General features: G+C 71.8%; 103 protein-coding genes, 5 tRNA genes and 1 other RNA gene (2 of these 109 running past the window's edge). 27 read left to right on the top strand and 82 right to left on the bottom strand.

What is annotated here, in order from left to right; all coding sequences use genetic code 11:
- The 12 genes from ASG83_RS06540 to ASG83_RS06490 all read right to left on the bottom strand — a co-directional run.
- On the bottom strand, positions 1-490 hold the 5' portion of the coding sequence (locus ASG83_RS06540) for an ABC transporter permease (protein WP_082514769.1). Its footprint begins 353 nt before the window's first position; the window shows 490 of its 843 coding nt (coding positions 1-490); it begins with the start codon at positions 488-490; its stop codon lies beyond the left edge, outside the window.
- Positions 487-1029, bottom strand: coding sequence for an ABC transporter permease (locus tag ASG83_RS13405; RefSeq protein ID WP_369813387.1), 543 nt, complete (start codon positions 1027-1029; stop codon positions 487-489). Before ASG83_RS13405 ends, ASG83_RS06540 begins: the two co-directional genes overlap by 4 nt.
- Positions 1030-1038: 9 nt before the next feature.
- Positions 1039-1272 (bottom strand): hypothetical protein (locus tag ASG83_RS13175; RefSeq protein WP_235460050.1); only part of this gene is annotated, 234 nt, incomplete at its 3' end.
- Positions 1269-2036 (bottom strand): ABC transporter ATP-binding protein, encoded by a 768-nt coding sequence (locus ASG83_RS06530; protein WP_055859424.1) that lies wholly within the window; start codon positions 2034-2036, stop codon positions 1269-1271. The genes ASG83_RS06530 and ASG83_RS13175, both read right to left, overlap by 4 nt.
- A 55-nt stretch (positions 2037-2091) precedes the next feature.
- Positions 2092-3186: an ABC transporter substrate-binding protein gene (locus tag ASG83_RS06525; protein ID WP_055858333.1), complete on the bottom strand. Its 1095-nt coding sequence runs from the start codon at positions 3184-3186 to the stop codon at positions 2092-2094.
- Positions 3187-3320: 134 nt separating this feature from the next.
- A complete protein-coding gene (locus ASG83_RS06520; protein ID WP_055858331.1) occupies positions 3321-4310 on the bottom strand; it encodes an MBL fold metallo-hydrolase in 990 nt (329 codons plus the stop codon).
- Positions 4311-4339: 29 nt separating this feature from the next.
- Positions 4340-5485 (bottom strand): acetyl-CoA acetyltransferase, encoded by a 1146-nt coding sequence (locus tag ASG83_RS06515; RefSeq protein WP_055858328.1) that lies wholly within the window; start codon positions 5483-5485, stop codon positions 4340-4342.
- Positions 5482-5901, bottom strand: coding sequence for a Zn-ribbon domain-containing OB-fold protein (locus ASG83_RS06510; RefSeq protein WP_055858325.1), 420 nt, complete (start codon positions 5899-5901; stop codon positions 5482-5484). Before ASG83_RS06510 ends, ASG83_RS06515 begins: the two co-directional genes overlap by 4 nt.
- Entirely contained in the window at positions 5898-6992 is a 1095-nt protein-coding gene (locus ASG83_RS06505) for a tartrate dehydrogenase (RefSeq protein ID WP_082599108.1), read from the bottom strand. The genes ASG83_RS06510 and ASG83_RS06505 overlap by 4 nt, the downstream gene beginning before the upstream one ends.
- Positions 6989-7960 (bottom strand): cyclase family protein, encoded by a 972-nt coding sequence (locus tag ASG83_RS06500; RefSeq protein WP_055858322.1) that lies wholly within the window; start codon positions 7958-7960, stop codon positions 6989-6991. The genes ASG83_RS06505 and ASG83_RS06500 overlap by 4 nt, the downstream gene beginning before the upstream one ends.
- A gap of 63 nt (positions 7961-8023) precedes the next feature.
- Positions 8024-9616: an ATP-dependent acyl-CoA ligase gene (locus ASG83_RS06495; protein ID WP_055858319.1), complete on the bottom strand. Its 1593-nt coding sequence runs from the start codon at positions 9614-9616 to the stop codon at positions 8024-8026.
- 57 nt (positions 9617-9673) lie between these two features.
- The gene (locus tag ASG83_RS06490) at positions 9674-11365 is read right to left on the bottom strand and encodes a thiamine pyrophosphate-binding protein (protein WP_055858316.1); all 1692 of its coding nucleotides are present in this window, start codon (positions 11363-11365) and stop codon (positions 9674-9676) included.
- 164 nt (positions 11366-11529) lie between these two features.
- Between ASG83_RS06490 and ASG83_RS06485 the strand changes: the two genes are divergently transcribed.
- The gene (locus ASG83_RS06485; protein WP_055858313.1) at positions 11530-12306 is read left to right on the top strand and encodes an IclR family transcriptional regulator; all 777 of its coding nucleotides are present in this window, start codon (positions 11530-11532) and stop codon (positions 12304-12306) included.
- A gap of 19 nt (positions 12307-12325) precedes the next feature.
- On the opposite strand, the gene ASG83_RS06480 is transcribed toward ASG83_RS06485, so the two are convergent.
- Genes ASG83_RS06480 through ASG83_RS06465 form a run of 4 tightly spaced genes read right to left on the bottom strand, consistent with a single transcriptional unit; the run spans position 12326 to position 16066 of the window.
- The gene (locus tag ASG83_RS06480; protein WP_055858310.1) at positions 12326-13135 is read right to left on the bottom strand and encodes a polysaccharide deacetylase family protein; all 810 of its coding nucleotides are present in this window, start codon (positions 13133-13135) and stop codon (positions 12326-12328) included.
- Complete coding sequence (locus tag ASG83_RS06475; RefSeq protein ID WP_055858307.1) at positions 13132-14202, bottom strand: amidohydrolase family protein; 1071 nt, start codon at positions 14200-14202, stop codon at positions 13132-13134. Before ASG83_RS06475 ends, ASG83_RS06480 begins: the two co-directional genes overlap by 4 nt.
- Positions 14184-15353: a CaiB/BaiF CoA-transferase family protein gene (locus tag ASG83_RS06470; protein ID WP_055858304.1), complete on the bottom strand. Its 1170-nt coding sequence runs from the start codon at positions 15351-15353 to the stop codon at positions 14184-14186. The genes ASG83_RS06475 and ASG83_RS06470 overlap by 19 nt, the downstream gene beginning before the upstream one ends.
- Entirely contained in the window at positions 15350-16066 is a 717-nt protein-coding gene (locus tag ASG83_RS06465; protein ID WP_055858301.1) for a FadR/GntR family transcriptional regulator, read from the bottom strand. Before ASG83_RS06465 ends, ASG83_RS06470 begins: the two co-directional genes overlap by 4 nt.
- Positions 16067-16158: 92 nt before the next feature.
- Between ASG83_RS06465 and ASG83_RS06460 the strand changes: the two genes are divergently transcribed.
- Together ASG83_RS06460 and ASG83_RS06455 are read left to right on the top strand one after the other, a co-directional pair.
- Positions 16159-16992 carry a fumarylacetoacetate hydrolase family protein gene (locus ASG83_RS06460; RefSeq protein WP_055858298.1) on the top strand — a complete coding sequence of 278 codons (834 nt, stop codon included), beginning with the start codon at positions 16159-16161 and terminating at the stop codon, positions 16990-16992.
- Between the two features lie 7 nt (positions 16993-16999).
- Positions 17000-17926, top strand: a complete 927-nt coding sequence (locus ASG83_RS06455; RefSeq protein ID WP_055858295.1) for an AEC family transporter — start codon at positions 17000-17002, stop codon at positions 17924-17926.
- Between the two features lie 48 nt (positions 17927-17974).
- Here ASG83_RS06455 and ASG83_RS06450 read toward each other — a convergent pair whose 3' ends face one another.
- From ASG83_RS06450 to ASG83_RS06425, 6 genes are all read right to left on the bottom strand, one after another.
- Entirely contained in the window at positions 17975-18784 is an 810-nt protein-coding gene (locus ASG83_RS06450; protein WP_255358244.1) for an SGNH/GDSL hydrolase family protein, read from the bottom strand.
- Positions 18781-19473, bottom strand: coding sequence for an SGNH/GDSL hydrolase family protein (locus ASG83_RS06445; protein WP_055858292.1), 693 nt, complete (start codon positions 19471-19473; stop codon positions 18781-18783). Before ASG83_RS06445 ends, ASG83_RS06450 begins: the two co-directional genes overlap by 4 nt.
- A 17-nt stretch (positions 19474-19490) precedes the next feature.
- Positions 19491-20546, bottom strand: a complete 1056-nt coding sequence (locus ASG83_RS06440; RefSeq protein ID WP_055858289.1) for an aspartate-semialdehyde dehydrogenase — start codon at positions 20544-20546, stop codon at positions 19491-19493.
- Between the two features lie 2 nt (positions 20547-20548).
- Entirely contained in the window at positions 20549-21814 is a 1266-nt protein-coding gene (locus ASG83_RS06435) for an aspartate kinase (RefSeq protein WP_055858286.1), read from the bottom strand.
- 174 nt (positions 21815-21988) lie between these two features.
- Positions 21989-22588: a recombination mediator RecR gene (gene recR, locus ASG83_RS06430; protein WP_055858284.1), complete on the bottom strand. Its 600-nt coding sequence runs from the start codon at positions 22586-22588 to the stop codon at positions 21989-21991.
- 3 nt (positions 22589-22591) lie between these two features.
- Entirely contained in the window at positions 22592-24586 is a 1995-nt protein-coding gene (locus ASG83_RS06425) for a DNA polymerase III subunit gamma and tau (protein WP_055858281.1), read from the bottom strand.
- A gap of 102 nt (positions 24587-24688) precedes the next feature.
- Between ASG83_RS06425 and ASG83_RS06420 the strand changes: the two genes are divergently transcribed.
- On the top strand, positions 24689-25336 hold the full coding sequence (locus ASG83_RS06420; RefSeq protein ID WP_055858278.1) for an SDR family oxidoreductase: 648 nt from the start codon (positions 24689-24691) through the stop codon (positions 25334-25336).
- Positions 25337-25365: 29 nt separating this feature from the next.
- Here the strand turns inward: ASG83_RS06420 and ASG83_RS06415 are convergent, their stop codons facing one another.
- From ASG83_RS06415 to ffs, 3 genes are all read right to left on the bottom strand, one after another.
- Positions 25366-26529 (bottom strand): acetate/propionate family kinase, encoded by a 1164-nt coding sequence (locus ASG83_RS06415; RefSeq protein ID WP_055858275.1) that lies wholly within the window; start codon positions 26527-26529, stop codon positions 25366-25368.
- The gene (gene pta / locus ASG83_RS06410; RefSeq protein WP_055858272.1) at positions 26526-28685 is read right to left on the bottom strand and encodes a phosphate acetyltransferase; all 2160 of its coding nucleotides are present in this window, start codon (positions 28683-28685) and stop codon (positions 26526-26528) included. The genes ASG83_RS06415 and pta overlap by 4 nt, the downstream gene beginning before the upstream one ends.
- Positions 28686-28725: 40 nt before the next feature.
- Positions 28726-28822, bottom strand: an RNA gene (gene ffs / locus ASG83_RS12445) — signal recognition particle sRNA small type.
- Between the two features lie 57 nt (positions 28823-28879).
- On the opposite strand from ffs, the gene ASG83_RS06405 reads away from it, so the two are divergent.
- Together ASG83_RS06405 and ASG83_RS12440 are read left to right on the top strand one after the other, a co-directional pair.
- Positions 28880-28964: transfer RNA gene (locus ASG83_RS06405), tRNA-Ser, on the top strand.
- A gap of 69 nt (positions 28965-29033) precedes the next feature.
- The gene (locus ASG83_RS12440) at positions 29034-29663 is read left to right on the top strand and encodes a hypothetical protein (RefSeq protein WP_082514773.1); all 630 of its coding nucleotides are present in this window, start codon (positions 29034-29036) and stop codon (positions 29661-29663) included.
- Here ASG83_RS12440 and ASG83_RS06400 read toward each other — a convergent pair.
- The 15 genes from ASG83_RS06400 to ASG83_RS06330 form a co-directional block, all read right to left on the bottom strand.
- Positions 29650-31554 (bottom strand): helicase HerA-like domain-containing protein, encoded by a 1905-nt coding sequence (locus ASG83_RS06400; RefSeq protein WP_055858271.1) that lies wholly within the window; start codon positions 31552-31554, stop codon positions 29650-29652. The two genes, ASG83_RS12440 and ASG83_RS06400, sit on opposite strands and share 14 nt — an antisense overlap.
- A 57-nt stretch (positions 31555-31611) precedes the next feature.
- Positions 31612-32895, bottom strand: a complete 1284-nt coding sequence (locus ASG83_RS06395; RefSeq protein WP_055858268.1) for a saccharopine dehydrogenase family protein — start codon at positions 32893-32895, stop codon at positions 31612-31614.
- Positions 32896-32928: 33 nt separating this feature from the next.
- Positions 32929-33645, bottom strand: a complete 717-nt coding sequence (locus ASG83_RS06390; RefSeq protein ID WP_082514774.1) for a phosphatase PAP2 family protein — start codon at positions 33643-33645, stop codon at positions 32929-32931.
- 65 nt (positions 33646-33710) lie between these two features.
- Positions 33711-34940 (bottom strand): multidrug effflux MFS transporter, encoded by a 1230-nt coding sequence (locus tag ASG83_RS06385; protein WP_055858265.1) that lies wholly within the window; start codon positions 34938-34940, stop codon positions 33711-33713.
- A gap of 248 nt (positions 34941-35188) precedes the next feature.
- On the bottom strand, positions 35189-35779 hold the full coding sequence (locus tag ASG83_RS06380) for an HhH-GPD-type base excision DNA repair protein (protein ID WP_055858262.1): 591 nt from the start codon (positions 35777-35779) through the stop codon (positions 35189-35191).
- 66 nt (positions 35780-35845) lie between these two features.
- Complete coding sequence (locus tag ASG83_RS06375; RefSeq protein ID WP_055858259.1) at positions 35846-37291, bottom strand: GH1 family beta-glucosidase; 1446 nt, start codon at positions 37289-37291, stop codon at positions 35846-35848.
- Positions 37292-37412: 121 nt separating this feature from the next.
- Positions 37413-38633 carry a multiple monosaccharide ABC transporter permease gene (mmsB, locus tag ASG83_RS06370; protein ID WP_055858256.1) on the bottom strand — a complete coding sequence of 407 codons (1221 nt, stop codon included), beginning with the start codon at positions 38631-38633 and terminating at the stop codon, positions 37413-37415.
- Positions 38620-40155, bottom strand: coding sequence for a multiple monosaccharide ABC transporter ATP-binding protein (gene mmsA, locus ASG83_RS06365; RefSeq protein ID WP_369813386.1), 1536 nt, complete (start codon positions 40153-40155; stop codon positions 38620-38622). The genes mmsB and mmsA overlap by 14 nt, the downstream gene beginning before the upstream one ends.
- A gap of 120 nt (positions 40156-40275) precedes the next feature.
- Positions 40276-41352 (bottom strand): multiple monosaccharide ABC transporter substrate-binding protein, encoded by a 1077-nt coding sequence (gene chvE, locus ASG83_RS06360; protein WP_055859415.1) that lies wholly within the window; start codon positions 41350-41352, stop codon positions 40276-40278.
- Positions 41353-41507: 155 nt separating this feature from the next.
- Positions 41508-43016 (bottom strand): L-arabinose isomerase, encoded by a 1509-nt coding sequence (araA, locus tag ASG83_RS06355; protein WP_156711037.1) that lies wholly within the window; start codon positions 43014-43016, stop codon positions 41508-41510.
- An 8-nt stretch (positions 43017-43024) separates the two neighbouring features.
- The gene (locus tag ASG83_RS06350) at positions 43025-44686 is read right to left on the bottom strand and encodes an FGGY-family carbohydrate kinase (RefSeq protein ID WP_055858248.1); all 1662 of its coding nucleotides are present in this window, start codon (positions 44684-44686) and stop codon (positions 43025-43027) included.
- On the bottom strand, positions 44683-45390 hold the full coding sequence (locus ASG83_RS06345) for an L-ribulose-5-phosphate 4-epimerase (RefSeq protein ID WP_055858247.1): 708 nt from the start codon (positions 45388-45390) through the stop codon (positions 44683-44685). Before ASG83_RS06345 ends, ASG83_RS06350 begins: the two co-directional genes overlap by 4 nt.
- 486 nt (positions 45391-45876) lie before the next feature.
- Entirely contained in the window at positions 45877-46908 is a 1032-nt protein-coding gene (locus ASG83_RS06340) for a LacI family DNA-binding transcriptional regulator (RefSeq protein ID WP_055858244.1), read from the bottom strand.
- A 101-nt stretch (positions 46909-47009) separates the two neighbouring features.
- Entirely contained in the window at positions 47010-48170 is a 1161-nt protein-coding gene (locus ASG83_RS06335; protein WP_055858241.1) for a cystathionine gamma-synthase, read from the bottom strand.
- Positions 48167-49561, bottom strand: a complete 1395-nt coding sequence (locus ASG83_RS06330) for a cystathionine beta-synthase (protein ID WP_055858238.1) — start codon at positions 49559-49561, stop codon at positions 48167-48169. Before ASG83_RS06330 ends, ASG83_RS06335 begins: the two co-directional genes overlap by 4 nt.
- A 173-nt stretch (positions 49562-49734) precedes the next feature.
- On the opposite strand from ASG83_RS06330, the gene ASG83_RS06325 reads away from it, so the two are divergent.
- A complete protein-coding gene (locus ASG83_RS06325) occupies positions 49735-50400 on the top strand; it encodes a DUF3105 domain-containing protein (RefSeq protein ID WP_235451352.1) in 666 nt (221 codons plus the stop codon).
- Positions 50401-50409: 9 nt separating this feature from the next.
- Entirely contained in the window at positions 50410-51105 is a 696-nt protein-coding gene (locus ASG83_RS06320; protein WP_235460048.1) for a DUF305 domain-containing protein, read from the top strand.
- 10 nt (positions 51106-51115) lie between these two features.
- Here ASG83_RS06320 and ASG83_RS06315 read toward each other — a convergent pair whose 3' ends face one another.
- From ASG83_RS06315 to ASG83_RS06300, 4 genes are all read right to left on the bottom strand, one after another.
- Positions 51116-53029, bottom strand: a complete 1914-nt coding sequence (locus ASG83_RS06315) for an ABC transporter ATP-binding protein (protein ID WP_055858235.1) — start codon at positions 53027-53029, stop codon at positions 51116-51118.
- Positions 53030-53214: 185 nt separating this feature from the next.
- Positions 53215-54165 carry a carbohydrate ABC transporter permease gene (locus ASG83_RS06310; protein ID WP_055858233.1) on the bottom strand — a complete coding sequence of 317 codons (951 nt, stop codon included), beginning with the start codon at positions 54163-54165 and terminating at the stop codon, positions 53215-53217.
- A complete protein-coding gene (locus tag ASG83_RS06305; protein WP_055859409.1) occupies positions 54162-55154 on the bottom strand; it encodes a carbohydrate ABC transporter permease in 993 nt (330 codons plus the stop codon). The genes ASG83_RS06310 and ASG83_RS06305 overlap by 4 nt, the downstream gene beginning before the upstream one ends.
- A gap of 103 nt (positions 55155-55257) precedes the next feature.
- Positions 55258-56613, bottom strand: coding sequence for an ABC transporter substrate-binding protein (locus ASG83_RS06300; RefSeq protein WP_055858230.1), 1356 nt, complete (start codon positions 56611-56613; stop codon positions 55258-55260).
- Between the two features lie 413 nt (positions 56614-57026).
- On the opposite strand from ASG83_RS06300, the gene ASG83_RS06295 reads away from it, so the two are divergent.
- Positions 57027-58058 (top strand): LacI family DNA-binding transcriptional regulator, encoded by a 1032-nt coding sequence (locus ASG83_RS06295; protein ID WP_055858227.1) that lies wholly within the window; start codon positions 57027-57029, stop codon positions 58056-58058.
- A gap of 470 nt (positions 58059-58528) precedes the next feature.
- On the opposite strand, the gene rplL is transcribed toward ASG83_RS06295, so the two are convergent.
- From rplL to ASG83_RS06235, 12 genes are all read right to left on the bottom strand, one after another.
- Positions 58529-58912 carry a 50S ribosomal protein L7/L12 gene (rplL, locus tag ASG83_RS06290; RefSeq protein ID WP_055858224.1) on the bottom strand — a complete coding sequence of 128 codons (384 nt, stop codon included), beginning with the start codon at positions 58910-58912 and terminating at the stop codon, positions 58529-58531.
- Between the two features lie 48 nt (positions 58913-58960).
- Entirely contained in the window at positions 58961-59476 is a 516-nt protein-coding gene (rplJ, locus tag ASG83_RS06285; RefSeq protein WP_055858222.1) for a 50S ribosomal protein L10, read from the bottom strand.
- A gap of 317 nt (positions 59477-59793) precedes the next feature.
- On the bottom strand, positions 59794-60639 hold the full coding sequence (locus ASG83_RS06280; protein WP_055858220.1) for an NAD(P)-dependent oxidoreductase: 846 nt from the start codon (positions 60637-60639) through the stop codon (positions 59794-59796).
- Positions 60640-60648: 9 nt separating this feature from the next.
- Complete coding sequence (locus ASG83_RS06275) at positions 60649-62124, bottom strand: cell wall metabolism sensor histidine kinase WalK (protein WP_055858217.1); 1476 nt, start codon at positions 62122-62124, stop codon at positions 60649-60651.
- On the bottom strand, positions 62124-62864 hold the full coding sequence (locus ASG83_RS06270) for a response regulator transcription factor (RefSeq protein ID WP_055858214.1): 741 nt from the start codon (positions 62862-62864) through the stop codon (positions 62124-62126). Before ASG83_RS06270 ends, ASG83_RS06275 begins: the two co-directional genes overlap by 1 nt.
- 4 nt (positions 62865-62868) lie before the next feature.
- Positions 62869-63528: a DUF998 domain-containing protein gene (locus ASG83_RS06265; protein ID WP_055858211.1), complete on the bottom strand. Its 660-nt coding sequence runs from the start codon at positions 63526-63528 to the stop codon at positions 62869-62871.
- 10 nt (positions 63529-63538) lie between these two features.
- Entirely contained in the window at positions 63539-64267 is a 729-nt protein-coding gene (locus ASG83_RS06260) for a Pr6Pr family membrane protein (RefSeq protein WP_055858208.1), read from the bottom strand.
- A 144-nt stretch (positions 64268-64411) separates the two neighbouring features.
- Complete coding sequence (gene rplA / locus ASG83_RS06255; RefSeq protein WP_055858206.1) at positions 64412-65101, bottom strand: 50S ribosomal protein L1; 690 nt, start codon at positions 65099-65101, stop codon at positions 64412-64414.
- Positions 65102-65183: 82 nt separating this feature from the next.
- Positions 65184-65615 carry a 50S ribosomal protein L11 gene (gene rplK, locus ASG83_RS06250; protein ID WP_055858203.1) on the bottom strand — a complete coding sequence of 144 codons (432 nt, stop codon included), beginning with the start codon at positions 65613-65615 and terminating at the stop codon, positions 65184-65186.
- A gap of 105 nt (positions 65616-65720) precedes the next feature.
- On the bottom strand, positions 65721-66671 hold the full coding sequence (gene nusG, locus ASG83_RS06245; protein WP_055858201.1) for a transcription termination/antitermination protein NusG: 951 nt from the start codon (positions 66669-66671) through the stop codon (positions 65721-65723).
- A 64-nt stretch (positions 66672-66735) separates the two neighbouring features.
- Complete coding sequence (gene secE, locus ASG83_RS06240; RefSeq protein ID WP_055859405.1) at positions 66736-67023, bottom strand: preprotein translocase subunit SecE; 288 nt, start codon at positions 67021-67023, stop codon at positions 66736-66738.
- 98 nt (positions 67024-67121) lie between these two features.
- Positions 67122-67194 (bottom strand) — tRNA-Trp (locus ASG83_RS06235).
- 207 nt (positions 67195-67401) lie between these two features.
- Between ASG83_RS06235 and ASG83_RS06230 the strand changes: the two genes are divergently transcribed.
- Positions 67402-68637, top strand: a complete 1236-nt coding sequence (locus tag ASG83_RS06230) for a pyridoxal phosphate-dependent aminotransferase (RefSeq protein ID WP_055858198.1) — start codon at positions 67402-67404, stop codon at positions 68635-68637.
- A 134-nt stretch (positions 68638-68771) separates the two neighbouring features.
- On the opposite strand, the gene ASG83_RS06225 is transcribed toward ASG83_RS06230, so the two are convergent.
- From ASG83_RS06225 to ASG83_RS06215, 3 genes are all read right to left on the bottom strand, one after another.
- Positions 68772-69128 (bottom strand): Lsr2 family protein, encoded by a 357-nt coding sequence (locus tag ASG83_RS06225; RefSeq protein ID WP_055858197.1) that lies wholly within the window; start codon positions 69126-69128, stop codon positions 68772-68774.
- Between the two features lie 659 nt (positions 69129-69787).
- On the bottom strand, positions 69788-70432 hold the full coding sequence (locus ASG83_RS06220; protein ID WP_055858194.1) for a response regulator transcription factor: 645 nt from the start codon (positions 70430-70432) through the stop codon (positions 69788-69790).
- Positions 70429-71724 (bottom strand): ATP-binding protein, encoded by a 1296-nt coding sequence (locus ASG83_RS06215; protein WP_055858190.1) that lies wholly within the window; start codon positions 71722-71724, stop codon positions 70429-70431. Before ASG83_RS06215 ends, ASG83_RS06220 begins: the two co-directional genes overlap by 4 nt.
- A gap of 114 nt (positions 71725-71838) precedes the next feature.
- Here ASG83_RS06215 and ASG83_RS06210 point away from each other — a divergent pair, with 114 nt between their 5' ends.
- The 6 genes from ASG83_RS06210 (at position 71839) to ASG83_RS06185 (ending at position 77327) form a co-directional block, all read left to right on the top strand.
- A complete protein-coding gene (locus tag ASG83_RS06210; protein ID WP_055858187.1) occupies positions 71839-73329 on the top strand; it encodes a PspC domain-containing protein in 1491 nt (496 codons plus the stop codon).
- Positions 73326-73604, top strand: a complete 279-nt coding sequence (locus tag ASG83_RS06205; protein WP_055858184.1) for a hypothetical protein — start codon at positions 73326-73328, stop codon at positions 73602-73604. Before ASG83_RS06210 ends, ASG83_RS06205 begins: the two co-directional genes overlap by 4 nt.
- Positions 73605-73721: 117 nt before the next feature.
- Positions 73722-74615, top strand: coding sequence for an ABC transporter ATP-binding protein (locus tag ASG83_RS06200; RefSeq protein ID WP_055858181.1), 894 nt, complete (start codon positions 73722-73724; stop codon positions 74613-74615).
- Entirely contained in the window at positions 74615-75493 is an 879-nt protein-coding gene (locus ASG83_RS06195) for an ABC transporter permease (protein WP_055858178.1), read from the top strand. Before ASG83_RS06200 ends, ASG83_RS06195 begins: the two co-directional genes overlap by 1 nt.
- Positions 75494-75504: 11 nt before the next feature.
- Positions 75505-76713, top strand: coding sequence for a sensor histidine kinase (locus ASG83_RS06190; RefSeq protein ID WP_055858176.1), 1209 nt, complete (start codon positions 75505-75507; stop codon positions 76711-76713).
- Positions 76710-77327, top strand: coding sequence for a response regulator transcription factor (locus ASG83_RS06185; RefSeq protein ID WP_055858173.1), 618 nt, complete (start codon positions 76710-76712; stop codon positions 77325-77327). The genes ASG83_RS06190 and ASG83_RS06185 overlap by 4 nt, the downstream gene beginning before the upstream one ends.
- Before the next feature lie 18 nt (positions 77328-77345).
- On the opposite strand, the gene ASG83_RS06180 is transcribed toward ASG83_RS06185, so the two are convergent.
- From ASG83_RS06180 to ASG83_RS06165, 4 genes are all read right to left on the bottom strand, one after another.
- Positions 77346-78467: a UDP-N-acetylmuramate dehydrogenase gene (locus ASG83_RS06180; protein ID WP_055858169.1), complete on the bottom strand. Its 1122-nt coding sequence runs from the start codon at positions 78465-78467 to the stop codon at positions 77346-77348.
- Positions 78468-78479: 12 nt separating this feature from the next.
- Entirely contained in the window at positions 78480-78893 is a 414-nt protein-coding gene (locus tag ASG83_RS06175; RefSeq protein ID WP_055858166.1) for a MaoC/PaaZ C-terminal domain-containing protein, read from the bottom strand.
- The gene (locus ASG83_RS06170; protein ID WP_055858163.1) at positions 78890-79339 is read right to left on the bottom strand and encodes a MaoC family dehydratase N-terminal domain-containing protein; all 450 of its coding nucleotides are present in this window, start codon (positions 79337-79339) and stop codon (positions 78890-78892) included. Before ASG83_RS06170 ends, ASG83_RS06175 begins: the two co-directional genes overlap by 4 nt.
- A 90-nt stretch (positions 79340-79429) precedes the next feature.
- Positions 79430-80314, bottom strand: coding sequence for a phosphotransferase family protein (locus ASG83_RS06165; protein ID WP_055858161.1), 885 nt, complete (start codon positions 80312-80314; stop codon positions 79430-79432).
- A gap of 450 nt (positions 80315-80764) precedes the next feature.
- On the opposite strand from ASG83_RS06165, the gene ASG83_RS06155 reads away from it, so the two are divergent.
- Both ASG83_RS06155 and ASG83_RS06150 read left to right on the top strand, forming a co-directional pair.
- Positions 80765-81412 (top strand): hypothetical protein, encoded by a 648-nt coding sequence (locus ASG83_RS06155; protein ID WP_156710967.1) that lies wholly within the window; start codon positions 80765-80767, stop codon positions 81410-81412.
- A 63-nt stretch (positions 81413-81475) separates the two neighbouring features.
- Complete coding sequence (locus ASG83_RS06150; protein WP_055858154.1) at positions 81476-82108, top strand: LysE family translocator; 633 nt, start codon at positions 81476-81478, stop codon at positions 82106-82108.
- A 42-nt stretch (positions 82109-82150) separates the two neighbouring features.
- Here ASG83_RS06150 and ASG83_RS06145 read toward each other — a convergent pair.
- The 6 genes from ASG83_RS06145 to ASG83_RS06120 form a co-directional block, all read right to left on the bottom strand.
- Positions 82151-82224 (bottom strand) — tRNA-Met (locus ASG83_RS06145).
- A 46-nt stretch (positions 82225-82270) separates the two neighbouring features.
- Positions 82271-82342: transfer RNA gene (locus tag ASG83_RS06140), tRNA-Thr, on the bottom strand.
- A gap of 93 nt (positions 82343-82435) precedes the next feature.
- Positions 82436-84298, bottom strand: a complete 1863-nt coding sequence (locus ASG83_RS06135; RefSeq protein ID WP_055858151.1) for a glycoside hydrolase family 13 protein — start codon at positions 84296-84298, stop codon at positions 82436-82438.
- Positions 84299-84308: 10 nt separating this feature from the next.
- Positions 84309-85313: a sugar ABC transporter permease gene (locus ASG83_RS06130; protein ID WP_082514777.1), complete on the bottom strand. Its 1005-nt coding sequence runs from the start codon at positions 85311-85313 to the stop codon at positions 84309-84311.
- Between the two features lies 1 nt (position 85314).
- Complete coding sequence (locus tag ASG83_RS06125) at positions 85315-86937, bottom strand: ABC transporter permease subunit (RefSeq protein ID WP_055858149.1); 1623 nt, start codon at positions 86935-86937, stop codon at positions 85315-85317.
- Positions 86938-87046: 109 nt separating this feature from the next.
- A complete protein-coding gene (locus ASG83_RS06120; RefSeq protein ID WP_055858146.1) occupies positions 87047-88300 on the bottom strand; it encodes a maltose ABC transporter substrate-binding protein in 1254 nt (417 codons plus the stop codon).
- 250 nt (positions 88301-88550) lie between these two features.
- Here ASG83_RS06120 and ASG83_RS06115 point away from each other — a divergent pair, with 250 nt between their 5' ends.
- Positions 88551-90248, top strand: coding sequence for a glycoside hydrolase family 13 protein (locus ASG83_RS06115; RefSeq protein WP_055858144.1), 1698 nt, complete (start codon positions 88551-88553; stop codon positions 90246-90248).
- A 67-nt stretch (positions 90249-90315) separates the two neighbouring features.
- Here ASG83_RS06115 and ASG83_RS06110 read toward each other — a convergent pair whose 3' ends face one another.
- The 3 genes from ASG83_RS06110 to ASG83_RS06100 all read right to left on the bottom strand — a co-directional run bounded on the left by ASG83_RS06110 (position 90316) and on the right by ASG83_RS06100 (position 92606).
- Positions 90316-91437: a M23 family metallopeptidase gene (locus ASG83_RS06110; RefSeq protein ID WP_055858141.1), complete on the bottom strand. Its 1122-nt coding sequence runs from the start codon at positions 91435-91437 to the stop codon at positions 90316-90318.
- A gap of 222 nt (positions 91438-91659) precedes the next feature.
- Positions 91660-92493 carry an inositol monophosphatase family protein gene (locus ASG83_RS06105; protein WP_055858138.1) on the bottom strand — a complete coding sequence of 278 codons (834 nt, stop codon included), beginning with the start codon at positions 92491-92493 and terminating at the stop codon, positions 91660-91662.
- Positions 92494-92521: 28 nt separating this feature from the next.
- Positions 92522-92606: transfer RNA gene (locus ASG83_RS06100), tRNA-Tyr, on the bottom strand.
- Between the two features lie 143 nt (positions 92607-92749).
- Between ASG83_RS06100 and ASG83_RS06095 the strand changes: the two genes are divergently transcribed.
- From ASG83_RS06095 to ASG83_RS06075, 5 genes are read left to right on the top strand one after another with little or no spacing between them, the layout of a single operon-like run.
- Complete coding sequence (locus tag ASG83_RS06095) at positions 92750-93781, top strand: LacI family DNA-binding transcriptional regulator (protein WP_055858134.1); 1032 nt, start codon at positions 92750-92752, stop codon at positions 93779-93781.
- A gap of 52 nt (positions 93782-93833) precedes the next feature.
- A complete protein-coding gene (locus ASG83_RS06090) occupies positions 93834-94322 on the top strand; it encodes a YajQ family cyclic di-GMP-binding protein (protein ID WP_055858131.1) in 489 nt (162 codons plus the stop codon).
- Between the two features lie 9 nt (positions 94323-94331).
- On the top strand, positions 94332-95549 hold the full coding sequence (locus ASG83_RS06085) for an MFS transporter (RefSeq protein ID WP_055858129.1): 1218 nt from the start codon (positions 94332-94334) through the stop codon (positions 95547-95549).
- 9 nt (positions 95550-95558) lie between these two features.
- A complete protein-coding gene (cls, locus tag ASG83_RS06080) occupies positions 95559-97046 on the top strand; it encodes a cardiolipin synthase (protein WP_055858127.1) in 1488 nt (495 codons plus the stop codon).
- A gap of 11 nt (positions 97047-97057) precedes the next feature.
- The gene (locus ASG83_RS06075) at positions 97058-97468 is read left to right on the top strand and encodes a DUF1801 domain-containing protein (protein ID WP_055858123.1); all 411 of its coding nucleotides are present in this window, start codon (positions 97058-97060) and stop codon (positions 97466-97468) included.
- Between the two features lie 864 nt (positions 97469-98332).
- Here ASG83_RS06075 and ASG83_RS06070 read toward each other — a convergent pair.
- From ASG83_RS06070 to ASG83_RS06060, 3 genes are all read right to left on the bottom strand, one after another.
- Positions 98333-99682, bottom strand: coding sequence for an FAD-dependent oxidoreductase (locus ASG83_RS06070; protein ID WP_055858120.1), 1350 nt, complete (start codon positions 99680-99682; stop codon positions 98333-98335).
- 70 nt (positions 99683-99752) lie between these two features.
- Positions 99753-100850 (bottom strand): polyprenyl synthetase family protein, encoded by a 1098-nt coding sequence (locus ASG83_RS06065; RefSeq protein WP_055858117.1) that lies wholly within the window; start codon positions 100848-100850, stop codon positions 99753-99755.
- A 22-nt stretch (positions 100851-100872) separates the two neighbouring features.
- The gene (locus ASG83_RS06060; RefSeq protein WP_082514780.1) at positions 100873-101643 is read right to left on the bottom strand and encodes a class I SAM-dependent methyltransferase; all 771 of its coding nucleotides are present in this window, start codon (positions 101641-101643) and stop codon (positions 100873-100875) included.
- 82 nt (positions 101644-101725) lie between these two features.
- On the opposite strand from ASG83_RS06060, the gene ASG83_RS06055 reads away from it, so the two are divergent.
- Positions 101726-102979, top strand: coding sequence for an isochorismate synthase MenF (locus ASG83_RS06055; RefSeq protein WP_055858114.1), 1254 nt, complete (start codon positions 101726-101728; stop codon positions 102977-102979).
- Positions 102980-103006: 27 nt separating this feature from the next.
- Here ASG83_RS06055 and ASG83_RS06050 read toward each other — a convergent pair whose 3' ends face one another.
- From ASG83_RS06050 to ASG83_RS06040, 3 genes are read right to left on the bottom strand one after another with little or no spacing between them, the layout of a single operon-like run.
- Entirely contained in the window at positions 103007-103831 is an 825-nt protein-coding gene (locus ASG83_RS06050; protein WP_055858112.1) for a PPK2 family polyphosphate kinase, read from the bottom strand.
- 50 nt (positions 103832-103881) lie between these two features.
- Positions 103882-105600: a 2-succinyl-5-enolpyruvyl-6-hydroxy-3-cyclohexene-1-carboxylic-acid synthase gene (menD, locus tag ASG83_RS06045; RefSeq protein ID WP_055858109.1), complete on the bottom strand. Its 1719-nt coding sequence runs from the start codon at positions 105598-105600 to the stop codon at positions 103882-103884.
- Positions 105572-105925 carry a PLD nuclease N-terminal domain-containing protein gene (locus tag ASG83_RS06040; RefSeq protein WP_055858106.1) on the bottom strand — a complete coding sequence of 118 codons (354 nt, stop codon included), beginning with the start codon at positions 105923-105925 and terminating at the stop codon, positions 105572-105574. Before ASG83_RS06040 ends, menD begins: the two co-directional genes overlap by 29 nt.
- A 90-nt stretch (positions 105926-106015) precedes the next feature.
- Here ASG83_RS06040 and ASG83_RS06035 point away from each other — a divergent pair, with 90 nt between their 5' ends.
- Positions 106016-106291, top strand: a complete 276-nt coding sequence (locus tag ASG83_RS06035; protein WP_055858103.1) for a DUF4229 domain-containing protein — start codon at positions 106016-106018, stop codon at positions 106289-106291.
- 10 nt (positions 106292-106301) lie between these two features.
- Here ASG83_RS06035 and ASG83_RS06030 read toward each other — a convergent pair whose 3' ends face one another.
- Genes ASG83_RS06030 through ASG83_RS06020 form a run of 3 tightly spaced genes read right to left on the bottom strand, consistent with a single transcriptional unit; the run spans position 106302 to position 109424 of the window.
- The gene (locus tag ASG83_RS06030; RefSeq protein WP_055858100.1) at positions 106302-107270 is read right to left on the bottom strand and encodes a 1,4-dihydroxy-2-naphthoate polyprenyltransferase; all 969 of its coding nucleotides are present in this window, start codon (positions 107268-107270) and stop codon (positions 106302-106304) included.
- A gap of 4 nt (positions 107271-107274) precedes the next feature.
- Positions 107275-108405: an AMP-binding protein gene (locus ASG83_RS06025; RefSeq protein ID WP_055858097.1), complete on the bottom strand. Its 1131-nt coding sequence runs from the start codon at positions 108403-108405 to the stop codon at positions 107275-107277.
- 59 nt (positions 108406-108464) lie between these two features.
- A complete protein-coding gene (locus ASG83_RS06020; protein ID WP_055858095.1) occupies positions 108465-109424 on the bottom strand; it encodes a 1,4-dihydroxy-2-naphthoyl-CoA synthase in 960 nt (319 codons plus the stop codon).
- 84 nt (positions 109425-109508) lie between these two features.
- Between ASG83_RS06020 and ASG83_RS06015 the strand changes: the two genes are divergently transcribed.
- On the top strand, positions 109509-110522 hold the full coding sequence (locus ASG83_RS06015) for an o-succinylbenzoate synthase (RefSeq protein ID WP_055858092.1): 1014 nt from the start codon (positions 109509-109511) through the stop codon (positions 110520-110522).
- 7 nt (positions 110523-110529) lie between these two features.
- On the opposite strand, the gene pulA is transcribed toward ASG83_RS06015, so the two are convergent.
- On the bottom strand, positions 110530-113508 hold the final stretch of the coding sequence (pulA, locus tag ASG83_RS06010) for a pullulanase-type alpha-1,6-glucosidase (RefSeq protein ID WP_082599106.1). The gene runs 3267 nt beyond the window's last position; the window shows 2979 of its 6246 coding nt (coding positions 3268-6246); its start codon lies beyond the right edge, outside the window; its stop codon occupies positions 110530-110532.

Below are 113508 nucleotides of genomic sequence, written 5' to 3'. Positions count from 1 at the left end.
GGCCGAGGCCGGACAGCGTCGTGATGAACACCGCGTAGAAGCACGCGATCGCGGCCTGGAGGATCTTGCCCTCGACGCCGAAGCCGATCCAGGCGATGATGAGCGGCGCGAGGATGACGGTCGGGATGGCCTCGAGCGCGGACAGGAACGGCAGGTACGCCGTCCGCAGCCGGTTCGAGGAGCTCAGCAGCACGCCGAGGAAGAAGCCGACGGTCGCGCCGAGGACGAAGCCGCCGGCGATCTCGAGGAGGGTGCGGATCACCTGGTCGCCGAATCCCATCGCGCTGAGCACGCGGGGGAAGGCGGCGACGACCGACTCGGGGGTGGGCAGGAGGATCGGCGAGACCGACTTCGTCACGGTCGTCGCGAGCCACCAGGCCAGGAGGATGAGGGGCAGCAGCCCCACCGTGACGATGTACGGGGAGAACTTCTTGCGCTTCTTCTCGGACTGGTCGATCGCGATCTGCGCGATCACCTCTGTTCTCGTCATCGCTTCCTCGCTCGGGATTCTTCGGACCAGAACACCACGCGGCGCTCGACGACGTCGGCGAGCGAGACGAGGGCGACCGCGATGATGACCACCACGAGCACGACCGCGTAGGTCAGGGACATGTTGAGCTGGCTGGCGAACTCCTTGGCGAGCTTGCCGAGGCCGCCGTCGGAGGCGGAGAGGATCTCGGCCACGAGGACGCCGGTGAAGGCCAGCAGGAGGGCGTGCTTGACGCCGACCATGATCATGGGCACCGCCGAGGGCAGCTGGAGCTTCGTGAAGACCTGCCAGCGGCTGGCCTTGAGCGACTGCATCAGCTTGAACTCGTTGGCGTTCGGGAGGGCGAGGCCGACCATCGTGTCGATCCACACCGGGAAGAAGCAGATGATGACGGCGAGCGCGATCTTGCTCTCGGAGCCGAAGCCGAGCCACCCGATCAGCAGCGGGGCGAGCACGACCTTCGGGAGCGCCTGCACGGCGATCGCGTAGGGCGTGATGGCGGTGCGGATGAAGGGCGAGATTCCGAGCGCGACGCCCATGACGAACCNCCCGCCGCTGACGAGCTGGCCGAAGCCGAGGATCGTGTCGCTGAAGGTGGGGAAGAGGATCCGGTTGACGATGCCGATCTGCGGGATGACCTCCCACAGCAGGATCATGATCGCGACGGTCGTGATCGAGATCCAGAGCGAGCCGCGCCGGATGCGCGACCACAGGCTCTCCCGTGCGACGAGCGGGGCGGATGCGCGCGGGGTCGGCGGCATGGTCGTCGACGTGGCGGTCACTGGAGCTCCAGCATCCGGCGGGCCTCCGCCACGAGCTTCACGAAGTCGTTCGTGGTCTGGAGGTCGGGCGTGCGCGGACGGTCGAAGGGCACCTCGAGGATGCCGACGAGGCGTCCGGGCCGCGCGCTCATGACGGCGATGCGGTCGGACATGAAGACCGCCTCGGTGATGTTGTGCGTCACGAGCACGGCCGTGCTGCCGGAGTACGCCTGCAGGCGCAGGAGCTCCTGGTTCATGGCCTCGCGCGTGAACTCGTCGAGAGCGCCGAAGGGCTCGTCGAGCAGGAGGAGCTTGGGGTCGTGCAGGAGCACTCGGCAGAGGGCCGCGCGCTGCTGCATGCCGCCGGAGAGCTGCCAGGGGTAGGAGTCGCGGAAGTCCTTGATCCCCACCATGCCGAGCAGCTCGTCGGCCTTGGCGATGTAGTCCTTCTTCTTCTCGCCGAAGATCTCGACGGGCAGGAGGACGTTGTCGAGCGTGGTGCGCCAGGGGAACATGACGGCCTGCTGGAACATCATGCCGATCTCGCGGCGGGGCTCGATCATGGGCTCGCCGCTGAAGGTGATCGTCCCCTCGGTCGCGGAGAGCAGGCCGCCCATGATGTTCAGGGCGGTCGACTTGCCGCAGCCGCTCGGGCCCAGGAGGGAGAGGAACTCCCCCTCCTGGACCTCGAGGTTCAACCCACTCAGGGCGACCATCTCCTTCTCCCCCGAGCCGAAGCGCTTGGTGACGCCTTCGGCTCGTACGAGGGGTGCAGTCTGGGTCATGGTCGTCATGGTGTCGTGAATCCGTTCTCGTCGTTGAGGGTCGGAGAGCTCGGTACTACTGGTTCTGGAGCTCGTAGTTCGCGGCGTCCTCCTCGACGCGCTCACGATCGAAGTCGTTCGCGGCGTCGATGAAGTCGTCGTTGAGGACGTCCTCGGCGTTCACGGCCTGGTAGTCGGCGGAGGTCGACTGGATCAGGTCGAGGAAGGCCTGGGTGCCCTCGACGTCGTGCGCACCGATGCGCTCGATGTCGGCCGGCGGCACCTGCTCGAGCGACAGCTCGAAGCGGAGGTCGCCCTGCGAGATGCCGTCGGCGTTCTGCTCGAACGCGGCGGGGATGGCTCCTCGCATCATGTCACGGCAGGCCTCCTCGTTCTGCAGGCAGAAGTAGATGCCCATCGCGGTTCCCGTGGCGAAGCGCTGGAAGGCCTCGGGCTTCTCGGCGACCCGGGCGGGGGTCGAGATGATGCCGCGGGCGGGGAAGGTGTTGTAGATCGACGGCGTGAGGTCGTTGAGGTACACGCCCGCCGTCTGCACGGCGAAGATGTCGTTGTACGCGGTGGAGTACGCGTCGACCGAGCCGTTCTCGAGGGCCGCGAGGGTCTCGGGGCCGCCGTCGCCGATCGGGACGAACGTCACCTCGGTCAGCGGGTCGATGCCGGCCTCGCGCAGCGCCGCCTCGAGGAAGGCGACCTCGCCGCCGCCCGGCTCCGAGATACCGATGTTGGTGCCCTTGAGGTCGGCGATCTCCGTGATCGGCCCGTCCTTCGGCGCGAAGATGCCGAAGATCGCGCCGCTGGAGTACGTGAACACGTTCACGACCTCGAGGCCGACGAGGGCCGCCTCGCCGAAGGCGGGGGCGGAAGGGTTGCCGGCGTCGAGGTTGCCGGCGATGACCTGCTCCATGGCGTCGCCCGAGCCGCCCGTTCCGACGAACTCGACGTCGAGCCCGAGCTCGTCGTAGTAGCCCAGGGTGTCGGCGGCGAGCCAGCCCCACCACTCGGCGGTGTAGGTGTCCTCGGAGGCCATGCCCATCGTGAACTCGTAGCGCTCCTCGCCGTCCTCACCGGGCTCGGCCGCCGGGGCGGCGCACGCCGTGAGGGTGAGGGCCGCGATCGCGCTCAGCGCGGCGAACTTCAGCTGCGTCTTCATGCTCGAATCTCCTTTGAATCGGTGCATCGGGGTGGTGCGGGTGTTCCTGCAGTTCGGGGGCGCGGGGATCATCAGCGGTCTCCGCGTCTACTGCTCAATGTGTCAGGGCAGTAGGGCAATGTCAAGACAGTGTCTTACTTTTTCTGCGTCGTGTCGGATTCCTCCTTCGACGGCGGGGAGACGGGTGCGGAGATCTCCACCTCGGCACCCGCGGTCATGAGGGCGAACGCCTCCGGCATGCGCTCCGCGACCGCGCGCTGGGCGCGGAACCCGCTGCAGTGCATGGGCGAGACGAGTCGCAGGCCCCGCTCGATGAGGCCGTCGACCGTGCGATCGATCTTCTGCTGCGTGATGCCGGCGTGGCCGAGATGGAACCCGCCCATCACGCCGTGCAGCGGCGCGTCCGGCGCGAGCGAGGAGGCGTGGTCGAGCGAGCTCAGCACGCCCGAGTGCCCGCACGGGTCGAGGACGATGAGCCCCACCCCCGTGACGTTGATCACGAGCGTCAGGTAGTCCTCCAGCGGGTCGGCGTGCACGTGACCGTCGCGCACGCTGAACCGACCGGCCGGGACCTCGTGCTCGAAGTCGACCGAGATCGGGATCTCGCCGCTCGTCATGACGCCCGGCGCGAGGTCGAGCGGCTCGCGCACCTTCACGAGCGCCGCCCCCGCCTCCTCGAGCTCGCGCTCGGTGAGGCCGCGGTTGAAGTACTGGATCATGAGGTCGGGCCGCCGGATCGACCGGGGATGGAAGGCGCTCGGGTGCACGACGAGCGGCACGCGGCGACCGATCGCCCCGAGCGCCGCGTAGATGCCCCCGAAATGATCGGGATGCCCGTGGCTGAGCACCACCTGGTCGATCTCGTCCCAGTCGAGGCCGAGCACCGTCGCGTTGTGGATGATCGGGATCCCGCTCATGCCCGCGTCGAACAGGATCGTCGTCGTCCGGCCCGCAGTCGTCGCGCGGATCAGGAACGCGATGCCGTTCTCGGCGAGCGGGGTGCCCCGCCGCGGCAGGAAGTGCTCGGCCATCCCCTGCCGGCGGATGCCCGGCGAGTTCTGCATGAGCATGTCGATGTAGTTGTCGACGAGCACCGTGATGCTCACGTGGTCGGCTGACTGCATGTCTGACTCCGGTCTCTGACGCGAGGGGGCTAGGCGGGGGGCTGGTTCGAGAGGACGGCGGTGGCGTGCGCGGCGAGCGTGAGGCCCATGCCGTGGACGAGCGAGAGCCGGGCATCCGGCACCTGTCGTCGGCCGGCCGCGCCGCGCAGCTGCTGCACCGCCTCGATGATCAGGAACATGCCGAGCATGCCGGGGTGCACGTGCGAGAGGCCCGCGCCGTTGGTGTTGAGCGCGAGCTCACCCCCGGGGGCGACGCGGCCGCCCTCGACGAAGGCGCCGCCCTCGCCCTTGGCGCAGAAGCCGAGATCCTCCAGCAGCACGAGCAGGCTGATCGTGAAGGCGTCGTAGACGTGCACGGTGTCGATCTCGCCGAGCGTCACGCCCGCCATCTCGAGCGCGCGCGCCGAGCTGCGCGAGGCCTCGGTCGATGTGAGGTCGGGCATCTGCGAGAAGTTGCGGTGGTTCTGCGCCTCCCCCGTGCCGAGCAGGTAGACAGGGTCGGATCTCAGGTCGCGCGCGCGCTCGGCCGAGACGAGCACGACGGCGCCGCCGCCGTCGGTGACGAGGCAGCAGTCGAGCTTGTGCAGGGGGCTCGCGATGACGGGCGAGCTCACGACCTCGTCGATCGTGAGCGGCGCCGGGTACGGGGCGTCGTCGGTCAGCAGCGACCATGCGCGCGCGGCGACGGCGAGCTCGGCGAGCTGCTCGCTCGTCGTGCCGTACTGCGCCATGTGGCGGTTCGCGACCATGCCGAACGCGCCGATGGGGTGGATGAGCCCGTACGGCGCCTCGTACGGCGACGACTCGGCCATGCTCACGAGCTTCCCGGCGTCGCTGCGCTGGGTGCTGCCGTACGCGACCACGGCGACCTCGCACAGCCCCGCCTGGATGGCCGCGGCCGCGTGCCCGAGGTGCGCGACGAACGAGGCGCCGCCGATCGCGGTGGTGTCGACGAAGCGCGGATGGATGCCGAGGTACTCGCTGAGGGTGAGCGAGGGGAAGGCGTAGTACGACGACGAGGTGAAGACGCCGTCGACGTCGGCGAGCGTGAGCCCGGCGTCGGCGAGCGCACGCGTCACCGAGACGGCCATGAGGCCGACGGGCGAGCGCCCCTCCGTGCGGAAGGTGTCGACCTGCGCGGCGCCGACGATGGCAGCGGTGCCCCGGATGCTCACGAGTCCTCCCCCGCGCGCCGGAAGCGCAGCACCGTGAGGCGCTCGTCGATGTCGTCGAACCACGCCTCGACGCTCTGCCCGACCGCGACCGACTCCGGGTCGACGCCCGGCAGGTCGGCCATGACGCGGAACCCCTCGTCGAGGTCGACGAGGACGAGCGTGTACGGCACGCGATCGGCGAGCAGCGGATGCCCGGCGCGATGCTGCGTCGTGAACGAGTGGATGCTCCCGCGCCCCGACGAGACGCGATCCTCGAGCGACTCCGAGCCGCAGCCCGGGCAGACCGTCCGCAGCGGGAAGATCACGGAGTCGCAGTCGGCGCAGCCCTGGTAGGTGACCTCGTGCGCGCGCAGGCGCTCGTAGTAGCGGGCCTCCTCACCCCGCGGAGTGATCGGCGGGACGGCGGTTCCGGTCATGAGCGGGCTCCGTTCTGCGGGGCGCTGTCGCGGATGCGGTCGAGCACGGCCGCGGTCACGTCGGCGGTCGTCGCGCTGCCGCCGAGGTCGGCGGTGCGCGGGCCGCCCTCGCCGAGCACGCCGCGCACGGCCTCCATGATCGTCGCCGCGGCGGCGGTCTCGCCGAGGTGGTCGAGCATCATCGATGCCGACCAGATCTGGCCGATGGGGTTCGCGATGCCGCGCCCGGCGATGTCGGGCGCCGAGCCGTGCACGGGCTCGAACATGCCGGGCACGTCCGCGTCGGGGTTGATGTTGGCCGACGGCGCCATGCCCATGCTGCCGACGATGACCGCGCCGATGTCGGTGAGGATGTCGCCGAAGAGGTTCGAGCCGACGACGACGTCGAGGTCGTGCGGGTGGCTGACGAAACGCGCGGCGAGCGCGTCGACGTGCATGAGCCGCCCCTCGACGCTCGGATGCTCGGCCATGACCTCGTGGAAGACCTCGTCCCAGAAGGTCATCGAGTGGATGATGCCGTTCGACTTCGTCGCCGACGTCAGGCGCCCCGAGCGCTGCTCGGCGGCGCGCGCGGCGTACTCGATGATGCGCTTCGTCCCACGGCGGGAGAACACGGCCTCCTGCACCGCGACCTCCTCGGGCGTGCCGGGTCGGAAGCGCCCCCCGATCTCCGAGTACTCGCCCTCGCTGTTCTCGCGCACCACGAGGATGTCAATGCCGCGGCTCGTGTCGCGCAGCGGGCTCTCGACACCCGGCAGCAGCAGCGCGGGGCGGATGTTCGCGTACAGGTCGAACGCCCGGCGGATGGGGATGAGCAGCCCCCACAGTGAGACGTGGTCGGGCAGCGAGGGGTCGCCGACGGCGCCGAGCAGGATGGCGTCGTGCTCGCGCAGCTGGTCGGTGCCGTCCTCCGGCATCATCCGGCCGTGCTCGTGGTGGTAGGCGCAGCTCCACGGCAGCTCGCGCCACCCGACCGCGAAGCCGTGCTGGGCGGCGACGGCCTCGACGACCTCGAGGGCGGGCGGCATGACCTCGTGGCCGATGCCGTCGCCCGGGAGGACGGCGATCGAGTAGCGCGAGCCCGTGCTCACTTGATCGCCATCGGGTTCACGGGCGAGCCGACCGCGCGCGTGAAGGTCATGGGCGGCGCGCAGAAGAAGAAGTCGTACTGGCCGTCCTCGGCGCAGTCGTCGGCGAGCGCCTCGAAGTCGAAGATCTCGCCGATCCACAGACCCATACCGACGATGAACACGCAGTGCAGCGGCTGGAAGACGTCGGGCGTCTGATTCGGCAGCACCTCCATGCCCCACGTGTCGACGGCGAGGCCGGCGATGTCGCGGCCGTGGATGAACGGGATCGACTCCAGGCCCATCCCCGGGGCCGGGCCGCCCGCGTAGTCGCCCCACTTGCCTTTGCGCTCACCGGTCATGCCCGTGCGCACCATGAGGAAGTCGCCCGCGCCGACCGTGACGCCGTGCATCTTCTCGGCCGCCTCGAGGTCCTCGGCCGTGATCGCGTACCCGGGCTCGAGCGCGTCGACGCCCTTGAGCCGCGCGATGTCGAGCAGCACTCCGCGACCGGCCATGCTGGCGGCGGCGACGCCGACGGCGCCGACCTTGGCGCCCTTGCTCGTCACCTGCTCGGGGCCGAAGCCGTTGTACATGTGGCCGTCGAAGAAGATGTGCGCGAGGGCATCCCACTGCGTCGACGACTGCAGCGCCATGATGATGATGTCGTCGGTGCCGCGCAGGTGGCGGTCGTTGCCCTGGTAGAACTCGTCGACGACGGTGCCCATCGAGATGTCGCCGCCGTCGCGGAACATGAGGTGGATGGGGTTGAAGCGCCCGCCGAAGCCGCCGCTCACCTGCGGCCCGCTCGCGTCCATCGGCAGCGCCATCGAGATGGTCTTGCCCGAGCGGATGGACGCCGCGGCGGCCGCGACGCGCTCGGGGGTGAGGTGGTTGAGCGTGCCCCGATCGTCGTCGTCGCCCCAGCGCCCCCAGTTGGAGTACTGCTTCACGAGCTCGCGCACGGTCTCGACATTCGGCGTCGTTGCCATCGTGTCCTTCTCTCTATCCGGTGATCGGTGCTGCTGTTTGAGTACGGGGGCGGATGCTCGGCGCTAGCCGCGCGCGCCCGCCTTGGTCGATCGCGCGCCGGCGTCGTAGCGCTCGCCCGCGCCGTAGTCGCCAGAGCGCAGGCGGTGCTTCTCGATCTTCGCCGTGGGGGTCTTCGGCAGCGCGTCGACGATCTCGACGTAGCGCGGCACCTTGAAGGCGGCGAGCTGCTCGTCGCACCACGCGACGATCGCGGCCGGGTCGACGGTGCGGCCGTCGCGGGCGACGACGAAGACGCAGAGCTCCTCGTCGGTGAGCTCGCTCGGCACACCGATGACGGCGGACTCCTGCACGTCGGGGTGGGTGTTGACGATCATCTCGACCTCGAGGGAGGAGACGTTCTCGCCGCGGCGGCGCACGATGTCCTTCTTGCGGTCGACGAAGTAGAAGTAGCCGTCCTCCGCCTGCCACGCGCTGTCGCCCGTGTAGAGCCAGCCGTCGCGGAGCGCCTCGGCGGTCTTCTCGGGCTCGCGGAAGTAGCCGAGCATCATGGCCGGGTTGCGCAGCACGAGCTCGCCGATCTCGCCGCGGGGCAGCTCCTGCCCGTCGAGCCCGACGATTCGGGCCTCGGTCGCGGGGACGGACGGGTCGGGGTGCGAGCGCGGCACGCCCATCGAGTCCGGGTGGCGGGGCTCGTCGATCGGCTCGAGCAGGCCGTAGGTCGTCTCGCTCATGCCGAAGCCCGAGACGCACGCGAGCCCGAAGCGGCGCTCGACCTCGGTGCGCACGTCGTGCGGGAGCGCGGGCACTCCGTAGGCGACGCGCACGCGGTGATCGCGGTCATCCGGGCCCGGCTCCTTCTTCGACAGGATGACCGTCATCGCGCCGATGAAGTTGAACACCGTGACGTCGTGCTTGCGGACGTCCGGCCAGAAGCGGCTCGCGCTGAAGCGCGGCGCGAGCACCATGGCTCCCTCGGCGCCGATCGCGCCCATCGTCGAGTAGGCCTGCGAGTTGATGTGGAAGAGGGGCAGGCACGCGTAGATGCGGTCGCCGCGCTCCATCCTCATCCAGTGCGGGTAGGCCTGGCCGGTGAGCACGTAGTTGCGGTGCGGCTGCATGACGCCCTTGGGCCGGCCGGTCGTGCCGGAGGTGTAGATGAGCGAGATGAGGTCGTCGCCGACGAGGTCGACCGACGGCGCCACCGCGCGCATCTCGGCCGCGCTCGTGAGGAAGTCGTCGTAGCCCTCGGCGGCGCCGATCGTGAATGTCGAGTGCAGGCTCGGCGAGGCGTCCTCGATGCGGCGGAAGAGCTCGGCGTGCTGCGGGTCGATGAGGGCGAACCGCGCCTCGGAGTGCTCGACCAGGTACTGCGCCTCGGCGAACTTGAAGCCCGTGTTGATGGCCACGAGCACGGCGCCGATCTTCGCCAGCCCGAGCCAGGCGTGGAGGAAGGCGGGCGAGTTGTCGGCCATGAAGGCGACCCGGTCGCCCTTGCGCACCCCGACGTTGTGCCAGAACGCGGCGGCGCGGTCGACGTGCGCGTTGAACTGCTCGTAGGTCTCGACCTCGTCCTCCCAGAACAGGTAGGGCGCGTCGGCGTTGCGCTCGACGGCGCTCTCGAGGAACGAGCGGACGGTGAGGCGGCTGAGATCCATGCGAGTCTTCCTGGTCTGCGTCGGTGCTGGGGCGTCGGGGGCGGGCCGGCGGCGGGGTCAGGCCCCGGCGCGCTGCGCCGAGCCCTTCGGCGCGACGGCCTCGATGTCGGAGACCACGTCGATGAGGACGGGGCCGTCGATCTCGGTGGCGCGCGCGAGCGCGGGCTCGAGATCCTGCGGGCGGGTGACGCGGATCCCCGTGACGCCGAGCGACTCGGCGACGCGAGCCAGGTCGATGTCCTGGAAGTGCCAGAGCTCGTGGTGGCGGCCGTTCAGGCTGCCGCCGTAGGCGACGGTGTACGGGTTGATCTCCTGATTGAGCGAGCGGTTGTCGTTGACGACGACCGTGAGCGGCACGTTCCAGCGCGCCGCGGTCTCGAGCTCGGAGAGGTGGTAGAACAGCCCGCCATCGCCGGTGAAGACGACGACCTGCAGGTCGGGGCGCGCGATCTGGGCGCCGATGCCGGCGGGCAGGCCCCAGCCGAGCGATCCGGCCGCGCGCAGGAAGCCCTGGTTCGGCTTCGCGAGGTCGAGGTGCGCGGCCGTCCACATGCCGGCGTGGCCGGTGTCGCTCACGACGAGCGCGTTGTCGGGCAGCAGGTGGCCGAGGTCGCGCGCGAGGCGCTCGGGGCGCATGGGCGCGGCGTCCGAATCCTCGAGCTCGGCGACGCTCGCGCGCCAGCGCGCGCCGAGCTCGGCGGCGCGGTCGCGCCACGAGGCGAGGCGGGCGGCGTCGACGTCGCCGAGCGCCTCGAGCAGGGCGAGCACGCCGAGCCTGGCGTCGGCGACGACGGGCGTCGTGCGCGGGTAGTGGCGCCCGAGCTCCTTCGGCTCGATGTCGATGTGCACGACGGCCGTGCTCGGCGCTGGCACCTGCCAGGTGAGCGTCACCTGGCTGCCGGTCTGACTGCCGATGTAGACGACGAGGTCGGCCTCGAGGATGATCTGGTTCGCGCTCGCGCGGGCGTACAGGCCCGGGATCCCGATCGCGAGCGGGTGGTCGGCCGGGACGGTGTCCTTGCCGTTGAGCGAGGTCGCGAGAGGGGCGCCGAGGCGCTCGGCGAGCGCGACGACCTCGGGGCCGGCCCCGGACATCCGCACGCCGCCCCCGGAGAGGATCACCGGGCGCTCGGCGGCGCGGATGGCGGCCGCGGCCGCCTGGATCGCGCCGGGCTCGGGGGCGATGCGGAAGGCGGGGGTGCGGCGAGCGCCGGGCGTCGGCAGCTCGACGTCGAAGGACTGGTTCTCGATCGTGTCGCCCGTGTGGCCGGCGAGCTCGAGGTGAACGGGGCCGGGCTTGCCGGTCGTCGCGTCGCGGAGGGCCTGGTCGAGCTGGTCGGGCAGGCGGCTCACGTCGAAGACCTGGCGGCTCGAGCGCGTGACGGGCTTGAAGAGCGGGAAGTCCTCGATCTCCTGGTAGTAGTTGCGGCCGCGGCTCCACTCGTAGGGCCCGCCGGTGAGCGCGAGCACGGGCGAGCTGCCGAGGTAGGCGTCGCGGAGCCCGGCGGCGAGGTTCGCGGCGCCGATGTTCTGCGCCATGCAGACGCCGGGCTTGCCGGTCGCGCGCGCGTAGCCGTCGGCCATGTAGGCGGCGGCCTTCTCGCCGTGGGTGACGATGCGCTTGATGGAGGTCTCTCGCTCCATCGTCACGAGGGTGGCGCTGAGGGACGTGGGCACGAGGAACACGGCCTCGACCTCCCACGCGTCGAGAGAGCGCGAGAGGTACTCGGCGCCGGTCATGCGCGTCATGATGACTCCTTCGTCGTCACGACCTCGGAGCCCGGCGCGCTCGCGCGGCCCGATCCCCAGCTGGCCTACTTGTCTTGTATGTCAAGACGATGTCTTGTTATGTTCGCGCGACTCGGGGGTCATGTCAAGTCGCGCCGGGGCGGCGCGCCGTTACGATGGCCCCCATGGAGTCCGGCGCCACCGCATCGCAGAAATCCGGGATGCTCGACCGGGCCGTCACGCTCCTCGAGCTCATCGCCACCCACGCCGACGGGATCGGGGTGCGCGAGGCCGCCCGCCAGACCGGCATCGACCGCAGCGCGGTCAGCCGGATCCTCACCCGATTCGAGGAGCTCGGCTACGCGCAGCAGGAGCGCGAGCGCGGCATGTACGCCGCCGGCCCCCGGCTGTTCTCGATCGTCGCCGCCCTCGCCGAGCGCGACTCCCTCGCCAAGGCCGCCGAGCCGCTGCTGAAGAAGCTCGTCGCCCGCTTCAACGAGACCTGCTACGCCGTCGCGCGCGTCGACGACACTCTCGTCTACCGCGCGAAGGTCGACTGCGACAACACCATCCGCTACGTCATCGAGCTCGGCAAGGCGTTCCCGCTCGTGAGCGGTGCTTCGGGCATGGCGATCCTCACCGGGATGACGCCGGAGGAGCGCGAGGCGATCATGCGCCGCCCGCTCGTCGCGCACACCGAGAACAGCCTCACCGACCCGGAGGAGCTGCGAGCGCAGGTCGAGCACGATCTCGAGGTCGGCTACTCGTACAGCCCGGGCCGCTGGGTGCCGAACGGCGGCGGTGTCGCCGCCCCCTTCTTCGACGCCTCCGGCCGCTGCGCCGGCGCGATCACGCTCTCGAGCCCCATGGACCGCATGCGCCGCCTCGACATCGCCGAGGTCGGCGCCGCAGTGCGCGAGGCCGCGCGACTCATGAGCGAGCGGCTCGGCCTCCTGGGCTGAGCCGCCGCACCGAGACGGATCACCCCGCGCGCTCGACCTCGTCCGCGCGGGCGAACCGATCGGCGAGGTCAGCGCGCGTCACGATCTCGTGGCCGAGGCCGCGGGCGTGCCCGATGATGCGCGCGAGCGCGAGCAGCCCCGCGGGGCGGCAGCCGACATGGGCGTGGAGCGTGACGTCGACGTGGCCCCGGCCGCCGGAAACGTCGAGCGCCTCGGCCGCGAAGGCGTAGGCGTCGACGAGCGCACGGGTCGGCTGGCCGTAGCGGACGGTCATGGGCAGATCGTTGATCTCCATGCCGAAGGGCAGCGCGACGATCGGGCCCGACTCGGTGAGGCGCCAGTACGGCGTCTCGGCGTCGAACACGTCGCCGTGCCACGTGTAGCCGGCTGCGGCGAGCAGGCGCGAGGTCGCGGCGCTCGGTGTGCAGCGCGGGCTGATCCAGCCGACCGGGCGCGCGCCCGCGATCTGCTCGATCGCCGTCGTGCAGCGCGCGATCTCCTCGGCCTCCGCCGCGGGGTCGATGAGCGCGGGGATGCGGTTCTGCGCCCAGTTGTGCCCGGCGAGCTCGTGGCCCGCGCCCGTGATCGCGCGCAGTGCATCCGGCGCCGTCTCGGTCAGGATGCCGCTCGCATAGAAGGTCGCCAGGACGCCCTCGCGCGCGAGCAGCTCGAGCGCCGACCAGACGCCCGTCCGCCAGCCGTAGTCGGCCCACGAGATCGCCTGGTGGTCGACCGCGCCGCCGGGCAGCGGGTTGCCCATGGGGCCCAGGCCCGGGGCGACGCCCGGATCCCACTGCTCGAACATGATGTTGACGACGAGAGCGCTCATGCGGGCTCCTTCTGGGTCGCGGGCGGGGACGCGGCAGACGTCGGGGCGGACGGCGGGGCCGGGGCGAGCCGCGAGGCGAGCCGGTCGTGCAGGATGCCCCGGGCATCCGCCGCATGATCGGCGACGAGCGCCACGGGCCGCGCGAGATCGGTCGGGTCGACGAACGGGAAGTCGCTGCCGAACACGATCGAACCCTCGGGCAGTACCTCGCGCGCGAGGCGCAGGGTCTCGGGCGAGCAGTTCGCCGAGTCGAACAGCAGCCGCTCGAGCGCGCCGCCGGAGTGGTCGGGGGTGCCGAGGTGCTCGGCCTCGAGGCGCCAGCGCCAGCGCAGCCGGTGCAGCAGGAAGGGCAGCGTGCCGCCGAGATGCGGGATCACCCACTGCAGCCCGGGGTGCCGCTCGGCGAGGCCCGAGGCGATGAGGCGCACGGCCGCGATCGTGTCCTCGAAGGGGGCGCCGATCGCCCACTCCATGCCGTGGTCGGCGAGCGCGCCGGGCGCGCAGAAGCCGTCGGGGTGCGCGAGCACGAGCGTCGACGCGCCGTCGGCGCCACCCTCGGCCATCGCGGCGTAGACGCTCTCGAATCGCGCGTCGTCGATGGGCGCGGTGTCGATGTGGGTCGGGATGCTGTAGCCCGAGAACCCCGGAAGACCCCGGGCTCGCCTCGCCTCCGTCGCCGACTCGGCGATGTGCGGAAGAGGCAGCGAGGCGAGCAGACCGAAGCGGTCGGGAGCCCGCTCGACCACGGCCGAGCATCCGTCGTTGAAGGCCGTGACGAGACGCGCCCGCATGCCGGGGTCGGGGTGCCACACGGTGAGCGAGGCGAAGCTCAGCAGCTGCTTGTCGATGCCGGCGTCGTCCAGGAGGCGGAGGCGCTCGTCGAGCGCGCCGAGGAAGGTCGGCACCGCCGTGATGATGCGGTGCGCGAGGAAGGCGCGCGCGATGTCGCCGGCGCGGCCCTCCTGCGCGGCGACCTCGCGCACGACGGAGACGTACTCGGGCGGGTAGAAGTGGGCGTGGACGTCGATCGCCCGCGGGGAGGCGCCGCTCACGTCGTCGCCAGCCATTCCCGCACGGCGTCGTCGTGCTGCCCGAGCGTGGGCGGCGCGACGTGGGCGCGCCGCGTGCGCTCCTCCCCCTCGAGGTCGAAGAACCGTAGCGGCGGGCCGGGCAGCTCGATCGGCCCGAGCGTCGGGTGGTCGACCTCGACGACGAGGCCCTGCGCGCGCGTCTGCGGCCAGGCGTAGACCTCGTCGAGCGTGCGCACGACTCCGGCGGGGATGCCGGCGGCCTCGAGCTGCGCGAGCACCTCGGCGCTCGACCGCTCGGCGAAGGCGGCCTCGATCGTCGCGATGAGCGCGGCCCGGTTGGCGACGCGCTCGGGGTTCGTGGCGAGCCCCGGCGTCGCGGGGTCGAGGTCGATCGCCCGGCACAGCGCCTGCCACAGCGGCTCGCTGCCGACGGCGATCTGGACGGGCCCGTCGGCCGTGCGGAAGAGCCCGTAGGGCGCGATCGACGGATGGTGGTTGCCCTGCGCGCGGCCGACCTCGCCCGCGACGGTGTAGCGCGTGCCCTGGAAGGCGTGGACTCCGACGATCGCGGCGAGCAGGCTCGTGCGCACGACCTGGCCGCGGCCGGTCTCGTCGCGCTCGCGCAGTGCGGCGAGGACGCCGTACGCCCCGTACATGCCGGCGAGCAGGTCGCCGATCGGCACGCCCACGCGCTGCGGGTCGTCGGGGCTCGGGCCGGTGAGCGACATGAGGCCCGCCTCGCCCTGGGCGATCTGGTCGTAGCCGGCGCGTCCGCCCTCGGGGCCGTCGTGGCCGAAGCCCGTGATCGAGAGCACGACGAGCCGCGCGTTGAGCGCGCTGAGCTCGTCGTCGCCGAGACCCAGGCGGGCCATGACGCCGGGGCGGAAGTTCTCGACGAGCACGTCGGCGCCGGCGATGAGCGCGCGCAGGGCATCCGCACCCTCCGCGCTCTTGAGGTCGAGAGCGATCGACTCCTTGTTGCGGTTGCACGAGAGGAAGTAGGTCGACTCGCGCGCGTCCTCCGGCCCGACGAAGGGCGGACCCCAGGCGCGGGTATCGTCGCCCGTGCCCGGCGACTCGACCTTGATGACGCGCGCGCCGAGGTCGCCGAGCATCATGGCGGCGTGCGGGCCGGCGAGCGCGCGGCTCAGATCGACGACGAGGAGGCCGCCGAGCGGGCCCGTCATGAGCGTGCGCCGTCGTCCGCGCCGGCCGCGGCCTCCGCGCGGTGGGCCTCGATGGCGCGGGATGCCCGCTCGAGGTCGCGCGATTCGATCGCGTCGACGAGCTCTCGATGCACCGCGAGCCGGTGCTCGCGGTAGGCGCTCGAGTCGTCGCCGCTGTCGGTCGCCGTCGCACGCTCGGCGTGCTCGTCGATGAGCTGGAGCATCGCGAGGTACATCGCGCGCAGCATCGCGTTGGGCGTGATCGCCGCGATGAGCTCGTGCAGGTGCCAGATCGCGCGGATGAACGCGTCGTGGTCGTCGATCGCCGCCTCGATCGCGGCGACGCCCGTGCGCAGGGCGCGCACGTGGGCGGCGGTGCGGGCGCGCGTCGCGTCGAGGATCAGCAGCGGCTCCAGGCTCTCGCGGATGGCGATCGCGTCGGCGAGCGTCGTCGCCTCGCCGTGCACGCTCAGCAGGGTGTGGCGCAGGCGCACCACGGGGCCGGTGCGGGCGACGAAGACCCCGCCGCCGCGGCCGGGGCGGATCTCGATCTGCCCGCGGTCGACGAGCAGGCGCAGCGCCTCGCTCACGGTCGCGCGGGCGAACCCGGAGCGAGCGCGCCACTCGTCGATCGTGCCGACGGGATCGCCGGGGGCGAGCCGCGCGTCGACGATGTGGCGCTCGATCGTCGTCGCGAGCGACTGCGCTCGCGTCGCCGGGGCTTCGGTGACCATGGCGGTCACGGTATCAGCGGCGCCCCGCCCGCGCTAGATAAACCTGTTAACCCTTGCTATGTTTTCCGCACCAGCATCGGTGAGGAGCGAGCATGCGGATCGTCGGAGTCATCACCTCGGAGGGCGAGCGCATCGTCGCCGTCCGGGAGGGCGCGCAGCTCGTGCCCGTCGCGGGCGTCGCCGAGTTCTGGAAGGATCCGCGGGCGGCGCTCGCGCGGTCGCTGGATCGCCAGCGGAGCATCCCCGCCGACGGGGCGCGCCTCGCCCACCCCGTCCCCGACGGGGCGCGCGTGCTGTGCCTGGGCCTCAACTACGTGGCGCACGCCGCCGAGGGCAGCTTCGAGCCGCCGACGAAGCCCGTCATCTTCGGCCGGTGGACGGCCTCGCTCGTGCCCGAGGGCACGCCCGTGCCGGTGCCCGTGGACGAGGCGGGGCTGGACTGGGAGGGCGAGATCGCCGCCGTCATCGCCGTGCCGATGCACCTCGTCGACGCGGACACCGCGCGCGCGGGCATCCTCGGCTACGCCCCGTTCAACGACCTCTCGGCGCGCCGCGCTCAGAGGCTCACCGCCCAGTGGACGCTCGGGAAGAACGCCGACGCCTCCGGCCCCATGGGCGACCTCGTCACCTCCGACGAGGTCGGCGACCTGCGCGACGGCCTGCGCGTCCGCACGATCGTGAACGGCGAGACGATGCAGGACGGCAATACTCGAGACATGATCTTCGAGGTCGGCGAGGTGCTCGCGCTCGTGAGCCGCACCATGACGCTCAACCCGGGCGACCTCATCGTCACGGGCACGCCCGACGGCGTCGGCTACGTGCGGACTCCCCCGGTGCTGCTCGGCCCCGGCGACACCGTGACGATCGACATCGAGCGCATCGGCTCCGTGACGACGCCCGTCGTCGCGCATCCCTCCGCGAACTGACCCGCGCATGATCGGCGTGCTCACCGGCTTCGCCGTCCTCGCCGCGATCATCGGCCTCGGCTGGGTCATCGCCCGCGTCGACCTGCTGGGCCCCGGCGCCGACCGCGTGCTCTCGCGCCTGGCGTTCTTCGTCCTCACGCCCCTGCTGCTGCTCACCGTGCTGTCGGAGGCCGACGTGAGCCGGCTCTTCTCCTCGCTCATCCCGATCTCGGCGATCGCCGCGGTCTCGTGCTTCCTCATCGCGACGGTGATCGCGCGGTTCGTCTGGCGGCGCGGCGTGCCCGAGACGACGATCGTCGCCCTCGCCTCCGGCTACGTGAACGCCAACAACATCGGTCTGCCGATCGCGATCTTCGTGCTCGGCGACGCGGCGCTCGCGGCGCCCGTGATCCTGCTGAACCTGACCGTGTTCGCCCCCATCGCGCTCGCGGTGCTCGACGTGAGCACGAGCGGGCGCGCCTCGATCGGGCGCGTCCTGCTGCAGCCGGTGCGCAACCCGATCATCGTCGCCTCGCTCCTCGGTGTCCTGATCGCGGTCATGGGCTGGCGCCTGCCCGAGGTCGTGCTCGAGCCCGTGCACCTCGTGGGCGGCGCCGCGGTGCCGATCATCCTGCTGCTGTTCGGCATGTCGCTGCACGGCGTGCGCGTGCTCGCCCCTGGCACGGGCCGCCGCGACGCGCTGCTCGCGACCGCGCTCAAGGTCGTCGTGATGCCGACGATCGCCTGGCTCGTCGGCTGGCTCGTGTTCGGCCTGTCGGGGATGCCGCTCTTCACGGTCGTCGTCTTCGCGGCCCTGCCGAGCGCCCAGCACGTCTTCAGCTGGGCGCACCGCTTCGACCGGCACGTCGCCGTCGCGCGCGACGCCGTCCTGCTGTCGACGGTCGGCGCGGTGCCGGCGCTGCTCGTCATCGCGGCGACCCTCGCGCCGCGATGACGCTCGTCGCGCTGACGTTCGCCGCGCTCGCGCTCGCCGCGCCTGCCGCTAGATCGAGGCCGGCAGCTCGACCGGCAGCAGCGTGGGCCGCTTCGGCGTGCGCCCGTCGCCCGACGAGCGGCCGGTGAGGCGCCGGCCGATCCACGGCAGCACGTACTGCCGCCAGTACTCAGCCGTGCGGGGGCGCGCGATGTCGGGCGCACCGGCCTCGGACGGGGCGTGCGCGGCCGCCGGAATCTCGACCCCGAGCCCCGCGAGCACGGTGCCGGCGACGCGGGCGTGGCCGAGGGCGTTGAGGTGGAGGCGATCGACCGACCAGAACCTCAGGTCGGTGAGCACGGAATCCCCCCAGTTGTCGATGTAGGCGATGCCGGTTCCGGCGAGCCGGTCGCGCACCGCTTCGGCGAGCTCGTCGCCGCGCGCCCTGATGAGCGGGCCGAGCGGGAGGTGCCGGGTCGGGTCGGCCCCGCTGACGATCGCGACGCGGATGTCCGCGGCCGTCGCCTCGCCGGCCGCGGCCACGAGGCGGTCGGCCGTCGATGCCACCGACACCCGCGGTCGCATGATGTCGTTGCCGCCGCCGTTGATCGTGAGCAGCGCGGGGCGGAGGGCGATCGCGGGCGGCAGCTGCTCGGAGAGGATGGGCCCGAGCAGCCGGCCGCGGATGGCGAGGTTGGCGTAGCCGAACGGCGTCGCCGCAGCCCCGCCGGTCGCTCCGTCCGCCTGCGCGGCCGCGTGCGCCGCGGCGAGCCCGAGCGCGACGAGATCGGCCCAACCGCGCGGGGTGCCGTCGGGCAGCTCGTCGCCCATGCCCTCGCTGAAGCTGTCGCCGATCGCGGCGTAGCTGCCGACGATCACAGGCCCAGCTTCGTCAGCTCGGCGTCCATCCGCTCGGCCATCGCCGCGTAGCCCTCGTCGTTCGGGTGCAGACCGTCGGCGGCCATCCAGTCGGGTCGGCCCTCGATCCAGCGCGAGGCGCCGGCGATGTAGTCGGCGCCGATGCGCTCGGCCTGCTCGCGCTGCCAGCCGCTGATGATCTCGACCGACTCAGGCCGGACGTCGGTGTACCAGAACGGCTCGACGACGATGAACCGCGCCTCGGGCAGCCCGGCGACGAGGCGGTCGAGGTCGGCGATCATCGCCTCGCGGATCCCCTCGCCCACCCGGTCGTAGTCGAAGTTGTCGTTGAGCCCCATCGTGACGACGACGATGTCGGGCCTCTGCTCGATGATCATCGAGGGCAGGTCGCCGTCGCCGACGAACGGGCGGTTGCGCACGTAGCCGAGACCGTTGACGCTCGGGTTGAACTCGCGCCAGCCGCGGTCGACGGCGATGATCGACGACCAGCGCTTCGACGGGTCGGAGGCCCCGGTGCCGAGCGTGTACGAGTCGCCGTAGAAGGCGACGAGCGGGCCGTCGCCGTCGCTGTCGGGGGATGCGGGCGCGCCGGACGGTCCGGCGGCGCACCCGACGAGGGCGGAGGTCGCGATCGCGGCGAGGGCCGCGAGCAGTGCGCGTCGCGCGCCGGCTGCAGGGGTCGTGGGCATCCCTCGACGGTACCGGTCTAGGCTGCGGTCTTCCTCGCGGCGACGAGCTCGGCGAGCTGCACGGCGTTGAGCGCCGCGCCCTTGCGCAGGTTGTCGTTGCTGATGAACAGCGCGAGCCCGCGGCCGCCGGGCACGCCCTCATCGGTGCGGATGCGCCCCACCAGGCTCGGGTCGGCTCCGGCCGCATCGAGCGGGGTCGGGACGTCCATGAGCTGGACGCCCGGCGCGTCGGCGAGCAGCTCGCGCGCGCGCTCGGGGGTGATCGGGCGCTCGAACTCGGCGTTGATCGCGAGGGAGTGGCCGGTGAAGACGGGCACGCGCACGCAGAGGCCGCTCACGAGCAGGTCGGGCAGCTCGAGGATCTTGCGGCTCTCGTTGCGCAGCTTCTTCTCCTCGTCCGTCTCGCCGAGGCCGTCGTCGACGAAGCTGCCGGCCTGCGGGATGACGTTGAAGGCGATGCTCTTGGGGAACTTCTCCGCGGCCGGGTACTGGACGGCGCCGCCGTCGTGCACGAGCTGCATCGCGTCCTGGCCGACGACCGCGGTCGCCTGCTCGAGGAGCTCCTCGCCGCCGGCCAGCCCCGCGCCCGAGACGGCCTGGTAGGTGCTGACGATGAGTCGCCGCAGGCCCGCCTCGGCATCGAGCACCTTGAGAACGGGCATCGCGGCCATCGTCGTGCAGTTGGGGTTCGCGATGATGCCGAGCTCGGCCTCGTCGATCGCGTGCGGGTTGACCTCGCTCACCACGAGCGGCACCTGCGGGTCCATGCGCCAGCCGGAGGAGTTGTCGATGACCGTGACTCCGGCGGCCGCGAAGCGGGGCGCCTGCGCCTTGCTCGTCGTGGCGCCGGCGGAGAAGATCGCGATGTCCAGGCCCGTGGGGTCGGCCGTCGCGGCGTCCTCGACCACGACATCCCGATCGCCGAAGGGGATGACGGTGCCGGCGCTGCGGGCGCTCGCGAAGAAGCGGATCTCCTCGACGGGGAACTCGCGCTCGAGGAGGAGCCGGCGCACGACGGCGCCGACCTGGCCGGTGGCGCCGACGACGCCGATGCGGATGCCCGTGGTGCTCATCGCTATCGCCCCGTTCCCGCGTAGACGGTCGCGTCGGTGTCGCCGTCGAGCCCGAAGGCGGTGTGCACGACCCGCACGGCGTGGTTGAGGATGTCGGCCCGCGTCACGACCGAGATGCGGATCTCGGAGGTGGAGATCATCTCGATGTTGATGCCCGCGTCCTTCAGCGCCGTGAAGAGCTGGGCGCTGACGCCGGCGTTGGTGCGCATGCCGCCGCCGACGACCGAGAGCTTGCCGATCTGGTCGTCGTACTGCAGCGACTCGAAGCCGACCGGGATCTGCTCGCCGCGCAGGGCGGTGAGAACCTTCTCGCCGTCGGACTTCGGGAGGGTGAAGGAGATGTCGGTGCGGCCGGTGGAGGCGGCCGAGACGTTCTGCACGATCATGTCGATGTTCGCGCCGGTCTTGGCGACGATCGTGAAGATGTCGGCGGCCTTGCCGGGGGTGTCGGGAACGCCGACGACCGTGATCTTCGCCTCGCTGAGATCGCCCGCGACGCCGGTGATGATCGGTTCTTCCACTTCTTCTCCCTCGATCGGGCTGATGACCCACGTTCCCTCGTCGTGCGTGAACGAGGAGCGGACGTGCATGGTGACGCCGTGGCGGCGCGCGAACTCGACGGCGCGGATGTGCAGGACCTTCGCGCCGCTCGCGGCGAGCTCCAGCATCTCCTCCGCGGTCACGCGGTCGATCTTGCGCGCCTTCGTGACGATGCGCGGGTCGGCGGTGAAGACCCCGTCGACGTCGGTGTAGATCTCGCAGACGTCGGCGTCCAGGGCCGCGGCCAGTGCGACGGCGGTCGTGTCGGAGCCGCCGCGGCCGAGCGTCGTGATGTCGCGGCTGTCGCGGTTGAAGCCCTGGAAGCCGGCGACGATCGCGATCGCGCCCTGGTCGAGCGCCTCGCGGACGCGGACGGGGGTGACGTCGACGATGCGGGCGGCGCCGTGCTGGGCATCCGTGATCATGCCCGCCTGGCTGCCCGTGAACGACAGCGCCTCGATGCCCATGCTCTTGATGGCCATCGCGAGGAGCGCCATCGAGATGCGCTCGCCTGTCGTGAGCAGCATGTCGAGCTCGCGCGGGTCGGGCAGAGGGCTGACCTCGTGGGCGAGGTCGAGCAGCTCGTCGGTCGTGTCGCCCATGGCGCTCACGGCGACGACGACGTCGTTGCCGGCCTTGCGCGTGGCGACGATCCGCTTGGCGACGCGCTTGATGCTCTCGGCGTCGGAGACGGAGGATCCGCCGAACTTCTGCACGATGAGGCTCACGGCGGAACTCCTGTGGCTGTGGGGGCTGGGTGCGCGTCCGCTCGCCGCGCCCGGTGGGGCGCGGGTGACTGGTGCTGCAGTGACTTCGCGGGGGTGACCGCCCTCGTCGGCCGGACGCACGGCACGACGGCGGCGGCGGGCCTTGGGTCGATTGTAGCCGGGTCGCGCGCCGCCTCAGCGCTCGACGGTGCGGCGGCCCTCGAAGGCCCGGCCGAGGGTGACCTCGTCGGCGTACTCGAGGTCGCCGCCGACGGGCAGACCGCTCGCCAGCCGCGAGACGGTGAGGTTCGGCTGAACGAGCAGGCGCGTGAGGTAGGTCGCCGTGGCCTCGCCCTCGAGGTTGGGGTCGGTCGCGATGATGACCTCGGTGACGGTGCCGTCGCTCAGCCGCCCGAGCAGCTGGGCGATGCGGAGGTCGTCGGGCCCGATGCCGTCGATGGGGCTGATCGCACCGCCGAGCACGTGGTAGAGCCCGCGGAACTCGCGCGTGCGCTCGATCGCGACGACGTCCTTCGCCTCCTCGACGACGCAGATCGTGGTGGGGCTGCGTCGAGGGTCGCGGCAGATCGAGCAGGTCTCCTGCTCGGCGACGTTGCCGCAGATCTGGCAGAACCGCACCTTCTCGCGGAGGTCGGTGAGCAGCTGCGCGAGACGGCTGACGTCGAAGCTCTCGGTCTGCAGGATGTGGAAGGCGATGCGCTGGGCCGACTTCGGCCCGATTCCGGGAAGCCGCCCGAACTCGTCGATCAGGTCTTGGATGATGCCGTCGTACACGGGCTAGTCGTCCTCTCGCGGGGGCGGGGTGAGGCTGACGGCGGGCGCGATCATTTCTTCGCCGATGAAGCGGGCGCCGAGCACCTCGCGCACGACCGCCTCGCCGTAGCGCTGTCGGCCCGCAGCCTCGGCCGGGTGGATGGGCGGAGGCGGAGGCGAGGGCAGATCGTCGGCCGGCTCGTCGTCGGCCGGCGGCGCGTCGGCGTCGTCGAGCGCGGGGGGCTCGTCGTCGGCCACGGACCCGTCCGGCACGGGAGTCGCCGCTCCCGGGATGGGGACGACGTTCCAGCCGGTCACGGGGGCCGCGGTCGGAGCGGGCGCCGGGGTCCGAGCGGGGGCCGCGGCCGGAGCGGGCGCCGGGTCGGGGTCGGCGGGCGGCGCGCTCTCGCTCGGCGCGGGCGCCGATGCGGCGGACGGGGCCGGGCGCGGGGCGCCGCCGAGGCGCACCTTGAACTTCACGCGCACGCCGAGGTGGTGCTGGATCGCGCTGCGGACGTGCTCGCTGATGCTGTCGGCCGGGCTCGTGCGCTCCTTGAAGCGGTTCGCGTCGCTCTCGGAGGTGAAGGCGAGGGTGAGCACGTCGCCGTCCTCCAGCTCGACGGGCTCGGCGAGGTAGACGACCGTCCAGGCGCTCATCCTCTCGGCCTGGATGCGCTCGAGCACGGCGGGCCAGGCGGCGCGGACGGCGTCGAGCGTGAGGGGGCCGGCGGGCGCAGCAGGCGCCTTCTCGGCAGGGGCCGGGTTCTCGACCGCCGCCGGCGCGGGTGCCGGGGGCTCCGCCGGGGCGAGTTCGGCGGGGCCGGGGGCCGCTGCTGTCGGCGTCGGCGCGGCCGCTGCCGCGGCGGGTCCCGCTGCCGGAACCGCGACCCGAGCACGCGGCGCGGCGGCTCCGCCGGGCGAGGCCGTGACGAGCACGCGCGCCATCATGAGCTCGAGATGGAGGCGCGGCGACGTGGCCCCCGTCATCTCCGTGAGGGCGCGATTGACGACATCCGCCGCCTTCGACAGGTCGGCGGGCGCGAAGAGCGCGGCGTGCTCGTGCATCCGGGCGAGATCGTCGGCGGGGATGCCCCGCAGCACGTCGCCCGCATCGCCGGCGGTGGCCTGCACGACGATGAGGTCGCGCAGCCGCTCGAGGAGGTCGTCGACGAAGCGGCGCGGGTCCTGTCCGGTCTGGATGACGCGGTCGATCGCGTGGAAGGCGGCGTTGGCGTCGCGGGCCGCGATCGCGGAGACGACCTCGTCGAGGAGCGAGCCGTGCGTGTAGCCGAGCAGGGCGACGGCGCGCTCGTAGGTCACGGTGTCGTCGTCGCTGCCGGCGATGAGCTGATCGAGGAGGGAGAGCGTGTCGCGGACGGAACCGCCGCCCGCCCGGACCACGAGCGGGAGTACGCCCGGCGCGATCGTCACGCCCTCGCTCGCGGAGAGCTCGGCGACGTAGTCCAGCAGCTGCGCGGGCGGCACCAGCCGGAAGGGGTAGTGGTGCGTGCGCGACCGGATGGTGCCGATGACCTTCTCGGGCTCGGTCGTCGCGAAGATGAACTTGATGTGCTCCGGCGGCTCCTCGACGATCTTGAGCAGCGCGTTGAAGCCGCCCGAGGTGACCATGTGCGCCTCGTCGATGATGAAGATCTTGTAGCGGTCGCGGGCGGGGGCGAACACGGCGCGCTCGCGCAGGTCGCGGGCGTCGTCGACGCCTCCGTGGCTCGCGGCGTCGATCTCGACGACGTCGAGCGAGCCGCCACCGGCGCGCGACAGCTCGACGCAGCTCGGGCAGACGCCGCACGGAGTGTCGGTCGGGCCCTCGGCGCAGTTGAGGCAGCGAGCGAGGATGCGGGCCGAAGTGGTCTTGCCGCAGCCGCGCGGGCCGCTGAAGAGATAGGCGTGGTTCACCCGGTCGCTGCGCAGAGCGGCGCGCAGCGGATCGGTCACGTGAGACTGGCCGATCAGCTCGGCGAAGGTCTCGGGCCGATAGCGGCGGTAGAGGGCGGTGGCCACCCGATCAGCGTAGTCGCCACCACCGACCCTCCGGCCCCGGGGGATGCCCCGGGGGATGCCCCGTGGAGGCGGCGCCCAGGGCGGCGTGGTCGGGTGGAGGGCATGCGCATCGCCATCGCCGGAGGACACGGCCAGATCGCCCGCCAGCTCTCGACCCTGCTCGCCCAGGGCGGGCACGACCCCGTCGCGCTCATCCGCAACGCCGACCAGGAGGCCGACGTCGTCGCCGCCGGAGCCACCCCGCTCGTCATCGACCTCGAGCACTGCGACGACTCCGAGCTCGCCGAGGGCCTCACCGGCTGCGACGCGGTCGTGTTCGCCGCCGGCTCGGGCCCGGGCAGCACCCCCGAGCGCAAGCTCAGCGTCGACCGCGACGGGGCGATACTGCTCGCCGACGCTGCGGTTCAGGCGGGCATCCGGCGCTACGTCCTTCTCTCGTCGCGCGGGGCCGACACGTACGACGCCGACTCCGACGACGTCTTCCAGATCTACCTGCGCGCCAAGAGCGAGGCCGACGCGGCCGTGCGCGGCAACGACCAGCTCGACTGGACGATCGTGCGGCCCGGGTCGCTCACCGACGACTCCCCCACCGGGAAGGTGCGAACGGGCGCCGAGGTCGAGGGGAGCATCCCCCGCGGCGACGTCGCCGCCCTCATCGCGACGCTCCTCGCGACGGGCGCGGGCGTCGGGAAGCAGTTCGAGGTCGTCAGAGGCGAGACGCCGATCGCCGAGGCGGTCGCGGCGCTGTAGCGACGAGGCCACCCGGGGCCGGGCGGGCCTCAGCCGGCGAGCGCCGCCGCCGCGCGCGCGATCGCGAGCTCCTCGTTCGTCGGCACCACGAGCACCCTCACCGCCGCGCCGTCGGGCGAGATCTCGCGCGGCTCGCGCCACGACATCGCGTTGCGGTCGGCGTCGACCTCGAGCCCCAGATGCGACAGCCCCGCGAGCGCGCGAGCGCGCATCACGGGCGAGTTCTCGCCGATCCCTGCCGTGAACACGAGCGCGTCGAGCCCGCCCAGCTGCGCGAGGTAGGCGCCCACGTAGTGCCGGATCCGGTGCGCCCACACGTCGAGCGCGAGCCGGGCATCCTCGTCGCCGTCATCGGCTGCCTGCACGACGTCGCGCATGTCCGACCGACCGGTGAGCCCGAGCAGCCCGCTGCGCTTGTTGAGCAGGCGGTCGAGCTCGTCGACCTCCAGGCCCGTGCGCAGCAGGTGCAGCAGTGCTCCCGGGTCGAGGTCACCCGAGCGCGACCCCATCACGAGCCCCTCGAGCGGCGTCAGCCCCATCGACGTGTCGATCGAGCGCCCGCCGCGGATCGCCGTCGCCGACGAGCCGTTGCCGAGGTGCAGCACGATGAGCCTGAGCTCCTCGAGCGGGCGGCCCAGCAGCTCGGCGGAGCGGTGCGCGACGAACTCGTGGCTCGTGCCATGGAATCCGTAGCGCCGCACCCCGTGCGCCTGCGCCACGTCGCGGTCGAGCGCGTACGTGTACGCCGCGGCGGGCATCGACTGGTGGAACGCGGTGTCGAAGACGGCGACGTGCGGCACGTCTCCCATGACCTCGCGAGCGGCGCGGATGCCCGCCAGATTCGCGGGGTTGTGCAGCGGTGCGAGGGCGGAGACCTTCTCGATCTGCTCGACCACCTCGTCGGTGAGGAGCGTCGGCGCCGTGAAGAGCGCGCCGCCGTGCACCACGCGGTGGCCGACGGCCACGAAGGCGGGGGCGCCGTCGGCGCCGGGCCCGCCCTCGGCACCGGACCCGCCCTCGGAACCGAGCCGGTCGAGGACGAGGCGCATCCCCTCGGTGTGGTCGGCCGCGTCGCCGCCGGGCTCGCCGATGCGCTCGACGAGACCGCCGATGACCGCCTCGCCGCTCTGCACGTCGACGAGCTGGTACTTGATCGAGCTCGAGCCGGAGTTGACGACGAAGACCCGCGTCACTCCGTGCCCCCGATGGTCGAGATCGGCTGCGTGGGCGGCGGGGGCGTGCGCTGCGCCTGGATGGCCGTGATCGCGACGGTGTTGACGATGTCGCTCACCTCGGCTCCGCGGCTGAGGTCGTTGACGGGCTTGCGCAGGCCCTGCAGCACGGGCCCGATCGCGACGGCGCCGGCCGAGCGCTGCACGGCCTTGTAGGTGTTGTTGCCGGTGTTGAGGTCGGGGAAGATGAAGACCGTCGCGCGACCGGCGACCTCGGAGCCGGGCATCTTCGTCCGCGCGACGCTCGGCTCGGCCGCCGCGTCGTACTGGATCGGCCCCTCGACGAGCAGGTCGGGGCGGCGCTCGCGCACCAGGTGCGTCGCGGTGCGCACCTTCTCGACGTCGTCGCCGGATCCCGACTCCCCCGTCGAGTACGACAGCATCGCCACGCGCGGCTCGATCGCGAACTGCGTCGCCGTCGCCGCCGAGCTGATCGCGATGTCGGCGAGCTGCTCGCTCGTCGGGTCGGGGATGACCGCGCAGTCGCCGTAGACGAGCACCCGGTCGGCGAGGCACATGAGGAACACGCTCGACACGACCCCGACCCCCGGGTCGGTCTTGATGATCTCGAAGCTCGGGCGGATCGTGTGCGCCGTCGTGTGCGCCGCCCCCGACACCATGCCGTCGGCGAGGTTCAGGTGCACCATCATCGTGCCGAAGTAGCTGACGTCGGTCACGACGTCGCGCGCGGTCTCGTAGGTCACGCCCTTGTGGGCGCGCAGCCGCGCGTACTCGGTCGCGAACCGATCGCGCAGCGCCTCGTCGAGCGGGCTGATGATCTGCGCGGCCGACAGGTCGAGGCCGAGCTCCGCCGCCCGGGCGCGGATGCTCGTCTCATCGCCGAGGATGCTCAGGTCGCACACGCCCCGGCGCAGCAGCGTGCCCGCCGCCCGCAGGATGCGGTCGTCGTCGCCCTCGGGCAGCACGATGCGCTTGCGGTCGCCGCGAGCGCGCTCCAGCAGGTCGTGCTCGAACATGAGCGGCGTGACGACCTCGCTGCGGCTCACCTCGAGGCGGCCGAGCAGGTCGGGCGCGTCGACGTGCGCCTCGAAGAGCGCGATCGCGGTGTCGTGCTTGCGCTGGCTGTCCGCAGCCAGCCGGCCGCGCGTCTCGGTCACCCGCAGCACCGTGTCGTAGGTTCCGGAGTCGGTCCGGAGGATCGGCAGCGCCGGGTCGAGGCCGTCGACGAGGCTCTGCACGGCATCCGGCGTCTCGAACCCGCCGTAGAGGATGATCGCCGCCATCGACGGGAAGGTGTCGCTCGCGTGCGCCATCAGCACCGCCAGCAGCACCTCGCTGCGGTCGCCCGGGATCAGCACGACGGCGCCCTCCACCAGGCGCGGCAGGACGTTCTCCATGCTCATGCCGGCGACGACGACGCCCATGACCTCGCGGCGCAGCAGCTGCGCGTCGCCGCGCACGAACCGCGCGCCGCAGGCCTCCATGACGGCGGCGACGGTCGGGGCGACGAGGTAGCGGTCCTCCGGCACGGCGGCGACGAGCGCCTGCGGGGCGACCTCCCGCACGGCGCCCACGATGTCGTCGAGCGCGTCCGGGTCGGCGCGGTTGACGATCACGGCGAGCAGCTGCGCGTGGGCGTGCTCGAGCTCGGCGACGCTCACCTCGGCGGCGCGGCGCATGTCGTCGGCGCTGCGCGCGTCGGAGTCGCTGAGCCCGCGGGCACCGGACTGGCCGGTCGCGCGGCCGCCCAGGACGAGCAGCACGGGGGCGCCGAGGTTCGCGGCGACGCGCGCGTTGAAGCTCAGCTCGGTGGGGCTGGAGACATCGGTGTAGTCGCTGCCGATGATGACGACGGCGTCGCACTTCTTCTCGACCGCGTGGAACCGATCGACGATCCGCGCGAGAGCCGCCTCGGGGTCGGCGTGCACGTCGTCGTAGCCGACACCGATGCACTCGTCGTAGTCGAGGTCGACGCGGGCGTGGGCGAGCAGCAGCTCGAGCACGTAGTCGGGCTCGCCCTCGTCGCGGCCGCGCGCCACGGGCCGGAACACCCCCACGCGCTCGAGCTTGTGCGCGAGCGTGTCGAGCACGCCGAGCGCGATCGACGACTTGCCCGAGTTGCCCTCGGCGGACGTGAGGTAGATGCTCCTGGCCATCGGGCCCAGCCTAGGTGCGCGGGCGGAGAACCCGGGCAAAGAAAAGGACCCCTCGCGCACCCGCCAGAGCCCGGTTACCCTTGCTGCGTTTCCGCCCTGGGGGAGTTGGCCTGGATGGCGCCACGCGAGGAGCCGTGACCAGTTTACGGGTAGGATCGCTCCTGGTCGTCACGCGTTCGCGCAGAGCGACCTCTGGAGGATTCGCCTAGTGGCCTATGGCGCACGCTTGGAAAGCGTGTTGGGTGCAAGCCCTCGGGGGTTCGAATCCCCCATCCTCCGCACTCCGACCGCCGTATCCTGCGCAACCCTGACGGCGGTCGCCACCACGACGGAGACAAGGGGAGCATCGTGAGCCGAGCCCACGACGCCCCCCTCGTCGTGCGTCCGCGGCGCCGCCTGCTGCGCGACGGGCTGCTCGCGATCGGGCTCGTGCTCGTCGCCCTGGGAGCCCCGCTGCTGCTGCTCGCGGGGCCGAACGGCACCGCCCCCGCCGTCTTCGCGGCGGTCGGCGTCGTCGTCCTGCTGAGCGTGATCGGCGTGCTCGACTTCGCGCGCGCCGCCATCACGGTGGGCGACGGGGAGTTCGTGAAGCGCGCCTTCCTGTCGCTGCCCTTCCGGGTGGCGCTCGATCGCATCGACGCCGTCCACGTGCTCGAGGTGTACCCGTCGGGGACGATCCGCGCGGTGCCGCAGCTGCTCGCCCTCGACGCGGACGGTCAGCGCCTGTTCCGCATGCGCGGCCAGTTCTGGACGCGCGTCGCGATCGACCAGGTGGCGGAGGCCACGCGCGCGGTGGTGATCCGCGGCGACGAGCCTCTCACGCACTCGGAGTTCCACGCTCAGTGGCCGCAGGCGGCCTACTGGTACGAGAACCGTCCGCTGCTCACCGCCGCCGGCTTCACCGGCGTCCTCGTGATCGCCGCCGCGATCGTATACGGGATGCTCCTGCTGGCCGGCGTGCCGGTCAGCGGCGCTTGAGGGTCCCGAAGATTCCGCGGAGGACCTCGCGCACGATCGTCTGACCCGTGCGTGACCCGAGGGCGTCGCCGACGACGTCGCCGAGACCGCCGCCCAGGCCGCCGCCGGACCCTCCCGAGCGCGAGCCCCCGGAGCGGGTCGGCGTGCGCGTCGTGGTGCGCTCGCGCCTCTGGAGCTCGCGCATCCGTCTCTCGTACTCGCGCTGCGCCGCATCCTGCTGCTTCTGCGCGTCGCGAGCGGCGCGCTCCGCGGCCTCGGCGCGGTCCTCCTCGGCCGACCGCGCGGCCTCCGCCTGCTCGGCGGCGGCCATCCTCGACGTCAGCAGCTCGTAGGCCGACTCGCGATCCACGACCTGCCCGTACTGCGCCATGAGCGGCGACGCCGCGATCGTCGCCTCGATCGACGCCGCCGGCGCCGGATCCATCGAGCCCTGCGGCGCCCGCAGGCGCGTCCACGCCACGGGCGACGGCGCCCCCTTCTCGTTCATGACCGTCACGATCGCCTCGCCGATGCCGAGCGTCGTCAGCACCTCGCCGAGGTCGTACCCGCTCGTCGGATACGTCGAGACCGTCGAGCGCAGCGCCTTCGCGTCGTCCGGCGTGTGCGCCCGCAGCTGGTGCTGCACGCGCGAGCCCAGCTGTGCGAGGACGTCGGCCGGGACGTCCTTCGGCGTCTGCGTCACGAAGAAGATGCCGACGCCCTTCGAGCGGATCAGGCGCACCGTCTGCGTGATCGCCGCCAGGAAGTCCTTCGACGCGTCCCGGAACAGCAGGTGCGCCTCGTCGAAGAAGAACACGAGCTTCGGCTTGTCGAGATCGCCGACCTCGGGCAGATCGTTGAACAGGTCGGCGAGCATCCACATCAGGAACGTCGAGAAGAGGGCGGGCTTGTCGGCCACTCCGGGAACCTCGAGCAGGCTCACGACCCCGCGCCCGTCGGCCGTCGTGCGCAGGAAGTGCGCCGTGTCGAACTCGGGCTCGCCGAAGAACGCGTCGGCCCCGTCCGACGCGAACGCGATGAGCTCGCGCAGGATCACCCCCGCCGTCGCCGAGCTCAGCCCGCCCAGCTCGGCGAGCTCCGGCTTGCCCTCCTCGCTCGTCAGGAACTGGATCACCGACCGCAGATCGTCTAGGTCGACGAGCGCGAGCCCGTTGCTGTCGGCGTAGTGGAACACGAGCCCGAGGCTCGACTCCTGCGTCTTGTTGAGCCCGAGCACCTTGCTCAGCATGAGCGGCCCGAAGCTCGACACCGTCGCCCGCACCGGCACTCCGTGCCCGATGCCGCCGAGGCAGTAGAACTCGGTCGGGTGGGCCGTCGCCTGCCAGTCCTGGCCGATCCCGCGGGTGCGCGCGAGCAGCTTCTCGCTCGCCTCCCCCGCGACCGAGATGCCGCTCAGGTCGCCCTTGATGTCGGCCGCGAACACCGGGACCCCGGCGGCGCTCAGCTGCTCGGCGAGCACCTGCAGGGTCTTCGTCTTGCCGGTGCCCGTCGCGCCCGCGACGAGCCCGTGCCGATTCGTCATCGCGAGGGGGATGCGCACGGGCACGTCCGCGCGCGCGTCGCCGTTCACGAGCGCCCCCATCTCGAGCGCAGCACCCTCTATCGCGTAGCCGTCGCGGATCGCGGCCACCTGCGCCTCGTCGAGCGGACCGCCCGCGGTCGCGTCGACCTGCGCCGCCGCGTCGGCGGCCGAGACCGGCTCGGCCGGCGCCGCCTCGGCGGGCGCTTCGGCCGTCTCGGCCGCGGCGCGCGCCTCCGCCTCCGCCTGCGCGGTCGCCGCGGCGAGCGCCGCCTGGGCCTCCTCGAGGGCCTTCCGGGCGGCCTCGACCGCTGCCGCGGCCTCCGTCGCCGTCTCCGGACCGGTCGCCGTCGCGTCGTCGCTGTCGCTCATGCGCGCCAGCCTAGGCGAGCGGGATGCACGGGCGGGAGTGGCGTCACGCGAGCGCTCTCAGACGCGTGCGGCCGGCTCCCGCTCCTCCAGGCCCCACGACTGCCCGTAGCCGCCGGCGGCCTCGGGGCGCGCCATGAGCTCGAGGAACGCCTCGGCGTCGAACGCCTCCGGGCCGAGCACGCCCGTGCCGCTCCAGGCGCCGGTCGCGAGCAGTTCGAGCGCGATGACGGGGTTGAGCGCGGTCTGCCACACGACGCACTGGCTCTCGTACTCGGCCATCGTCCACTCGTTGTCGGAGACGTGGTACAGGTACACCTCGCGGGGCGAGCCGTCCACTCCGGTGCCCGTGACCCAGAGCCCCGCGCAGGTCTTGCCGGTCATCCGAGGCCCGATCGTGGCCGGGTCGGGCAGGCCCGCCGCGACGACATCGCGCGGGCTGACCTCGACCGGGCCGTTCGCCGAACGCACCCGCAGCGGCTCCGTCTTGTCGAGTCCGAGTTGGTGCAGGGTCTTGAGGATGCCGATGAACTCGTCGCCAAGCCCGTACTTGAAGGTCACGCGCCTCGCGTCGACCCAGCGCGGCATGAGCAGCACCTCCTCGTGCTCGACGTTGACGCACTCGACCGGGCCGATGCCCTCGGGGAAGTCGAAGACCTCGGGCTCGCTGAACGGCGGCGTCGTGAACCAGCCGCGGCCCTTCTCCCAGATCACGGGAGGGTTCAGGCACTCCTCGATGGTCGTCCAGATCGAGAAGCTCGGCGCGAAGATCTCCGCGCCGTTCTCGTCGCGCACGACGAGGTTCGCGCCGTCGCGCGTGCCGAGCTCATCGATCTCGGAGAACAGTCGGTCGGCGGCGTAGCGCGCGAAGACGTCGCTGAGGCCCGGCTCGACGCCCATGCCGACGAGCGCGAGGCGGCCCGCGGCCTCCCAGTCGGCGGTGGCCGCGAACTGCTCGTCGCCGAGCTTCACGCCGGTCTCGGCGTACGGGTTCGAGGGGTGCGGGTGCGACAGGCTCATCGCCATGTCGAGGTAGTCGGCGCCGGCCGCGAGGGCTCCGGCGAAGATCGTCGGCACGAACTTCGGCTCGACGGCGTTCATGACGTGCGTCGCGCCGTGCTCACGGGCGACCCGCTCGACGGCGGATGCGTCGCTCGCATCGATCTGCGCCGCCACGAAGCGGGCGCCCTGCTCGCCGTGGCGGTCGGCGATCCAGGCGATCGTGCGCTCGGCGCGACTCACGTCGTAGTCGCTCACGATGATCGTCTCGAAGAACGAGCGGCGAGCGGCGATCTTGGCGATGGCGTCTCCGACGCCTCCGGCACCCACGAGGAGGATTCTCATGAGCCCATATTATCCAGATGGATAACGAAGGCGCTAGAGGGTGCGCGCTCCATCCGCCGGTGTGAGCGGCGTGAGCGCCGCCCCGGTCGGCTGCCGCGCGTGCTTCGACGGCCGGGGCTCCCGCTCCAGTCGCGACGCGAACGGGGCCCACACGATGACCGTGACCGCGATGCCCACGAGCGCGCCGCCGATCGTGTCGGTCACCCAGTGCGCGCCGAGGTAGGTGCGGCTCAGCGCCATCGCCACGATCCAGGCGACGCCGAGCATCCACAGCCACGCCCTCGACCGCGTCAGCCCGAACAGGAGGACGAGCGTCGTCGCGACCGTCGCCGCGTTGGCGACGTGACCCGACGGGAACGAGCCGAAGTCGGCCACGACGAGGATGTCCTCCGGGCGTGCGCGAGCGAAGAGGTTCTTCAGCAGCTGCACCGTCGCCCCGCTCAGTGCCGCGGCGATGATCGAGAACAGCGCCCCCCAGGGGCGGCGCGCGAGGAGCAGCAGCGCGACCATCCCGAGCGGCACGACGAAGATCGCGACGATGCCGCCGCCGATGCGGTCCATGAGGAGGGCGAGGACCTCCAGCTCCGGATTGCGTCGGGAGAGGATGTCGTCCATCCACTCGACGTCGAGCCCGAGCGGAGATTCCCGCAGCACCACCAGGAGACCGAGGGCCGCGGCGAGCGCGAGGGCGAGGACCCCGCTGATCCAGCGCCAGCGGGAGGCGACGCGGCGAGTCGTGGTCGGCTGCATGTCGGAACCCTATCGAGGGCGGCGGGCGGATGCCCGGCCCCGTTCAGGGGATTCGCACGCGCCGATCAGCGCGACAGCGCCGGCACCGTCCGCGGTCGCACGACGACCCACAGCGAGAGCACCGCGACCGAGGCCGCGATCGCCATCGCCGCGCCCATCGGCGTGGCGCTGCCGATGCCGAACACTCCCACGATCGGCGAGAGCAAGCCGGCGAGGCCGAAGTTGAGCGCGCCCAGCAGGGAGGCCGCGGTTCCCGCCTCCTTGCCGTGGTTCGCGAGGGCGAGCACCTGGACCATCGGGAAGCCGAAGCCGCACGCCATGATGAAGAAGAACAGCGGCACGATCGTGCCCCACATGCCGGCGTCGGCCTGGTCGAGGACGACGATCGCGATCGCGCTGACGAGGAGGACGGCGGTGGAGACGGCGAGGATCCACTGCGGCGGGATGCGCCTCGCGATCCGCGCGCTCGACTGGACGCCGATGAAGACGCCGACGGAGTTGGCGGCGAAGACCACGCCGTAGGCCTGCGGGTCGAGACCGTAGACATCCTGAAAGAGGAACGACGACGCCGACAGGTAGGCGAACAGGCCCGTGAAGGTGAACCCGCCGATGACGGCGACACCGATGAAGATGCGGTCGCGGAACAGCGCCCGGTACCGCTCGGCGATCGTCGAGTGGCCCCGGTCGGATCTCCGTGCCGGCGGAAGCGTCTCCACGATGAAGAACCAGGAGGCGGCGACGACGAGCACGCCGTATCCGGCCAGCACGACGAACAGGCCGCGCCACTCGGTCAGCAGGAGCAGCTGCGAGCCGATCAGCGGAGCCAGGATCGGTGCGAGGCCGGTGACGAGAGCGAGGCGGGAGAGCATCCGCACCAGGGGGTAGCCGCCGAAGAGGTCGCGCACCATCGCCATCGCGACGACGCCGCCCGCTGCCGCGCCCGCGCCCTGCAGGACGCGCGCCGCGAGGAGCCACGTGACGTCGGGCGCGGCGGCCACCATGAGGCTCGCGACGACGTGCACGGTCGAGGCCGTGATGAGCGGGAGGCGGCGGCCCACGCGGTCGCTCCACGGGCCGACGATGAGCTGGCCGAAGCCGAAGCCGACCATCGTCGCGGTGAGGGTGAGCTGGACGAGCGCGACGCTCACGCCGAGGTCGGCCTCGACCTGCGGGAACGCCGGCAGGTACAGGTCGACCGTGAAGGGGCCGAGAGCGGTGAGGGCGCCGAGGACGAGGACGTAGACGATGCGCTGGCGCCGGGTGAGCGAGTCGCCGGGGTGCACGACAGTGGTCATTGCGACCACTGTAGGGGCGCGCGGGGCGCGTGTCGAATCGATTCGACCGGGTGCGCGTGTCGCGGGTGCCGGCGCCCGCTCGCGGCCGCGCCGGACGCGCGTGCCGCGGGCTGCGCCGGGCGCGCGAGCCCGCACCCCGCTGTGTCAGTTCTCCGGAGTTTCGGCCGTGCTCGTCGCGGGGCCGCACGCCGGACGCGAGCGAGTCGCCAGAACTCCGGAGTACGTGCACGCTCGACCGCGCCGGACGCTCAGCCCTTCGCGGCCTTCGACTTCGCCTTCGCGGCCTTCTTCGCCTCGCGCACCTTCGCGAGCGAGTCGGCGTCGACGATGTCGGCGACCGAGCGGTACGAGCCCTGCACGCCGTAGTCGCCGGCCGCCACGCGCCACCCCGGCGCGTCGACGCCGTACTGCTTGCCGAGGAGGGCGAGGAAGATCTTCGCCTTCTGCTCGCCGAAGCCGGGCAGCTCCTGCAGCCGGCGGAGGACCTCGGCGCCGTCGGGCGCGAGCCCGTCGAGCCCGGGTCGCGTCCAGATCGCGTCGGCGCGGCCGCCCCACTCGTCGCGCACCTCGGCGGCGAGCGCCTGCACGCGCGCGGCCATCGAGCCGGGGAACCGGTGCACCGCGGGCGACTCCTTGAACACCGCCGCGAAGGCCTCGGGGTCGGCGGCGGCGATGCTCTCGGCGTCGAACGAGCCCATCCGCTCGCGGATCTTCGCGGGCCCCGCGAACGCGGTCTCCATCGGTACCTGCTGGTCGAGGAGCATCCCGACCAGGAGCGCGAACGGGTCGTCGGTGAGCAGCGCGTCGGCGGGGGCATCCCCCGTGATGTTCAGAGCCATGCGCGTATCGAACCACGCGCGCCTGCGGCGGCGCTCAGCGAGCGGCGGGGCGGATGCCCGCCGCGCCTACTCCGGGATGCGGCGGCTCGCGATGAGCTCGCTGTAACAGTGCCCGCTCTGCTTGATCGTGCGCTCGAGCGAGTCGTAGTCGACGTGCACGATGCCGAAGCGCTTCGTGTAGCCGTAGGCCCACTCGAAGTTGTCCATGAGGCTCCACACCTGGTAGCCGCGCAGGTCGACGCCGCGCTCCATCGCGCGATGGGCGGCCGTGAAGTGGCGGCGCAGGTAGTCGATGCGCGCGTCGTCCTGCACGACGCCGTCGCGCACCTCGTCGTCGAAGGCCGCGCCGTTCTCGGTGATCATGAGCGGCAGGGTCGGGAACTGCTCGTGCAGGTCGACGAGCAGCTGCTCGAGGCCGTCGGGGGCGATGTTCCAGCCCATGGCCGTGTAGGGGCCGGGCTGCTGGATGAACTCGACGTCCTCGCTGCCGGGCCAGGGCGAGCCGGCCGCGTCGCCGTGGCCGTCCGCGTTGGAGCGCGCCGAGACGCCATCCCACATCGTGACGGTCACGGTCGAGTAGTAGTTGACGCCGAGCACGTCGATCGGCTGGTGGATGAGCTCGAGATCCCCGGGGCGCACGAACTGCCAGTCGGTGACGTGCGCGGTGTCCTCGAGCAGGTCGACGGGGTACTCGCCCTGCAGCATCGGGCCGGTGAAAGCGCGGTTGGCGAGCGCGTCGATGCGGCGCACGGCCTCGGCGCTCTCGGGCAGCGGCTCGCCGTCGGCGTCGCGCCCCGGGCGGATCATGTGCAGGTTGAGCGTCGCCGAGTACTGCGCGTCGGGCTTGCGCACCGCGTCGCGCAGGGCGCTCAGTCCGAGCCCGTGCGCGAGGTTGAGGTGGTGCACGGCGGTGAGCGCCGCGCGCCCGCTCGTGATGCCCGGGGCGTGCACTCCCGAGCCGTACCCGAGGTAGGCGCTGCACCACGGCTCGTTGAGGGTGGTCCACATCGCCATGCGGTCGCCGAGCGCCTCGCCCATGAGGTGGGCGTAGTCGGCGAAGCGGTAGCTCGTGTCGCGGTTGGTCCAGCCGCCGGCGTCCTCGAGCGCCTGCGGAAGGTCCCAGTGGTAGAGCGTCGCGATGGGCGTGATGCCGCGCGCGAGCAGCCCGTCGACGAGGCGGCTGTAGAACGCGACGCCCTTCGCGTTGGCGGGGCCCGTGCCCTCGGCCTGGATGCGCGGCCACGCGATCGAGAAGCGGTACGACTCGAGGCCGAGCCGCTGCATGAGGTCGAGGTCGGCGTCGAGCCGGTGGTAGTGGTCACAGGCAGAGTCGCCCGTGTGACCGTGGAGCACCTTGCCGGGGGTGCGGCTGAAGGTGTCCCAGATGGAGGGTCCGCGGCCGTCCTCGTGCGCGGCCCCCTCGATCTGGTAGCTCGCGGTCGCGGATCCGAAGACGAAGTCCGCGGGGAACTCCAGGCCGGAGTCGCGGTAGTCGGGGGTGCCCTGGTTCATGCTGATGAGCCTACGTGCCGCCGCGTGGAACCGCTTCCACAGGCGGCGCGCCCGAGCCGAGCATCCGCGCACGACGACGCCCCGGCCGCGCGAGGCGACCGGGGCGTCGAGGCGGTGCGGGTCAGCCGCGGGCGCGGCGCTTGTTCCAGACGTCGAACGCGACGGCGAGAAGCAGCACGAGGCCCTTGATGAACTGCTGGTAGTCGGTTGAGACGCCCAGCAGCGACATGCCGTTGTTGAGCACGCCCATGATGAGACCGCCGGTGATGGCGCCGACGACCGTGCCGACGCCGCCCTGCACGGCCGCGCCGCCGATGAACGACGCCGCGATCGCGTCGAGCTCGAACAGGTTGCCCGCGCCGGGTCCGGCCGAGTTGAGGCGGCCGGTGAAGATGATGCCGGCGAGCGCAGCGAGCACGCCCATGTTGACGAACAGGTAGAAGTCGATCTTGCGGGACTGGATGCCCGACAGGTCGGCCGCGTGGCGGTTGCCGCCGACGGCGTAGATGTGGCGGCCGAAGACGCTGCGGTTCATGACCGCCGTGTAGACGACCACGAGCACGCCGAGCACGATGAGCACGATCGGGGTGCCGCGCGAGCCGGGGGCGACGCCGAGGAGGTAGGTGAGGAACAGGATGAGCCCCGCGCCGAACGCCACCTTCACGATGAACCACCAGGCCGGCTCGGTCTCGAGGCCGAGCTTCGCGCGCTTCATGCGGCCGCGCAGCTGCGAGGCGATGAACATGACGAGCGCGAGGAGGCCGAGGCCGACGGTGATCCACTCGGCGGGCGAGGTCGCCGCCGGGAAGAGCTGCGGGAAGAGGTACCCGCCGCCGAGCTGGCGGTACTCGTTCGGGAACGGGGTGATCTGGGTGTTGCCGAGCACGATCTGCGTGAGGCCGCGGAAGAGGAGCATGCCCGCGAGGGTCACGATGAACGCGGGTATGCCGACGTAGGCGACCCAGAAGCCCTGCCAGACGCCGACGATGCCGCCGACGAGGAGGCCGAGGAGGATCGCGAGCCACCAGGGCAGCCCCCAGTCCTGCACCATGACGCCCGTCATGGCTCCGACGAACGCCGCGACCGAGCCGACCGAGAGGTCGATGTGGCCGGCGATGATGATCATCACCATGCCGATCGCGAGGATCAGGATGTAGCTGTTCTGGACGATGATGTTCGACACGTTGCCCGCCGTGAGCAGGCGACCCTCGGTCAGCACCTGGAAAAGCAGGACGATCACGATGAGCGCGACGAAGATGCCGATCTGGCGCAGGCGCGAGGTCAGGAAGCCGAGCACCTCCGAACGGCTGGACGCGGGGCGGGTTGCGCTAGCCGATGACATGGTCGGCCTCCTTCTCCTTGGTCATGAGCACCATGAGTGCTTCGGGGGTGGCCTGCTCGATGGGGAGCTCACCGGTGATGTGCCCCTCCGACAGGGCGTAGATGCGGTCGCAGATCCCGAGGAGCTCCGGGAGCTCGCTCGAGATCACGATGACCGCCTTGCCCTGCGCGGCGAGGCTGTTGATGATCGTGTAGATCTCGTACTTCGCGCCGACGTCGATGCCGCGCGTGGGCTCATCGAGGATCAGCAGCTCGGGGTCGGAGTACAGCCACTTCGACAGCACGACCTTCTGCTGGTTGCCGCCGGAGAGCTTGCCCGTGATCGCGTCGACCGAGGGCGCCTTGATGTTCATGCTCGTGCGGTAGCCGTCGGCGACGATGTGCTCGGCGCCGCCGTCGACCCAGCCGCGCGGGGCGAGCTTGCGGATTCCGGCGGCCGAGATGTTCCGCTTGATGTCCTCGATGAGGTTGAGGCCGTAGACCTTGCGGTCCTCCGTCGCGTACGCGAGCCCGTTGCGGATGGCCTCCGGCACCGTCCGCGCCTGGATCTCCTCGCCGCGCATGTAGAGCCGCCCGGTGATCCTCGAGCCGTACGACCGCCCGAAGATGCTCATCGCGAGCTCGGTGCGCCCCGCGCCCATGAGGCCCGCGATGCCGACGACCTCGCCCGCGCGCACCGAGAGGGACGCGCCGTGGATGATCGTGCGGTCGTGGTCGGTCGGGTGGTGGACGGTCCAGTCCTCGACGCGGAAGATCTCGTCGCCGATCACGACCGAGCGGTCGGGGTACCGGTGCTCGAGGTCGCGGCCGACCATGCCCTTGATGATGCGGTCCTCCGAGATGTCGCCCGTCGCGAGCGCGAGCGTCTCGATCGTGCGGCCGTCGCGGATGATCGTGACCTCGTCGGCGATCGCTTTGATCTCGTTGAGCTTGTGGCTGATGATGATCGACGTGATCCCCTGCTGCTTGAGGTGGCGGATCAGGTCGAGCAGGTGGGCCGAGTCCTCGTCGTTGAGGGCGGCGGTGGGCTCGTCGAGGATCAGCAGCTTGACGTCCTTCGACAGGGCCTTGGCGATCTCGACGAGCTGCTGCTTGCCGACGCCGATGTCGCGCACGATGGTCGTCGGGCTGTCGCCGAGGCCGACGCGGGCGAGCAGCTTGGCCGCCTCCGCGTTCGTCTCGTCCCAGTCGATGAAGCCGCGCCTGGCGCGCTCGTTGCCGAGGAAGATGTTCTCGGCGATCGAGAGGTAGGGGCTCAGCGCGAGCTCCTGGTGGATGATGACGATTCCGGATCTCTCGCTGTCGCGGATGTCCTTGAACTCCATCGTCTCGCCTTCGAAGACGATGTCGCCCGTGTAGGTGCCGTGCGGGTAGACGCCCGACAGCACCTTCATGAGCGTGGACTTGCCCGCCCCGTTCTCGCCGCAGATGGCGTGGACGTGGCCTCGCTCGACGGTGATGGAGACGTCCTGCAGCGCCTTGACGCCGGGGAACTCCTTCGTGATCGAGCGCATTTCGAGGATGGTGCTNCACGGCGGTCCTCTTCCTCTTCTCGGTTCAGCGGGGGCTCGTGCGGTGATGAGGGATGGTGCGGGTCCGGCCGATCGCTCGGCCGGACCCGCACTCGGGNTGGTGCGAACCTACTAGGCGAGGTCCTCAGGGGTGTAGTACCCGCTGTCGAACAGCACCTCTTCGTAGTTGTCGACCGTGACGATCGTCGACTCGAGCAGGTACGACGGGACGATCTTCTCGCCGTTGTCGTAGGTCTCGGTGTCGTTGACCTCGGGCTCCTCGCCCTTCAGCAGCGAGTCCACCATCGCGACGGCCTGCTCGGCGAGCAGACGGGTGTCCTTGAAGATGGTCGAGTACTGCTCGCCCGCGATGATCGACTTCATCGAGCCGACCTCGGCGTCCTGACCCGTGATGATGGGCAGCGCGTCGGTCGAGTAGCCGCCCGACGTGAGGGCCGAGATGATGCCGATCGAGAGGCCGTCGTACGGCGAGAGGACGCCGTCGATCTGCGTGTCGCCGATGATGGTGAGGATGTTCTCCATGCGCTCCTGAGCCGTCTCGGGCAGCCAGCGGAGGATCGCCACCTGCTCGAACGCGGTCTGGCCCGACGGGACGACGAGGGTGCCGTCGTCGATGAGGGGCTGGATGACGCTCATCGCGCCGTTGAAGAAGAACCCGGCGTTGTTGTCGTCGGGGCTGCCGGCGAAGAGCTCGACGTTGAACGGGCCGGCAGCATCCGTGCGCTCGCCGTTCTCGTCGAGGACGCCCATGCCGATGAGCAGCGACGTCGCCTGCTGCACGCCCACCTGGAAGTTGTCGAACGTCGTGTAGTAGTCGACGTTCGGGCTGCCGTTGATGAGGCGGTCGTAGGCGATGACGGGGATGCCCGCGTCGGCCGCCTGCTGCAGCACGTCGGTGAGCGTCGTGCCGTCGATCGAGGCGATGATGAGCGCCTCGGCGCCGCTCGAGATCATGTTCTCGATCTGCGAGACCTGCGTGGGGATGTCGTCGTTCGCGAACTGGAGGTCGACGTCGTAGCCGAGCTCCTCGAGCTGCGACTTGACGTTGTCGCCGTCCGCGATCCAGCGCTCCGACTGCTGCGTCGGCATCGCGACGCCGACGATGCCGCCGGCCTCGTCGCCGCCGCCGTCGCCGCCGGTCGAGCCGCCCGTGCGGTCACCGGCGCAGCCGGCGAGAGCGAGCGACATCACGCTGACGGCAGCGATGCCGAGGAGGAACTTCTTGGAGTTCTTCACTGTGTGTCCTTTCGATGGGGAGTGTGGTGGTGCGTTCGGGTCCGTCGCTCGGCCTCGAGCTCTGGCTCCGGTTCCCGGCCACGGCCGGGAGGTCTGGTGTGCCCCGCTCAGATTCCCTGAGCGAGCCGGTAGTAGGCGGCGTTCGCGCGCACGTCGCGCGCGAACCCCTCGAGCGTGGTGGCCTCGTCGATGACGAGGAGCTCGACGCCGGCCATGGTCGCGAAGTCCCGGAAGACGTCGACGCCCACCTGCGTGGTCATGACCGTGTGGTGCGCCGCCCCCGCGGTCAGCCAGGCGGCTGCCGAGGTGGCGAAGTCGGGCGCCGGCTTCCAGACGGCGTGCCCGACGGGCAGGTGGGGCATCGGGGCGGGCAGCGCCACGTTCTCGACGACGTTCGCGACGAGCCGGAACCGGTCGCGCATGTCGCTGAGGGCCGCGACGACCGCGGGGCCCGCGTCGGCCGTGAAGACCAGGCGCACCGGGTCCTCCTTGCCGCCGATGCCGAGAGGGTGCACCTCGAGGCGCGCGCGCTGCGTGGTCAGCGAGGGGCTGACCTCGAGCATGTGCGCGCCGAGGATGAGCTCGTTGCCGGGCTCGAGGTGGTACGTGTAGTCCTCCATGAGGCTCGCGCCGCCGGGGAGGCCCGCGCCCATGACGGCGGCCGCACGCACGAGCACCGCGGTCTTCCAGTCGCCCTCGGCGCCGAAGCCGTAGCCGTCGGCCATGAGGCGCTGCACCGCGACGCCGGGCAGCTGCCGCAGCGCGCCGAGGTCCTCGAAGCTCGTCGTGAAGGCGCCGAAGCCGCCGCCCTCGAGGAACCCGCGCAGGCCGAGCTCGATCGCCGCGCCGTAGCGCAGGCTGTCGGCGCGCTCCGCGCCCGGGTGCAGCTCGGGGGCGACGTCGTAGAGGTCGAGGTACTCCTCGACGAGCCGGTCGACCTCGGTGTCGCCGACCGCGTGCACAGCATCCGCCAATTCGGTGACGCCCCAGGTGTTGACCTGGACTCCGAAGCGCAGCTCGGCCTCGGTCTTATCGCCCTCGGTGACGGCGACGAAGCGCATGTTGTCGCCGAAGCGCGCGAGCTTGAGCTCGTGCGTCGCGTGCCAGCCGGCGGCCGCGCGCGCCCACACGCCGACGCGCGCGGTGACGGCCGGGTTCGAGACGTGCCCGACGACGGTCGCACGGGCCACGCTCATGCGCGAGGCGATGTAGCCGAACTCGCGGTCGCCGTGCGCGGCCTGGTTGAGGTTCATGAAGTCGAAGTCGATCTCGCCCCACGGGAGCTCGACGTTCGCCTGCGTGTGCAGGTGCAGCAGCGGCTTGGAGAGCGCGTCGAGACCGGCGATCCACATCTTCGCGGGGCTGAAGGTGTGCATCCACGCGATGACGCCGATGACGTTCTCGGCGGCGTTCGCCTCGAGCATGACGCGCTTGATGCTCGCCGAATCGACGAGGGTCGGCTTCCACACGATCGTGACGGGGATGCCCGCGGCCGCCTGCAGGCCGGCCACGACCGCCTGCGACTGCTCGGCGACCTGGCGCAGGGTCTCGTCGCCGTAGAGGTTCTGGCTCCCGGTCAGGAACCACACCTCGAGCGTGCGGAGGTCGGGGACGATGCTGCGGGTCACTGGGGTCCTCCTGCAAGGGCGTCGATCGCGCGACGCTCGATGTCGAGTCCGGCCTCGTACTGGGCCAGGTAGGCGGCGAAGCCGGCGGTGTCGGTCGGGTCGGGTGCGGTGGTGGCCGTGTCGGCGTCGGCGAAGACGCGGGTGGCGAGGTAGTCGGCGAGGGGCTGGCCGCTCTGCTGCGACACGGCCGTCTCGGCCGTGAGCGCCGACTCGGCCGTCTCGGCCGTGAACGCCGCGAGCACCGCGATGCCCCACGCACCGCCCTCGGAGGCGCTGTCGGCGACGCCGACGGGAGCATCGAGAGCGGCGGCGAGCAGGCGCTGCGCGACGCCGGCCGTGCGGAACAGTCCGCCGTGGGCCTGCATGCGCTCGATCGCGACGCCCTCCTCGTGGAGGGCGCGCATCCCGAGGGCGAGGGCGGCGAAGACGCCGTAGACCTGCGCGCGCATGACGTTCGCGAGCGTCAGGCGGCTCTCGGGCGTGCGCACGACGAGCGGGCGACCCGCGGTCAGGTGCGCGACGGGCTCGCCGGCGACCTGGTTGTAGGCGAGCACGCCCCCCGCGTCGGGAGCCCCGTCCAGCGCCTCGGCGAGCAGGAGCGCGTACGCCTCGTCGGCGGTGGTGGTCGCGCCGGCGAGCTGAGCGAAGCGGCGGTAGGTGCCGACCCACGCGGCGAGCTCGCTCGTGCCGTTGTTGCAGTGCACCATCGCGACCGGGTCGCCCGCAGGCGTCGCCACGACGTCGATCTCGGGGTGCGCGCTCGCGAGCGGACGGTCGAGCACGACCATCGCGAAGATGCTCGTCCCGGCGCTCACGTTGCCGGAGCGCGGCGCGACGGCGTTCGTGGCGACCATGCCGGTACCGGCATCCCCCTCGGGCGGGCAGGCGACGGCGCCGGGCTGGAGGGCCCCGGTGGGGTCGAGCAGCGCGGCCCCGGCGGCGGTCAGGGTGCCCGCGGTCGCGCCGGCGGGCAGCACGCGGGGGAGCGTCCGCCCCAGGGGCCCCGCGAGGGCCGACCCGGCGACGTGCGCGTGGTAGCGGGCGAGGAGGTCGGCGTCGTAGTCGGCGCCGGCCGCATTCACCGGGAACATGCCGCTCGCGTCGCCGACGCCGAGCACGCGCTCGCCGGTCAGGCGGTGGTGGACGTAGCCGGCGAGCGTCGTGAGGTGGGCGATGCGGCCGACGTGCTCCTCGCCGTCGAGGACGGCCTGGTGCAGGTGCGCGATCGACCAGCGCAGCGGGATGTTCGCGCCGAGCAGCTCGGAGAGCTCGGCCGCGGCGGCGCCGGTGCTCGTGTTGCGCCAGGTGCGGAACGGGACGAGCAGCTCATCGTGCTCGTCGAAGGCGAGGTAGCCGTGCATCATCGCCGAGACGCCGAGCGCGGCGAGCGTCGTCGGCGCGGCGTCGTGGCGCGTGCGGGCGTCGGCGGCGAGGGCGGCGTACGCGGCGCGGATGCCCTGCTCGACGTCGGCCAGGTCGTAGGTCCACACGCCGTCCACGAGCTGGTTCTCCCACTCGTGGTCGCCCGTCGCGAGCACCGTGGCCGGCGCATCCGCGTCGACGAGGCACGCCTTGATGCGCGTCGAGCCGAGCTCGATGCCGAGGGCGACGCGGCCGGCGGCGATGGCCTCGGCGGGGGTGCGGGTCGCGGCGCTCATCGGGCCGGACCTCCCGGCTGGCCGTAGACGTTCTGGTACCGGTCGAAGAGCGCGTCGACCGCGGCGGGCTCGATCGGGAGCGGGTCGCCCAGCTGTCGGGCGATGTGGATCGTGCGCGCGACATCCTCGAGCATGACGGCGGCCTTGACGGCGTCGCGCGCGTCGCGACCGATCGTGAAGGGTCCATGGTTCTGCATGAGCACGGCGCGCGAGCGGTGGCCGGAGAGCGTCTCGACGATGCCGCGGCCGATCGAGTCGTCGCCGATGATCGCGAACGGACCGACCGGGATGTCGCCGCCGAACTCGTCGGCCATCGCCGTGATGACGCACGGGATGCTCTCGCCGCGCGCCGCCCACGCCGTCGCGTAGGTCGAGTGCGTGTGGACGACGCCGCCGACCTCGGGCATGTGCCGGTAGACGTATGCGTGCGCGGCGGTGTCGCTCGAGGGGCTGCGGTCGCTGCCGGGAGTGTCGGGGACGACCTCGCCGTCGAGCGTGCAGAGGATCATGTTCGACGGGTCGAGATCGTCGTAGGAGACGCCCGACGGCTTGATGACGAAGAGGTCGGCGCCCGGGACCCGGCCGCTGACGTTGCCGCCCGTCCAGACCACGAGCCCGTTGCGGACCAGCTCGGCGTGGAGGGCGGCGACCTCGTCGCGAACGCGCGCGACGGCGACCTGCACCTCGGGGCTCAGAGCGATCACGGGACTCCATCGTCGCGGCGGCGACGGTGGACCCGGCGCCGGGGTGGTTCAGGGGTGGTGGTGCGGCGAACTCGACCCATCCGAACTGCGACTCGGGATGTGACCGTTCACATTGCGTTGATGCACTCTAACGGCGAAACGGTCACATCTGTCAACCCGCTCCCCGAGCGAAACGGTCACAAGTCGATAACAGCCGCGACATGCGCCGCCCGCCCGCGGGGCCCGCCCGCGGGCGGGCGCGCCCCCGCGCGTGACGGGCCCCCGCGCGCGCCGCGGCCTCGAGCGCAGCGAGTGCCTCATGCGCAACTCAGGAACTGTGCCGTGTGCAGCGGGGAAGCGCGCCGCCGGCGAGCGACATCGGCGGCGACACTCCTGAGTTGCGCATCGACCTTCGCCGGCGGGAGGAGTTGCCGACCGGCGCGCGGTCCGCGACCCGCGCGCGGTCCGCGACCCGCGCGCGGCGCGGGGTAGCCGGTCGCGACCCGCCTACGCGAGCCGCGCCGTCGACTGGCGCACGATGAGCTCCGGCTGCACGGGCGCGTGGCTCAGCTCGGTGTCGCCGCGCAGCTCGCCGAGCAGCAGCTCGATCGCCCTCCGGCCGATCTCGGCGAAGTTCTGCCGCACGGTGGTCAGCGGCGGCGCGAAGTGGGCGGCCTCGGGGATGTCGTCGAACCCGACGATCGACATGTCGCCGGGCACCGACAGCCCCGTCTCGCGGCACGCGTGCATGAAGCCGAGCGCCATCTGGTCGTTCCCGCAGAACACGGCCGTGAAGTCGCGGTAGCGCAGCAGCTCGAGCCCCGCGTAGTAGCCGAAGTGCGCCGTCCAGTCGCCGAGGATGGGCGCGCGCGTCCGCAGGTCGGCATCGCCGAGCTCGCGCAGGAACCCCTGCATCCGCGCCTCCGCCTCGATCCAGTCCTGCGGGCCGGAGATGTGCATGATCTCGGTGTGCCCGAGGTCGATGAGGTGCCGCGTCGCGAGCCGCGCGCCCTGGATCTGGTCGACCCACAGCGAGTGCGCCGTGTTGAGCCCGGTCGCCTCGAGCGTGACGAACGGCACCGCGACCTGGAGGTCGTCGAGCGCCTCGAACACCCGCACCTGCGGCGCGATGACGATGAGCGCCTCGATCGACTGGGCCATGAGGTGGTCGAGACCGGCCTTGATCGAGGCGTACTCGCTCGAGCTGATGTTGGTGATCGAGAGGCGGTAGCCGGCTTCGCGCGCGGCGGTCTCGATGGCCTGGATGCTCGTGGCCGGTCCGTAGTGGACGGTCTGCGCCGCGAGCACCCCGATCGTCCGCGATCGGCTCGTGACGAGCGCGCGCGCGGCCTGGTTCGGCCGGTACCCGAGCTCCTCGATCGCGGCCTGCACGCGCGCGAGCGTCTCGGGTCGGATGGAGGGGCTGTCGTTGAGCGCCCGCGAGACGGTCTGGTACGAGACCCCGGCGACCCGCGCGACGTCGCGGATGTTCGGGGCGCGCACGCGCTCCGGCTCGCTCGCCTGCTCAGGACTCGACACGAGACCCTTCCCATCCGGTGATGTGTACGTTCACATCAGCAGGCCCATTATGCACGCGGATGCCCGCTCGGGCGCGAGCGCCCCTCGCGTTCCCGAGGCGCTCAGCCGAGCCGCGCGAGCGACTGCCGCACGTCGGCGAGAAGATCCTCGACGTCCTCGAGCCCCACCGAGAGGCGGATCACCGCGTCCGACACCTCCAGCGCGGTGCCGCGCACGGAGGCATGGGTCATCTCGCTCGGATAGTTGACGAGCGACTCGACCCCCCCGAGCGACTCCGCGAGCGAGAAGACCTCGAGCCCCTCGGCGAAGGCGCGCGCAGCGGCGGCGCCTCCCGCGAGCTCGAGCGAGAGCATCCCGCCGAAGTCGCGCATCTGGCGCGCGGCGAGGTCGTGCCCGGGGTGCGAGGGCAGGCCCGGGTAGTAGACGCGAGTGACCGCGGCGTGCCCCTCGAGCGCGGAGGCGAGGGCGTGGGCCGACGCCGAGTGGCGATCCATGCGCACTGCGAGCGTCTTGATGCCTCGCGTGGTGAGCCACGCGTCGAGCGGGCCCGAGACGGCGCCGGCCGCGAACTGGTGGAAGCCGACCTTCTCGGCCAGCGCATCGTCCGACAGCACGACGGCGCCGCCGATGACGTCGGAATGGCCTCCGAGGTACTTCGTCGTCGAGTGCACGACGACGTCGGCGCCGAGCGCGAGCGGCTGCTGCAGGTAGGGAGTGGCGAAGGTGTTGTCGACGACGACGAGCGCGCCGGCCGCGTGCGCGACGTCGGCGAGCGCCGCGACGTCGGTGATCTTCATGAGCGGGTTCGACGGCGTCTCGAGCCACAGCACGCGCGCGCCGGTCGAGGTGAGAGCGGCGCGAACGGCCTCCAGGTCGTCGAGCTCGATGGTGGTGAGGCCGATCTGCCAGTCGCCGAAGATGCGGCGCACGAGCCGGTGGGTGCCGCCGTAGACGTCGTTGCCCATGAGCACGTGGTCGCCGGGGCGCAGAACGGCGCGCAGCAGCGCGTCCTCGGCCGCGAGGCCCGAGGCGAAGCTGAAGGCGTGGGTCGCGCCCTCGAGCGAGGCGAGCTGCCTCTGCAGCGAATCGCGGGTCGGGTTGCCCCCGCGACCGTACTCGTAGCCGCCCCGCAGAGTGCCGATGCCGTCCTGGGCATACGTCGTCGAGAAGTGCACGGGCGGGATGACCGCGCCCGTCGTCGGGTCGAACTCCTGGCCGACGTGGATGGCGCGGGTCGAGAACCCGTGGTCGTCGTGGGTCATGAAGACTCCTTCGCGAGAGCGCGCACGAGGTCGTGGCGCGTGAGCAGCCCGACGGGGTTGCCCCCGTCGAGCACGAGCAGGGTGTCGGGCTGCTGGCCGCCGGGGCCGCGCTCGTCGAAGCGGGCGCGCGCGTCGCCGAGCGACTCGTGCGCGCCGACGAGCGGCAGTCGCGGACCCATCGCCTCGGTGACGGGGCTCGCGGGGGTCACGTCTCCGGCGGCGAGCGCGCGCAGCAGGGTCCGGGCGTCGACCGTGCCGACGACCTCCCCGAGCACCGCCGGGGGCGCAGACGAGAGGACGGGCAGTGCGTGATCGTGGGCCTCGAGGGCGGCGATCGCGTCCGCGACCGACGCCGTGCGGGGCACGTGGGGCAGCGTCGCGGCGTCGGGGCGCGCGGCGTCGGCGACCGTCGGCGAGCCCTGGGCGGCGGCGAAGCCGTGGCTGCGCATCCACCGATCGTTGAAGATCTTGCCGAGGTAGCCGCGCCCGCCGTCGGGCAGCAGCACGACGACCACGTCCTCCGGTCCGAGCTCGCGCGCGACCTCGAGGGCACCGACGACCGCCATGCCGCACGAGCCGCCGACGAGCAGGCCCTCCTCGCGCGCGAGGCGCACGGTCATGTCGAACGACGCCTGGTCGCTCACGGCGACGACGCGGTCGGTCACGCTCGGGTCGTAGGCGGCGGGCCAGAAGTCCTCGCCCACCCCCTCGACGAGGTAGGGCTGGCCAGACCCGCCCGAGTAGACGCTGCCGAGGGGGTCGACGCCGACGATCTGCACGCGGCCGCTCGCGCGGTCGGCGCTGATCTCGCGCAGGAAGCGGCCGGTGCCCGTGATGGTGCCGCCCGTGCCGACGCCGGTCACGAAGTGGGTGACGCGGCCATCGGTGTCGCGCCAGATCTCCGGGCCCGTCGTCTCGTAGTGGCTCAAGGGGCCGTTGGGGTTCGCGTACTGGTTGGGCTTGAAGGCGCCCGGGATCTCGCGCGCGAGGCGGTCGGAGACCGAGTAGTACGACTCCGGGTCCTCCGGAGCGACGGCCGTCGGCGTGACGACGATCTCGGCGCCGTAGGCGGTGAGCACGTTGCGCTTGTCCTCGCCGACCTTGTCGGGCAGCACGAAGACGCAGCGGTAGCCGCGCTGCTGGGCGACGAGGGCGAGGCCCACGCCCGTGTTGCCGCTCGTCGGCTCGACGATCGTGCCGCCCGGCTTCAGCAGCCCCTCGCGCTCGGCGGCGTCGATGATGCGCGTCGCGATGCGGTCCTTCGACGAGCCGCCGGGGTTGAGGTACTCGACCTTCGCGAGCACGGTGGCCGTGATCCCCTCCGTCACTCGAGTGAGCTGCACGAGGGGCGTGTCGCCGATGAGGTCGACGACGGAGCGGGCGAACTTCATCCTGCGAGCCTACTCGCGCCGAGCATCCGGCCCCGAGGCCGCGACGGCCGCGAGTGCCGCGACCGGACCCGCTCTGACAGGAAGTCGAAAGGTGATCTGAGAGAATGGGGGCGCCCCGGCCGCGCTCTCGCGCGCGCCGACGAACCCCTCCCCTCACGGCTGGAGCCCCGAGCGTGTCGAACGACGAGAACCTCACGATCAAGCAGCAGCGCGAGAAGCGCCGCGCCGAGAAGGTCGCCGCCCTCCGCGCGAAGCAGGAGCGCGAGAAGCGCCGCAACCTCATCGCGATCGGCAGCGCCGTGGTCGGCGCCCTCGCCGTCGTCGCCATCGTCGTGTCGATCGTCGTCACGAGCGCGCAGCCGCGGCCCGAGCCGGTCGACCCCGACTCCATCGACATCGCCGGGCTGGAGACCTTCGAGGAGACCCAGGGCCTCCACGTCGAGGGCGCCGTCGACTACGACCAGACGCCTCCGGCGGGCGGCCCGCACAACGCGGCCTGGCTGAACTGCGGCATCTACGAGGAGGTCGTGCCGAACGAGAACGCCGTCCACTCCCTCGAGCACGGCGCCGTGTGGGTCACCTACGACCCCGAGGAGGTCACGGGCGACGACCTCGAGGCCCTCCGCGACGCCATGCCGAGCACGTACATCGTGCTCTCCCCGTTCGAGGGCCTCGACGCGCCCGTCGTCGCGAGCGCCTGGGGCGCCCAGGTGAAGCTCGACGGCGTCGACGACCCGCGCCTGGCCGACTTCATCACCAAGTACCGGCAGTCCCCCGACGCCCCCGAGCCCGGCGCGCTCTGCACGCAGGCCCTCGACGGGCCGGGCAAGATCGCGTAGGGAGCGATCGTGACGATCACCGATCCGGCCGCCTCACCGTTCGGGGCGGATGCCCGACCGGAGCGCGGCCCCGCCCGCGTCCGGCTGATCGTCGCCGGGGCGCTGCTCGTGCTCGTGGCGCTCGTCGCCGGCGTGCTGCTGGGGCGCGCGACGGCGCCCGCGGGCGCCGCATCCGCCCCCTCGGCGGAGAGCGCCGAGGCCGGTTTCGCCCGCGACATGCAGACGCACCACAACCAGGCCGTCGAGATGTCGATCCTGCTGCGCGACCGCACCGACGACGAGGAGCTGCGGCTGCTCGCGCTCGACATCGCGACCGCGCAGTCGCAGCAGGCCGGTCAGATGTTCGCGTGGCTGAACGTCTGGGGCGTGCCGCAGACCTCGACCGAGCCCGAGATGGCGTGGATGGCGCTGCCGACCCTCGACGGCGGCCACGACGAGCACAGCACCGCGCACATGCCGGGCGAGCCGATGCCCGGCCTCGCGACGCCGGAGCAGATGCAGGCGCTGCGCGACGCCGAGGGCCTCGAGGCCGAGAGGCTCTGGCTCGAGCTCATGATCGAGCACCACAAGGGCGGCGTCGAGATGGCCGAGGCCGTGCTCGCTCGCACCGACGACGAGCTCGTGACGCGGCTCGCGAACGGAGTGGTGCAGCTGCAGCAGAAGGAGATCGACTACATGACCGAGCTGCTCGAGGAGCGCTCGTAGCCCGCCTCGCTCAGAGCGCGTGCGGCGAGGCCTCCGCGGCCGGTCGCCCGAAGTCGGTCGACTGCTCGGCCACGAGCCGCGCGTACACGCCCCCGTGCGCGAGCAGCGCGTCGTGGGTTCCGCTCTCGACGATGCGCCCGCGATCGATGACGTGGATGACGTCGGCACCCGCGACCGTCGACAGCCGGTGCGCGATCGACACGGTCGTGCGTCCCCGCGTCGCCGAGTCGAGCGCCGCCTGCACGACGCGCTCGGAGACCGAGTCGAGCGCGCTCGTCGCCTCGTCGAGGATCAGCACCGGAGGGTCCTTCAGCAGCACCCGCGCGATCGCGATGCGCTGCTTCTCGCCGCCCGACAGCCGGTAGCCCCGCTCGCCGACGACAGTGCCGTAGCCGTCGGGGAAGGTCGCGATCGTCTCGTGGATGCTCGCCGCACGGCAGGCGCGCTCGAGCTCCTCGTCCGTCGCCTCCGGCTTCGCGTACCGCAGGTTCTCGGCGATCGTCGCGTGGAAGAGGTAGGTCTCCTGGCTGACGATGCCCACCTGCGCGATGAGGCTCTCCTGCGTCAGCTCGCGCACGTCGTCGCCCGCGAACAGCACGCGACCCTCGCTCACCTCGTGCAGGCGCGGGATCAGGTACGAGATCGTCGTCTTGCCCGCACCGGACGGCCCGACGAACGCCACGAACTGGCCGGGCTCGACCGAGAAGGAGACGCGATCGAGGGTGGGCGCCTGATCGGGCGCGGCGTCCGGGTAGCGGAAGACGACATCCTCGAATCGGATGCGCCCCACCTCGCTCTCGTCGACCGCACGCGCGTCCTGCGCCTCCGAGATCGCGGGCTTCAGGTCGAGGTACTCGAAGATGCGCGCGAACAGGGCGCCCGAGGTCTGGAGGTCCAGGGCGACCCGCATGAGGCCGAGCAGCGGGAAGGTGAGTCGGGCCTGCACCGTCGTGAACGCGACGAGCGTGCCGGCGGTGACCGCGACATCCGCCTGCAGCAGCCACGCCGCGACGAGGTAGATGATCGCGGGGATCACGCTGAGGAACACGTTGACCATCGCGAAGAACCACTGGCCGCTCATCTGCAGCTGCACCTGCAGGCCGCGCTGGGTCTCGTTCTCGTCCGCGTAGCGGTCGACCTCGGCGTGCTGACGGAAGAAGCTCTTCGCGAGCATGATGCCCGAGACGCTCAGGGCCTCCTGCGTGATCGCGGTCATGTCGCTCAGCGACTCCTGCGTCTTCGTCGCGATGCGCGCGCGCACCTGGCCGACGCGCTGCTGCGCCGCGATGAGCAGGGGCAGCAGGATGACCGCCGCGAGCGTCAGCTGCCAGCTCAGCAGCAGCATCGCGACGAGCGCGGCGAGCACCGTGACCGTGTTGCCGATGACGCTCGAGACGGTGTTGCTCAGCACGCTCGCGACGCCGCCGACGTCGTTCTGCAGCCGCGACTGGATCACGCCGGTCTTCGTGCGGGTGAAGAAGGCGAGCTCCATGCGCTGGAGGTGGTCGAAGAGGGTCACGCGCAGCTGCGCCATGACGGCGTTGCCGACGCTCGCCGTCAGGTAGGTCTGGGCGATGCCGAGCCCGGCGCTCGCGACCCAGAGCACGAGCATGAGGCCGACGATGCGCAGCAGCACCGGCACGTTCGGCTCCCCCTCGGGCGGGAACAGCCCGACGTCGAAGGCCTGCTGCGTCAGCAGGGGCGGCAGCACGCTGAGGCCGGCGCTGACCAGCACGAGCGCGATCGTGAGCGCGAGGCGCGACCGGTGCGGGGCGAACAGCCGCGCGATCCGCGGCAGCAGATCCGGGATGCGCGGGGCGTCTGCGTTGGCCGCACGCTGCGCGGCGACGTCGCCGCTCGAGATGCGCGTCCGCGCCTTGCCGTAGCGGCCGACAGTGCCCGACCCGGGCGAGGGATTGCTCACCTCGCGAGCCTAGAGCGGCACCCCCGACAGCGCGCAGGGAGGCGGCGCGGCCCTGAGCGAACAGCGGGCGCCCCGCGCGCGATGGCGACGGATGCCCGGGGCGCGACCGCGGGAATCCCCCGCTCGCGACGGCGCCCCCGGGAGTCTCCTCCCGGGGGCGCCGTCCGAGCTCGGTCTCTCGGCCGCTAGCCCTTCGTCGAGCCGGCCAGGAGGCCGCGCACGAAGTAGCGCTGGAGGCTGAAGAACACGATGAGCGGGATCACGAGCGAGATGAACGCCGCGGCGGGCAGTCGCTCCTGGTTGCGCCCGAAGTTGCCGACGAGCTCGGCCAGTCGTTGCGTCAGTGGCGCGACGTCGGCGGTGCCCCCGGAGAACACGAGGGCGACGAGCAGGTCGTTCCAGACCCACAGGAACTGGAAGATGCCGATCGAGGCGAGCGCCGGGAGCGACAGCGGGATGATGATCCGGAAGAAGATCTGCGTGTGGTTCGCGCCGTCGACGCGCGCCGCCTCGATCACCTCGCCGGGGATCTCCGAGATGAAATTGTGCATCAGGAAGATCGTCAGCGGCAGGCCGAAGATCGTGTGCGCGATCCACACTGCGGGGAACGTGCCGCTGATGCCCAGGACGCTCGAGAAGATCTGCAGGAGCGGGATGAGCGCCATCTGCAGCGGCACGATCTGCAGGGCGAAGATGAGCACGAAGATCGCGCCCGAGCCCTTGAACTTGATCCACGCGAACGCGTACGCGGCCATCGTGGCGAGGATGATCGGGAACAGCGCCGCCGGCACCGCGATGATGATCGAGTTCACGAAGTACGAGCCGAGGTTCGCCGAGCTCGCGCCCTGGGTGGTGAGCACGTCGGCGTAGTTCTCGAGCGTGAAGCTCGGGCTGACGAACATGTTCCACCAGCCGTTGGTGCGGATCTCCTCCGGCGTGCGGAACGAGCTCACCAGGAGGCCGAAGGTCGGAATCGTCCAGATCACGGCGATGATGACGGCGGCGATCGTCGCGCCGGGCGAGGTCAGGCTCTGCTTGGCCTTGGATGCCCGGCTCGGCCTGGCGGCGCGGGGATCGTTCTTCTGGCCGAGCGGGCGGTCGAGCTTCGCCTCGGCCTTGTCGGTGATGTCGGTCATCGGATCTCCTTCTGCTTCCGCATCACGCGCACGTTGTAGACGACGATCGGCAGGACCATGAGGAACAGGATCACCGCGAGGGCCGAACCGTAACCGAACTCGTTGCGGTTGAAGGCCTGCGTGTACATCTCGTTGGCGACGACCGAGGTATCGAAATTTCCGCCGGTCATCGAGCGGACGATGTCGAACACCTTCAGGGTGGCGATCGAGATCGTGGTGATGACGACGACGAGCGTGCCGCGGATGCCGGGCAGCGTCACGTTGCGGAACTGCTGCCACGCGTTCGCGCCGTCCAGTCGCGCGGCCTCGATGATCTCGACCGGCACGCCCTTGATCGCGGCCGAGAGGAGGACCATCGCGAAACCGGTCTGGATCCAGACCATGACGACGATGAGGAAGAAGGTGTTCCACGGCGAGTTCACGAGGAACTGCTGGGGCTGACCGCCGAACCAGACGATGATCTGGTTGAGCAGACCGATCTGCTCGGCGAAGCCGACCTCGCGGAACTCGTACATGAAGCGCCAGATGATGCCGGCGCCGACGAACGAGATCGCCATCGGCATGAAGACGAGCGATTTCAGGACCTTCTCGCCCTTGGACTTGTCGATGAAGATCGCGTAGGCGAGGCCGATGATCGTCGACAGGGTCGGCACGAGAGCGACCCACACGAGCGTGTTGCCGAGCGTCAGCAGGATGTCGGGCTGAGTGAACATCCAGACGAAGTTGTCGAGACCGACGAACTCGTTGCCGGTGCGGTCGTAGAACGCCAGGAGCGTCGTGCGGACCGCGGGGTAGATCAGGCCGATGGCGAGAAGGATGAGCGCCGGTGCCACGAAGGCCAGCAGCTGCCAGAAGTCCCGCCCCTTCTTGGGGGCCCGATCGGCGAGGAAGAGAATGATTCCGATGACCGCCGCGAACACGGCGAGGCCGAGGAGCATGAGTCCGAACTTCTCGAAGAGATCGGACCAGAACGGCGCTAAACCTCTCATGCGGTGAACCTCCATTGGTTTGACGTCACGCTACCTGAAGAACCGGCCCACCAGACGAGGGATCGTCTGATGGGCCGGTCTCAGTGATGGTTCAGCCGAGCGGTTACGGGAAGGTGCTGTCGATCGCCGACGTCACGTCCTCGGTGGAGGCTCCACCGACCCAGTCGACCATGCCGGTCCAGAACGAGCTGGTGCCGACGGCGGCGGGCATGAGGTCAGAGGCGTCGAAGCGGAACACCGTGTCCTCGCCCTGGAGGATCTCGATCGACTGGCGAGCGAGGTCGGACTTGGCGTTAGCGGGGTCGAGACCCTTGTTCGCCGAGATCACGCCGCCGAGGGAGATGCGGTTGTTCGCCCAGACGTCGCTCGAGAGGTAGGCCTGCACCGCGCCCGTCGCCTCGTTGTCGTTGAACGCGGCGACGAACTCGCCACCACCGGTGACGGCTGCGCCGTCGCCCTCGTTGATCGGAGGAGTGATGAACGCCCAGACGTCGCCGTCAGGAGCGACCTCGACGCCCTCGCCCCACTGGGCCTCGTAGAAGGAGGCCTGGTGGTGCAGCGAGCAGTTGCCGTCGAGGATCGCCAGACCGGCGTCCTGGAAGGTGGTGGTGACGATGGAGTTCACGCCACCGAAGCCGCCGTTGACGAAGTCGGGGTTGAGGATGATCTCGCCGACGAGGTCGAAGGCCTCCTGGATCTCGGGGCTCGCGAAGTCGAGCTCACCGGCGACCCACTGGTCGTATGCCTCGGGGCCCGCGGTGCGGAGGACGAGGTCCTCCACCCAGTCGGTGCCGACCCAACCGGTCGCGTCGCCCGAGCCGAAGCCGACGCACCAGGGGCGGTACGGGCCCTCGTTGCGCTCGGTCATCTGCTCGGTGAGGCTGATGAGCTCGTCGTACGTGGCCGGGACCTCGTAGCCGTTCTCCTCGAAGTCCGACGGCGAGTACCAGACGTAGCCCTTGACGCTCGCCATGAGCGGAGCGGCGTAGAACTCGCCGTCGACGGTGCCGTAGCCCTTCCAGGACTCGCTCCAGAACTCGTCCACGTTCGCCTCGACGGCGTCCGGCGCCGGCACGACGTAGCCGTCGGCGATGAGGCGCTGGAGGAGACCCGGCTGCGGGATGATCATGAGGTCGGGCGCGTCGCCGGCCTGAGCGCGGACGTTGATCTGCGTCTCGGCCTCCTGCGTGCCGTTGTACTCGATCTCGATGCCCGTGCAGGCCTCGAAGTCGGACCAGGAGGTGACGAGGTTGTCGGCCTCGACGTCGATGATCGTCGCGTAGATCTCGACGGTCTCGCCCTCGAACTGGCCGTAGGCCTCGTAGTCGGCGCAGTCGGCGTTGCCGCCGTCGGGGCCGCCGGCTCCGGGCTCGTCGGCCGCGCAGCCCGCGAGCACGAGGCTGAGGGCACCGATTGCCGCTGCCGGCGCGATGAGCCGGCGTCGGAGGGTGGAACTCATGTGTTTCCTCCTCATTGAGGGTAAAACAGCGCTCCGGGGGTGGCGCGCCGCACTGGGTGGTAGATGGTGCGTGGTAGGTGGTGCTGTTCTGCAGGTGGTGCAGGGTGGAACGTGCTGCGCCGAGCGACATGATCCGCCACATCGGGAACCGGTTCCAGGAGTCACCGTATGTCACGTCGCGGTGCGCCGCAACAGTGGTTACGGGGGCTGTTACACGAACGTTGCGGAACGCTCGGGAATCTCCCTGACTTCTCGGTGGGGAATCGCGCGGCGATACCGTTTCCACCTGGCACCGGTTCCACAGGGGCGGGCATCCGGCTACACTGACGCTTCGACGGCCCTGCACCGCTCGTGATCCGTGCCACACCGCACGATCTGCCCGCATCGGCCGGTCCAATGGAGGACGGAGCAGCATGAGCATCCTGGCCGACGTCGCGCGCATCGCGGGCGTGTCGAAATCGACGGCCTCGCGCGCGCTCTCGGGCCGCGGATACGTGTCGGAGGACACCCGCCTCAAGGTCGAGCAGGCCGCCGCCGAGCTGGGCTACGTCGTCTCCACCGCCGCGGCGAGCCTCGTCACCGGTCGCACGCGCAACGTCGGCGTGGTCATCCCCTACATCAACCGCTGGTACTTCGGCGAGGTGCTCGAGGGCATCGAGGCCTCCCTCATCCAGGCCGGCTACGACCTGACGCTCTACCGCCTGTCGAGCGACGCCGATCTGCGTCGCCGTGTCTTCGACTACTTCCTCGTCCGCAAGCGCGTCGACGCCGTCATCTCGGTCGCGATCGCGCTGAGCCCGCACGAGGTGCACATGCTCCAGGCGCTGGGGAAGCCGCTCGTCGGAATCGGCGGACTCATCCCGGGCATCCCCTCGCTCTCGATCGACGACGTCGAGACGGCGCGCCTGGCGACCGAGCACCTCATCAGCCTCGGGCATCGCCGCATCATGCACATCGGCGGAGACCAGCACGAGCAGATGGACTTCCGCGTCCACTCGCAGCGCTACGTCGGGTTCGAGCGCGCCCTCCGCGAGGCGGGCATCACGCTCGAGGACGGCTTCCGCGACGCCGAGTTCTCCATCCAGGGCGGGCACGCCGCGGGGCTCGCGGTGCTCGGCGACCCGCGTACGCGCCCGACCGCCATCTTCGCGGGATGCGACGAGATCGCGATCGGCATCATGGTCGCGGCCCGACAGCTCGGCATCGCGATCCCGCAGGAGCTGTCGGTCATCGGCATCGACGGGCACCCTCTCGCCGAGACGTTCGGCCTGACCACGGTCGTGCAGCAGCCCGGCGATCAGGGCGCGCGCGCGGTCGAGCTCCTGCTCGGGCAGCTGGACGCGACGCCCGAGGCTCCGCCGTCGGAGCACATCGTGCTGCCGACGACGCTGAGCGTGCGCACGAGCACGGCGGCACGGCGCGAGTCGCCCGTCACGACCGGGTAGCTCGCCCGCGCACCCGAGACACCCACTCGCGGGCGCCGCGCCGCGCCGCCCCTCGCCGCCCCTCGCCGCCCCGCCGCGCGCATGCGGAGCGTGCACGTTCTCCGGAGTTCTGGTTCCACGGGTCGCGCTGGTGCGGGATCGCCGACCCGCAGGAGCCGAAACTCCGGAGGACGTGCACGCCACGGGTCGGCGACGTGCCGACGGCGCGCGCGTCTCCCCGCTTCGGGCGGATCGTGCGGGATCGCGGCGTCCGGAGCGCTCTGATCAATACGAGTCGCGCGGCAGCGGCGGGGCGGGAGCACGAGCACGGGGGCACGGCGCGAGTCGCCCGTCGCGACCGGCGCGCTCGCCCGCGCCGGGGTCGAACCGCGCGCACCCCGCGCCGAGCATCCACCGCCCCCGGGAACGCGAACGAGGCGCCGCCCCCCTCAGGGAGCGACGCCTCGTGAACCCGGCGAGCCGGGCGGGAACTACTTGAGGGTGACGGTGGCGCCGGCCTCTTCGAGCTGGGCCTTGGCCTTCTCGGCCGTCTCCTTGTTGGCGCCCTCGATGACGGTCGCCGGGGCGCCGTCCACGAGCGCCTTGGCCTCGCCGAGGCCGAGGCTCGTGAGCGCGCGGACCTCCTTGATGACCTGGATCTTCTTCTCGCCGGCGGCCTCGAGGACGACGTCGAAGCTGTCCTTCTCCTCGACCTCCTCGGCGGCGGCGGCGGGGCCGGCGGCGGCGGCGACCGCGACGGGCGCGGCGGCGGTGACCTCGAAGACCTCTTCGAACTTCTTGACGAACTCGCTGAGCTCGATGAGCGAGAGCTCCTTGAACGCCTCGATGAGCTCGTCGGTGGTGAGCTTGGCCATGATTTTCTCCTTAGTGGTTGGTACTCGTCGTGAACCGGCGGGCTGAGATCAGCTGCCGGACTCCTGCTTCTGCCGCAGCGCGTCAACCGCGCGTGCGGCCTGCGCCAGCGGCGCGTTGAACATGTACGCGGCGCCGAACAGCGAAGCCTTGACGGCACCGGCGAGCTTCGCCAGCACCACCTCACGGCTCTCGAGCTCAGCGAGCTTCATGACCTCGGATGCGTCGAGCGGCTTACCGTCGAAGTAGCCGCCCTTCACCACGAGGTTGGGGTTTGCCTTGGCAAAGTCGCGCAGAGCCTTCGCGACGGTGACTGCGTCACCGCTCACGAATGCGATCGCGGAGGGGCCGGCGAGCATGTCATCGAGCGAGTCGATGCCTGCCTGGTTGGCCGCGATCTTGGTCAGCGTGTTCTTCACCACGGCGTACGACGCGTCTGCAGCGATGTTCGTGCGCAGCGTCTTCAGCTGCGCCACCGTGAGACCGCGGTACTCGGTCAGCAGAACGGCGGTCGAGCTGCGGAAGAGTTCCGCGAGCTCGGCGACCGTTGCTTCCTTGTTCGCCATGGTGCTCCTCTAGTTGTCGTTGGTGTTGCCCACGACCACCGGAGCCCGGCTCGAATGACGAAAGCTCCGGCGCACGCGCACGGAGCTTCTTCGCCCCCCTCGATCAGACGGGAGGAGCGGATCTGTTCTGTGTCACCTGCGCGGGCCCCCGTCTCTCCGTCAGGAGAGGCGAGCCTTCGATCAGCGGTTCTGCTCGCTCACGCAGGCAGGCACGCCGATGACCAGCGGTCTTTGGCAGAGGCCAGGCTACGCGACGCGGGGCTCCGCGAGCAAATCGAGCCGGGCATCCGCCCTGCACGTGCGATGAGCGGCGCGGCTCAGACGTGATCGAGCCACGAGTGCTGCGGCGCGTAGCCGAGCTCGGCGCGCGCCTTCTCGATCGACAGCAGTGTCTCGCGGCCGGCCACGGGGCGGGCGAGCTCGACACCCGGGAACTCCTCGGCGAGGAGCTCCGCGCTGTCGCGGCGCATGACGGTGTCGGCCGCGGCGATGATGTACGTCTCGTAACCGGTGCGCTCGGTGAGCAGCGCGCGCTCGATCGCGTGGGCGCCATCGCGGCGGTCGATGTAGCCCCAGAGGTTCCAGCGGCGCACGCTCGCGTCGTCCTGCCAGGTCTCGAACTCCGCGTAGTCCTCCGGCGCCATGACGTTGCTGAACCGGAGCCCCGTGATGGTCAGACCCGGTTCGACGCGCATGATCTTCCGCGCGAGCTCCTCCTCGAGGTGCTTGCCGATCGCGTACATGAAGTTGGGGCGGGTCTCGGCGACCTCGTCGATCGGCGCGTACGGCGGCGCCTCGGTCAGCGGCAGCCCGAGCAGCGTCTCGCTCGACGCGTGCACGATGCGCGGCACCCCCGCGCGACGGGCGGCCTGCACGACGTTGATCGTGATGGCGAGGTTGCTCTGGATGAGCGCCGTATCGGGGCGGATGCCCGGCGCGGGCGTCGCGGCGAGGTGCACGATCGCGTCGAGGCCGTTCACGCGCTCCTCCACGCCCGCGACCGCGTCGGCGACCTGCCCGTAGTCGGTCAGGTCGATCTGCACGAAGTCGGACCCCCGGGCCCCGGTCGCGTCGAAGCCGATGACGTCGTGCCCCGCCTCGCGGAGGTGGTCGACGGCCGCCTGGCCGAGCTTGCCGGAGGACCCCGTGACAGCGATGCGCATGAGGTCAGGCTAGTCGGCGGGTCGGGGCGCAGCCTGGGCGGCGGGTGCGGCGGCGGGCTGCGCGGCGAGCGGCAGACTGATCGTGAAGACCGTCTCGCCCGGCTTCGACGCGACCGTCACTCGGCCGCGGTGCGCGGCGACGACGCCCGACACGATCGCGAGGCCGAGACCGGTCGAGCCGGTCGCGCGCGACCGCGAGGTGTCGGCGCGCGCGAACCGCTCGAACAGCACGGGCCGGATGTCGTCGGGGATGCCCGGTCCCGTGTCCGTGATCGTCACGATCGCGCGCCCCTCCAGCGACCCCAGGGCCGCGGTCACCCGCGTGCCCTCCGGCGTGTGGATGCGCGCGTTGGCGAGCAGATTCGCGACGACCTGATGGAGTCGATGCTCGTCGCCCTCGACGATCACGGGAGTCTCCGGCACGCGCACCACCCAGTCGTGCGCGGAGCTCGTGGCGCGCGCGTCGGCGACGGCGTCGACGAGCACCCGGCCGAGGTCGACGGGGTCGCGGCGCAGCTCGCGGCCCTCGTCGAGGCGCGCGAGCAGCAGCAGGTCGTCGACGAGGGCGGTCATGCGCACCGACTCCGACTCGATGCGGCTGAGCGCGTGCGTGATGTCCTCCGGGAGCCGGTGGCCGCTGCGACGGGTGAGCTCGCTGTAGCCGCGGATCGCGGCGAGCGGCGTGCGCAGCTCGTGACTCGCGTCGGCGACGAAGCGCCGCACCTTCTCCTCGCTCGCCTGCCGGGCGTCGAAGGCCGACTGCACGTGCTCGAGCATGCGCGTGAACGCCGCGCCGAGCTGGCCGACCTCCGTGTCGGGGTCGGTGTCGAGCTCGGGGAGCCGGTCGGCGAGGGCGACCGTGCCGCGGTCGAGCGGCAGCTCGGTGACGCGCGTGGCGCTCTCGCGCACGCGGGTGAGCGGGCGCAGGGCGACGCGGGCGACTTCGCGGCCGAGCACGCCGGCGACGACGAGGATGCCGGCGAGCACCGCGGTGATCACCGCTCCGAGGCGGGCCGTCGTCGACTGCACCTCGCGCGTGGACAGGCCGACGATGAGGGCGCTGTCGGCGTCGAGGCGGTCGGCGATGACGCGGAACTCGCCGAGCCCGCTGCCGAGCCGGATCGTGCGCGGGGAGTCGAGGGGGAGCTCGGCGAGGACGCGACGCTGCGCGGTCGTCAGCTCGCGGACATCCGCATCGGTGTCGAGATAGGCGGCGGCGATCGTGCCGTCGGCGTCGACGATGCCGACGAGCGAGTCGACGGGGATCCCGGGACGATCGAGCCCGACCCCGGGGCCGCGGCCGCTGCCCGCTCCGAGCGTGTTCTCGACTCGGGCGGAGGTCAGCCGGAGCTCCTCGTCGAGCTGGTCGAGGAGGTTCGCGCGGAGGAGGATGACGCTGAGGACGCCGATCGCGAGGGTCGCGAGCGTCAGCAGGGCGAGGATTCCCGCCACGAGCCGCTTCTGCAGCGACCACGACTGCACCATCAGGTGGCCGGTTTGATCATGTAGCCCACGCCGCGCACTGTGTGGATCATCGCCGGGCCGAGCGTGTCGATCTTCTTGCGCAGGTAGGAGATGTAGATCTCGACGATGCTCGAGCGGCCGCCGAAGTCGTAGCTCCAGACCCGGTCGAGGATCTGCGCCTTCGACAGCACGCGGCGCGGGTTGCGCATGAGGTAGCGCAGGAGCTCGAACTCGGTCGCGGTGAGCTCGATCTCGGTGTCGCCGCGGCGCACCTCGTAGCTCTCCTCGTTGAGGACGAGGTCGCCGACGTGGATCTCGGGGTCGGGCCGCTCGCTGACCACCATCGCGCTGCGGCGGATGAGGCCGCGCAGTCGCGCCACGAGCTCCTCGAGGCTGAACGGCTTCGTGACGTAGTCGTCGCCGCCCGCGGTCAGGCCGACCACGCGGTCATCGACCGCGTCCTTCGCGGTGAGGAACAGGACAGGCACATCGCGGCCGTCGGCCCGCAGGCGGCGCAGGACCTCGAGACCGTCGATGTCGGGGAGCATGATGTCGAGCACGACGACATCGGGGGCGAACTCGCGACCCTGCTTGACGGCGTCGGCCCCCGTCAGGGCGGTGCGGACCTCCCAGCCCTCGTACCGGAGGGCCATCGAGACGAGGTCGGCGAGCGAGGGCTCGTCATCGACGACGAGGGCCCGGATCGCGGACCCGTCGGGGTGGGTGAGGCGGGGAGCGGCAGGGGTCTCATCAACGGCCATGCCTCTAGTCTGCGGAATCTCCTATGAGCCTCCTTTGAAGCGGCCCTGCGGCGCGGGCGAGCCCCACCACGACGAGCCAGCCGATGCCGACCGTCGTCGCCACGAGCTCGAGATGGCTGCCGAACGCCGCATTCCACCGCGCGAGCGACAGCAGGCCGCCCGCCGCGGCGATCGCGCCGACGGCGAGCGCCATCCCAAGCGACAGTCGCGCGATCGTGCGGTGGCCGGGCGCGAACGCGACCTGCAGCATCGCCCAGCACGCGGCCGCGAACGCCAGGACGGCGGCGAGCGTGTGCGTGAAGTCCTGCACCGTGAAGGTGTCGCCCACCGGAAGCGGGCACCCGGCGGTGCAGGGCACGTTCGCGGCGACGAAGAATCCGAGGCACGAGAGCGCGAGGCTGAGCGCGGGGGTTCCCCGGCGGAGGATCGGGGTGCGCGCGCGCAGGTCGCGCACCGCCCACGCGACGAGCACTCCGCCCGCGACGAGCAGGAGCAGAGCGAGGCGGAAGGCCTCGGCCGTGGGCTCGCCGAGCGCGCCGAGCTCGCTGACGTAGAGCTCGCGCGGGACGGTGAGCCGGGCGGCCCAGATGATGACGAGCGAGGCGAGCACGAGAAGCGACCCGACGACGGAGAGCGCGGCATCGCGCCGACGAGCGGGGATCATGCGGGCAACGCTACGACGCGGGTGGCGGGGAGGGCCAGGCCTCGACGGGCCGGCGCGGAGCATCCGCCGCATCGATGCCGCGACCCAGCCGCGACCGCGAGATGCGGATCACGCCGGCGCCCACGAGACCGATCACGGCGGCGATGAGGATGACGTAGAACGCGACCGAGAGGTAGCCGTTCGGCGAGTTCGTCGGGTCGAGGAACGGGTACGGGTAGTAGGGCCCGTCGCGCAGCGGGTCGTAGGTGAGCGGGCCGCGCACGAGCGTGTACACCGCCCAGACGATCGGAAAGGCGACGATCGCCCAGAGGGCGCGCCACTCCATGCGCGGGCGACCCGGGCCGAAGAGCCAGTCGATGAGCAGGTACAGCGGGCCCCACACGTGCAGCACCTCGTTCGACCACGCGAGCGTCGCGCCCTGATCGAGCTCGATGTTGCGCAGCAGCAGGTTGTAGACGATGCCGGTCGTCACCATGTAGGCCGTGACGGATGCCCGCAGCACCGTGAACCAGCCGCGCTCGGTGCGCAGCAGCTGGAACCCCAGCGCCATCACGAGCACGACCGTCGCGGCGATGTTCGACTCGATCGTGAAGAAGCTGGCGAAGTTGACGAGCCGGAAGGGAACGTCGGTGAGCCCCTGGTCGGCCCAGAAGTTCAGCGAGGTGACCAGCTGGGCGACGACCGCGCCGCAGATGGCGAGCGCCCCGACGACGCGGAGCAGGAGGAACGCGGCAGTCATGGAGCCCTTTCGGCACGAGAGTCTCGATCAGGCTAGAGCCGTGGGTGCCTCTCGATGCCGCGTATCGGCTGGGAACGCGGAAGGCCCCGCCGAAGCGGGGCCTTCGCGTCGATGCGCCGCAGCAGCGGCGGCGCATCGAGGAACTCAGAGCGCGTTGACGTCGAGCGGGATGCCCGGGCCGAAGGTCGTCGAGAGCGAGCCCTTCTGCACGTAGCGGCCCTTCGAGCTCGACGGCTTGAGGCGCAGGACCTCGTCGAGCGCGGCGCGGAGGTTCTCGTTGAGCTGGTCCTCGCTGAACGCGGTCTTGCCGATGATGAAGTGCACGTTGGCGTGCTTGTCGACGCGGAACTCGATCTTTCCGCCCTTGATGTCGGTGACGGCCTTCGCGACGTCGGGCGTCACGGTGCCCGTCTTCGGGTTCGGCATGAGGCCTCGGGGGCCGAGCACCTTGCCGAGACGACCGACCTGGCCCATGAGCTCGGGGGTCGAGACCGCCGAGTCGAAGGCGGTGTAGCCGCCGGCGACCTTCTCGATGAGCTCGGCGCCGCCGACCTCATCGGCACCCGCGGCGATCGCGGCCTCGGCCGCGGGGCCCGTCGCGAAGACGATGACGCGCGCGGTCTTACCGGTGCCGTGGGGCAGGTTGACGGTGCCGCGCACCATCTGGTCTGCCTTGCGGGGGTCGACGCCGAGCTTCAGGGCGACCTCGACGGTCGCGTTGAAGTTCTTGGAGCCCGTCTCACGGGCGACCGAGACGGCCTCCGTGGGGGTGTAGTACTTGCCGGCCTCGAGCTTCTCGGCCGCGGCCCGGTAGGCCTTGGACTTCTGTGCCATGTTGTGTCTCCTGTGCTGAGTTCGCGGTGAATCGTGAGCCTGGCTGGCTCTCCCGCTGAGTGGGAAGGGGGAAGGCGGGCGCTTACTGCTCGACCGTGATGCCCATGGAGCGGGCGGTGCCGGCGATGATCTTCGCCGCGGCGTCGATGTCGTTGGCGTTGAGGTCGGCCTGCTTCTGCTCGGCGATCGCGCGCACCTGCTCCTTGGTGAGCTTGGCCACCTTCACGGTGTGCGGCGTCGACGAGCCCTTCTGCACGCCCGCGGCCTTCTTGATGAGCTCGGCCGCCGGCGGGGTCTTCAGGATGAACGTGAACGAGCGGTCCTCGTAGACCGTGATCTCGACGGGGATGACGTTGCCGCGCTGCGACTCGGTCGCGGCGTTGTACGCCTTGCAGAACTCCATGATGTTCACGCCGTGCTGACCGAGCGCCGGACCGATCGGCGGGGCGGGGTTCGCCGCGCCGGCGTTGATCTGCAGCTTGATCAGGCCCGTGACCTTCTTCTTCGGTGCCATTTCTTCTTCCTTCGTGTCGTGCGGCGGCCGGGTGGCCGACGCGCTCCCGCCTGCTCGGCGAATCCGAGCCGCGGTGAACTGGGGGGCCCGAGGGCCCAGGGGATCTTAGAGCTTGGTGACCTGGTCGAAGCTGAGCTCGACCGGGGTCTCGCGCTCGAACAGCGACACGAGCACGATGAGCTTGCCGCTCTCGGCCTTGATCTCGCTGATCGTGCCGGGGAGGCCCGCGAACGAGCCCTCCTTGATCGTGATCGTCTCGCCGGCCTCGAAGTCGATCTCGGCGGGGATCGAGCGCGCGGTGGTCGCGCCGCCCTTCGCGGCACCCGCCTTCGCGGGCGCCTCGGCGATCTGCACGGTCGACTTCAGCATGTTGAAGGCCTCATCGAAGCGCAGCGGCGTCGGGTTGTGGGCGTTGCCCACGAAGCCGGTGACGCCGGGCGTGTGGCGCACGACCGACCAGCTGTCCTCGTTGAGGTCCATGCGGACGAGCACGTAGCTGGGGATCCGGACGCGGTTGACGAGCTTCCGCTGGCCGTTCTTGATCTCGACCACGTCCTCCATGGGGACCTGCACCTCGTGGATGCTCTCCTCCATGTTCATGGAGACGCGGCGGTTCTCGATGTTCGACTTCACGCGCTTCTCGAAGCCCGCGTACGAGTGCACGACGTACCACTTGCCGGGCTTGACGCGCAGCTCGCGCTTGAACTCGTCGTAGGGGTCGACCTCGACCGGCTCCTCGTCGGCGGCCTCCGCGGCGTCGTCCTCCGCCTCGTCCTCGGTCGCCTCGGCGGCGGCCTCGGCCTCGTCGGCGGAGTCGATGTCGAGGGCGTCCTCGACGATCGCGTCGGCCTCGGGGTCGACGGCGGTCTCGAGCGCGTCGAACAGGTCGGACAGGTCGGGCTCGTCCTCGTCCACGATGTGCATCGCGGAGCGCTCGGCGGCGTCGGCCGAGTGCTCGTCGGCCTCGAGGGTGTTGCCCTCCTGCGCCTCGTCCTCCTCGGAGGACTGCTCGGCAGCGGTCGCGAGGTCGATGTCGCGGCGGTGGTCGTCGGTCACTGGATCTCTTTCCGTTGGCAGTACTGGGCCGGTGCGGCTGGTGGAGCGGTTCGGGGCAGGGGCGCTAGCCGCCCGTGACGGCCGATCCGTCGCCGAAGACGAACGACACCACCCACCCGAACACGAGGTCGAGGCCCGAGACGAGCGCCATCATGATGATCACGAACACGAGCACGACCAGGGTGTAGGTGATGAGCTCGCGCCGGGTCGGAGTGACGACCTTGCCGAGCTCGTTGAACACCTGACGGATGAACAGCGCGATGCGGCCGAAGGGTCCGCGCTTCTCGGCGCGGTCCTTCCTGGCGTTCTCGACGATGTCCTCGTTGGGCTCGTCGACCACGTTTCTTGCCACGTTCACACTGCCTTCCGACTGTCGTCGGGCTCTGAGGAGCCCGTATCACCGAGACCGGGGCGTTCCCGTACGGGAGCGCCCCGAGCCCGATCGATCTGCAGGGCGGACAGGACTCGAACCTGCAACCTGCGGTTTTGGAGACCGCTGCTCTACCAATTGAGCCACCGCCCTCGGCGTGGTCGAACTCGGGCATGCTTCACCGCGGTCGGGTTCCGGGGGATTCGCCAGAATGACGGCGCGGCAAAGCTTGGCAGAGTTCAACTACCTCGACCAGTGTAGGTGACGCTCCGGGGCGAGTCCAGCCGAGGCCCGAGCCGGGCATCCGCGCCCTCGTTCGAGACGAGCGCTCGGGGCCCGTGAGCGCTTCGCGCGGGGCGGATGCCCGCCCGTAGACTTCCCGTCGTGACCGCAGACCCCTCCCGCATCTCCGCTCGCATCGCCGCGATCGCCGAATCCGCGACCCTCAAGGTCGACGCGAAGGCCAAGGCCCTCAAGGCCGCCGGCCGGCCCGTCATCTCGTACGCCGCCGGCGAGCCCGACTTCGCGACGCCCGACCACATCGTCGAGGCCGCCGTCGCCGCCGCGCGCGACCCGAGGAACCACCGCTACACGCCCGCCGCGGGCCTGCCCGAGCTGCGCGAGGCGGTCGCCGAGAAGACGCTGCGCGACTCGGGCCTCGAGGTGAGCGCGAGCCGCGTCATCATCACCAACGGCGGCAAGCAGGCCGTCTTCCAGGCCTTCGCGACGATCGTCGGCGACGGCGACGAGGTTCTGCTGCCCGCCCCGTACTGGACGACCTACCCCGAGGTCGTGCGCCTCGCGGGCGGCGTGCCCGTCGAGGTCTTCGCCGGCAGCGACCAGAACTACCTGGTCACGGTCGAGCAGCTCGAGGCGGCGCGCACCCCCCGCACGAAGGTGCTGCAGTTCGTGAGCCCCTCGAACCCCACCGGCTCGGTCTACAGCCCCGAGCAGACGCGCGCGATCGGCGAGTGGGCGCTCGAGCACGGCATCTGGGTCATCACCGACGAGATCTACCAGGCGCTCACCTACGACGGCGAGCGCGCGATCTCGATCGTCGAGGCCGTGCCCGGGCTCGCGGACACGACCATCCTCGTCAACGGCGTCGCGAAGACCTACGCGATGACCGGATGGCGCGTGGGCTGGATGGTCGGCCCGACGGACGCGATCGCCGCGGCCTCCAACCTGCAATCGCACCTCTCCTCCAACGTCGCGAACGTGTCGCAGCGCGCCGCCCTCGCGGCCCTCACGGGACCGCAGGACGCGGTCGTGACGATGCGCGAGGCGTTCGACCGCCGGCGGAGGGTCGCGGTCGCCGAGCTCAACCGGATCCCCGGCATGGTCACGCCGACGCCGACGGGCGCGTTCTACGTCTACCCCGACGTCACGGGCCTCCTCGGCTGCGAGTGGGGCGGGGTGACGCCGACGTCGTCGCTCGAGCTCGCCGACCTCATCCTGGAGCAGGCGGAGGTCGCCGCGGTGCCCGGCGAGGCGTTCGGCCCGAGCGGCTATCTGCGCTTCAGCTACGCGCTCGGCGACGACGACCTGCTGGCGGGCATCCAGCGGCTGCAGTCGCTCTTCGGCACGCGCGACTAGGCGGGGTCGGGCCCGCCGCCGGCGGCGGCGCCGGCCCCGTGGGGATGCTGCCCGCTCGACGAGAACGGCCCCGCACGATGATCGTGCGGGGCCGTTCTCGTTCCGCGCGGCTGCCGGTGCAGCGGCGAGTGCAGCTACTTCGCGGCGGCGTACGCCTCGCGGATCTCGGCGGCGATGCGGCCGCGGTCGCCGACGGGGTAGCCGTTGGCCTGCGCCCACTCGCGGATCGCCTGCGTCTCGGCGCTGCTGCCGGCCGAGGCGCGCTTGCGGCCCGGGGCCTTCGCCGCGGGGGCGGCGGCGCGGGCCGAGCTCGCGGAGCGGGCCTTGGCGATGAACGGCGCGAGCGCGCTGCGGAGCTGCTCGGCGTTCGCGTTCGTGAGGTCGATCTCGTAGTGCCTGCCGTCGAGGCCGAACGAGACGGTGCCGCCCTCGCCCTGGCCGATGATGCCGCCGTCGAGGTCGTCGACGAGTTCGGTGGTGATGCGCTTCACGAGGTGCTCCTTGGAATCGTACGAGTCGCGGCGCGGCGCGCGCGCGAGGGAATTGCGCCGATCAGCGAATCGCGGCGGAACATATACGCGGAGGGCGCTAATCGTCGGTGCCGAGCATAAATGCCCGGTGCCGCATCAGCGTACTGCTATTCACAGAGCTAAGGTGCGCAATTCTGCTGAGCGCTCGTCATTTCGAAGGCAATTCCGAGAATTACTGTCGCACGGTCGATTGTGCGCGTCGACGTGATTCTGGGACGGACTGTATGGGCGTCGGATGGACGGGAGCTCGCGTCGGAAGTCGACCCCGCGCCGAGACGGGTTCTTGCGTCGAGACGGGCGTTCGAAAAGCCCAATTCGGTGCAGAAGTCCGTATCGATTCGGGGGTGGGCTGGCGCGGGGCAGCGCGAGGCGGGGGCATCGGAAGCGTCGCAGCGAGGAGGACGACGAGTGAGGGTGTTTGCAGCGACCAGGCCCGCGAGTGAGCGGGTTTGTCGCGACCAGGAGTGCGAGTGAGCGGGTTTGTCGCGACCAGGAGTGCGAGTGAGCGGGTTTGTCGCGAAAGTGCGGGGAATTCCTCGCTCACTCGCGACAAAAGCACGATCTCGCGAAAGGCGAGCCGCGGTTCGCCGCGGGCTGCGGTTCGCCGCAACCCGCCGCGATCAGAGCAGGCGGCGCTCGAGCGCCCAGGCCGTGAGCTCGTGACGGGAGGAGAACTGCAGCTTCCGCAGCACCGCCGAGACGTGCGACTCCACCGTCTTCACCGAGATGAACAATTCGCCTGCGACCTCTTTATAGGCGTATCCGCGGGCGATGAGCCGCATGACCTCGCGCTCGCGCGCGCTCAGGCGGTCGAGCTCGTCGTCGTCGGCCGCCTGCTCCCCGGCGACCGCACCGAAGGCGTCGAGCACGAACCCGGCAAGGCGAGGCGAGAACACCGCGTCACCGCCCGCGACGGCGTCGATCGCGCGGGCGACCTCCGCCCCCGACGAGCCCTTCGTGATGTATCCGCGAGCGCCGGCGCGGATGACGCCGACGACGTCCTCCGCCGAGTCGCTCACGCTCAGGGCGAGGAAGCGCACGCGGTCGAGCAGCGCCGCGCTCGAGCGGATCACCTCGGCCCCTCCTCCGCCCGCACCGCCGGGTAGGTGCACGTCGAGCAGGACGACCTCGGGCTCGAGCTCGGCGATGCGCGCGACCGCCTCATCGACCGTCGCCGCCTCGCCGACGACCTCGACGACGTCGCCGAGGTCGGCGCGCAGGCCCGAGCGGAAGATCGAGTGGTCGTCGACGATGAGCACTCTCATGCGGACTCCTCGGGGGTCGCGGGCGATGCGGTTGCGGGAGGCGGGGCCGCCGCGGGCACGGGGGCCGGCACGAGCACGGAGGCCGGGGAGGGCTCGGACGCGGACGCTCCGGCGGGCGCGGCGAACGGGAGGCGCAGAGCGACCTCGGTGCCGGAGGCGAGCCGGGAGACCGTGGCCGAGCCGCCGTGGCGCGCCATCCGGCGGAGGATCGACTCGCGCACCCCCAGGCGATCGTCCGGGATGGCGGCCGGATCGAAGCCGGGGCCGCGGTCGCGCACCCAGAGCTCGAGGGCATCCGCCCGCAGCTCGACGTAGACGCTCACCTCGCCGCCCGCGTGGCGCGCAGCGTTGAGCATCGCCTCGCGCGCGGCCGCGAGCACCGGCTCGAACTCGTGCCCCGAGAAGTCGCCCGTCGTGACGACGTCGAACCGCACGGGGTGCCGCAGCTCGATCTCGAGCGCCGCCTGCCGCAGCTGGGCGGCGAAGTCGGCGTCGCTCGGCTTGGTGCCGGCGAAGAGCCAGTCGCGGAGCTCGCGCTCCTGCGCGCGGGCGAGGCGCGCGACCTCGCTCCCGGGCTCGGCGCGGTTCTGGATGAGCGCGAGCGTCTGCAGCACGCTGTCGTGCAGGTGGGCCGCGACCTCGGCGCGGCTCTCCTCCCGCACGCGCGCCGAGCGCTCGGCGATGAGCGTCGACCACAGCCCGACGACGAGCGGGGCGACGAAGACCCCGGTGCCGCCGATGATCATGATGAGCGCGACGATCACGGTCGTCGCGCCCGGGTTCGCGGCGAGCACGACGAGGGCGGTGACGATGAGGCCGCCCGCGGCGATCGATCGCACGATGACGCCCGCGCGCTCGCTGCGCGCGGGGTCGTGCCGGTCGAGCAGCAGGCTCCAGGCGACGGATGCCCCCGCGAGCAGCAGGGTCATGAACGCGGCATCGACGGGGTCGGCCCGGTCGCGCGTCACCGCGGCGGCGATCGTGACGAGCCCGGCGACCCCCGCGGCGAGGAGGAGCAGGATCGCGCCGGGGACGCAGCGGCGCACGGCGAGGGGCGCATCCGCCCGCACGGGCACGGGGTCGTCACCGGGTCGCTCGCCGCGCAGGGGGGTGAGCGCCCACAGCCACGCGTACAGGAGGGCGCCGCCGCCGCCGAGCACGGTCAGCACCACGAGCGCGAACCGGACCCGGCCGAGCGACCAGCCGAGGTGGTCGGCGAGCGCCCTCGACACCCCGCTCAGCAGCACGTCGCGCGGGCGCGCGAGCGGCGGGCGGTCGACGAGGGCTGTCACGCGCTCAGTCAAGCATCCGGCGCGCGGGTCGGGGGCCCCCGGAAGCGAAGATCAGGGGCCGATCAGGGGAGACCCCGATAGCGAGCGGGCGACGGCGCGCGGGAGCATCGCCTCATGACCGATCCGACCACCCCCGACGGCGCGCCCGCCGCGCCCCCGCCGCCGCCTCCCGCGAGCGGCTCCGCCCGCTTCTTCGCCTGGCTGCGCTCGCTGCACCTGACCCGCGAGCCGGGCTGGCTCGGCGGCGTCGCCTCCGGAATCGCCCTGCGGCTGCGCATCGATCCGCTCATCGTGCGCGGCATCCTCGTCGTCCTCGCGATCTTCTCCTTCCCCGTCGCCCTCTTCTACGCGCTCGCCTGGGCGTTCCTCCCCGATCACACGGGCAAGATCCACGCCGAGGAGGTCTCGCGCGGCCGCATCGAGTCCGGCTTCGTCGGCGCCGCGGTGCTGTTCGTGCTCGGCCTGCTCGGGATCGCCGACGGCGGCCCCGTCCTCTGGGACGCCGGCTACGGCTGGGACGGCGGCATGATGCACAGCTGGCCCGGAATGGGGATCGCCGCCCTCATCGGCCTCATCTGGACCGTCGCCGTCATCGGCGGCGTGATCTGGCTCATCGTGTGGCTCGTGCGCCGCTCGAAGAGCACCGCCGCGACGCCGACGGCGGGCGCGCCCGGCGCGACGTACGTCGCCGGGGCGGGCACGGCATCCGCGCCCCCCACCGCCGCCAGCACCGCCGACGCGACCGCGACGACGCCGATGCCGGCCGCCGCCGCGCCGGGCGTTGCGCCTGCGGACGGCGACCTGGATGCCTGGCGCGCGCAGCAGAGCGCCGACCGGGCCCAGCGCGACGCGTTCGTCTCCGCGGACGAGGCCGCCCGCCGCCAGGCCGAAGCCGACCGCCTCGCCGAGGAGCGCCGCGCGCGCGTCGCCGAGTACGAGCGCCAGCGCCAGCTGCGCCGCCGCACGCGATCGCACCCGCTCTTCACGCTCGCGGCCGTCGGCCTCGCGCTCATCGCGGGCGCCGTGACGACGCTCACCTCCGGCGGCACCGAGATCGAGCGCGGCGACGTCGTCCTCGGCTTCGCGGTCGCGGTCGGCGTGCTCGGGCTCGCGATCATCGTCAACGGCGTCATCGGGAAGCGCTCCGGCGGCTCGACGGCCGCCGCGATCGTCGCCCTCATCGGCCTCGCGATCGCCGGTGCCTCCCCGGGCGCCGGAAGCGACCTGCGGTTCGTCGGCTCGGGCGAGTACGCCCCGCTCTTCACCGACGACGACGATCAGTCATACGTCGTCGGGGCGGGCTCGACCACGGTCGATCTCTCCGACTACTGGGACGGCACGCGCTCCGGCGCCGGCCTCGAGGGCGTCGTGACGATCGTGGCGGGAGCCGGCGACGTCACCGTCGTCCTGCCCGAGCAGGGCGCGGTCGAGTGGGACATCGTGTCCGGCGCCGGCGACGCGACCCTCGTCGAGGGCGACGAGTCGCGGTCGATCCCGCGCGAGAGCGGGCTCGACTTGCCCGACGGCGGCGACCGGCTGCTGACGCTCGAGGTCATCTCGGGCGCCGGCGACATCCTCTTCACCACGGAAGGAACGGACCGATGAGCACCGACACCCCCTACGGCTCGAGCACCTCGAGCGCCGACCTCGAGCCGCTGCGCCCGCGCGTCTCGACGATCATCTGGGGCGTCATCCTCGTCGGCATCGCCGCCCTGGCCCTCCTCGCCGAGCTCGGCTGGCTCGACGAGCTGCCCAACGGGTCGGTGCCGATCATCCTCGTCGCCGGCATCGGCGGCCTGCTCGTGATCGGAGCCATCATCGGGGCGGCGACCTCGGGGGCACGGCGCGAGAGCCGGGCATCCGGCATCACCGGCGACTGACCGCGGGACGCACCGCGCACCGCCGAACTCGCGGGCGAGGGCCTCCACCGATCGGTGGAGTCGACGACGGGCCGAACGGCCGTTGCCGACGGGGCCCCCGCCCGCGAGACTCATGCCATGACCACTCCTCAGAACGTCGTCGAGGTGCGCGACCTGCGCAAGACCTACGGCGACATGGCGGCCGTCGACGGCGTGAGCTTCGACATCCACCGGGGCGAGACCTTCGCCCTCCTCGGCCCCAACGGCGCCGGCAAGTCGACCGCGATCGAGATCCTCGAGGGGTACCGCCGCCGCACCTCCGGCGAGGTGCGCGTGCTCGACACCGACCCCGAGAAGGCGGGCCTCGACTGGAAGGCCCGGCTCGGCATCGTCCTGCAGAGCTCGGGCGAGGTCGGAGCGGTCACCGTCCGCGAGCAGCTGACCCACTTCGCCGCGCTGTACCCGAACCCGCGCGACGTCGACGAGGTCATCGCCGCGGTCGGCCTCGAGGAGAAGGCGGGAGCGCTCATCCGCAAGCTCTCGGGCGGGCAGCGCCGCCGCGTCGACGTCGCCGTCGGCATCATCGGCCGGCCCGAGCTGCTCTTCCTCGACGAGCCCACGACGGGCTTCGACCCCGAGGCGCGCCGCAGCTTCTGGGCGCTCGTGCGCCTGCTGCAGAGCGAGGGCACGACGATCCTCCTCACGACCCACTACCTCGACGAGGCGGCGCAGCTCGGCGACCGCGCGGGCATCATCGCGAGCGGCCGCATGGTCGACCTCGCGCCGATCGACGAGCTGGGCGGGGCGGATGCGCGCATCCCGATCGTCCGCTGGGTCGAGCAGGGCGTCGTGCGCGAGGAGCGCACCCAGGCGCCCGCCGCCGCCGTCGCGGCGCTCGTCGCCCGGCTCGGCGGGGAGCCGGAGGGGCTCGAGGTGATCCGCCCGAGCCTGGAGGACGTCTACCTCGACCTGGTCGGCCGCGAGCACGCGACCGACCTCGCCTCTCCCGAGACCGTGATGGAGACCCGCTGATGACCACGCGCTCGACCGCGACCGGCGAGGCCGGCGCGCGCCCGGCATCCCCCGCTCTCGGCTCGCCCATCGCCCGCACCCTGCGGCTGGGGCTGCTGCGCATCGGCTACGAGGTGCGCGCGTACTTCCGGCAGGGCGACACGGTGTTCTTCACCTTCCTCTTCCCCGTCGTGATGCTCACGATCTTTTCCGTCTCGTTCAGCGAGGCGAGCTTCGGGCAGACCGCCGACGGCGACGAGATCACCGCCGCGTGGTTCTTCCTGCCGGCGATGCTCGCCGCGGGCGTGCTGCTGAGCGGCCTGCAGAACCTCGCGATCGACATCGCGGCCGAGAAGAGCAACGGCACGCTCAAGCGCCTCGCGGGCTCGCCGCTGCCGGTCATCAGCTACTTCATCGGCAAGATCGGCCAGTCGGTCGTGACGGGCGTGCTGCAGGCGGTCGTGCTGCTGCTGCTCGCGTTCACGGTCTTCCAGGTTCCGCTGCCGGAGGAGCCCGCGCGCTGGGGCGACTTCGTCTGGATCTTCCTGCTCGGCATCATCACGTCCGCCATCCTCGGCATCGCGCTCTCGGCGGTGCCGCGCAGCGGCGCATCGGCGACGGCCGTGGTCATCCCGATCACGCTCGTGCTGCAGTTCATCTCGGGGGTCTACCTCCAGTTCAACAACCTGCCCGACTGGCTGCAGAGCGTCGCCTCGGTCTTCCCGCTCAAGTGGATGGCGCAGGGCATGCGCAGCGTCTTCCTGCCCGACGAGCTCGTCGTGCTCGAGCAGAACGAGAGCTGGGATCAGCCGGGAATCGCCCTCGCGCTCGCGGTGTGGCTCGTCGCGGGGCTGGTCCTGACGCGGCTGACGTTCCGCTGGATCCGGCGCGACTCGTAGGCGGGGCGGTCATGACCGAGCGGTCGGATGCGCGGGGGCGCGTGACCTGGTGGGATGCGGCCGTCGTCGGGGTCGCCGCCCTCCTGGCCGTGCTGCTGCTCCTGCAGTCCGCCGAGCCGTGGCGGCTCGCGACAGGTGGAGCGGGGCTCGCGCTGCTCGTCGCCTCCTGGATCTCCCTCGGCCGCCGCGGCCCCGAGGCGCCGACCGCACCGTGGTTCGTCGCGCTCGCGACGGTCGCCGCTGGCGTCGCCGTCGCCGGGTATCCGACGCTCGCGATCGTCCAGGTCGTCGTCTACCCGATCGCCTGGGTCTACGCGCCGACGGTGCGGCGCGCGATCGTGCAGAACATCGGCGTCGCGATCGCCGTCGGCATCGGATTCCTCGTCTCGCTCGGCACCTCGCCGGACGACCTCGCGCAGACGGCCTTCTCGATGGTGCTGTCGCTCGGCTTCAGCCTCGCGATGGGTCTGTGGATCTCGCGCGTCACCGAGCTCGGCGAGCGCAACGGCGCCCTGCTGCGCGAGCTGCAGGGCGCGCAGGAGCAGATCGCCGCGCTCAACCGCGACGCCGGCGCCGCCGCCGAGCGCGAGCGCCTCGCCCGCGAGCTGCACGACACCATCGCGCAGGACCTCACGGGCCTCGTGCTGCTCGCTCAGCGCGCCCGACGCTCGGGCGGCGACCCCGAGGTGCTCGCCCTCATCGAGGACGTCGCGCGCGAGACGCTCGGCGAGACCCGCGCGCTCGTCGCCTCAGGCGCTCCCGTCGCCGGCTCGGCCGGCCCGATCGGCGTGCCCGAGGGCGAGGCGCTCGACCTCACGGGGGCGCTGCACCGGCTCGCCGAGCGCTTCGAGCGCGAGACCGGAGTCGTCGTGGCCGTGACCGCCGAGCCGGCCGGGGAGCTCGCGCTGCCGCGCGACGTCGAGGTGGTCGTGCTGCGGTGCGCGCAGGAGGCGCTCGCCAATGCGCGGAAGCATGCCCGGGCATCCCGCATCGAGGTCGCGGTGACGAGGGCGACCGGGGCGGTCGCGCTGCGCGTGGCCGACGACGGCATCGGATTCGACCCGGGTACGGCTCGCGACGGGTTCGGCCTGCACGGCATGCGCGATCGGCTCGCGCTCGTCGACGGCGCGCTCGCGGTCGAGTCGGCGCCCGGGCGCGGCGCCGTGCTCAGCGTGACCGTTCCCGTGCGCGCGGTCGTGACGACGGAGGCCGACGCATGATCCGCGTGCTCGTCGCCGACGACCACGCCGTCGTGCGCGCCGGCATCGTCGCGCTGCTCGACGACGTCGACGGCATCGAGGTCGTCGGGCAGGCCTCCGACGGCCTCGCCGCGGTCGAGGAGGCGCGCCGCCTGCGCCCCGATCTCGTCGTCATGGACGTGCGGATGCCCGGCGCGACGGGCGACGTCGCGACGGCGCGCATCCGCGCCGAGCTGCCCGGCACGCGCGTGCTCATCCTCACGACCTACGAGTCGGACTCCACGATCATCGCCGCGATCGAGGCGGGCGCGAGCGGCTACCTGCTCAAGGCCGCGCCCGCGGAGGAGCTCGTCGAGGGCGTGCGCTCGGTGGCCCGCGGCGAGACGGCGCTCTCGCCCGCGATCGCCGCGCAGCTCGTGGCCCGGCTGCGCGCGCCCGCCCCGGCCGAGCTCACGCCGCGCGAGCTCGACGTGCTGCGCCTCGTCGCCGCGGGCTGCTCGAACCGCGTCATCGGCGAGCGCCTCTGCATCGGCGAGGCGACCGTGAAGAGCCACCTGCTGCGCGTGTTCGAGAAGCTCGGGGTGCACGACCGCACGCGCGCGGTGACCCTCGCGATGGAGCGCGGGCTGCTCTAGGCGACGCCGACCGCCGGCCTACAGCTCGAGGTTCACGAACACCGGCTCGGGGTGCAGCACGACCCCGAACTCGCTCATCACGCGCGTCTGGATGTACCGCGCGAGCTGCGCGACCTCCGCCGCCGTCGCGCCGCCGGTGTTGATGAGCGCGAGGGTGTGCTTCTTCGACACCGCCGCGCGCGAGCCCGGCAGGGCGAATCCGCGGGTGATGCCGGCGTGCTCGATGAGCCAGGCGGCGCTGAGCTTGACTTCGTGCGAGGCGGGCTCGGCCGGCGCCGCGGGCTCCGCGCCGAGCGGCACGGCGAGCGCGGGCGGCTCGGGGGCGAGCGGCCAGCGCGGGGCATCCGTCGGCAGCGTGCGCGCGAACGCCTCGCTCACGATCGGGTTGGTGAAGAACGAGCCGGCGCTCACCGAGTTCGGGTCGGCGGCGTCGAGCACCATGCCCTTGCCAGCGCGCAGCGCGAGCACGGCGGCCCGCACGCCGACGAGGGGCGCGCGCTCGCCGATCGCGACGCCGAGCGCCTCGGCGAGCTGGGCGTACTGCACGGGCCGGCTGCGGGCATCCGCATTGTGCTCGAGGGCGAGGTCGACGCTCAGGACGACCGCGCGGGTTCCGCCGTGCTTGAGCACGCTCGTGCGGTAGCCGAGCTTGAGATCGGGAGCTGGGATGACTCGCCGGTCGCCGTCGTCATCGAGCACCTCGACGGCGATGAGGCTCTCGGCGACCTCCTGCCCGTAGGCGCCGATGTTCTGGATCGGGGCTGCGCCCGTCGACCCGGGGATGCCCGACATCGCCTCGAGCCCCGCCCACCCGTTCTCGACGGTGAGGGCCACGAGCGCGTCCCAGCCCTCGCCCGCCTGCACGCGGAGGCGGATCGGGCGGCTCGAGCCCGGCGCATCAGGCAGTCGCTCGACGCCGCGCGTGGCGATGCCGATGACCGTGCCGTCGACCCCTTCGTCGCCGATGACGACGTTCGAGCCTCCGCCGAGAACCATCCAGTCGTCGAACCCGGACTGCGCCGCGCGCACGGCGTCGACGAGCTCGTCGGTCGTCGACGCCTCGACGAAGCGCGCCGCGGGGCCGCCGACGCGCAAAGTCGTGCGCTCGGAGAGCGGCTCGTTCTCGCGGGTGGTCGTCATGAGGGGCGGGGGCTAGAGCGCGGTGACCCGCACCTGCGCCTTGCCGAGCACGGTCTGCTCGCCGACCGTCGCGGTGAGATCGATGCGGGCGCCGGCGTCATCCAGCGCGCCGACCGTGGCCGCGACCGTCACGACGGCGCCGATCTGCGGGTCGACGACAACGGGGCGCGTGAATCGCACCTGGTAGTCGCTGACCCAGCCACGGGCATCCAGCCAGTCGATCACCGGCTGCACGGCGAAGCCCATCGTCAGCATGCCGTGGGCGAGCACGCCCGGCAGCCCGACGGCCGCGGCCACGTCGTCGCGGTAGTGGATGGGGTTGAAATCGCCGCTCGCTCCGGCGTACCGCACGAGGGTGTCGCGCGTCAGCGGGAACGAGCGCTCGGCCACGACCTGGCCGACCTCGAGGCCGTCGAACAGGCTCATGCGTCCTCCCCCCGCACGACGAGCGTCGAGATGCTCGTGACGACGTGCGCTCCGTCGCCGTCGACCATGGCGGTCTCGCTCGTGATCATGCTGTTGCCGCCGAGCGTCTTGATGCTCGTCACGCGCAGCGTCGCGGTGAGCTCATCGCCCGCGACGACGGGGCGCGAGTAGCTGAAGCGCTGGTCGCCGTGCACGACGCGGCTGAAGTCGATGCCCGCGTCCGGCTCGGCGAGCAGCTGCTGCAGCGTGGCCTCGGCGACGACGATCGGGAAGGTCGGGGGAGCCACGACGTCGGCGAAGCCCGCGGCGCGCGCGGCATCCGGGTCGAGGTGCAGCGGGGCCGTGGCGAGCACGGCGCGCGCGAACTCGCGCACCTTCTCGCGCCCCACGAGGTAGGGAGCGACGGGCGGGAAGTCGCGCTCGGTCAGAGCGGGGTTCACGGGCACCGGCCCAGTCTAGGCGGGGCGCGCGGGCCCGGTCGGGCTCCGTTCGCGGGGCGGCGATCAGGGGGCGGATGCCCGGCCCCGGCCGAGCCGTCAGTACAGCGTCTCGCCCAGCAGCCGGTCGAGCATCTCGCGCCCCTGCCCGGCGAAGACGAGGTCGTCGTGCTCGAGCGCCCACGCGATCGTCGCGATCGCCTGCACGGCGTGGAAGGCGTGCAGCACGGCGTGGTCGCGCTCGTCGGGGCGGCGACCGTAGCCGTCGAGGAAGGACTCGCGCAGCAGCGGGGCGTCGAGCCACTCGCGCTGCTCGAGGCGGAACAGGTCGACCGCCCACGGCTCGAACTCGACGGCGGCGAAATCGATGAGGCGCACGTGGCCGTCGGGGCCGAGCATCCAGTTGCGGGAGGAGTTGTCGCGATGCGCCGGAACCATCGGCAGCGGCCCCAGCTCGAGCGAGGTCGCCGCGATTCGCTGGGCGATCTCGAGCTCGGCCTCGCTCGCTGCGTCGCCGACGCGGTCGGCCCAGTAGGCGAACTTCGACATGACGGCGTCGCCGAAGTGGTCGTTCACGACCGCGGGGGTCGAGTCGTGCAGGCGGCGCAGGACCTCGCCGGCGCGCACGTGCACGACCGGGTCGTGCTCGGCATCCGAGCCCTCGACGAGCTCGCCCGGCACGCGCGACAGGATCAGCAGCTGCAGCCGGTCGTCGCTCGCGACCAGGCGCGGAGCGTCGCCGCCGAGCGCGGGCACGTAGAGCTGGTACGCCGAGAGCTCGCGGTGATAGTTGCGGCCGCCGCGGTGCCACTTCGCGATCGCGCGCTCGTCGCCGCGCGTGCGCACCTCGAGCACGCGCGCCTCGCCGTGCGCCCACGAGCGGTCGGCGACGACGTCGACGGGCCCGAGCACGCGGTGCACGTGGTCGAGGGCCTCGGCATCGGAGGCGATCTCCTCGACGACGCTGTCAGGGGCGCGGTACACGGCGGTCCTCCTCGGTGCGGGTCAGCAGGTGCGGCGGGCGGCGGGCCTCGACGAGGCCCCGGATACGGACGAAGCCCCGGTCGCCGTGAGGGGACCGGGGCTTCGTGGAGTCAATGACCGATGACTACTGGCAGCTCTCGCACTGCAGCATGTCCATCGGGTCGACGGGCACCGCGTAGCCGCCGACGGTCTCGTTGTCGTTGTCCATTGCGGACCTCCTGTCGAATCGTTCTCCGGCCTGATCGGCCGGTGGAGTCACACTATATAACGGGAATGACAGGGATGTCATTCCCCCATATCTAGTGTTTCGGCGTGTCGTGGGCGATTCCTCGGATGCCCGCGTCGCGGCGCACGCGCAGGCGGCGGCTCCGCGGTCGCCGTAGCCTGGATGCACCGCGGATGCTCCCCGCGGCTCCCCGGGCTGACGCCCCGACAGTCATGAAGGCCGCCATGCGCTTCTGGTCCCGCCGCGCCGCGCGCGATGAGGCTCGACCGCGCCGCCCGCGCCCCTTCGAGACGCTCGACAACCTCGACCACCTCGTCGACGAGGGCCATCTCGTCGCCCTCGCGGCGGTGCGCCTGTCGACGAAGAACGAGATCGTCCTGCGCACCCTGCGCGACGGCGGCTCGTGGAACGAGGAGGACGGGGTCGCGATGGCGCAGCGCGCGGTCGACGCCCTGCTCGTCGAGCTCGGCCAGACGGCGCACCGGCTCGCGAAGGAGACCCAGCGCGCCACGCCGCTCCCCCTGCCCGACCCGGCCGCTCCCGGCGCGCGTCGACCGGGCCGCGCCGAGCGCGCCCGACTGGCCCGCCTGCGCAAGCACTTCGAGCGTCAGCGCGAGGAGTCGGAGCGCCTGAGCGCCCGCACCCGCACGATGCGGGGCGTCATGGATCGCCTCCGCGTCACGCGTCAGGACGACGAGACGCTCCGCGAGATCGCCCTCCGCGCGCGCGACGACACCCTCGCCGAGCTCGTGCAGGCCCGGCTGATCCCCCGTCGCGCGATCGTGCGCCAGACGGAGGAGGAGCAGCGCGAGGCCATCGCCGGCGTCAAGGCCGACCTCGCGCGCCTGCTCGAGGAGCACGAGGGGTACTGAGCGCGGCCCGTCGGCTCGCTCGCGGGGCGGCGACGCGGTCGCCGCGGCGCTAGCATCACGATCGTGAGCGCGACCGAGGCCCTGTGGCAGTTTGCGATCGTCGCCGCCCTCCTGACGATCACCCCGGGCATGGACTCCGCCCTCGTCCTCCACGCCGCCATCCGGCACGGCCGGGGCCCGGCCTTCGCCGCCGGCGCGGGCATCTGCCTCGGCGCCCTCGTCTGGGGCATCGCCGCCGCCCTCGGGCTCTCGGCCCTGTTCGCCGTCTCGGCGCTCGCCTTCACGGTGCTCAAGGTCGTCGGCGCCGCGTACCTCGTCTTCCTGGGGGCGCGGATGCTGTGGTCGGCATTCCGCCCCGGCCACGCCGCCGACGCGACCGCCGCGATCGCGGCGCCGGGCATCCGCGCCGCGGCGACGAAGGGGCTGCTGACGACGCTGCTGAACCCGAAGGTCGCGGTGTTCTACGTCGCCGTGCTTCCGGCGTTCCTGCCGGCGGACGTACCGGCGGCGCTGTTCGGGGCGGCGCTCGCGAGCATCCACGCCGTCGAGAGCGCGGTGTGGTTCACGGTGCTCATCCTCGGCGCGCAGGCGCTGCGGCGATGGATGGCGCGCGAGTCGACGCAGCGCGGCATCGACGTCGTGACGGGCCTCGCGTTCGTCGGCTTCGGCGCCGCGCTCGCCTTCACCGAGCAGTAGACCGCGCGCAGGAGGACCCGCGCAGAGCGAGTCGAGAAGAAGTAGCGAGGGCGGGACTCGAACCCGCGACACCACGATTATGAGCCGTGTGCTCTAACCACCTGAGCTACCCCGCCGGGCATGGCCCCCACCGCGACCCGAGGGCGACGACGAGCGAACCAGAGCCCCGAGTCAGGATTGAACTGACGACCCCTTCCTTACCATGGAAGTGCTCTACCACTGAGCTATCGGGGCGCTGCCGAGACCCTACCGGGCTTCGGCACCAGAGAAGATTAGCACCCGTCGGCGCACCATCCGAAACGCGGTCGGGCCGCGTGCGGGAGCGCGTCAGCGGGGTGCGGCGACCTCCTTTGAGCCGAACGCCGGAAGGGCGACGCCGGGCAGGGACCACGCGGTGAAGGACATCCCTCGCGACCGGATGCGGGCATCCCCGATCTCGCCCGTGCCGGTCACGCGCACGGCGTCGCCCGCGATCGCGGAGGCCGGGAGCGCGATGTCGGCGTCGGCGCGCGCGGCGCAGACGAGGATGCTCTCTTCCGCCGTCTCGCGGACGAACACGAGCGCGTCGGCGGAGGCGTGCAGCCAGCGCATGCCGCCGTGGCTCAGCGCGGGGTGCGCGCGGCGCAGGGCGATGAGCTCGGCGTACAGGTCGATCGTGTCGGCGTGCTCGTCGACGCGGCTCCACGGCATGGTCGTACGCGAGTGCTCGCCGTTCGTGCCCGTGTGCCCGAACTCGTCGCCCGCGAACACGACGGGGATGCCCGGCACCGTCATCGACAGGCCCACCGCGACGCGCACGGCTCCAGGTCGCGCCCACGTGGCGAAGCGCGCGGTGTCGTGAGTGTCGAGCGCGTTCATCGTGCACACGCGCGTGCGCCACGGGAAGGCGGCGGTGAAGCGGCGGTGCGACTCGTAGACCTGCTCGCCCGACCACTGCGGGATCTCGGGGTACGGCAGCCCGAAGAACCACTCGCTCGAGCCGGGCTCCGAGAGCCACGCCCACACCGGCCGCGTGAAGCTCGGGTAGGTCATCGCGCCGTGCCACGCGTCGCCCGGGAAGTCGCTCGCGGCGTCGTTCGTCACCTCGGCGAACAGCACCGTGTCGGGGTTCGCCTCGATCATCGTGCGGCGGATCGTCTGCCGCACCTCGGCGTTGAGATCCTGCTCGCGGTAGCGGCCGGTCATGTTGGCGACGTCGATGCGCCAGCCGTCGAGCGAGAACGGCGGCTGCAGCCACTTCGCCACGACCGAGCCCGCCCCCTCGATGAAGCGGCGGCGCAGCTCGGGCGAGGCCCAGTTGAACTTCGGCAGGCTCGGCACTCCGAGCCACGAGACGTAGTCGAGCTGGGCGTCGTCGAGCCACAGGTAGAAATCGCTCTCGGGGGCGCCGGGCCGACCGCGCGAGGCGACGAACCACTCGTGCGCGTCGCCCGAGTGATTGCTCGTGAGGTCTCCGATGACGCGGATGCCGCGCGCGTGCGCGGCCTCGACCAGACGCACGAGCGCCTCATCGCCGCCCAGCACCGGGTCGACGTGGTGGAACGAGTGCGCGTCGTAGCGGTGGTTCGACCGGCCGGGGAAGAACGGCGTCAGGTACAGCAGCGTGACGCCGAGCCGCTCGAGGTGGTCGAGGTGCTCGGTCACGCCGTCGAGGTCTCCGCCGTGGTACTGCACGGGGGTCGAGGCGCCGCGCCCGATCGGCTCGTCGTCCCACTCCGCCGGCTCGGCCCACTCGGGCACGGGCCGCGCGTCGGCCGTCGCCGATCGCGCGAAGCGGTCGGGGAAGACCTGGTACATGATCTGCTCGGGGGCCCACGCCGGCGGCGGCGCGTGCGTCACGAGCCGGAAGTCGTCGTCGTCGCGCGGCTCGATGTCGCTGAGCCCCGCGCTGGTCAGCCACTGCACGGTGCCGTCGCCGCGGCCGATGAGCCAGCGGTAGCCGTGCACGGGGTTCTCGACGAGCAGCTCGGCCTCCCACCACTCGGCCTCGGGCGACGCGGCGACGCGCACGGCCTGCGACCAGCGCGGCTCGTGATCGGGATTGGAGCGCGCGGTCACCGCGGCGACCGGTCCGTATTCGTGGGGGATGCGCATCCGCACCCGCACGGTCTCGCCGAGCTCGGGAGCGGGCGTGGAGACGTAGAGCGATGACCCGTCGTGATGGGGCTCGCTCGCGAGATCGCGGCTCACCGGATCGGGCTCACTTCACCGAGCCGGCCGTGAGGCCGCCGATGATGTACTTCTGCAGGTAGAGGAACAGGGCCATGACGGGGATCGCCGCGAGCACCGCACCGGCCGAGAAGATCGCCCAGTTGCGCGAGGTCTCCTGCGAGACGAACTGGTAGAGGCCGACCGCGAGGGTCTGCGTCTGCGGGTCGGTGAGCATGATCGAGGCGATCACGAACTCGCTGAACGTGCCGATGAACGACAGCAGGCCGACGACGGCGAGGATCGGCGCGACGAGCCGCAGGACGATGCCGAAGAAGATCTGCGCGTGGCTCGCGCCGTCGAGCTTCGCCGCCTCGTCGATCGACACCGGGATCGTGTTGAAGAACCCGTACATGAGGTACGTGTTCACCCCGAGCGCGCCGCCGAGGTAGACGAGGATCAGGCCCGACTGGGTTCCGATGCCGACCTGCGGGAAGATCTCGCCGATGCCCGACATGAGCAGGAAGATCGCGACGACGCCGAGCAGTTGCGGGAACATCTGCACGAGCAGGAGCGTCAGGAGGCCGACGCGGCGGCCCGTGAACCGCAGGCGCGAGAAGGCGTAGGCCGCGAGCGCACCGAGGAAGACCGTGCCGGCCGCGGTCACGAGGCCGATGACGAGCGAGTTGAGGAACCACGCGGCGTACGGCTGCTGCGGGCGCTGGAACAGCTCGACGTAGTTGCTGAAGTCGACGACCCGGAACAGCTGGTTCGAGCCGACGAGGGTGCCCGTCGGGTTGAGCGAGGCCGACAGCACGTAGAGCAGCGGGAACGCCGCGAAGACGAGCATGACGACGCCGATGAGGTGGCGCCAGCCGGTGTCGGCGAACCAGCGCGGGAACGACCGGCGGCGGCGGGTCGGGAGGAGGCGGCCGTCCGCGGTCTGCACGGTGCGCGGAGCGCGAGCGGCGCGATCGGTCGGCCCGCTGCCGGCGACGAGCGGGTTGAGGCGGTCGCCGACCTGGGCGCCCTGCTCGGTGTTGAACGGGTTCGACATGTCAGTTCAGCTCCTCGAGGGCCTTGGTCTGGCGGAAGGAGACGATCGAGACGGTCGCCACGATCAGGAAGATGAGGATCGCGAACGCGCTCGCGAGCCCGTAGTCGCGCCCGGTCCCTTCGCCGAACGCCACCTTGTAGACGAGCGTGATGAGGATGTCCGTGGCTCCGGCGTCGACGCCCGCCGCGACATCGCGCGGCCCGCCCCCCGTGAGCATGTAGATGAGGTTGAAGTTGTTGAAGTTGAACGCGAAGCTCGAGATGAGCAGCGGGGCGACCGAGACGAGCAGCAGAGGGAACTTGATGAGGCGGAACACCGCCCACGGTCGTGCTCCGTCGACCGTCGCCGCCTCGCTGAGCTCCTCCGGGATCGACTGCAGCGCGCCCGTGCAGATGAGGAACATGTACGGGAAGCCGAGCCAGAGATTGACGAAGAGGATGCTGAACTTCGCCAACCACGGATCGGTCAGCCACGGGATGCTCGCCCCGCCCAGCAGGACCTGGTTGAAGAAGCCGAACTGCTCGTTGAAGAGGCCCAGGAAGACGAGAGCGGAGAGGAATCCGGGGAAGGCGTACGGCAGCACCATGATGACGCGGTAGATCTTCTTGCCGCGCATGTGCGGGGCGTTGAAGACGATCGCGAGGAACAGGCCGAGGATGAAGGTCGAGGCGACCGACAGGATCGCGAACGCGAAGGTCCAGAGCGTCACGCTCAGGAGCGGCCCGCGGATGTCCTCGTTCGTGAACGCCCGCTGGAAGTTCTCGAATCCGACGTCGATCTTCCAGCCGGGCTGGAGCTCGCGGCCTGCGTCGTTGACGAAGGCGCCGTCGCCGCCGTCGACGTAGACCTCGCCTCCCGTGGTGTCGGTGAAGGAGTCGGCGGCCTCGTCGTAGACGAGGTCGGAGGTGTAGACGTAGGCGCTCGAGCCGTCGGGCGTGCGCAGGGCCCCGTCGTTGGGGTCGTCGCTGAGGGGCACGCTGAGGTCGACGACGATGCTCTGGTTGGCGAGGAGGTCGCCGAACCCGAGGCTCGTCCAGCCCGTCACCGCGACGGCCTTGCCGGTGCTGTCCTCCTCGGCGTCGACCTCCTCGAGCGGCTGGTCGGGGGTGCCGAGGAGGGTCTCGCCGTCGGGGTCGGTGACGAGGAAGCCGTACGTGCCGAACTGCTCGACGACGGTCACGCGGTAGGCCGGCGAGTCGGGCACGCGCGTGAGGGAGTTCGCGATGATCGACTCGATCGCGTCCTCCTTCGTGGAGTTGTGACCGTCGCCGTAGTTGGTGAACGCGATGTAGCCGCTGTAGCCGACGATGAAGATCTGGAAGACGGCGAGGAAGAAGACCCCGGGCGCGAGGTACTTGGCGGGGAGCCAGCCGGGCCGGAGGTAGATGACGTTGATGACCACCGTCACGACGGCGGCGATGGCGAAGATCAGCCATGACTCGCGCATCACGAGGACGAACATCGCGAAGAGGGCGACGGCGTCGACGAGACCGAGCAGCGCGATCTTGATGAGCAGCCCTCGCACGGTCTGGGCATGCGAGCGGGCGGCCGTCCGCGGCCGCGAGGGCGGGGCTGCGGGGGGCGCGAGGATGGGCTGCTGGGCGCCGGGGGTCGTGCTGGTCATGAGGCTCCGAGAGGTCGGGGGTCCGATTCGCGGACGTGCCGGGAGCACGACTCCGACCCTCGCGGGGGGAGCGGCTCCCGGCACGTCATGGTGCGGAAGAGGCGGGCGGTCAGCCCGTGATCTTGCTCTGGATGCTCTCGACCATTGCGCGCCACAGCTCGACCGGGTCGCCCTGGCCGTTGATGATCGCGACCTCGGTCGAGCCCCAGTCGCTCCAGACGACGTCCATCGCGGGCACGTTCGGCATCGGCACGCCCTCGGCGCCCACGGCGCCGAACGCGGCGACGTCGGCGTCGGACTGCGCGGCCTCGAAGGCGCTCAGCAGCGCGGGAGCGCGGCCGCCGACCTCGTAGAGCGCGGTCTGGACCTCGTCGGTGCCGATGTAGTTCACGAGGAACTCGTTGGCCGCCAGCTGGTTCTCGCTCTCGCTCGAGACGTAGAAGCCCTGGACGCCCACGAACGGCGTGGCCGTCTCGCCGCCGGCCGTCGGGATCGGGTCGATGGCGTAGTTGATGCCGCCCTCGCTGATCGCGGGGATGTTCCACGGCCCGGTCAGGAAGTAGCCCGACTTGCCGGCGACGAACTCCTCGCGGGCGATGTCGCCCGAGATGTTGGTGTTGAGGATGCCGGCCTGGCCCCACTCGCGGAGCTTGACAGCGAAGGCCTCGCCGCCCTCGTTGCCGAGCGCGAGCGTGGTCGGGTCGTAGGTGCCGTCAGCGGTGATCTCGAAGACGGGAGCGCCGAACGAGGCCTGCAGCGGGTACAGGTGGTACGGGTCGGCCGCGGTCGGGTCGAGCCCCACGAGGAAGGGGTACTCGGCGGCGCCCTCGGCGACGGCGGCCTGGCCGGCGGCGATGAGGTCGTCGAAGGTCTCGGGCGCCTCGGGGGCGATGTCGACGTTGCGGACCAGAGCGATGTTCTCGACCGAGTAGGGAAGACCGTAGGTCTGGCCCTCGTAGCTCATGGCCGTCACCGCGACGTCCTGGAACTCGGATGCCTTGTCGCCGAGCTCGAGAGGCGCGACGACGCCGTTCTGGACGAGCTTGCCGAGCCAGTCGTGCGCGCCGACGATGATGTCGGGGCCGTTGCCGGTAGGAGCCTGCGTGATGAACTCGTCGCGGATCGCGCCGAAGTCCTTCGTGACGAGCTCGACGGACACGCCGCGCTCGTCCTCGAACGCAGCGGCGACGTCCTCGAGGACGCCGGCGCGGTCTGCGTCGACCCAGACGGTGAGCGAGCCCTCGAACTGGGGCTCCTCCGAGCCTCCGCCCGGCTCGCCTGCGGGTGCCGTGCACCCGGCGAGGACGATGGCCGACATGGCCAGAGCCCCCGTGATCGTGAAGCTGCGTGAGGTCACCTTCATCGGTGTTCACCCTTTCGTGTGCGGACGGCCTCATCGCCGGACGCGCTGCCGACACCCTCTGGGAAAGGGCACCTCGCCCAAGAGGCCATTCTCTTGATGTGCCTGCTTCTGCAAGCGCTTCCATTAGAGCAGGAGTCCGGCGCTCCCACAACTCTCGACTTCTGCGCCGTCCTTTCGGAGATCACCCAGCGAACACCAGGATTGAGTGCAAACGCTTCCAATTCGGCGCCGGTGTCGTAAGGTCGTACCCATGTCCACCGACACCACCCCTACCACCACGCGCGCCGACGCGCGAGAAGCGTCCACACCGGGATCGGAGTGGTGGCGCTCAGCCGTCATCTACCAGATCTATCCGCGATCGTTCGCCGACGCATCCGGTGACGGCATCGGCGACCTCGCCGGCATCACCGAGCGCCTGCCCTCCCTCGCGGCCCTCGGCGTCGACGCCGTCTGGCTCTCGCCCTTCTTCCGATCGCCGCAGAAGGACGCCGGCTACGACGTCGCCGACTACTGCGACGTCGACCCGATCTTCGGCACCCTCGCCGACTTCGATCGGATGCGCGACCGCGCGCACGAGCTCGGGCTGCGGGTCATCGTCGACCTCGTTCCCAACCACTCCTCCAGCGAGCACCCGTGGTTCCAGGAGGCCCTCGCGGCCGGCCCCGGCTCTCCCGAGCGCGACCGCTACATGTTCCGGGAGGGCACGGGCGAGAACGGCGAGCTGCCCCCGAACAACTGGCCCTCCGTCTTCGGCGGCGCGGCCTGGACCCGCGTGACCGAGGCCGACGGCCGGCCCGGCCAGTGGTACCTGCACATCTTCGACAGCTCGCAGCCCGACTTCAACTGGGAGAACCCGGTCGTCTGGGAGGAGTTCCGCCGGATCCTGCGCTTCTGGCTCGACCGCGGCGTCGACGGCTTCCGCGTCGACGTGGCCCACGGCCTCATGAAGAAGGACGGCCTGCCCGACATCGCCGAGAAGGCGACCGGCGACGGCATCGCGGATGCCCTCATGGCGCCCGAGGAGGTGCCCTACTGGGCGCAGCCCGCCGTGCACGAGGTCTACCGCGACTGGCACCGCGTGCTCGCCGAGTACCCCGGCGACCGCGTGCTCTGCGCCGAGGCCTGGGTCGAGCCGCTCGAGAAGGCCGCCCTCTGGGTGCGCTCCGACGAGATGCACCAGGCCTTCAACTTCAGCTACCTCAGCACGCCGTGGAGCGCGCCCCGGCTGCGGGCCGTCATCGACGAGTCGATCGCCGCCTTCACCGGGGTCGGCGCCCCGAGCACCTGGGTGCTCTCGAACCACGATGTCGTCCGTCACGCCAGCCGCTACGGCCTGCCGGAGCACGTCGCCGGCCCCAACGCCGGGATCGGCCCGAACTCGCCCGAGAAGCCCGACGCGGCGCTCGGCCTGCGCCGCGCCCGTGCGGCGAGCGCGCTCATGCTGAGTCTGCCGGGCAGCGCCTACCTCTACCAGGGCGAGGAGCTCGGTCTGCCCGAGGTCATCGAGCTCGACGATCACGTCCGCGAGGACCCGACCTTCCACCGCACCGGCGGCGAGGCCTACGGCCGCGACGGATGCCGCGTGCCGATCCCGTGGGAGGCCGACGCCCCGGCGTTCGGCTTCAACGATTCCGGCTCGAGCTGGCTCCCGCAGCCGGAGGTCTTCCGCGAGTACGCGCGCGACCAGCAGGAGGGCATGGCCGGCTCGACGCTCGAGCTCTACCGGTCGGCGCTCGAGCTGCGCGCGCGCCGCGAGCTCGGCCTCGGCTCGGTCGAGTGGCTCGACGGCTACGGCCACGAGGTCGTGGCGTTCCGCAACGGCGGGCTCACGATCATCGCGAACCTCGGCAGCACGCCCGTCGAGCTCCCCGCCGGCGACGTGGTGCTCGCGAGCGACGCCATCGACGGCCGCGCCGTGCCGACCGACACCACGGTCTGGATCGCGTAGCGGCCCGACGTCCCGAACGAGAGAAGGCCCCGGAGCGATCCGGGGCCTTCTTCGTGCATGCGGGGTGCTAGCTCGCGTTCGTGGTGAGCCAGGCGAACGGGTCGACGGGGATCCCGTCGAGGCGCACCTCGAGGTGGAGGTGGGGGCCGGTCGACGCGCCCGTGCTGCCCACGAGTCCGACGAAGTCTCCCGCGGCGACCGTCTGACCCGGGACGAGCGGGGAGCTGCCGGTCTGCATGTGGGCGTAGAGCGTCGTGACCTTCTGGCCGTTGATGACGTGGTCGATGAACACGTGCGTGCCGTACGACCAGCCCTCCTGCAGATCGGAGACGACGCCGTCGGCGACCGCCTGGATCGGGGTGCCGTAGCCGGGGGTGAAGTCGGTGCCGCGGTGGTAGCTCGAGCAGCCGCGGCAGGGGGCGACGCGGTCGCCGTAGCCGGAGCTGATCGTCGTCGCGAACGGGAACGGCCATCGCACCGCGCCCGTGCCCGAGGTCGTGTACGTGAAGTCGCGGTTGCCGTACTTCGCGCGGAGGATCTCGGCGTACGAGGTCACCGACCAGTCGTCGCGGCTGGCGACGGGGGCGGTCGCGGTCGCCGCCGCGTTCATCTCGAGCACCTGCGCGGGCTCGGTCGACCGCTCGGCGGACGCGCCGGTCGCGATCGAGCTCAGGTTCGTCGACGCGGCGACGTCGCTCGGGCGGAAGAGCGCGTTCGCCGGCACCGTCGTGCCGATCAGGAGGCCGGCGACGGCGAGCATGACGGTCGGCGGGAGGGCGCGCTGAGCGATGCGGCGCATCATGGGCACGCGAGAGGCCTGCACGCCGTGGCGCATCTGCGGACGGGGCGCGGGGCGCTCGACGGCGCGGTGCGCGCGACGACCGGCGGCCGCAGGAGCGGCGGCGGCGATCGGCGCGACGGCCGGAGCGGGCGCGGCCTCGACGGCGGGGGCGGAGAAAGCGGGGACCGAGGAGGCGGGAGCCGAGGGTCGCCCGGAACGGCGGCCCGAGGCCCGCTCGGCCTCGCGCAGCGCGCGGCGGCTGGTCAGGGCGACGTCGGCGGCGGGGAGCACGATCGCAGCGTTCGAGGGCGCCTCGCCGCTGGTGAAGCCCAGGGACTCGATGCTTCCGGTGAAGGCGGAGGGGCTCTCAGGGAGCTCCCCAGCCGGCCGCTGGAGCTCGTCAGTCACGTGTCAGATTGCCTTAATCGTCGGTCGCGGGCCGCACGGACCACCGGTGGTGAGGGTATGAGCCTCGACGGGGTGGGTCTCCGAGCATCCGCTCTGGAACGGGTTCACCCGCGATCGCCAGCGTCACTGATTATCACGGATTGGTAAAGCCTAACCCGCCCGGCGTGATTGAGCCAGTCGAGCCGGGAATCGGTGCGCCCCCGAACAGGGGGTGCGTCGAGGTCAGGCGCCGACCTCGACGAGCAGCCGCTCGAGCTCGTCGACGGCCTCCGGGTGCGCGGCGAGCAGGAACTCGCGGTCGGGTCGGCGATCGCCGAAGCCCTTGACGACGGCGCCGGCCTCGCGGGCGATGAGAGCGCCCGCGGCGTGGTCCCACGGGCTGAGCGTGCGCTCGAAGTAGGCGTTCGCGCGGCCCGCCGCGACGCTGCAGAGGTCGAGCGACGCCGTCCCCAACCGGCGCAGGTCGCGCACGCGCGGCAGGAGCTGCGCGATCGCGACCCCCTGCTCCGCGCGCGTCTGGGCCGAGTACGCGAACCCCGTGAAGACGAGCGCCTCCGCGAGGGGCACCGCGTCCGCGACGCGGATGGGGCGCCCGTCGAGGTGCGCGCCACCGCCGCGCCGAGCGGTGAAGAGCTCGCCCGTGACGGGGTTCAGCACGACGCCCGCGACGGCCTCCCACGACTGCGGGTCCGGCTCGCCCGCGACGACGCCGATGCTGATGGCGTAGTGGGGGATGCCGTACAGGAAGTTGACCGTGCCGTCGATCGGGTCGACGACCCACGTGAGCCCGCTCTCGCTCGCGCCGCGGCCCCCCTCCTCGCCGAAGAAGCCGTCGAGCGGACGCGCCGCCCTCAGCCGCGCGCGGATCAGCGCCTCGCTGTCGCGGTCCACCTGCGTCACGACGTCGACGGGCGACGACTTGCGGTCGGCGACCTCCACGCCCGAGCGGCGGGCGTCGACGACGAAGGCGCCGGCCTCGCGCGCGACGTCGATCGCGAGTCGGAGCAGGTCGTCGTCGGTCGAGGCGGCGGAGGCGGTGGGGACGCTCGGGGTCATGCCCCGATTGTCGCAGGCGGCTCGGTGCTGGTGGCGAGTGAGGGATTCGAACCCCCGAAGGCTGAGCCGTCTGATTTACAGTCAGATCCCTTTGGCCGCTAGGGTAACTCGCCGATCGCGCGGCGGCCGGGGCCGATCGCGCGAGAACCAGGATACAAGCTCCGGCGGCCGCGCGTGACCAGGCCGAGGCAAGCGCTTCCAATCGCCGCACCGCGTGCCGGTATCCTCGCGATAGGCGAGGGAATAGAGGAACCGCATGGTGGGCATCGACGACGTCGCTCGACGCGCCGGCGTGTCGACCGCCACGGTCTCGCGCGCGCTGAGCGGGCGCGGGCACGTCGCCGCCGCCACGCGCGAGCGCGTCGAGGAGGCCGCGGCCGAGCTCGGCTACGTCGTCTCGGCGAGCGCCTCCAGCCTCGCGACCGGGCGCATGCGAAACATCGGGGTCGTCGTGCCCTTCCTCAACCGCTGGTTCTACACCTCCGTCCTCGAGGGGGCCCAGCGGCGCCTCATGCAGTACGGCTACGACCTCACGCTCTACAACCTCTCCGGGTCGAGCAACGAGCGCAGCACGGTGTTCGAGCAGTTCCTGCTCCGGCAGCGCGTCGACGCCGTGATCGCCGTGAGCCTCGAGCTCAGCGCCGAGGAGGTCGACTCGCTGCACGCGCTCGGCAAGCCGCTCGTCGGCGTCGGCGGGCCGATCCGCGGCGTGCCGACCGTGTCGATCGACGACGTCGGCGTCACGCGGCTCGCGACCGAGCACCTGCTCTCGCTCGGGCACACCGTGATCGGCCACATCGGCGGCGACGTCGACGCCGAGATGTCGTTCCACATGCCGACGAATCGCCGGCTCGGCTGGGAGGACGCGCTGCGCGATGCTGGCGTCGAGCCGCGCCCCGAGCTCTACTTCCCGGCCGTCTTCACGATGGAGAGCGGCTACGTCGCCGCGAAGCAGATGCTCGGCGACCCGCGGCTGCGCCCCACCGCCGTCGTCGTCGCGAGCGACGAGATGGCGATCGGCGTCATCCTCGCCGCGCGCGACATGGGCCTCGACGTGCCGCGCGACCTGTCGGTCGTCGGCATCGACGACCACGAGCTCGCTTCCTTCTTCGGCCTCACCACGGTCGCGCAGTTCCCGGAGCAGCAGGGCGAGCGCGCCGTCGAGCTGCTCATGCGCGAGCTCGAGCAGTCGCGCGACGACGAGCCGAGCAACTTGCAGCTGCCGTTCGAGCTCGTCGTGCGCTCGTCGACCTCCCGGCCCCGGCCGGACCGCGAGTCGCGCGGCTGAGATCCCGCGGTCGACCGCGTCACGGGCATCCGCCCCGACTACGATTGGCCGCATGGCTGATTCCTCATTCGACATCGTGAGCAAGGTCGACAAGATGGAGGCGGAGAACGCCGTCAACCAGGCGCAGAAGGAAGTCGCGCAGCGCTACGACTTCAAGAACGTCGGGGCGTCGATCGAGTGGAGCGGCGAGAAGCTGCTGCTCAAGGCGAGCGCCGAGGAGCGCGTCAAGGCCGTGCTCGAGGTCCTCGAGTCGAAGATGATCAAGCGCGGCATCGGGATCCGCAGCCTCGACACCGGTGCGCCGTACGCGAGCGGCAAGGAGTTCCGCATCGAGGTGGGGCTCAAGAACGGCATCTCGAGCGACGACGCGAAGAAGATCTCGAAGATCATCCGCGACGAGGGGCCCAAGAGCGTCAAGAGCCAGATCCAGGGCGACGAGCTGCGCGTGCAGTCGAAGAGCCGCGACGACCTGCAGGCGACGATGGCGCTGCTCAAGGGCAAGGACCTGGATGTCGCGCTGCAGTTCGTGAACTTCCGCTAGCCGACCGCGGTGTCGGGCGCGGGCGCCGGGTCCTCCGGCTGGGCGGGCCACGCGCGCGGCAGCCGCGAGTACCGGCGTATGCTCGTCGCGCTCGCCTTCGCGGGCGTCGCGACCTTCACGCAGCTGTACTCGACGCAGGGCATCCTGCCCCTCATCGCTCGCGACCTCGACGTCGACGCCGCGACGGCCGCGCTCACCGTGTCGGGGACGACGGCGGGGCTCGCGGCGGCGGTGATCCCGTGGTCGTGGGTCGCCGACCGGATCGGACGCCTGCCCGCGATGCGCATCGCCCTCGCGAGCGCGACCGTGCTCGGCCTGCTCGCTCCGCTCGCGCCCGACATCGTGTCGCTCGTCGGCGTGCGCATCATCGAGGGCGTCGCGCTCGGCGGCCTCCCCGCGATCGCCCTCACCTACCTCGCCGAGGAGGTCGACCGGCGGCACGCCGCCGCGGCCGCCGCGACCTACGTCGCCGGGACGAGCCTCGGCGGGCTCCTCGGCCGGCTCGTCGCGGCCCCCGTCGCCGAGCAGACCGGCTGGCGGATCGGCGTCGCCACCGTCGCCGTCATCGCCGCGGTCGCCGCCGCCGTCTTCATGGTGCTCGCGCCGCGCGCGCGGGGCTTCGACCGCGGGCCGGTCGGCGGGGTCGCGCACGTCGCGCGGACCATCGCACGCCTCGCCCGCGACCGCGTGCTCGTGTCGCTGTGGGCGCAGGGCTTCCTGCTCATGGGCGGGTTCGTGACGGTCTACAACTACCTCGCCTTCCACCTCGAAGGCGCGCCCTTCCTGCTGCCGCCGTCGCTCGCCTCGCTCCTGTTCGCCGCCTACCTCGCGGGAACGGCCTCCTCGCGCGTCGCGGGCGCGATCGCCGAGCGCATCGGCATCGGGCCGGTGCTCATCGCATCCTCCGGGGTCATGCTGGCCGGCCTCGCCCTCACGCTCGTCGAGCAGCTCGCGGTCGTGATCGTCGGCCTCGTCGTGCTCACCGCGGGGTTCTTCGCGGGGCACGCCAGCGCATCCGCCGCCATCGGCCAGCGCGCCGCCACGGGCCGCGCGCAGGCGACGAGCGTGTACACGCTCGGCTACTACGCGGGGTCGAGCCTGTTCGGCTGGCTCGGCGGCTACGCCTACCTCGCGGGCGACTGGACGGCCGTCGTCGGCCTCGTCGCGGCCCTCGCGGCGATCGCCGGCGCGGTCGCGGTCATCGGCACGCGCCCGCCGCGTGACTAGACTCCGCCCATGACGACCATCGAGCTCGACACGGCCAGCGCATGGGTCGTGTTCATCATCGGTGTCGCCGCCGTCCTGGCGCAGGTCGTCATCGCGGTGACGTCGCTCGTGATGGTGCCGCGCAACCGGCGCCCGCAGACGGCGCTCGCCTGGCTGCTGCTCATCTACATCCTGCCGATCGTCGGCTTCCTGCTCTTCCTCCTGCTGGGGTCGAGGAGGCTGCCGAAGCGGCGCCGCGAGAAGCAGACCGAGATCAACGAGTACATCCTCAACACCACCGAGGGCATGGATCGCGTCCGGAAGGATCCGCCGTGGCCGCCGTGGCTCGAGCCGATCGTCGAGCTCAACCGCACGCTCGGGGCGATGCCTCTCGTCGGCGGCAACACGGCCGAGCTGTACACCGACTACGCGGAGTCGATCGCGGCGATGACGGCGGCGGTGCGCGAGGCGGAGCGGATCGTGCACGTCGAGTTCTACATCCTGTCGCTCGACGAGGCGACCGCCGACTTCTTCGACGCGCTCGAGGACGCCGTGCGTCGCGGCCTCACCGTGCGCGTGCTCTACGACCACGTCGCCTCGGTGCGCGTGCCCGGCTATCGCGTGACGAAGCGCCGGCTGATCGCGATGGGGGTCGAGTTCCGGGCGATGCTGCCGGTGCGTCCGTGGCGCGGGCAGTGGCAGCGGCCCGACCTGCGCAATCACCGCAAGTTCCTCATCCTGGACGGGACGACGGCCTTCACGGGCTCGCAGAACATGGTCGACCGCGGCTACCACCGCAAGCCGCTGCGCAGCGGCGATCGGCTCGCGTGGAAGGAGCTCGTGGTCCGCTTCGACGGGCCGATCGCGGCGGGCATCGAGGCGCTCTTCGCGACCGACTGGTACGCGGAGACGGACGAGCTGCTGCTGCGCGAGAGCGTCGTCGCCCCGGAGGTCGACCCGGAGGTCGGGCTCGACGCGCAGGTCGTCCCGAGCGGTCCCGCCTTCGAGGGGGAGAACAACCTGCGGCTGTTCAACTCGCTGCTGTACGCCGCGCAGGAGCAGATCCAGATCTGCTCGCCCTACTTCGTGCCCGACGAGTCGATGCTCTACGCCATCACGACGGCGGCGCAGAGCGGGCTCGACGTGCAGCTGTTCGTCTCGGAGATCGGCGATCAGACGCTCGTCTTCCACGCCCAGCGCTCGTACTACGAGGAGCTCCTGCGGGCCGGCGTGCGCATCTGGCTCTACCGTTCGCCGACGGTCCTCCACGCCAAGCACTTCACGATCGACGACCAGGTCGCCGTCATCGGCTCGAGCAACATGGACATGCGCTCGTTCAGCCTCAACCTGGAGGTGTCGGTGATGGTGCGCGGGGCATCCGTCATCAGGCGGCTGCGCGAGGTGGAGCAGTCGTACCGCGACAACTCGACCGAGCTGACGCTCGAGCAGTGGATGAACCGGCCGGCCCACATGCGCGCGTTCGACGACCTCGCCCGTGTGACGGCGACGGTGCAGTAGGAGGTCTCGCGATGACGCCGAAGACGATGCCGACAGATGTGCCGGTCGAGGAGTTCCTCGCCACCCTCGACGCGCGCCGCAGCGCGGAGGGGGCGCGGCTCGTGGAGCTGTTCCGGTCGGAGACGGGCGCCGACGCCGTGATGTGGGGCCCGACGATGATCGGGTTCGGGCAGTACGCGTACCGATACGCGAGCGGGCACGAGGGGGTGTGGCCTCGGGCGGCGTTCTCGCCGCGGAAGGCGAAGCTCTCGTTCTACGGCCTGCAGACGCACCCGGAGGCGGCGGCGCTGCTCGAACGGCTCGGGCCGCACACGACCGGGGTCGACTGCGTGTATGTGAACCGACTCGACGCGATCGATGAGGACGTGCTGCGCGAGCTCGTGCGCCTCTCGTGGGCGACGACGGAGGAGAGCGCGGTCTGAGCGCCGGCCCCGCCCCCGCGCCGGTCTCTGCGCGGCTTCCCTCGGGGTTCCCGGTATGACCGCGTTTCCGCCCACTCCCGCCCGTGGCCGCATCGGTAGTCGCATCCACATCCGCAGGCTGGCAGGCGCAGGCTGGCAGGCGCAGAAGGCCGTCGCTCACACCAGGCTTCGATAAGTGCGGACTGCGTGACGCGGGTTCAGCTCGTCCGTACTTATCGAAGCGTGCAGATCCGGACCGTCTGATGCTCCTACTGAAAGCGATGGTGCACGCAACGCGGGAGCCGACCCGACGAACGCTCGTTCGGTCCTCCTCCTCGAGTAGGCGTCGGGTTCGCCATTCCCCATGCGCCGCGCCTGGCCCTGCGGCGAAGCCCGGCGCGCGCAACACTGGCCGACATGCTCGACCCTCAGGCACTCGATGACTACCTGTCGGCCTGCGGTGGCATCGTGTCGTTCGCCGAACTCCGGTCGCTGGGCTACGACGAGGACCTTCTCCGCGTCGCGCTCGGACGACGACGACTCGTGCGATTGCGGCACGGCTGGTACGGAACGCCCGACCTCCCGCAGGACGTCCGGCGGGGCTGGGNCCCGCCACGATCCGCGGGTGGTTCACATCTCGATCCGGCGGCACGGACGGACACCGGCGACGATAGGCCGTGACGCCGTCGGACTCGGGATCGTTCGCCACTACGGCGAGGTCGGGCCCGATCGACGGGTGGTGAGCGACGCGATAGCTCGACGTCAGCTGGCTCGGTGCCGGCTCCCGAACGCTGAGGATCCCGACCTCCATCCGCCCGCGAGCGACAGTCCATCGAAACGGAGATACGAACGCGCCCTCGCCAAGATGCCGCCGTGGGCCGAGACCTAGTCGCGCGAGATGCGCACCATCTCGTCGCGCGGGACGACCTTGATGCGCGCGCGGCCGCGGGCGGCGCCGAGCTCCTGCTCGTGCGCGTCGAGGCGTCGCCATCCGTCGAGGTCCGTGTAGAGGACCCCGCGACCGCGGAGCATCTCGACGACGGCGCCCTCGTCGGGTTCCGATGGGCTCCACCAGCCGGACTGCCCGTTCAGCACGTGCTGGATGGTCTCCATCGCGTCGCTCTTCGTGTGGCCGATGAGGCCGACGGGGCCGCGCTTGATCCAGCCGGTCGCGTAGACGCCCGGCAGGACGGCATTGTCGTCGCCCAGCACCCGGCCCTCGTGGTTCGGGATCACGCCGTGGCGGTCGTCGAACGGGATGCCGTCGAGCGGCGAGCCGAAGTAGCCGACCGCGCGGTAGACCGCCTGCACGGGCACCTCGCGGAGCTCCCCCGTTCCGACGACCCCGCCGGCGCCGTCCGGGCGCGTGCGCTCGTACCGGAAGCCCACGACCCGGCCGTCCTCGCCGAGCACCTCGACGGGCTTCGCGTAGAAGTGCAGGTGCAGGCGCCGCGACGCCTGGCCGGTCTCGCGGGCGCGCCACTGGCTGAAGACCTTGTCGATCACGAAGAGCTGCTTGTTCGACGCGATCGCCGCGCGCGCGGCCTCGTCGTACTCGAAGTCCTCGTCGTGCACGATCATGTCGACGTCGCGCAGCTCGCCGAGCTCGCGCAGCTCCAGCGGCGTGAACTTCACCTGCATGGGGCCGCGGCGGCCGAAGACGTGCACGTCGGTGACGGGCGACGCCTCGAGGCCCGCGTGGACGTTGTCGGGGATCTCCGTCGGCAGCAGATCCTCCGGGTGCTTCGCGAGCACGCGCGCGACGTCGAGCGCGACGTTGCCGTTGCCGATCACCGCCACCGACTGCGCGGTCAGCGGCCACTCTCGCGGGACGTCGGGGTGGCCGTCGTACCAGCTGACGAAGTCGGCGGCGCCGTACGAGCCCTCCAGGTCGATGCCGGGGATGCTCAGCTCGGCATCGCGCACCGCCCCCGTCGCGAAGATCACGGCGTTGTAGTGCCGCTTCAGATCGTCGAGCGTGATGTCGGTGCCGTACCGGACGTTGCCGAAGATGCGGATGTCGCCGGAGTCGAGCACGTCGCGCAGGGCGTTGATGATGCCCTTGATGCGCGGGTGATCGGGGGCGACGCCGTACCGGACCAGACCGTACGGCGCGGGCAGCTGGTCGAACAGGTCGATCGAGACCTCGAACGAGCGCTCGTGCTTGAGCAGGATGTCGGCGGCGTAGATGCCGGCGGGGCCTGCTCCGACGATGGCGAGCCTGAGCTTGGTCATGCGGGTGGTTCCGTTCCTCGATCGTGCGGGGGTCGTGGGGGCTCGCGGCGCGCGCGGGACGCTCGCGGCCCTACTTGCTGCGGTCGACGACCGCCTCGGCGAACTTCGTCAGAGCCTTCTTCACCGGCCCGTCGGGCAGCGGCGCGAGCGCGGCGACCGCGTCGTCGGCCCAGCGGCGGGCCTCGAGCAGGGTCTCCTCCGTCACCGGGTGGCCGCGCAGCTCCGCGATCGCCGCGGCCAGCTCGGCCTCGTCGGCCGCGCGGTCCTCCGCGGAGGTCGCCGCGTCGTCGAGCTCGTCGACGTTGCGCTCGATGCGACCCAGCAGCTCGGCGGCGCTCGCGTCCGTCGCCGCGGCCCGGCGAAGGAAGAGCAGGGGGAGCGTCGCGACGCCGCTGCGCAGGTCGGTGCCCTGCGCCTTGCCCGTCTCGGCGTCTGCCTCCGCGAGATCGATCACGTCGTCGATGAGCTGGAAGGCGACGCCGATCCTCTCGCCGAAGGCGACGACCGGCTCCTCGAACTCCGTCGGGGCGTTGGAGAAGATGACGCCCATCTGCGCGGCGGCCGCGATGAGCGAGCCCGTCTTGTCGGCGAGCACCTGCAGGTAGTGCTCGATCGGGTCGTCGCTCGCCCGCGGGCCGAGGGTCTCGTGCAGCTGCCCGAGGCACAGGCGCTCGAACGTGTCGGCCTGAAGCTTGATGGCGCCCTCGCCGAGGCTCGCGACGAGCTTGGAGGCCCGGGCGAAGAGCAGGTCGCCGGTCAGGATCGCCACCGAGTTGCCCCACACGTGCTGCGCGGTCGGGACGCCGCGGCGAAGCTCCGCCTCGTCCATGACGTCGTCGTGGTACAGCGAGGCGAGGTGCGTGATCTCGATGGCCTGCGCGGCGGTGACGACGGCGGGGGTCGCCCCGTCGCCGAGCTGCGCGGTGAGGAGCGTGAGCACGGGTCGGATGCGCTTGCCGCCGGCCTCGAGAAGGTAGCGGGACGTGACATCCGCCATGTCGTCGGCGAAGGCGACCTCCTTCAGCAGGCCCGCCTCGACGGTCTCGAGGCCCGACTCGATGGCGTCCGCGAAGCGGCGCTCCTCGCTCGAGGCGAAGAGCTTCTCGCCGAGCCCGAGCGACGCGCTGAGCGTCTTGCTGCGGCGAGCGAGAGGAGTGCTCCAGGTCACGGTGTGCCGATCTGTCAGGGGGTCACTCGGCCGCGGCCGACGAGGTGGGGCGCCGGCGGGCGACGCGCTTCTTGGCGGCGGATGCCCGGATCGCCGCATCGATCGGCTTGCGTCCGCGGTGCAGGGCCACGACCCCGACCGTGAGGTTGCGGTAGGCCACGCGCGTGAAGCCGGCGGCGCGCATCCACTGGCACAGGATGCCCTGCTCGGGCCAGTCCGCGATCGACTCGAACAGGTACCGGTAGGCGTCGGGGTTCGTGCTCGCGGCGCCCGCGATGAAGGGCATGACCTTCTGCAGGTAGGCGAAGTAGCCGCGGCGGATGATGCCGATCGGCGGGCGCGAGAATTCGCAGATGAGGAGGCGTCCGCCGGGCTTCAGGACGCGGTACATCTCGCTCAGAGCGAGGCGCGGGTCCTCCACGTTGCGCAGGCCGAAGCTGATCGTGACGGCGTCGAACTCGTCGTCGCCGAAGGGCAGCCTCTGCGCGTCGCCCTCGACGAACTCGAGCTCGGGGTGGCGCTTGCGCCCCTCCTCGATCATGCCGGCGGAGAAGTCGAACGCGATGACGCGGGCGCCCGACCTCGCGATCGCGGCCGAGCTCGTGCCCGTGCCCGCGGCGATGTCGAGGATGCGCTCGCCCGGCTGCGGATCGATCGCGCGCACCGTGTGCAGGCGCCAGAGCGAGGCGTTGCCGACGGAGAGCACGGCGTTGGTGCGGTCGTAGCCGCGGGCGACGCCGTCGAACATTGCCGCGACGTCGCGCGACTTCTTGCTCAGGTCGGCCCTCGTCACGCCGCTCAGTCTAGTGAGTGCTCACTGCGCGTTGTCCGCGAGCGGCCTGGGCGCTCGGGGTCCCGGCGGTACGCTTCCCTACGTGCCCTCCTCCGCGTCGCCGGGAGCCGCCCTGCGCGCGGTCTCCGAACCCGTCGATGACGCGACGGCCCTGCTCGAGTACGCCTCGGCCGCGCATCCCCTCGTCGCCCTCCGGCGCGGCGACGGCATCGTCGGCATCGGCGAGATCGCCCGCATCACCGTCACCGGCCCCGACCGCCTCGCGCGCGCCGCGGCCGCGTGGCGCGAGCTCGCCGCGGCCGCCCGCGTCGACGACGCCGTGCACCAGCCCGGGTCGGGGCTCGTCGCCTTCGGGGCCTTCGCGTTCGCCGACACCTCGGCGGTCGAGAGCGTGCTCATCGTGCCCGAGATCGTCGTGGGCCGGCGCGGGCCGGTCACCTGGGTGACGCGCATCACCTCCGACGACGGCGGGCGCGACCTCGAGCTCGCCCCTCCCGTGGCGACGCGGCTCGGGGCCCGGCCGCGGGCGACGCTCGCGGCGGCATCCCTCACGCGCCAGGAGTACGTGGCGCTCGTGCGCGACGTCGTGACTCGGATCCGCTCGGGCGAGGTCGAGAAGGTCGTCATGGCGCGCGACGCGCGCGCGAGCATCCCCGCCGATGCCGACCGGAGGGCGCTGCTGCAGGAGCTCGCCGAGGCCTACCCCGACACGCTCACCTTCGCCGTCGACGGGCTCGTCGGCGCGAGCCCCGAGACGCTCGTGAGCGTGCACGCCCGCGAGGCCTCGGCGCGCGTGCTCGCCGGGTCGCGCGCCCGGGGCGCCGGCGCGACCGACGACGCGGCCGCCGCGACGGCCCTCGCGACGAGCACGAAGGATCTCGACGAGCACGCCTTCGCGGTGCAGAGCGTGCTGCGCGCGCTCCGCCCCCACGCGCGCGCGGTGACCGCGAGCGAGTCTCCCTTCACCCTCAAGCTCGCCAACCTCTGGCACCTGGCGACGGATGTCGAGGTCGAGCTCTCGGAGGACGCCTCGGGCCTCGATCTCGTGGCCGCCCTGCACCCCACGGCCGCGGTCGCCGGCAGCCCGACGGCGGACGCCCTGCGGCTCATCGCCGAGCTGGAGCCCTTCGATCGCGGCCGCTACGCCGGCCCGGTCGGCTGGATCGACCAGGACGGCGACGGCGAGTGGGTCATCGCGCTGCGCTGCGCGCGCATCGACGACGACGGCACGCTCACGGCGTACGCGGGGGCGGGCATCGTCGCGGACTCCGACCCGGAGTCGGAGCTCGCCGAGACGCGCATGAAGTTCCGTCCGATCGCGGATGCCCTGCGCTAGTCGCCCGCTCGACCGGCCCGCGCGGTCCTAGCTCGCCGCGAGCCGCCGCTTCTCGAGCTCGACGTCGAAGTCGGCGGCCGGCCACTGCGGGTCGAGCTCGCGCAGCTCGCGCAGCAGGAGGTGCTGCACGGCGAGGCGGGCGAACCACTTGCGGTCGGCGGGCACGACGAACCACGGGGCGTGATCGGCGTCGGTCTCGGCGATGGCGCGCTCGTAGGCCTCCATGTACTGCGGCCAGAGCATCCGCTCGTCGACGTCGCCGGGGTTGTACTTCCAGTGCTTATCGGCGCGATCGAGGCGCTCCTGCAGGCGCTCCTTCTGCTCATCGGGCGAGATGTGGAGCATGACCTTGATGACGCGCGTGCCGTCGTCGACGAGTCGCCGCTCGAAGTCGCGGATCTCGCCGTAGCGGCGCTCGATCTCGTCGGCCGGGGCGAGCTCGCGGACGCGCGCGATGAGGACGTCCTCGTAGTGCGAGCGGTCGAAGACGCCGATCATGCCGGGGCCGGGGAGGCGGCGCGCGATGCGGGCGAGGAAGTGCTCGGCGAGCTCCTCCGGCGTGGGCTTCTTGAAGGCGGCGAGGGCGACGCCCTGCGGGTCGACGGCGCCGACGACGTGGCGGAGGATTCCACCCTTGCCGGCGGTGTCCATGGCCTGGAGGACGAGGAGGATGCGCCGCTCGTCGCCCGCGCGACTCGCGGCGAAGAGCTTCTCCTGCAGGGCGCTGAGCTCGTCGGCGCCGGCCGCGAGGGCCGCCTGCCCGTCCTTCTTGTCGCCGTCGAAGCCGGGGGTGGCGCGGGTGTCGATGTCGGCGAGGCGCACGTCGGCGCCGGCTCGCAGCAGCTGGTCCATGGGGCGACGCTACGCGGCGCGCGGCCTGCGCGTCGAGTGCGCTCACGGGCCTACGGCTCGAGGGGCACGTGCACGAGCAGCAGGCGCTCGCGCGCGGTGAGGGCGTCGTCGAGCTCGGCGCGCGTCGTGACGCGACGGTGCTCCCACCCGCCGGCCGCGGCGAGCGCCGCGAAGTCGACCGCGACGGGTGTGCGCATGACGCGGGTGAAGTCGTCGGCATCGGCGGTCGCGGCGACCTCGAGCGAGTCGAAGATCGTCCCGCCGCCGTCGTCGCCGACGAACACGTGCAGCGAGACGTCCTCCGGCAGCGGAGCCAGGAGCGCCCCGGCGTCGTGGACCGCGGCGAGGTCGCCGAGCAGCACGCGGACGACGCCGTGGCGCTCGGCTCGACGGGCGGCGAGCGCGATGCCGGCGGCCGTCGAGATCGTGCCGTCGATGCCGGCGAGACCGCGGTTGGCGTGGACGGGGATCCTCTTGCCGGGAACGATGCGGTCGGCCTCCCGGATGAGGCGCGAGGCCCCCAGCACGAGGCGATCGTGCGGCCAGGTGGATGCCCAGAGCGCGCGGGCGAGCATCCGCCGGTCGACGGGGGCGCGCAGGATCGCCATCTCGGCGCGGGCGAAGGCGGCGCGCACGCTCGGCTCCTCCGAGACGGCCGCACCGAGATCGGGCGCGGGGTCGTCGGGCGCCTCCGACTCGAGCACGGCGCGCGACATCGCGACCCAGCCGCCCACCCAGCGCCGCACGACCGCCGGGTCGGGGATGCCGTGCACGCGGACGCCGTCGACGATGCGCGCGCGGCGACCCGGGTCGTACGCCTCGACCCCGGGCGTGCGGATGACGATCGCCTCGACGTCCGCGCGCTGCAGCAGCGCCGGCACCTCGCGGCTCAGCGTCGGATGGCCGACGACGATCGCGCGCGCGACCGCGTCGCCGTGGGGCCCGCGCAGCACGTCGCGGTAGGCCGCGACGACGTGCCGACCGAAGCGCGACTCGCTCGCGACCTCGGCGATGAGCGGGGCGCCGAGCTTCTCGGCGAGCTCCGTCGCGAGCGGCCCGGCCCCGGTGCCCGCGATGACGACGGTCGCGTCGTCGGGCTCCAGGTCGAGCACGATGCGGTCGCGGCGATCGCCCGGCGCGGTCGTGCCGCGCTCGTCGTCACCGGCGGCGGGATGCTCGCCCGCACCGAGGTCGGCGGGAAGCTCCACGGCTCCGCTGAGCGGCTCGCGGTAGGCGAGGTTCACGTGCACCGGGCCCTCCGCCGCGGCGCGGACGGCGAGCTCGGCCAGGTCGCCCGCGTCGTCGACCTCGTGGGCCGCGCCGACGGGAGCCGCGACGTCCCAGTCGGCGCGCACGAGGTCGCCGAAGATGCCCGGCTGCACGGTCGTCTGATTGCTGCCGATTCCCCGCAGCTCGGCGGGCCGGTCGGCCGAGAGCACGATGATGCCGACTCCCGAGTGGTGGGCCTCGAGGACGGCCGGGTGCAGGTTCGCGACGGCGGTTCCCGAGGTGCAGATGACGGGCACGGGCAGGCCCGACTCGGCGGCGAGGCCGAGGGCGGTGAACCCCGCGACCCGCTCGTCCACGCGGACGTGCAGCTCGATCGCGCCGGCGCGGGCGGCGGCCGCGACGGCGAGCGCGAGGGCCTGCGAGCGGGAGCCGGGGCTCAGGACGACGTCGCGCACGCCGTGGCGGATCAGCCCGACGACGAGGGCGGTCGCTGCGCGCTGCGCCGGCGACTCAGCGGGCGGAGTCGTCGCGGGTGTCATCGTCGAGGTCGGCGAGTTCCTGCTCGAGACGGCGGAGGCGCTCGTCCTGCTCCGCGCGGCGCGCGACGTCCTCCCGGTTGATGGAGCCGAGGAAGTCGGGGTCGTCGTCGGGGGCGATGATGCGCGTGCCGCCGGACGTGCGGCGGGCCTTGCCGATGACGAGCCAGAGGATGCCGCCGATGACCGGCAGGAGAACGACGAGGATGGCCCAGACGGGCTTCTGCAGGCCGCGCACGCGGGAGCGGTCGGTGAGCAGGACGTCGACGAGCGTGTAGATCGTGAACGCGACCGCGACCACGGCGAGCACGACGAGGAACCTGGCCATGGGGCGAGTGTACGCCGGACCCCTGGGCCCGCGCCGGGTGCGGTCGGGGAGCGGACCGGGTGCTCGGACGGCCGCTCCTAGACTGGGGGCGTGAACCCCTGGATCCAGTACAGCCTCGTGCGTCTCGGCATCTTCGGAGCGGCGTTCGCCCTGCTCTTCCTGGTGCTGCCGGCCCCGCTGGAGTCGATCGGCGTCGTCGGGTTCGCCGTCATCGTGATCGCCGCCGTCATCGCGGCCGTCGTCGCCCTCACGGTCTCGTACATCTTCTTCGGCCGGCTCCGCGACGCGGTGGCCGCCGACCTCGCCGAGCGCCGGGCGAAGCCCGCCGTCGACCCGGACGCCGCGGCCGAGGACGCCGCGAGCTGACCGAGTACGACTAGAAGGCGATCGCGGCAGCGAGCCCGAGCCCGGTCGCGAGCGCCGCGAGCGAGGTGAGCTTGAGCGCGAGCACGAGCTCGGCCGCCGTGCGCGCGAGCACCACGATGAGGATGACGGGCGCACTGATCAGCAGAGTGAAGTACACGTACGGCGCCCACACGTAGAGCGCCGCGAACCAGCCGAGCACGCCGTAGGCGCCGACGATCAGCACCGAGAAGAGGATGCGGGCCGCCCGATCGCCCAGCCGCACGGCCAGCGTGCGCTTGCCGGCCAGGGCATCCTGACCGCGATCGCGGATGTTGTTGACGAGCATGACGGCCGCCGCGAAGAGACCTGCGATGACGCCCGCGAGCCAGGCGTCGAGCGGGGCGTCGACGATCTGGACGTACGTCGTGCCGACCGTCGCGACGAGGCCGAAGAAGACGAACGCGACGAGCTCGCCGAGCCCCGAGTAGCCGTACGGACGGCGGCCGCCGGTGTAGAACCAGGCGGCGGCGAGCGCGACGGCTCCGATCAGCAGCAGCCAGTACTGCCCGCTCAGCACGACGACCGCGAGGCCGGCGAGCGCGCCGAGCCCGAGGAGGACGAGCGCGACCGTGAGCACGGTGCGCGCGGGGGCGGCGCCCGATCCGGTGAGGCGGCGAGGCCCGACCCGCTGGGCGTCGGTGCCGCGCACGCCGTCGGAGTAGTCGTTGGCGTAGTTGACGCCGATCTGCAGGAGCACCGCGGTCGCGAGGCAGAGCACCGCGATGAGGATGTCCGCGCCGGCGTTGACGTGCGCGACGGCCGTTCCGAGAGCGACGGGCGCGATCGCGAGGCTCAGGGTGCGCAGGCGGGCGCCGGCGATCCAGTCGCGCGCGGTCGCGCGCGAGGCCGCCGCCGGGTTGCCCGAGCGCTTCGTCGCCGAGGAGGAGCCTGAGGTCTTCTGGGGTGCCCTGCTCGCAGGTCGCTTCGTCGCCACGAGCATGATCCTAGGGGCGGGCGCGCTCCGCGATGGCAAGGCGGTCGGGCTTGCCGGAGGGGAGGATCGGAAGAGCATCCACCGTCATGACGCGGTCGGGGCGCGCCTCGGGCGGGAGCACCGCGCCGACCGCGCGTCGCAGCGTCGCGAGGTCGGGGCGCGCGGTCGTCACGACGACCGGCACCTCGCCCCACTCGGCGTGGTGGCCGGCGACGACGACGGCGTCGGAGAGCCCGGGCTGCTCGCGCACGACGCGCTCGACGTCGCCGAGGCGCACCTTGAGCCCGCCCGTCACGATCGTGTCGTCGAGCCGACCGGTCACGCGCAGCACGCCGTCGACGAGCTCGCCGGCGTCGTCCGTGCGGTACCAGCGGTGCTCGTCGTGCTCGACGAAGGCGCGGGCGGTGCGCTCGGGGTCGCCGAGGTAGTACTCCACGATCGTCGGGCCGCCGAGCTCGATGCGACCGTCGACGATGCGCACCATCGCCTGCCCGATCGGGCGGCCGTCGTACACGACGCCGCCGCACGTCTCGCTCGAGCCGTACGTGCGGGTGACGCGCCAGCCGTGCGCGCGGGCGCGGTCGACGAGCGCGGCGGGCGTCGACTGGCCGCCGACGAGGATGCGCGAGAACCCGGCGATCGCCTCGCGCAGCTCGTCGTTCGCGTCGGCCTCGTCGAGCAGGCGCCCGAGCTGGGCCGGGACGAGCGCGGTGTACCGCACCTTCTCGGTCATGCGCGCGATCGCGGCGAGGACGGTCGCGGCGTCCATACGGCCGGGCGCGACCGGAACAGGGGGGATGCCCGCCGCGAGCGAGCGCGCGAGCACGTTGATGCCGGCGATGTAGTGCACGGGCAGCGCGAGCAGCCACTGGCCGGGCTCGCCGAGCGCGCCGTTGGAGGCGGCGGCGCTCGCGAGCACGGCGTCGGCGCTCAGGGCGACGCGCTTGGGGGTGCCGGTCGACCCGCTCGTCTCCACGACGAGGGCGATGCGCTTCTCGACCTCGAGGGGGGCGGTCTGGACGGGGTTCACTCCGCCGCCGCGGAAGAGGACCGCGGGCCCATCGCCGCTCAGCGCGTCGCGCAGGTGCGCGAGGCACGCGACAGGGTCGGAGGTGTCGATGACGGCGAGCGGACGGGTCACCCGTTCACGCTAGCGCGCAGGGCTGTCAGTACTGCCAGGGGCCCCGTGCTGCCAGGGGCCTAGTACTGCCAGGGGAACGGCGACCAGTCGGGCGCGCGCTTCTCGAGGAAGCTGTCGCGGCCCTCGACGGCCTCGTCGGTGCCGTATGCGAGCCGCGTGGCCTCGCCCGCGAAGAGCTGCTGCCCCACCATCCCGTCGTCGGTGAGGTTCATCGCGTACTTGAGCATGCGGATCGCCGTGGGGCTCTTGGTGAGGATCGTCTCGGCCCAGTCGAGCGCCGTGGCCTCGAGCTCGGCGTGCGGCACGACGGCGTTCACGGTGCCCATCGCGTAAGCGCGGTCGGCGTCGTACTCGCGGGCGAGGAAGAAGATCTCGCGCGCGATCTTCTGCCCGACCTGCTTGGCGAGGTAGGCGCTGCCGTACCCGGCGTCGAAGCTGCCGACATCGGCGTCGGTCTGCTTGAAGCGCGCGTGCTCGCGGCTCGCGATCGTGAGGTCGCACACGACGTGCAGCGAGTGCCCGCCGCCCGCCGCCCACCCGGGCACGACGGCGATGACGACCTTGGGCATGAACCGGATGAGGCGCTGCACCTCGAGGATGTGCAGCCGCGGCGCGCTGGAGCTGGGGCGGAGGCCATTTCTGGCCTCCGCTGCGACGCCAGCGCCGACGCCCGTCTCGGGCGTCGGTTCGTACTCATAACCAAAGCGGCCGCGGATGCGCTGGTCCCCACCCGAGCAGAACGCCCACCCCGCATCCTTCGGGCTCGGCCCATTGCCGGTCAGCAGCACGACGCCGACGCGCGGGTTCTGGCGGGCGTCGTCGAGCGCGCGGTAGAGCTCGTCGACCGTGTGCGGGCGGAACGCGTTGCGCACCTCGGGCCGGTCGAACGCGATGCGCGCGATGCGCCCGCTCGTGTCGAGGTGGTACGTGATGTCGGTGAGGGCGTCGAAGCCGTCGACGGGGCGCCAGCGCTCGGGGTCGAACAGCTCGGAGACGTGCGGGGCTGCGGGCTCGGCCATTCCGCCAGCCTACGCGCGGGGGCTGGTGGGCGGCGTGAGCGGGCCGCGGCGCGCGTGCCCGCGACCGGTGACAGACTGTGCCGCATGACGACGCCGGCGACGGATGCCCTGCCCGAGCTCGACGAGGTGCTGAGCGGCTCGGCCGTGGTGTCGGTTCCGCTGACGACGCGGTTCCGCGGCGTCGAGCATCGCGAGGCCGTGCTGCTGCGCGGCCCGGCCGGGTGGAGCGAGTTCAGCCCGTTCGCCGAGTACGGAGACGCCGAGGCCGCGACGTGGCTCGCCGCGGCCCTCGACTTCGGCTGGCGCGACTCGGGGGCGGCGGTGCTTCGACGGAGCATCCCCGTCAATGCGACGCTGCCGGCGGTCGCGCCCGACCGCATCGAAGCGGTTCTCGCGCGCTACGACGGCTGCCGCACCGTGAAGATCAAGGTCGCCGAGCGCGGTCAGACGCTCGCCGACGACGTCGAGCGGGTGCGCGAGACGCGCCGGCTGATCGGCGCCGAGGGGCGGATCCGGCTCGACGCGAACGGCGCGTGGAACCTGGACGAGGCGGAGCACGCGGTGCGCGAGCTCGAGCAGTTCGACCTCGAGTACGTCGAGCAGCCGTGCGCCTCGGTCGAGGAGCTCGCGGAGCTGCGACGGCGCATCCACCGCATCGACGTGCTCGTCGCGGCCGACGAGAGCGTGCGGAAGGCGGCCGATCCGCTCGCGGTCGCGCGCGCGGGGGCGGCCGACGTGCTCGTGATCAAGGCCGCACCGCTCGGCGGCGTCGACCGCGCGCTCGCGATCGTCGAGGCGGCGGGGCTTCCGGCGGTGGTCTCGAGCGCGCTCGACACGAGCGTCGGGCTCGCGATGGGCGCGGCCCTCGCGGCCCGGCTGCCCGCGCTCGAGTTCGACTGCGGGCTCGGCACGGGCGCGCTCCTGGCCGACGACGTCGCGGTCGCGCCCGTCGTGCCCGTCACGGGGGCCATCGGCACGGGTCGCGCGACGGTCGACGAGGATGCCCTGCGCCGGCTCGCCGCCCCCGACGAGCGCGCGCAGTGGTGGAGGGCGCGGCTCGAGCGCTGCTACGCGCTGCTCGCCGCACCCCCCGCCTGACCCCGGGCTAGCTCCTCCCGCGGCGGCGCGACGCGATCAGCAGGCCGAGCGCGACGAGCAGGGCCAGCACGAGCGCCGATCCGAGGGCGATCTCGGTGACCGTGAGCTCCTCCGGCGCGACCGTCACGGGGGCCGTGGCCTCGAGGCCGGAGTCGAGGCCGACGAGCCGGAACTCATGGGACCCGAGCTCGGCATCCGCGGGCACCGCGATCTCGAGGGACACCCCGCCGCTCGCGTCGGCGATCGTCGCGACGAGCAGCTGCGGAGTCGAGTGCATCCAGAGCTGGACGCGCTCGCCCGGCTGGAAGCCGCGCGCGGCGAGCGCGACCGTCGACGCGGGCGCGAGGGTCGACGAGCTCACCGCCGTGAAGCGCGGCTTGCCCTCGTTGCCGGTGCCGTTCCCCTGGCCGACGCCGCCGTTGCCGAGGCCCTTGCCGTTGCCGTTGTTGCCCTTGCCGTTGTTCGCGTTGCCGTTGCCCTGGCCGCCGCTGTTGCCGGGGGCCTGCTGCTGCGCATCGACGAGCACCGCGGCGGTTCGCGCCGGGATGCTCACCGAGCCCGTCGCGGCATCCCAGGCCGTCTGCGCGACGACCGGGTCTGCGCCGTTCGCGAGCGCATCGGCGAGGGCGAACTCGCGACCCGCGAGCCCCTCGACCTGCTCGGTGATCGCCTCGGGCGTCGCGTTGAAGACGACGAGCGCGCCCTCGAGCTCGGGGTCGACGTCCTCGCCCAGCAGGTCGTCGATGAGCATGACGACGAGGCCGGGGGTGGCGTCGGCTCCGCTGTTCGGGAAGCTGACCTTCTGGCCGATGAGCTCGGCCGATCCCAGCTGCAGCAGGTCGACCGAGCTGCGCACGCGCAGCAGGTCGAGCGCCGCCGCCTCCGCCGCCGCCATGTCGGCCGGCGCGGGCTTGAGCGCGGGGTCGGCGAGCAGCGGAGCCATGATCGACCACTTCTCGCCGTTGTCCGCCTCGCTCGGCAGCCCGGAGCCGAACGTCGACTCCTGCCCCGTCCAGTCGATGCGGTTGAACCAGTCGCCCGAGTTGTAGCTGTTGCGGTCGAGCGACTTCGAGCGCAGCAGCTCGGTGCCGGCGTGCCAGAACGAGGGCGCCTGCGAGAGCGTCACCGTCGCGAGCGACAGCGTGTTCATGCGGATGCGATCGGCCATCGTCGTGTCGCGCGGCAGCTTGATGACGCTCAGGTCGTAGAGCGTCTCGTTGTCGTGCGCGTCGACGTAATTGATGACCTCGTCGGGCTGGTCGGCGTAGCCCGCGGGCGAGCCGCGGTAGTCGAGCTCGTCGCCGGGCACGACCGCGCCGCTCGCCGACTCGAGCGCGTAGTCGCGCAGGTTGCCGACGAGGCCGAGCTTGACGAGATCGGTCTGCTTCAGCAGCTCGGCGATCGACTGCTCGGCCGAGCCGTTGATCGGGTCGCCGTTCGGGTCGGTGCCGAGGCCGGTGCCGAAGCCCTGGACGAAGGTCGAGGAGCCGTCGACCGGGCTGCCGCCGTGGACGGCGTCGCGCAGGCGATCGTTGAACGTCGCGATGCCCGTGCCGCCGAGCTGGCCCTGCGTGGCCTGCTCGAAGCGCGCGTTGTTCGCGACCTCGCCGAAGTTCCAGCCCTCGCCGTAGAGGAACACCTCGGAGCCGTCGACGCCGTCCTCCTCGAGCGTGAGGGCGTCGAGCGCGGCCCGCACGTTCAGCATGTTCTGCTTGGAGTGGTGGCCCATGAGGTCGAAGCGGAAGCCGTCGACCTTGTACTCCTTCGCCCACAGCACGACGGAGTCGACCATGAGCCTCTCGGCCGCGGCGTGCTCGGTCGCGACGTTCTGGCAGCAGGTCGAGGTCTCGACCGCGCCCGTGGCGTTCAGGCGGTGGTAGTAGCCGGGCACGATGCGGTCGAGCACCGACTTCTCGCCCTGACCGGACTGCGCGGTGTGGTTGAACACCTGGTCGAGCACGACCTCGAGCCCCGTCGCGTGGAGCGCGCCGACCATCTCGCGGAACTCCTCCACGCGCGCGCCGCCGTCGGCGTCGACGGCGTACGAGCCCTCCGGGGTGGAGAAGTGGTACGGGTCGTAGCCCCAGTTGAAGCCGTCGAGGTCGCGGATCCCGGCGATGCAGGCCTGCTGCTCCGCCGACGCCGGCCCGAACGAGGCCAGGTCGCACTCGGGCTCGGCCTGCTGCGCGCGGCGCTCCTCGATCGTGGCGATGTCGAAGGTCGGCAGCAGGTGCACGGTCGTGATGCCCGCCTCGGCGAGCTCGCGCAGCTGCGCCGTGCCGGCCGAGTCGCGCGTGAAGGCGCGGTAGGTGCCGCGCTCCTCCGCCGGAACGCTCTCGTCGCCGATCGAGAAGTCGCGCACGTGCAGCTCGTAGATCGCGCGGTCGACGCTGCGGTCGACAGTGGGCTGCGGGGTGTCGGCCCACAGCTGCGGCCGCAGCTCCGGAGCGTCGAGGTCGACCACGACCGAGCGGGCCGAGTTGACGGTGAGCGCGACCGAGTAGGGGTCGGTCACCGAGTTCGACTCGACCTCGCCGGTCGACGGGGCGAACACCTCGACCCGCCAGCGGTACTCGTCGCCCGCGGCGAGCCCGGAGTCGACGCTCCACGCCCCGCTCGCGTCGTCGTAGCCGGCGTCGATGAGCTCGGGGTCGCCGGTCATCCCGGCGTCCCAGCGCTCGAGCACGACCGAGCGCGCGGTGGGGGCCCAGAGCGACACGGCGGCCGAGGAGCCGTCGACGACGGGGCCGAGGTCGGTGCCCGCGAGGCCGTCGGCGTAGAGGTCGTCGAGCACCCCCGGGATCTGCACCCCGGTGAGCGCCGTCAGCGCGCCGTCGACGCGCTGGGCGACGAGCAGCTCGCCGCGCACGAGCTCCGCGATCGCAGCGCGGTCGAGACCGACCGGCGTGAGCGCGACGTAGTCGGCGAGGTGCGGGAAGGCCTGCAGGACGCCGGCGGGCAGCCCGTCGGGGTCGACCGCGAGGTC

It is taken from the genome of Yonghaparkia sp. Soil809 (genome assembly GCF_001429705.1).
Lineage (GTDB): Bacteria > Actinomycetota > Actinomycetes > Actinomycetales > Microbacteriaceae > Microcella.
This window is presented reverse-complemented; position numbering and strand designations above follow the sequence as displayed.

Bases quoted from the DNA above. Each gene is read 5' to 3' on its own strand.
- ASG83_RS13405 (WP_369813387.1), bottom strand. From the start codon at position 1,029: ATGGGCGTCGCGCTCGGAATCTCGCCCTTCATCCGCACCGCCATCACG.
- ASG83_RS06530 (WP_055859424.1), bottom strand. From the start codon at position 2,036: ATGACCCAGACTGCACCCCTCGTACGAGCCGAAGGCGTCACCAAGCGC.
- ASG83_RS06525 (WP_055858333.1), bottom strand. From the start codon at position 3,186: ATGAAGACGCAGCTGAAGTTCGCCGCGCTGAGCGCGATCGCGGCCCTC.
- ASG83_RS06520 (WP_055858331.1), bottom strand. From the start codon at position 4,310: ATGCAGTCAGCCGACCACGTGAGCATCACGGTGCTCGTCGACAACTAC.
- ASG83_RS06510 (WP_055858325.1), bottom strand. From the start codon at position 5,901: ATGACCGGAACCGCCGTCCCGCCGATCACTCCGCGGGGTGAGGAGGCC.
- ASG83_RS06500 (WP_055858322.1), bottom strand. From the start codon at position 7,960: ATGGCAACGACGCCGAATGTCGAGACCGTGCGCGAGCTCGTGAAGCAG.
- ASG83_RS06495 (WP_055858319.1), bottom strand. From the start codon at position 9,616: ATGGATCTCAGCCGCCTCACCGTCCGCTCGTTCCTCGAGAGCGCCGTC.
- ASG83_RS06490 (WP_055858316.1), bottom strand. From the start codon at position 11,365: ATGACGCGCATGACCGGCGCCGAGTACCTCTCGCGCTCTCTCGACGCG.
- ASG83_RS06485 (WP_055858313.1), top strand. From the start codon at position 11,530: ATGGAGTCCGGCGCCACCGCATCGCAGAAATCCGGGATGCTCGACCGG.
- ASG83_RS06480 (WP_055858310.1), bottom strand. From the start codon at position 13,135: ATGAGCGCTCTCGTCGTCAACATCATGTTCGAGCAGTGGGATCCGGGC.
- ASG83_RS06475 (WP_055858307.1), bottom strand. From the start codon at position 14,202: ATGGCTGGCGACGACGTGAGCGGCGCCTCCCCGCGGGCGATCGACGTC.
- ASG83_RS06470 (WP_055858304.1), bottom strand. From the start codon at position 15,353: ATGACGGGCCCGCTCGGCGGCCTCCTCGTCGTCGATCTGAGCCGCGCG.
- ASG83_RS06465 (WP_055858301.1), bottom strand. From the start codon at position 16,066: ATGGTCACCGAAGCCCCGGCGACGCGAGCGCAGTCGCTCGCGACGACG.
- ASG83_RS06460 (WP_055858298.1), top strand. From the start codon at position 16,159: ATGCGGATCGTCGGAGTCATCACCTCGGAGGGCGAGCGCATCGTCGCC.
- ASG83_RS06455 (WP_055858295.1), top strand. From the start codon at position 17,000: ATGATCGGCGTGCTCACCGGCTTCGCCGTCCTCGCCGCGATCATCGGC.
- ASG83_RS06445 (WP_055858292.1), bottom strand. From the start codon at position 19,473: ATGCCCACGACCCCTGCAGCCGGCGCGCGACGCGCACTGCTCGCGGCC.
- ASG83_RS06440 (WP_055858289.1), bottom strand. From the start codon at position 20,546: ATGAGCACCACGGGCATCCGCATCGGCGTCGTCGGCGCCACCGGCCAG.
- ASG83_RS06420 (WP_055858278.1), top strand. From the start codon at position 24,689: ATGCGCATCGCCATCGCCGGAGGACACGGCCAGATCGCCCGCCAGCTC.
- pta (WP_055858272.1), bottom strand. From the start codon at position 28,685: ATGGCCAGGAGCATCTACCTCACGTCCGCCGAGGGCAACTCGGGCAAG.
- ASG83_RS06400 (WP_055858271.1), bottom strand. From the start codon at position 31,554: ATGAGCGACAGCGACGACGCGACGGCGACCGGTCCGGAGACGGCGACG.
- ASG83_RS06395 (WP_055858268.1), bottom strand. From the start codon at position 32,895: ATGAGAATCCTCCTCGTGGGTGCCGGAGGCGTCGGAGACGCCATCGCC.
- ASG83_RS06390 (WP_082514774.1), bottom strand. From the start codon at position 33,645: ATGCAGCCGACCACGACTCGCCGCGTCGCCTCCCGCTGGCGCTGGATC.
- ASG83_RS06385 (WP_055858265.1), bottom strand. From the start codon at position 34,940: ATGACCACTGTCGTGCACCCCGGCGACTCGCTCACCCGGCGCCAGCGC.
- ASG83_RS06380 (WP_055858262.1), bottom strand. From the start codon at position 35,779: ATGGCTCTGAACATCACGGGGGATGCCCCCGCCGACGCGCTGCTCACC.
- ASG83_RS06375 (WP_055858259.1), bottom strand. From the start codon at position 37,291: ATGAACCAGGGCACCCCCGACTACCGCGACTCCGGCCTGGAGTTCCCC.
- mmsB (WP_055858256.1), bottom strand. From the start codon at position 38,633: ATGTCATCGGCTAGCGCAACCCGCCCCGCGTCCAGCCGTTCGGAGGTG.
- chvE (WP_055859415.1), bottom strand. From the start codon at position 41,352: ATGTCGCTCGCTCTCGCCGGCTGCGCCGGTGACCGCACGGGCGGCTCG.
- ASG83_RS06350 (WP_055858248.1), bottom strand. From the start codon at position 44,686: ATGAGCGCCGCGACCCGCACCCCCGCCGAGGCCATCGCCGCCGGCCGC.
- ASG83_RS06335 (WP_055858241.1), bottom strand. From the start codon at position 48,170: ATGACCCACGACGACCACGGGTTCTCGACCCGCGCCATCCACGTCGGC.
- ASG83_RS06330 (WP_055858238.1), bottom strand. From the start codon at position 49,561: ATGAAGTTCGCCCGCTCCGTCGTCGACCTCATCGGCGACACGCCCCTC.
- ASG83_RS06310 (WP_055858233.1), bottom strand. From the start codon at position 54,165: ATGACCGACATCACCGACAAGGCCGAGGCGAAGCTCGACCGCCCGCTC.
- ASG83_RS06305 (WP_055859409.1), bottom strand. From the start codon at position 55,154: ATGAGAGGTTTAGCGCCGTTCTGGTCCGATCTCTTCGAGAAGTTCGGA.
- ASG83_RS06300 (WP_055858230.1), bottom strand. From the start codon at position 56,613: ATGAGTTCCACCCTCCGACGCCGGCTCATCGCGCCGGCAGCGGCAATC.
- ASG83_RS06295 (WP_055858227.1), top strand. From the start codon at position 57,027: ATGAGCATCCTGGCCGACGTCGCGCGCATCGCGGGCGTGTCGAAATCG.
- rplL (WP_055858224.1), bottom strand. From the start codon at position 58,912: ATGGCCAAGCTCACCACCGACGAGCTCATCGAGGCGTTCAAGGAGCTC.
- rplJ (WP_055858222.1), bottom strand. From the start codon at position 59,476: ATGGCGAACAAGGAAGCAACGGTCGCCGAGCTCGCGGAACTCTTCCGC.
- ASG83_RS06280 (WP_055858220.1), bottom strand. From the start codon at position 60,639: ATGCGCATCGCTGTCACGGGGTCCTCCGGCAAGCTCGGCCAGGCGGCC.
- ASG83_RS06275 (WP_055858217.1), bottom strand. From the start codon at position 62,124: ATGGTGCAGTCGTGGTCGCTGCAGAAGCGGCTCGTGGCGGGAATCCTC.
- ASG83_RS06270 (WP_055858214.1), bottom strand. From the start codon at position 62,864: ATGGCCGTTGATGAGACCCCTGCCGCTCCCCGCCTCACCCACCCCGAC.
- ASG83_RS06265 (WP_055858211.1), bottom strand. From the start codon at position 63,528: ATGATCCCCGCTCGTCGGCGCGATGCCGCGCTCTCCGTCGTCGGGTCG.
- ASG83_RS06260 (WP_055858208.1), bottom strand. From the start codon at position 64,267: ATGACTGCCGCGTTCCTCCTGCTCCGCGTCGTCGGGGCGCTCGCCATC.
- rplA (WP_055858206.1), bottom strand. From the start codon at position 65,101: ATGGCACAGAAGTCCAAGGCCTACCGGGCCGCGGCCGAGAAGCTCGAG.
- rplK (WP_055858203.1), bottom strand. From the start codon at position 65,615: ATGGCACCGAAGAAGAAGGTCACGGGCCTGATCAAGCTGCAGATCAAC.
- ASG83_RS06230 (WP_055858198.1), top strand. From the start codon at position 67,402: ATGCCCGCCCGTAGACTTCCCGTCGTGACCGCAGACCCCTCCCGCATC.
- ASG83_RS06220 (WP_055858194.1), bottom strand. From the start codon at position 70,432: ATGAGAGTGCTCATCGTCGACGACCACTCGATCTTCCGCTCGGGCCTG.
- ASG83_RS06210 (WP_055858187.1), top strand. From the start codon at position 71,839: ATGACCGATCCGACCACCCCCGACGGCGCGCCCGCCGCGCCCCCGCCG.
- ASG83_RS06205 (WP_055858184.1), top strand. From the start codon at position 73,326: ATGAGCACCGACACCCCCTACGGCTCGAGCACCTCGAGCGCCGACCTC.
- ASG83_RS06200 (WP_055858181.1), top strand. From the start codon at position 73,722: ATGACCACTCCTCAGAACGTCGTCGAGGTGCGCGACCTGCGCAAGACC.
- ASG83_RS06195 (WP_055858178.1), top strand. From the start codon at position 74,615: ATGACCACGCGCTCGACCGCGACCGGCGAGGCCGGCGCGCGCCCGGCA.
- ASG83_RS06190 (WP_055858176.1), top strand. From the start codon at position 75,505: ATGACCGAGCGGTCGGATGCGCGGGGGCGCGTGACCTGGTGGGATGCG.
- ASG83_RS06185 (WP_055858173.1), top strand. From the start codon at position 76,710: ATGATCCGCGTGCTCGTCGCCGACGACCACGCCGTCGTGCGCGCCGGC.
- ASG83_RS06180 (WP_055858169.1), bottom strand. From the start codon at position 78,467: ATGACGACCACCCGCGAGAACGAGCCGCTCTCCGAGCGCACGACTTTG.
- ASG83_RS06175 (WP_055858166.1), bottom strand. From the start codon at position 78,893: ATGAGCCTGTTCGACGGCCTCGAGGTCGGCCAGGTCGTGGCCGAGCGC.
- ASG83_RS06155 (WP_156710967.1), top strand. From the start codon at position 80,765: ATGCGCTTCTGGTCCCGCCGCGCCGCGCGCGATGAGGCTCGACCGCGC.
- ASG83_RS06130 (WP_082514777.1), bottom strand. From the start codon at position 85,313: ATGTCGAACCCGTTCAACACCGAGCAGGGCGCCCAGGTCGGCGACCGC.
- ASG83_RS06125 (WP_055858149.1), bottom strand. From the start codon at position 86,937: ATGACCAGCACGACCCCCGGCGCCCAGCAGCCCATCCTCGCGCCCCCC.
- ASG83_RS06120 (WP_055858146.1), bottom strand. From the start codon at position 88,300: ATGAAGGTGACCTCACGCAGCTTCACGATCACGGGGGCTCTGGCCATG.
- ASG83_RS06115 (WP_055858144.1), top strand. From the start codon at position 88,551: ATGTCCACCGACACCACCCCTACCACCACGCGCGCCGACGCGCGAGAA.
- ASG83_RS06105 (WP_055858138.1), bottom strand. From the start codon at position 92,493: ATGACCCCGAGCGTCCCCACCGCCTCCGCCGCCTCGACCGACGACGAC.
- ASG83_RS06095 (WP_055858134.1), top strand. From the start codon at position 92,750: ATGGTGGGCATCGACGACGTCGCTCGACGCGCCGGCGTGTCGACCGCC.
- ASG83_RS06090 (WP_055858131.1), top strand. From the start codon at position 93,834: ATGGCTGATTCCTCATTCGACATCGTGAGCAAGGTCGACAAGATGGAG.
- cls (WP_055858127.1), top strand. From the start codon at position 95,559: ATGACGACCATCGAGCTCGACACGGCCAGCGCATGGGTCGTGTTCATC.
- ASG83_RS06075 (WP_055858123.1), top strand. From the start codon at position 97,058: ATGACGCCGAAGACGATGCCGACAGATGTGCCGGTCGAGGAGTTCCTC.
- ASG83_RS06070 (WP_055858120.1), bottom strand. From the start codon at position 99,682: ATGACCAAGCTCAGGCTCGCCATCGTCGGAGCAGGCCCCGCCGGCATC.
- ASG83_RS06050 (WP_055858112.1), bottom strand. From the start codon at position 103,831: ATGGACCAGCTGCTGCGAGCCGGCGCCGACGTGCGCCTCGCCGACATC.
- menD (WP_055858109.1), bottom strand. From the start codon at position 105,600: ATGACACCCGCGACGACTCCGCCCGCTGAGTCGCCGGCGCAGCGCGCA.
- ASG83_RS06040 (WP_055858106.1), bottom strand. From the start codon at position 105,925: ATGGCCAGGTTCCTCGTCGTGCTCGCCGTGGTCGCGGTCGCGTTCACG.
- ASG83_RS06030 (WP_055858100.1), bottom strand. From the start codon at position 107,270: ATGCTCGTGGCGACGAAGCGACCTGCGAGCAGGGCACCCCAGAAGACC.
- ASG83_RS06020 (WP_055858095.1), bottom strand. From the start codon at position 109,424: ATGGCCGAGCCCGCAGCCCCGCACGTCTCCGAGCTGTTCGACCCCGAG.
- ASG83_RS06015 (WP_055858092.1), top strand. From the start codon at position 109,509: ATGACGACGCCGGCGACGGATGCCCTGCCCGAGCTCGACGAGGTGCTG.